The organism is Sulfurimonas sp., from assembly GCF_029027405.1.
In the GTDB taxonomy this organism is placed as follows: domain Bacteria; phylum Campylobacterota; class Campylobacteria; order Campylobacterales; family Sulfurimonadaceae; genus Sulfurimonas.
Window position 1 is genome coordinate 576,714 of record NZ_CP093396.1, and the last position, 115,343, is coordinate 692,056.

The 115,343-nt window shown below is 31.8% G+C and carries 103 protein-coding genes, 2 tRNA genes and 1 other RNA gene (2 of these 106 cut by a window edge); 72 read left to right on the forward strand and 34 right to left on the reverse strand.

All coding sequences use genetic code 11. The features are described from left to right. The 6 genes in view from pheA to dxs are tightly spaced (at most 19 nt apart) and all read left to right on the forward strand, a layout consistent with a single transcriptional unit that may run on beyond the window. Window positions 1-703 carry the 3' portion of a prephenate dehydratase gene (gene pheA / locus MOV42_RS02995; RefSeq protein WP_324172331.1) on the forward strand. The gene continues 389 nt to the left of window position 1, outside the view, so only the last 703 of its 1,092 coding nucleotides appear in the window; its start codon lies off the left edge, out of view; it ends in the stop codon at window positions 701-703. Beyond that, a complete protein-coding gene (gene hisC, locus MOV42_RS03000; RefSeq protein WP_324172332.1) occupies window positions 693-1,787 on the forward strand; it encodes a histidinol-phosphate transaminase in 1,095 nt (364 codons plus the stop codon). Before pheA ends, hisC begins: the two co-directional genes overlap by 11 nt. 19 nt (window positions 1,788-1,806) lie before the next feature. Beyond that, on the forward strand, window positions 1,807-3,504 hold the full coding sequence (fliF, locus tag MOV42_RS03005; RefSeq protein ID WP_324172333.1) for a flagellar basal-body MS-ring/collar protein FliF: 1,698 nt from the start codon (window positions 1,807-1,809) through the stop codon (window positions 3,502-3,504). Next, window positions 3,504-4,529: a flagellar motor switch protein FliG gene (gene fliG / locus MOV42_RS03010; RefSeq protein ID WP_324172334.1), complete on the forward strand. Its 1,026-nt coding sequence runs from the start codon at window positions 3,504-3,506 to the stop codon at window positions 4,527-4,529. Before fliF ends, fliG begins: the two co-directional genes overlap by 1 nt. Window positions 4,530-4,536: 7 nt before the next feature. Continuing rightward, the gene (gene fliH / locus MOV42_RS03015; protein WP_324172335.1) at window positions 4,537-5,313 is read left to right on the forward strand and encodes a flagellar assembly protein FliH; all 777 of its coding nucleotides are present in this window, start codon (window positions 4,537-4,539) and stop codon (window positions 5,311-5,313) included. Window positions 5,314-5,320: 7 nt separating this feature from the next. Beyond that, window positions 5,321-7,141, forward strand: a complete 1,821-nt coding sequence (dxs, locus tag MOV42_RS03020) for a 1-deoxy-D-xylulose-5-phosphate synthase (RefSeq protein WP_324172336.1) — start codon at window positions 5,321-5,323, stop codon at window positions 7,139-7,141. On the opposite strand, the gene pgeF is transcribed toward dxs, so the two are convergent. Next, the gene (gene pgeF, locus MOV42_RS03025) at window positions 7,133-7,897 is read right to left on the reverse strand and encodes a peptidoglycan editing factor PgeF (protein WP_324172337.1); all 765 of its coding nucleotides are present in this window, start codon (window positions 7,895-7,897) and stop codon (window positions 7,133-7,135) included. The genes dxs and pgeF overlap by 9 nt on opposite strands. A 31-nt stretch (window positions 7,898-7,928) precedes the next feature. Here pgeF and ovoA point away from each other — a divergent pair, with 31 nt between their 5' ends. The 4 genes from ovoA to MOV42_RS03045 are packed head-to-tail and all read left to right on the forward strand — an operon-like array spanning window position 7,929 to window position 11,902. Then, on the forward strand, window positions 7,929-10,052 hold the full coding sequence (gene ovoA, locus MOV42_RS03030) for a 5-histidylcysteine sulfoxide synthase (protein ID WP_324172338.1): 2,124 nt from the start codon (window positions 7,929-7,931) through the stop codon (window positions 10,050-10,052). Continuing rightward, entirely contained in the window at window positions 10,049-11,224 is a 1,176-nt protein-coding gene (locus MOV42_RS03035) for a PatB family C-S lyase (RefSeq protein ID WP_324172339.1), read from the forward strand. The genes ovoA and MOV42_RS03035 overlap by 4 nt, the downstream gene beginning before the upstream one ends. Before the next feature lie 29 nt (window positions 11,225-11,253). Beyond that, complete coding sequence (locus MOV42_RS03040) at window positions 11,254-11,475, forward strand: hypothetical protein (protein WP_324172340.1); 222 nt, start codon at window positions 11,254-11,256, stop codon at window positions 11,473-11,475. 1 nt (window position 11,476) lies between these two features. Beyond that, window positions 11,477-11,902 carry a hypothetical protein gene (locus MOV42_RS03045; protein ID WP_324172341.1) on the forward strand — a complete coding sequence of 142 codons (426 nt, stop codon included), beginning with the start codon at window positions 11,477-11,479 and terminating at the stop codon, window positions 11,900-11,902. Here the strand turns inward: MOV42_RS03045 and MOV42_RS03050 are convergent. Beyond that, window positions 11,877-12,050, reverse strand: a complete 174-nt coding sequence (locus MOV42_RS03050; RefSeq protein WP_324172342.1) for a uracil-DNA glycosylase — start codon at window positions 12,048-12,050, stop codon at window positions 11,877-11,879. The two genes, MOV42_RS03045 and MOV42_RS03050, sit on opposite strands and share 26 nt — an antisense overlap. A 78-nt stretch (window positions 12,051-12,128) precedes the next feature. Between MOV42_RS03050 and MOV42_RS03055 the strand changes: the two genes are divergently transcribed. Next, window positions 12,129-12,821, forward strand: coding sequence for a dUTP diphosphatase (locus tag MOV42_RS03055; RefSeq protein ID WP_324172343.1), 693 nt, complete (start codon window positions 12,129-12,131; stop codon window positions 12,819-12,821). Between the two features lie 6 nt (window positions 12,822-12,827). Then, window positions 12,828-13,397, forward strand: coding sequence for an ATP-binding cassette domain-containing protein (locus MOV42_RS03060; protein ID WP_324172344.1), 570 nt, complete (start codon window positions 12,828-12,830; stop codon window positions 13,395-13,397). Window positions 13,398-13,450: 53 nt separating this feature from the next. On the opposite strand, the gene crcB is transcribed toward MOV42_RS03060, so the two are convergent. Genes crcB through MOV42_RS03095 form a run of 7 tightly spaced genes read right to left on the reverse strand, consistent with a single transcriptional unit; the run spans window position 13,451 to window position 18,586 of the window. Then, window positions 13,451-13,837: a fluoride efflux transporter CrcB gene (crcB, locus tag MOV42_RS03065; protein WP_324172345.1), complete on the reverse strand. Its 387-nt coding sequence runs from the start codon at window positions 13,835-13,837 to the stop codon at window positions 13,451-13,453. Then, window positions 13,806-14,504, reverse strand: coding sequence for a lysophospholipid acyltransferase family protein (locus tag MOV42_RS03070; protein ID WP_324172346.1), 699 nt, complete (start codon window positions 14,502-14,504; stop codon window positions 13,806-13,808). The genes crcB and MOV42_RS03070 overlap by 32 nt, the downstream gene beginning before the upstream one ends. After that, entirely contained in the window at window positions 14,482-15,618 is a 1,137-nt protein-coding gene (locus MOV42_RS03075) for a hypothetical protein (RefSeq protein ID WP_324172347.1), read from the reverse strand. Before MOV42_RS03075 ends, MOV42_RS03070 begins: the two co-directional genes overlap by 23 nt. Continuing rightward, the gene (purQ, locus tag MOV42_RS03080; RefSeq protein WP_324172996.1) at window positions 15,615-16,289 is read right to left on the reverse strand and encodes a phosphoribosylformylglycinamidine synthase subunit PurQ; all 675 of its coding nucleotides are present in this window, start codon (window positions 16,287-16,289) and stop codon (window positions 15,615-15,617) included. The genes MOV42_RS03075 and purQ overlap by 4 nt, the downstream gene beginning before the upstream one ends. Before the next feature lie 14 nt (window positions 16,290-16,303). Next, window positions 16,304-16,543 carry a phosphoribosylformylglycinamidine synthase subunit PurS gene (gene purS, locus MOV42_RS03085; RefSeq protein ID WP_324172997.1) on the reverse strand — a complete coding sequence of 80 codons (240 nt, stop codon included), beginning with the start codon at window positions 16,541-16,543 and terminating at the stop codon, window positions 16,304-16,306. A 6-nt stretch (window positions 16,544-16,549) separates the two neighbouring features. Continuing rightward, window positions 16,550-17,263 carry a phosphoribosylaminoimidazolesuccinocarboxamide synthase gene (purC, locus tag MOV42_RS03090; RefSeq protein ID WP_324172348.1) on the reverse strand — a complete coding sequence of 238 codons (714 nt, stop codon included), beginning with the start codon at window positions 17,261-17,263 and terminating at the stop codon, window positions 16,550-16,552. Between the two features lie 6 nt (window positions 17,264-17,269). Beyond that, window positions 17,270-18,586 (reverse strand): S41 family peptidase, encoded by a 1,317-nt coding sequence (locus tag MOV42_RS03095; RefSeq protein ID WP_324172349.1) that lies wholly within the window; start codon window positions 18,584-18,586, stop codon window positions 17,270-17,272. Window positions 18,587-18,765: 179 nt separating this feature from the next. Here MOV42_RS03095 and MOV42_RS03100 point away from each other — a divergent pair, with 179 nt between their 5' ends. The 10 genes from MOV42_RS03100 to MOV42_RS03145 all read left to right on the forward strand — a co-directional run bounded on the left by MOV42_RS03100 (window position 18,766) and on the right by MOV42_RS03145 (window position 29,099). Next, a complete protein-coding gene (locus tag MOV42_RS03100) occupies window positions 18,766-19,170 on the forward strand; it encodes a hypothetical protein (RefSeq protein ID WP_324172350.1) in 405 nt (134 codons plus the stop codon). Between the two features lie 80 nt (window positions 19,171-19,250). Further along, a complete protein-coding gene (locus MOV42_RS03105; RefSeq protein WP_324172351.1) occupies window positions 19,251-19,691 on the forward strand; it encodes a hemerythrin domain-containing protein in 441 nt (146 codons plus the stop codon). Between the two features lie 17 nt (window positions 19,692-19,708). Continuing rightward, window positions 19,709-20,992, forward strand: a complete 1,284-nt coding sequence (locus MOV42_RS03110; protein WP_324172352.1) for a hypothetical protein — start codon at window positions 19,709-19,711, stop codon at window positions 20,990-20,992. Between the two features lie 79 nt (window positions 20,993-21,071). Beyond that, window positions 21,072-21,596: a shikimate kinase gene (locus MOV42_RS03115; protein WP_324172353.1), complete on the forward strand. Its 525-nt coding sequence runs from the start codon at window positions 21,072-21,074 to the stop codon at window positions 21,594-21,596. Further along, the gene (locus MOV42_RS03120) at window positions 21,589-22,014 is read left to right on the forward strand and encodes a DUF255 domain-containing protein (protein WP_324172354.1); all 426 of its coding nucleotides are present in this window, start codon (window positions 21,589-21,591) and stop codon (window positions 22,012-22,014) included. The genes MOV42_RS03115 and MOV42_RS03120 overlap by 8 nt, the downstream gene beginning before the upstream one ends. A gap of 2 nt (window positions 22,015-22,016) precedes the next feature. Continuing rightward, on the forward strand, window positions 22,017-23,309 hold the full coding sequence (gene hisD / locus MOV42_RS03125) for a histidinol dehydrogenase (protein WP_324172355.1): 1,293 nt from the start codon (window positions 22,017-22,019) through the stop codon (window positions 23,307-23,309). A 37-nt stretch (window positions 23,310-23,346) separates the two neighbouring features. Then, on the forward strand, window positions 23,347-23,829 hold the full coding sequence (locus MOV42_RS03130) for a DUF2231 domain-containing protein (protein ID WP_324172356.1): 483 nt from the start codon (window positions 23,347-23,349) through the stop codon (window positions 23,827-23,829). A gap of 190 nt (window positions 23,830-24,019) precedes the next feature. Further along, window positions 24,020-24,658 (forward strand): 4Fe-4S dicluster domain-containing protein, encoded by a 639-nt coding sequence (locus MOV42_RS03135; protein ID WP_321779075.1) that lies wholly within the window; start codon window positions 24,020-24,022, stop codon window positions 24,656-24,658. Beyond that, a complete protein-coding gene (gene nrfD, locus MOV42_RS03140; protein WP_324172357.1) occupies window positions 24,658-25,563 on the forward strand; it encodes an NrfD/PsrC family molybdoenzyme membrane anchor subunit in 906 nt (301 codons plus the stop codon). Before MOV42_RS03135 ends, nrfD begins: the two co-directional genes overlap by 1 nt. A 98-nt stretch (window positions 25,564-25,661) precedes the next feature. Beyond that, window positions 25,662-29,099: a molybdopterin-dependent oxidoreductase gene (locus MOV42_RS03145; protein ID WP_324172358.1), complete on the forward strand. Its 3,438-nt coding sequence runs from the start codon at window positions 25,662-25,664 to the stop codon at window positions 29,097-29,099. A gap of 56 nt (window positions 29,100-29,155) precedes the next feature. Here the strand turns inward: MOV42_RS03145 and MOV42_RS03150 are convergent, their stop codons facing one another. Further along, a complete protein-coding gene (locus tag MOV42_RS03150; RefSeq protein WP_324172359.1) occupies window positions 29,156-29,665 on the reverse strand; it encodes a redoxin domain-containing protein in 510 nt (169 codons plus the stop codon). A 66-nt stretch (window positions 29,666-29,731) separates the two neighbouring features. Between MOV42_RS03150 and MOV42_RS03155 the strand changes: the two genes are divergently transcribed. Then, complete coding sequence (locus MOV42_RS03155) at window positions 29,732-30,223, forward strand: nitrous oxide reductase accessory protein NosL (RefSeq protein ID WP_324172360.1); 492 nt, start codon at window positions 29,732-29,734, stop codon at window positions 30,221-30,223. Window positions 30,224-30,235: 12 nt separating this feature from the next. Here MOV42_RS03155 and dnaK read toward each other — a convergent pair whose 3' ends face one another. Together dnaK and grpE are read right to left on the reverse strand one after the other, a co-directional pair. Beyond that, window positions 30,236-32,125: a molecular chaperone DnaK gene (gene dnaK / locus MOV42_RS03160; protein ID WP_324172361.1), complete on the reverse strand. Its 1,890-nt coding sequence runs from the start codon at window positions 32,123-32,125 to the stop codon at window positions 30,236-30,238. Between the two features lie 39 nt (window positions 32,126-32,164). Next, entirely contained in the window at window positions 32,165-32,728 is a 564-nt protein-coding gene (gene grpE / locus MOV42_RS03165) for a nucleotide exchange factor GrpE (RefSeq protein ID WP_324172362.1), read from the reverse strand. 181 nt (window positions 32,729-32,909) lie between these two features. On the opposite strand from grpE, the gene MOV42_RS03170 reads away from it, so the two are divergent. Next, window positions 32,910-34,907, forward strand: coding sequence for a hypothetical protein (locus tag MOV42_RS03170; protein ID WP_324172363.1), 1,998 nt, complete (start codon window positions 32,910-32,912; stop codon window positions 34,905-34,907). On the opposite strand, the gene MOV42_RS03175 is transcribed toward MOV42_RS03170, so the two are convergent. The 4 genes from MOV42_RS03175 to MOV42_RS03190 form a co-directional block, all read right to left on the reverse strand. After that, a complete protein-coding gene (locus MOV42_RS03175) occupies window positions 34,899-35,474 on the reverse strand; it encodes a ComF family protein (RefSeq protein WP_324172364.1) in 576 nt (191 codons plus the stop codon). The two genes, MOV42_RS03170 and MOV42_RS03175, sit on opposite strands and share 9 nt — an antisense overlap. Before the next feature lies 1 nt (window position 35,475). Continuing rightward, on the reverse strand, window positions 35,476-37,266 hold the full coding sequence (lepA, locus tag MOV42_RS03180; RefSeq protein ID WP_324172365.1) for a translation elongation factor 4: 1,791 nt from the start codon (window positions 37,264-37,266) through the stop codon (window positions 35,476-35,478). Between the two features lie 33 nt (window positions 37,267-37,299). Next, window positions 37,300-38,226 carry a ribose-phosphate pyrophosphokinase gene (locus tag MOV42_RS03185; protein ID WP_324172366.1) on the reverse strand — a complete coding sequence of 309 codons (927 nt, stop codon included), beginning with the start codon at window positions 38,224-38,226 and terminating at the stop codon, window positions 37,300-37,302. A 74-nt stretch (window positions 38,227-38,300) separates the two neighbouring features. Further along, on the reverse strand, window positions 38,301-38,702 hold the full coding sequence (locus MOV42_RS03190; protein ID WP_324172367.1) for a Fur family transcriptional regulator: 402 nt from the start codon (window positions 38,700-38,702) through the stop codon (window positions 38,301-38,303). 115 nt (window positions 38,703-38,817) lie between these two features. On the opposite strand from MOV42_RS03190, the gene MOV42_RS03195 reads away from it, so the two are divergent. Both MOV42_RS03195 and MOV42_RS03200 read left to right on the forward strand, forming a co-directional pair. Next, entirely contained in the window at window positions 38,818-39,477 is a 660-nt protein-coding gene (locus MOV42_RS03195) for a ferritin family protein (protein WP_324172368.1), read from the forward strand. A 73-nt stretch (window positions 39,478-39,550) separates the two neighbouring features. Next, window positions 39,551-39,928, forward strand: a complete 378-nt coding sequence (locus MOV42_RS03200; RefSeq protein WP_324172369.1) for a hypothetical protein — start codon at window positions 39,551-39,553, stop codon at window positions 39,926-39,928. Here the strand turns inward: MOV42_RS03200 and MOV42_RS03205 are convergent, their stop codons facing one another. Further along, window positions 39,929-41,149: a DEAD/DEAH box helicase gene (locus MOV42_RS03205; RefSeq protein ID WP_324172370.1), complete on the reverse strand. Its 1,221-nt coding sequence runs from the start codon at window positions 41,147-41,149 to the stop codon at window positions 39,929-39,931. It abuts the gene before it with no gap. Window positions 41,150-41,500: 351 nt separating this feature from the next. On the opposite strand from MOV42_RS03205, the gene MOV42_RS03210 reads away from it, so the two are divergent. Beyond that, complete coding sequence (locus MOV42_RS03210; RefSeq protein ID WP_324172371.1) at window positions 41,501-43,198, forward strand: methyl-accepting chemotaxis protein; 1,698 nt, start codon at window positions 41,501-41,503, stop codon at window positions 43,196-43,198. Window positions 43,199-43,270: 72 nt separating this feature from the next. On the opposite strand, the gene ssrA is transcribed toward MOV42_RS03210, so the two are convergent. Together ssrA and MOV42_RS03220 are read right to left on the reverse strand one after the other, a co-directional pair. Beyond that, window positions 43,271-43,645: a transfer-messenger RNA gene (gene ssrA / locus MOV42_RS03215) on the reverse strand. Window positions 43,646-43,742: 97 nt separating this feature from the next. Then, window positions 43,743-45,680 (reverse strand): methyl-accepting chemotaxis protein, encoded by a 1,938-nt coding sequence (locus tag MOV42_RS03220; RefSeq protein WP_324172372.1) that lies wholly within the window; start codon window positions 45,678-45,680, stop codon window positions 43,743-43,745. Window positions 45,681-45,894: 214 nt separating this feature from the next. Between MOV42_RS03220 and MOV42_RS03225 the strand changes: the two genes are divergently transcribed. The 3 genes from MOV42_RS03225 to MOV42_RS03235 are packed head-to-tail and all read left to right on the forward strand — an operon-like array spanning window position 45,895 to window position 50,459. Further along, complete coding sequence (locus MOV42_RS03225; RefSeq protein WP_324172373.1) at window positions 45,895-48,312, forward strand: hydrogenase small subunit; 2,418 nt, start codon at window positions 45,895-45,897, stop codon at window positions 48,310-48,312. Continuing rightward, on the forward strand, window positions 48,312-49,970 hold the full coding sequence (locus tag MOV42_RS03230) for a nickel-dependent hydrogenase large subunit (RefSeq protein ID WP_324172374.1): 1,659 nt from the start codon (window positions 48,312-48,314) through the stop codon (window positions 49,968-49,970). Before MOV42_RS03225 ends, MOV42_RS03230 begins: the two co-directional genes overlap by 1 nt. A 15-nt stretch (window positions 49,971-49,985) precedes the next feature. Continuing rightward, a complete protein-coding gene (locus tag MOV42_RS03235; protein ID WP_324172375.1) occupies window positions 49,986-50,459 on the forward strand; it encodes a YaiI/YqxD family protein in 474 nt (157 codons plus the stop codon). Here the strand turns inward: MOV42_RS03235 and MOV42_RS03240 are convergent. Next, window positions 50,456-51,187, reverse strand: coding sequence for a hypothetical protein (locus tag MOV42_RS03240; RefSeq protein ID WP_324172376.1), 732 nt, complete (start codon window positions 51,185-51,187; stop codon window positions 50,456-50,458). The two genes, MOV42_RS03235 and MOV42_RS03240, sit on opposite strands and share 4 nt — an antisense overlap. Window positions 51,188-51,321: 134 nt before the next feature. Here MOV42_RS03240 and MOV42_RS03245 point away from each other — a divergent pair, with 134 nt between their 5' ends. From MOV42_RS03245 to MOV42_RS03270, 6 genes are all read left to right on the forward strand, one after another. Then, the gene (locus tag MOV42_RS03245; RefSeq protein WP_324172377.1) at window positions 51,322-55,005 is read left to right on the forward strand and encodes a hypothetical protein; all 3,684 of its coding nucleotides are present in this window, start codon (window positions 51,322-51,324) and stop codon (window positions 55,003-55,005) included. A 1-nt stretch (window position 55,006) separates the two neighbouring features. After that, the gene (locus MOV42_RS03250; RefSeq protein ID WP_324172378.1) at window positions 55,007-55,735 is read left to right on the forward strand and encodes a hypothetical protein; all 729 of its coding nucleotides are present in this window, start codon (window positions 55,007-55,009) and stop codon (window positions 55,733-55,735) included. Between the two features lie 33 nt (window positions 55,736-55,768). Further along, on the forward strand, window positions 55,769-59,035 hold the full coding sequence (locus tag MOV42_RS03255; RefSeq protein WP_324172379.1) for a hypothetical protein: 3,267 nt from the start codon (window positions 55,769-55,771) through the stop codon (window positions 59,033-59,035). 12 nt (window positions 59,036-59,047) lie between these two features. Then, a complete protein-coding gene (locus tag MOV42_RS03260; protein ID WP_324172380.1) occupies window positions 59,048-59,842 on the forward strand; it encodes a tetratricopeptide repeat protein in 795 nt (264 codons plus the stop codon). A 48-nt stretch (window positions 59,843-59,890) separates the two neighbouring features. Continuing rightward, window positions 59,891-60,829, forward strand: coding sequence for a DUF805 domain-containing protein (locus tag MOV42_RS03265; RefSeq protein ID WP_324172381.1), 939 nt, complete (start codon window positions 59,891-59,893; stop codon window positions 60,827-60,829). Window positions 60,830-60,892: 63 nt separating this feature from the next. Beyond that, a complete protein-coding gene (locus tag MOV42_RS03270; RefSeq protein ID WP_324172382.1) occupies window positions 60,893-61,549 on the forward strand; it encodes a hypothetical protein in 657 nt (218 codons plus the stop codon). On the opposite strand, the gene MOV42_RS03275 is transcribed toward MOV42_RS03270, so the two are convergent. Continuing rightward, window positions 61,530-61,796, reverse strand: coding sequence for an integrase core domain-containing protein (locus MOV42_RS03275; RefSeq protein WP_416385446.1), 267 nt, complete (start codon window positions 61,794-61,796; stop codon window positions 61,530-61,532). The two genes, MOV42_RS03270 and MOV42_RS03275, sit on opposite strands and share 20 nt — an antisense overlap. A 111-nt stretch (window positions 61,797-61,907) precedes the next feature. Between MOV42_RS03275 and MOV42_RS03280 the strand changes: the two genes are divergently transcribed. The 13 genes from MOV42_RS03280 to MOV42_RS03340 all read left to right on the forward strand — a co-directional run bounded on the left by MOV42_RS03280 (window position 61,908) and on the right by MOV42_RS03340 (window position 79,066). Beyond that, complete coding sequence (locus MOV42_RS03280; protein ID WP_324170993.1) at window positions 61,908-63,092, forward strand: IS3 family transposase; 1,185 nt, start codon at window positions 61,908-61,910, stop codon at window positions 63,090-63,092. Window positions 63,093-63,134: 42 nt separating this feature from the next. Next, complete coding sequence (locus MOV42_RS03285) at window positions 63,135-66,038, forward strand: hypothetical protein (RefSeq protein ID WP_324172383.1); 2,904 nt, start codon at window positions 63,135-63,137, stop codon at window positions 66,036-66,038. Window position 66,039: 1 nt separating this feature from the next. Next, window positions 66,040-66,768: a tetratricopeptide repeat protein gene (locus MOV42_RS03290; protein WP_324172384.1), complete on the forward strand. Its 729-nt coding sequence runs from the start codon at window positions 66,040-66,042 to the stop codon at window positions 66,766-66,768. A gap of 33 nt (window positions 66,769-66,801) precedes the next feature. Continuing rightward, window positions 66,802-70,083 carry a hypothetical protein gene (locus tag MOV42_RS03295; protein WP_324172385.1) on the forward strand — a complete coding sequence of 1,094 codons (3,282 nt, stop codon included), beginning with the start codon at window positions 66,802-66,804 and terminating at the stop codon, window positions 70,081-70,083. A gap of 1 nt (window position 70,084) precedes the next feature. Then, entirely contained in the window at window positions 70,085-70,714 is a 630-nt protein-coding gene (locus MOV42_RS03300) for a tetratricopeptide repeat protein (protein ID WP_324172386.1), read from the forward strand. 48 nt (window positions 70,715-70,762) lie between these two features. After that, complete coding sequence (locus tag MOV42_RS03305; protein WP_324172387.1) at window positions 70,763-71,704, forward strand: DUF805 domain-containing protein; 942 nt, start codon at window positions 70,763-70,765, stop codon at window positions 71,702-71,704. Between the two features lie 63 nt (window positions 71,705-71,767). Then, a complete protein-coding gene (locus MOV42_RS03310; protein ID WP_324172388.1) occupies window positions 71,768-73,408 on the forward strand; it encodes a hypothetical protein in 1,641 nt (546 codons plus the stop codon). A 52-nt stretch (window positions 73,409-73,460) separates the two neighbouring features. Beyond that, window positions 73,461-74,645 (forward strand): IS3 family transposase, encoded by a 1,185-nt coding sequence (locus MOV42_RS03315; protein WP_324171963.1) that lies wholly within the window; start codon window positions 73,461-73,463, stop codon window positions 74,643-74,645. 42 nt (window positions 74,646-74,687) lie between these two features. Next, window positions 74,688-76,574 carry a hypothetical protein gene (locus tag MOV42_RS03320; RefSeq protein WP_324172389.1) on the forward strand — a complete coding sequence of 629 codons (1,887 nt, stop codon included), beginning with the start codon at window positions 74,688-74,690 and terminating at the stop codon, window positions 76,572-76,574. Window positions 76,575-76,586: 12 nt separating this feature from the next. Further along, window positions 76,587-77,276 (forward strand): tetratricopeptide repeat protein, encoded by a 690-nt coding sequence (locus MOV42_RS03325; RefSeq protein WP_324172390.1) that lies wholly within the window; start codon window positions 76,587-76,589, stop codon window positions 77,274-77,276. 3 nt (window positions 77,277-77,279) lie between these two features. Next, the gene (locus MOV42_RS03330) at window positions 77,280-78,371 is read left to right on the forward strand and encodes a hypothetical protein (protein ID WP_324172391.1); all 1,092 of its coding nucleotides are present in this window, start codon (window positions 77,280-77,282) and stop codon (window positions 78,369-78,371) included. Between the two features lie 12 nt (window positions 78,372-78,383). Beyond that, window positions 78,384-78,674 carry a tetratricopeptide repeat protein gene (locus MOV42_RS03335; RefSeq protein WP_324172392.1) on the forward strand — a complete coding sequence of 97 codons (291 nt, stop codon included), beginning with the start codon at window positions 78,384-78,386 and terminating at the stop codon, window positions 78,672-78,674. A 5-nt stretch (window positions 78,675-78,679) separates the two neighbouring features. Continuing rightward, window positions 78,680-79,066 carry a tetratricopeptide repeat protein gene (locus tag MOV42_RS03340; protein WP_324172393.1) on the forward strand — a complete coding sequence of 129 codons (387 nt, stop codon included), beginning with the start codon at window positions 78,680-78,682 and terminating at the stop codon, window positions 79,064-79,066. Window positions 79,067-79,232: 166 nt separating this feature from the next. Here the strand turns inward: MOV42_RS03340 and MOV42_RS03345 are convergent. The 4 genes from MOV42_RS03345 to mraY all read right to left on the reverse strand — a co-directional run bounded on the left by MOV42_RS03345 (window position 79,233) and on the right by mraY (window position 81,720). Then, window positions 79,233-79,308, reverse strand: a tRNA-Phe gene (locus MOV42_RS03345). A 30-nt stretch (window positions 79,309-79,338) separates the two neighbouring features. Then, window positions 79,339-79,414: transfer RNA gene (locus tag MOV42_RS03350), tRNA-Phe, on the reverse strand. Window positions 79,415-79,455: 41 nt separating this feature from the next. Beyond that, window positions 79,456-80,658 (reverse strand): UDP-N-acetylmuramoyl-L-alanine--D-glutamate ligase, encoded by a 1,203-nt coding sequence (gene murD / locus MOV42_RS03355; protein WP_324172394.1) that lies wholly within the window; start codon window positions 80,656-80,658, stop codon window positions 79,456-79,458. Beyond that, window positions 80,659-81,720: a phospho-N-acetylmuramoyl-pentapeptide-transferase gene (mraY, locus tag MOV42_RS03360; RefSeq protein WP_324172395.1), complete on the reverse strand. Its 1,062-nt coding sequence runs from the start codon at window positions 81,718-81,720 to the stop codon at window positions 80,659-80,661. 215 nt (window positions 81,721-81,935) lie between these two features. On the opposite strand from mraY, the gene MOV42_RS03365 reads away from it, so the two are divergent. From MOV42_RS03365 to accA, 8 genes are all read left to right on the forward strand, one after another. After that, window positions 81,936-83,342, forward strand: a complete 1,407-nt coding sequence (locus tag MOV42_RS03365; RefSeq protein ID WP_324172396.1) for an FAD-dependent oxidoreductase — start codon at window positions 81,936-81,938, stop codon at window positions 83,340-83,342. Window positions 83,343-83,471: 129 nt separating this feature from the next. After that, window positions 83,472-84,119 carry a Rieske 2Fe-2S domain-containing protein gene (locus tag MOV42_RS03370; protein WP_324172397.1) on the forward strand — a complete coding sequence of 216 codons (648 nt, stop codon included), beginning with the start codon at window positions 83,472-83,474 and terminating at the stop codon, window positions 84,117-84,119. An 8-nt stretch (window positions 84,120-84,127) separates the two neighbouring features. Next, window positions 84,128-84,541, forward strand: a complete 414-nt coding sequence (locus MOV42_RS03375; protein ID WP_324172398.1) for a hypothetical protein — start codon at window positions 84,128-84,130, stop codon at window positions 84,539-84,541. Between the two features lie 51 nt (window positions 84,542-84,592). Beyond that, on the forward strand, window positions 84,593-86,068 hold the full coding sequence (gene gpmI, locus MOV42_RS03380; protein ID WP_324172399.1) for a 2,3-bisphosphoglycerate-independent phosphoglycerate mutase: 1,476 nt from the start codon (window positions 84,593-84,595) through the stop codon (window positions 86,066-86,068). A 21-nt stretch (window positions 86,069-86,089) separates the two neighbouring features. After that, window positions 86,090-86,836: a 3-oxoacyl-ACP reductase FabG gene (fabG, locus tag MOV42_RS03385; protein WP_324172400.1), complete on the forward strand. Its 747-nt coding sequence runs from the start codon at window positions 86,090-86,092 to the stop codon at window positions 86,834-86,836. Window positions 86,837-86,907: 71 nt separating this feature from the next. Beyond that, entirely contained in the window at window positions 86,908-87,135 is a 228-nt protein-coding gene (gene acpP / locus MOV42_RS03390; RefSeq protein ID WP_321779037.1) for an acyl carrier protein, read from the forward strand. Window positions 87,136-87,226: 91 nt separating this feature from the next. Beyond that, a complete protein-coding gene (locus tag MOV42_RS03395) occupies window positions 87,227-88,444 on the forward strand; it encodes a beta-ketoacyl-ACP synthase II (protein ID WP_324172401.1) in 1,218 nt (405 codons plus the stop codon). 1 nt (window position 88,445) lies between these two features. After that, window positions 88,446-89,381 (forward strand): acetyl-CoA carboxylase carboxyl transferase subunit alpha, encoded by a 936-nt coding sequence (gene accA / locus MOV42_RS03400; protein ID WP_324172402.1) that lies wholly within the window; start codon window positions 88,446-88,448, stop codon window positions 89,379-89,381. On the opposite strand, the gene MOV42_RS03405 is transcribed toward accA, so the two are convergent. The 5 genes from MOV42_RS03405 to MOV42_RS03425 all read right to left on the reverse strand — a co-directional run bounded on the left by MOV42_RS03405 (window position 89,373) and on the right by MOV42_RS03425 (window position 93,720). Then, entirely contained in the window at window positions 89,373-90,176 is an 804-nt protein-coding gene (locus tag MOV42_RS03405; RefSeq protein WP_324172403.1) for a 3'-5' exonuclease, read from the reverse strand. The genes accA and MOV42_RS03405 overlap by 9 nt on opposite strands. Beyond that, on the reverse strand, window positions 90,166-90,750 hold the full coding sequence (locus MOV42_RS03410) for a phosphoribosylanthranilate isomerase (RefSeq protein WP_324172404.1): 585 nt from the start codon (window positions 90,748-90,750) through the stop codon (window positions 90,166-90,168). The genes MOV42_RS03405 and MOV42_RS03410 overlap by 11 nt, the downstream gene beginning before the upstream one ends. 89 nt (window positions 90,751-90,839) lie before the next feature. After that, window positions 90,840-91,481 carry a ribulose-phosphate 3-epimerase gene (rpe, locus tag MOV42_RS03415; protein ID WP_324172998.1) on the reverse strand — a complete coding sequence of 214 codons (642 nt, stop codon included), beginning with the start codon at window positions 91,479-91,481 and terminating at the stop codon, window positions 90,840-90,842. Between the two features lie 50 nt (window positions 91,482-91,531). Continuing rightward, on the reverse strand, window positions 91,532-92,926 hold the full coding sequence (locus MOV42_RS03420; RefSeq protein ID WP_324172405.1) for a chemotaxis protein CheX: 1,395 nt from the start codon (window positions 92,924-92,926) through the stop codon (window positions 91,532-91,534). Continuing rightward, window positions 92,923-93,720: an HDOD domain-containing protein gene (locus MOV42_RS03425; protein ID WP_324172406.1), complete on the reverse strand. Its 798-nt coding sequence runs from the start codon at window positions 93,718-93,720 to the stop codon at window positions 92,923-92,925. The genes MOV42_RS03420 and MOV42_RS03425 overlap by 4 nt, the downstream gene beginning before the upstream one ends. A 136-nt stretch (window positions 93,721-93,856) precedes the next feature. Between MOV42_RS03425 and rpmB the strand changes: the two genes are divergently transcribed. From rpmB to MOV42_RS03445, 4 genes are all read left to right on the forward strand, one after another. After that, window positions 93,857-94,045 carry a 50S ribosomal protein L28 gene (gene rpmB, locus MOV42_RS03430; RefSeq protein WP_013326380.1) on the forward strand — a complete coding sequence of 63 codons (189 nt, stop codon included), beginning with the start codon at window positions 93,857-93,859 and terminating at the stop codon, window positions 94,043-94,045. A gap of 18 nt (window positions 94,046-94,063) precedes the next feature. Continuing rightward, on the forward strand, window positions 94,064-95,194 hold the full coding sequence (locus tag MOV42_RS03435; RefSeq protein WP_324172407.1) for a potassium channel family protein: 1,131 nt from the start codon (window positions 94,064-94,066) through the stop codon (window positions 95,192-95,194). Continuing rightward, a complete protein-coding gene (argJ, locus tag MOV42_RS03440) occupies window positions 95,187-96,362 on the forward strand; it encodes a bifunctional glutamate N-acetyltransferase/amino-acid acetyltransferase ArgJ (protein ID WP_324172408.1) in 1,176 nt (391 codons plus the stop codon). The genes MOV42_RS03435 and argJ overlap by 8 nt, the downstream gene beginning before the upstream one ends. A 654-nt stretch (window positions 96,363-97,016) precedes the next feature. Further along, window positions 97,017-98,678: a methyl-accepting chemotaxis protein gene (locus MOV42_RS03445; protein ID WP_324172409.1), complete on the forward strand. Its 1,662-nt coding sequence runs from the start codon at window positions 97,017-97,019 to the stop codon at window positions 98,676-98,678. Between the two features lie 20 nt (window positions 98,679-98,698). Here the strand turns inward: MOV42_RS03445 and MOV42_RS03450 are convergent, their stop codons facing one another. From MOV42_RS03450 to MOV42_RS03465, 4 genes are read right to left on the reverse strand one after another with little or no spacing between them, the layout of a single operon-like run. After that, window positions 98,699-99,310 (reverse strand): trimeric intracellular cation channel family protein, encoded by a 612-nt coding sequence (locus MOV42_RS03450; protein ID WP_324172410.1) that lies wholly within the window; start codon window positions 99,308-99,310, stop codon window positions 98,699-98,701. Window positions 99,311-99,320: 10 nt separating this feature from the next. Then, on the reverse strand, window positions 99,321-99,848 hold the full coding sequence (locus tag MOV42_RS03455) for a gamma carbonic anhydrase family protein (protein WP_324172411.1): 528 nt from the start codon (window positions 99,846-99,848) through the stop codon (window positions 99,321-99,323). Window positions 99,849-99,850: 2 nt separating this feature from the next. After that, window positions 99,851-101,950: an RNA degradosome polyphosphate kinase gene (locus MOV42_RS03460; protein WP_324172412.1), complete on the reverse strand. Its 2,100-nt coding sequence runs from the start codon at window positions 101,948-101,950 to the stop codon at window positions 99,851-99,853. A gap of 48 nt (window positions 101,951-101,998) precedes the next feature. Then, the gene (locus MOV42_RS03465) at window positions 101,999-103,234 is read right to left on the reverse strand and encodes an apolipoprotein N-acyltransferase (RefSeq protein WP_324172413.1); all 1,236 of its coding nucleotides are present in this window, start codon (window positions 103,232-103,234) and stop codon (window positions 101,999-102,001) included. A gap of 83 nt (window positions 103,235-103,317) precedes the next feature. Between MOV42_RS03465 and yajC the strand changes: the two genes are divergently transcribed. The 11 genes from yajC to MOV42_RS03520 all read left to right on the forward strand — a co-directional run. Next, the gene (yajC, locus tag MOV42_RS03470; protein WP_324172414.1) at window positions 103,318-103,584 is read left to right on the forward strand and encodes a preprotein translocase subunit YajC; all 267 of its coding nucleotides are present in this window, start codon (window positions 103,318-103,320) and stop codon (window positions 103,582-103,584) included. Continuing rightward, on the forward strand, window positions 103,574-105,139 hold the full coding sequence (gene secD / locus MOV42_RS03475) for a protein translocase subunit SecD (RefSeq protein ID WP_324172415.1): 1,566 nt from the start codon (window positions 103,574-103,576) through the stop codon (window positions 105,137-105,139). Before yajC ends, secD begins: the two co-directional genes overlap by 11 nt. Window positions 105,140-105,141: 2 nt before the next feature. Next, on the forward strand, window positions 105,142-106,113 hold the full coding sequence (gene secF / locus MOV42_RS03480; protein WP_324172416.1) for a protein translocase subunit SecF: 972 nt from the start codon (window positions 105,142-105,144) through the stop codon (window positions 106,111-106,113). 118 nt (window positions 106,114-106,231) lie between these two features. Then, window positions 106,232-106,570 (forward strand): DUF6394 family protein, encoded by a 339-nt coding sequence (locus tag MOV42_RS03485; protein ID WP_321779021.1) that lies wholly within the window; start codon window positions 106,232-106,234, stop codon window positions 106,568-106,570. 8 nt (window positions 106,571-106,578) lie between these two features. Then, entirely contained in the window at window positions 106,579-109,032 is a 2,454-nt protein-coding gene (gene leuS / locus MOV42_RS03490) for a leucine--tRNA ligase (protein ID WP_324172417.1), read from the forward strand. Window positions 109,033-109,034: 2 nt separating this feature from the next. Beyond that, window positions 109,035-109,538: an LPS assembly lipoprotein LptE gene (lptE, locus tag MOV42_RS03495; RefSeq protein ID WP_324172418.1), complete on the forward strand. Its 504-nt coding sequence runs from the start codon at window positions 109,035-109,037 to the stop codon at window positions 109,536-109,538. A 15-nt stretch (window positions 109,539-109,553) separates the two neighbouring features. Continuing rightward, complete coding sequence (locus tag MOV42_RS03500) at window positions 109,554-111,095, forward strand: diguanylate cyclase (protein ID WP_324172419.1); 1,542 nt, start codon at window positions 109,554-109,556, stop codon at window positions 111,093-111,095. Window positions 111,096-111,097: 2 nt separating this feature from the next. Beyond that, window positions 111,098-112,252: a bifunctional folylpolyglutamate synthase/dihydrofolate synthase gene (locus tag MOV42_RS03505; protein ID WP_324172420.1), complete on the forward strand. Its 1,155-nt coding sequence runs from the start codon at window positions 111,098-111,100 to the stop codon at window positions 112,250-112,252. A 3-nt stretch (window positions 112,253-112,255) separates the two neighbouring features. Then, window positions 112,256-113,212, forward strand: a complete 957-nt coding sequence (locus tag MOV42_RS03510; RefSeq protein WP_324172421.1) for a peptidoglycan DD-metalloendopeptidase family protein — start codon at window positions 112,256-112,258, stop codon at window positions 113,210-113,212. After that, window positions 113,209-113,547 carry a polymer-forming cytoskeletal protein gene (locus MOV42_RS03515; protein ID WP_324172422.1) on the forward strand — a complete coding sequence of 113 codons (339 nt, stop codon included), beginning with the start codon at window positions 113,209-113,211 and terminating at the stop codon, window positions 113,545-113,547. The genes MOV42_RS03510 and MOV42_RS03515 overlap by 4 nt, the downstream gene beginning before the upstream one ends. 52 nt (window positions 113,548-113,599) lie before the next feature. Then, window positions 113,600-115,343, forward strand: partial view of a DEAD/DEAH box helicase gene (locus MOV42_RS03520; protein ID WP_324172423.1) — the 5' portion only. The gene runs 1,247 nt beyond the window's last position; only the first 1,744 of its 2,991 coding nucleotides appear in the window; the start codon lies at window positions 113,600-113,602; the stop codon falls past the right edge of the window.

The window sequence follows — 115,343 nt, forward strand, 5'->3', positions numbered from 1 at the left end:
AGCAAAAAGAGCTAAGTTTGGTGTTGTTCCAATGGAGAACTCCAAAGATGGTGTAGTTGGTGAAACTCTTGATTTGCTTGCAAAAAGTACAGTTAAAATAGTTGCAGAACTTTACATGCCCATTCACATGTCATTTGTAACAAAAGCTACTTCAATAGATAAAATAACAAAAATCTACTCAAAAGATAAAGGTTTTGGACAGTGTAGAGAATTTTTATCAGAACATGAACTTGTAAATGTTGAGCATATCCCTGTTGAATCAACTGCAAAAGCTGCTATTTTAGCCTCTAATGATCCAACAGCTGCAGCAATTTGTAGTCATATTGCTGCTAAACTATATTGTGTTCCTACGATGTTTGAAAATATTGAAGATGAACATGATAGCAGCACAAGATTTGTGATTTTGAGTGACTTTAAAAATGCCAAAAGTGAAGATGATAAAACTTCAATTTTAGTTAGATTAAAAGATGGAGTTGAAGCTGGCGCTCTTGTCCATTTTTTACAAGATTTTGATGAAGAAAATATAAATCTATCAAAAATAGAATCTCGTCCATCTAAAGATAAAAGTGGATTTGGATACTGGTTTTATATAGATTTTTATGGACATATAGATGAAGATAGAATACAGCGAGTTCTTGAAAAACACGGAAGTGAAGTAACGTGGCTAGGTAGTTATGTAAATGGAGACAATAATGAAATTTAATGAACAAATAAAAGATATAAAAACATATGAAGCTGGGAAACCTATAGAGTTGGTTGTAAGAGAATTTGGTATAGAACCAAAAGATATTGTTAAATTAGCAAGTAATGAAAATCCTAATGGATGTTCTTTGAAAGTTCAAAAAGCAGTTGTTGACATAGTTGCAAAAATGGCACTATATCCTGATGACTCTATGATGAATTTAAAAAGTGGACTTAGTAAAAGGTTTCAAGTAGAAGATGAAAATATCATTATTGGTTCTGGTAGTGATCAAATTATAGAGTTTTTAATTCATGCAAAAGCAAATTCAAATTCTAAAATCTTGATGAACTCTATAACATTTGCAATGTATGAAATTTATGCAAAACATGTTGGAGCAGAAATTTTACGAACAACTGGTGTTGAACATGATTTAGACAAATTCTACAAGATTTACAAAGAAGAAAAACCATCTATTATATTTTTATGTACACCAAATAATCCAACTGGAGATGCCATAGATGCTAAAGCCTTGTTTGACTTTATTAAAAAAATAGATGACGATACTTTGGTTGTTGTTGATGGGGCTTACATGGAATATGCATTGGTTAAAGATGCATCTAAATATGTAAAGCCAAAAGATTTACTTAAAGAGTTTAGTAATACTATCTACTTAGGTACTTTCTCAAAAGCTTATGGTTTAGGTGGTATGAGAGTTGGTTATGGAGTTGGAGATGCTAAAATTATTAAAGAACTTTATAAGTTAAGACCACCATTTAATATAACAACTCTATCTCTTGAGGCTGCTACTATTGCTTTAGAAGATGAAGAGTTTGTTGAAAATAGTATAGTTGATAACTTTAAAGAGATGAAACGCTATGAAGAGTTTGCAAAAGAGCAAAAAATAGATATAATTGAGAGTTATACAAATTTTGTTACATTATGTCTAAATTCAAACCAAAAATCTTCACAGATTGCAACTGCACTTTTGCAACGAGGGATGATAGTAAGAGATTTAAGTGGTTATGGAATGAACGCAATTAGGGTAACAGTTGGAACAACTGAGCAAAATAGTAAGTTTTTTGCTTTAACTTCTGAAATTTTGTAATTTATAAAATGGGAATTTAATGGATTTTAAAGTACTTTTTACACAGTTAGTAACACTTTTTACTAAGTTAAGTAAAGAACAAAAAATAATTATTGTGTCAGCTATTGTTGGGATAGTATCATTTTTGATTTTTATGGTTGTTTTTACTGCTCAAAAAAATACAGATGATAAATACGAAATTCTTTTTAGTTCATTAAGTTCTGAAGATGCGGCTAAGGTTGTAGAGCATCTAGAAAAAGATGGGGTTGCATATAAACTAGAAGACAACAATGTTATAAAAGTACCAAAAAATGTTGTATACAAAGAACGCATAACAATTGCATCTATGGGTATTCCTAAAAACAAAGGTGTTGGTTTTGAGCTTTTTGATGTTCAAGAATTTGGTGCAACTAAGTTTGACCAAGATGTAAAATATCTCCGTGCGTTAGAAGGTGAACTCTCTCGTACAATCAACTCTTTAGGACCAATAGAATCTTCAAGTGTAAGTTTAGCACTTCCAAAAGATACACTTTTTGTTGCTAAACAAGTAAAACCTACTGCTTCTGTTATGATTCAAATGATTGAAGGTAGCAGACTTTCAGCAAAACAGATAAGAGGTATAAAAAATCTAGTTTCAGCATCTGTACCTAAGCTTGAAACACAAAATGTGATGCTTATAAATTCAGAAGGTGAAACTTTAGGTGATGAAGATGAAATGGCACAGATGGGTGAGCTTTCAGCAGTTCAACAAAAGTTTAAAAATAAAGAAGAGAGAAAAAGACAGAGAAAAATTCTAGAAGTTATTTCTCCTTTTGTTGGTGGAAAGAAAAAAGTTGTTGCTCAAGTTACAATAGAATTTGATTTTTCAATAAAAAATTCAAAATCAGAAGTTTTTGATCCAGAAAATGTTGTAAGAAGTGAACAAGTTAGTGAAGAGAAAAAAGAGGGTGGCTTATCCCAGCAAATTGGTGGAGTCCCTGGAACTGTTAGTAATATTGGTCCTGTTCAAGGACTAAAATCAAATCAACCTAATGAAAAGTATGAAAAAAATACAGGTACTACGAACTATGAAGTAGGCAAAACAGTTTCGACAACTAAGTCACAATTTGCTCGAATAAAAAGAATAAGTGCAGCTGTAATAATAGATGGAAAATATAATTATAAAATGGATGATGAAGGCAACCCAACAGAAATTTTAGAATATGAAAAAATACAAGAGAGTGACCTTGAAGCACTTTCTTCTCTTGTTAGTCGCTCAATCGGTATAGATGAATCAAGGGGCGATATAGTTAGTGTTAAGAATTTACAATTTACAAGAGATTCTTCTCCTTCAGAAATAGATGGAATTTCTCAAGCAGTCAACTTTAGCCAAACTTATTTAACTCCTTTTTCTGGTTTGTTTAAGTATTTATTTGTAATGATATTATTTTTGATTTTTTATAAAAAAGTAATATCTCCATTTGCTGCTAAAATGCTTGAAGTTTCAAAAGAAGAAGATGAACAAAATCGTCCAACTTTGGATATAGAAGATGATGAAGAAGAAGACTTGGTCGAAAAAGTACAAAAAATGCGTAAAAAAGTTGAGAGTCAACTTGGTGTAGGAGAAGGATTTAATGAAGATGAACTTAAACATGAAGTGTTATTAGAAAAAGTTAGAACTATGGTAGAAGATGCACCAGAAGAGGTTGCAGCATTACTGCAATCTCTTCTAACTGAAGAAGAAGAAGGAGCTAAATAATGAACTTAACTCCATTACAACAAGCATCTTTTGATGAAATGAGTATGGCAGAAAAAGTAGCAATTTTATTAATGATACTTGGTGAAGAGGCTACAGCATCGATTTTTTCAAACTTGAGTGTAGCGGCCATTACCGATGTATCTAAATATATTGCAGGCAATAAAAGTATCGATAAAGCAATAGGAACAGCAATACTAGAAGAGTTTCATGTTATTTTTCAATCTGGCCAGTTTCTTACAGCAGGTGGTATGGAGTATGCGAGAGAATTACTTTATAGAACTCTTGGTCCAGAAGAGGCAAAAAAGGTTTTAGAAAAACTTTCAAAAAGTATGCAAAATATACAAAATTTTTCATATCTTTCAAAAATCAAGCCACAGCAACTCTCAGATTTCATAGTTACAGAACACCCACAAACTATTGCTCTAATATTAGCACATATGGATGCAACAGAAGCAGCAGATACTATACAATACTTTCCTGATGATTTACGCTCTGAAGTTGCTATGAGAATGGCTAAACTTGGAGATATTTCTCCTTCTGTCATAAAAAGAGTTTCTGCAGTTCTTGAGTCTAAGCTTGAGTCACTAGCTTCATATAAAGTTGAAGTTGGTGGTCCTCGTGCAGTTGCAGATATTTTCAATCGTCTTGGTGCAAAATCTGCAAAAGCTACTCTCGCTCAGGTAGAGCAAGTAGATGAAGAAATGGCAACTTTAATTAAAGAAATGATGTTTACTTTTGAAGATATTGTTACTCTTGATAAAATTGCAATAACAGAGATTTTAAAAACTGTGGATAAAAAAGACTTGATGTTAGGACTCAAGTCTTCAGCAGAAGAGTTAAGAGAAAAATTCTTTACTGCAATGAGTGAAAGAGCTAGAGATGCATTTGAAGAGGAGATGCAATTTCTTGGTGCTGTTAAGATGAAAGATGTTGAAGGTGCACAAAGAGCAATAGTTGAAATAGTAAATGGACTTGCGGAATCTGGAGTTATACAGATGGGTTCAACTGATGAAATGGTAGAGTAGATAAAAGATGCCAAATGTAATATCAAGTGAAAATTTCTCTAAGCATAATGTTGATAAATATAACTTTAAAGTATTAAGTTTAGGATTAAATGAAGAAAGTACAGAAGAAGATACCTTTACTAAAGAAAGTAATCCAGGACTCAGAGATAGTGATATAGATTCAAGCGCTCTAAGTAATTCATCGAAAGAATCTCTAATAGAGTCATTAATGAAAAAAACTGATGAGATGTCATCAAATTTTATAAAATTACAGATGAAACTAGAAAGTATGACAGAAGAACATAAGCAAGAATTAGAAAAAATAAAAGAAGAATCATTTAATGAAGGAATACAAACAGGTAAAGAAGAAGCATTAAAGGATGAAGAGAAAAATCTTGCTAATGGATTAGAACAGTTTAGTGCTTCTGTCGCAACATTAGAAAATAGTGCATCTGAATATAAAAAAGCACTTGAAGGTATCAAGAGTGAATTGATTACCGCAGCACTAGATATTGCTAAAGAAGTTGTAAATGTAGAGCTAGATGACAATTCAACTAAAATAGCACAAATTTTATCAAATGAATTGATAAGAGAGTTACAGAGTGCTTCAAAAGTCACTTTAAAAGTAAATCCAAAAAATCATGGTGAAATATCACAAAGTGTTGGTTCTTTGGAACATATAGAAATCATTTCAGATAGTGCTGTAAGCGAAGGTGGTGTAATTGCCATCAGTGACGCAGGAAATATAGACTCTCAAATATCAAAAAGATTTGAGAGAGTTAAAAGAGCAGCCTTAAGTGAATAGAGTGTAGATGGATATTAAGTCAAAAAGCATAAAAGAGCTAGAAAATATTTGTAATGATATAAGAGAAGAAATATTAAGAGTAGTTAGTAAAAATGGTGGTCATCTTAGTTCAACCCTTGGTGCAACAGAAATAATAGTAGCGATGCATAAGGTATTTGACTCAAAAAAAGACCCTTTTATTTTTGATGTATCTCATCAGGCATATGCACACAAGTTATTAACCAATAGATGGAAAGAGTTTGATACTTTGCGAGAATTTGGTGGTTTATGTGGTTACACAAAACCATGTGAGTCTGAGCATGATTATTTTGTAGCAGGGCATAGTTCTACATCTATATCTCTAGGAGTTGGTGCTGCAAAAGGCATCGCTATTAAAGGGGAAGAGGACTCAAGAATCCCTGTTGTTATGATAGGTGATGGTTCTATGACTGCTGGAATGGTATATGAAGCATTAAACGAATTAGGCGATAGAAAATACCCTATGATTATCATACTTAATGATAATGAGATGAGTATCGCAAAACCTATTGGGGCATTAAGTAGAATGCTTAGTTCCGCAATGGCTGGTTCTTTTTACCAAAAGTTTAAAAAACATACTGAAAATTTTGTTGATAACTTTGGAGATGGAGCACATTATCTTGCAAAAAAAATGGAAGAGAGTTTAAAGTTAATAACTCCTGGGATAATGTTTGAAGAGATGGGAATAAACTATATTGGACCCGTTGATGGACATAACCTTAAGCAACTAATATCAATTTTCCAAAAAGCAAAAAAACTAGGTCAGCCTGTAATTATACATGCTCAAACTATTAAAGGTAAGGGTTATGATATTGCTGAGGGTAAAGAAGAAAAATGGCATGGAGTTGGTCCATTTGATTTGAATGATGGAAGCAGTTCTAAAAAAAGTTCTGAGAAAAGTGCTACTCAAATTTATACAGAGTCTTTACTCCATTTAGCAAAAGAAAATGAAAAAATTGTTGGTGCTACTGCCGCTATGCCAAGTGGAACTGGACTTAGTGAACTCTTAGAAGCTTATCCAAATAGATTTTGGGATGTAGCGATTGCAGAACAACATGCAGTAACTTCAATGAGTGCTTTAGCAAAAGAAGGCTTTAAACCTTTTTGTACAATTTACTCAACTTTTTTACAGCGTGGGTATGATCAAGTGATTCATGATACCTGTTTGATGGATTTACCTGTTGTTTTTGCACTTGACCGTGCAGGAATAGTTGGAGAAGATGGAGAAACACATCAGGGTGTTTTTGACATATCTTTTTTAAGAGCAATTCCAAACATGACACTTTTTGCTCCAAGAGATGAAAAATCATTTCATCAGGCAATGTCTTTTGCATCTAAGTATGAGCACCCATGTTCTTTAAGATATCCAAGAGGTTCATTTATCAAAACTCATTTGATAGAATCAAATGAGTTTAAGCTAGGAATTTCGCAGCTTCTTCTTTCAAATGATAGTGATATTCTTTTTATAGGTTATGGTAATGGGGTAGGTCGTGCTTATGAAACATCAATCTTATTAAAACAAGATGTTAGTATTTTAGATTTAAGATTTGTAAAACCATTAGATAAAGAGATGCTAAAAAATATGTCAAAAAAACATAAAAAATGGTTTATTTTTTCTGATAGTTCTAAAATGGGTGGAGTTGCTAGTGCTATATTAGAATTTTTAGCCCAAGAAAAAATTACTGGTATAGAGGTTGAGAGTTTTGAGTATGAGGATAAGTTTATCACTCATGGAAACACAAAACTTGTTGAAGAATCATTGAGAATCTTACCAAGTCAATTAGCATTAAGAGTGCAAGAGTTACTTTAAAAAAATAACTCCACAAAATCTTCCACTCTTTTTATTTGCTCTATATGAAAAATATTTATAGCCCAGGCTACCTTCTCTTGCTTCGCTATTCACCTTGTCTTCTTCACAGCAACTGCACTCCGTAGATATCTCTATGTTTTTTTCCTCTACTCCTGCATCTAGAAGTTGAGTTTTTAAAATTTTACTAATATCTAAGTAGTAACTTTCATCTTTTTTCTCTATGGCATAGTTCAAGTTGAGTGAACAAGATTCTTTATATATTTCATCTCCAACTTCATAACAGCATTTTTTTATACTTGCCCCAATGGAAACAATTATATCTTTGGGATTTGAATTATAATTTTCTTTAAAAGAATTGATTACATTTTTAACGATATTACTAAATGTGCCTTCTCTTCCAGCGTGAGCGACAGCGATAACATTTTTTTTAGTATCAAAAAAAAGTAAAGGTGAACAATCAGCAACCATTACCATTAACGGGGTATTTATTTTATCTGTTATGAGAGCATCACAAGTTGGTGCATTATTAAAATTGTCGTTTGCATCTACTGTATGAACTGTTTTTGAATGAATTTGTTTCATGTGAATGAGTGATTGTTTATTGTAGTTTAATTTTTTAGATAAATTTATATGGTTTATATTAACATTGTTTATCTCATCATTTACATGAAAGGCAAGGTTCCCAGATTGTATAGTTGTAAAAGCATGTGTGATATTTGATATATTACTTAATAGTTTACTATGATAGAATTGCATATAATTATTATACCAAATATAAAGGAATTTTTTGAACAATCTTAGTAGATACCCTTTAACACTTAGTGGGAATAATATAGAAAAAAAACGACAAGAGATAAAAGAGTATTTTCACAATACATTTAACCTTTATGAAAAAGTATTTGAACTTTTAAAAAATGATGATGTATTTTATACAAAGTCAGAAGTGACTCGTCATCCAATGATATTTTATTTCGGTCACACGGCAACTTTTTTTGTAAATAAACTAATCAATATGAAGATAATAAACAAAAGAATAAATGCAGATTTTGAATCTACTTTTGCTGTTGGTGTAGATGAGATGGCATGGGATGATACAAATACGAAAAACTATGCTTGGCCTAGTGTTGATGAAGTTAGAGAGTATAGAGTTAAAGTAAAAGAGTTAATAGATGAGTTGGTAATGACTTTACCTTTAGCGCTACCTATAAAGCAAGACTCTGATATGTGGATAATTTTGATGGGTATAGAACATGAAAGAATTCATATAGAAACTTCACTCGTTTTACATAGGCAGATGCCAATTGATTGTATAAAAGAAGTCTCTTCTTTTAGAGAATGTACACATAATGGTATAGCTCCAAAAAATGAAATGCTAGATATAGAAGCTCAAAATATAAGATTAGGTAAAGATAAATCTCATAATTTATATGGTTGGGATAATGAGTACGGAGAGTACGAAGAAGAGGTTGGAGAGTTTAAAGCTTCAAAATTTTTAGTCTCAAATGAAGAGTTTATGAAGTTTGTAGATGCTAATGGTTATGAAAAACATGAATATTGGGATAAAGAAGGTTTAGAATATTTAAAAAATTCAAATGCTAAATTTCCAGTTTTTTGGGTAAGAAAAAATGATAAATTTTATTACAGGACTTTAAGTAAAATTATAGAGTTACCAATGAATTTTCCAGTAGAGGTAAATGCTCTTGAGGCAGAGGCGTATTGCAGATATAAAAGTTCAGAGGATAATGTCACATATTTGCTACCAAGTGAAGCAGAATATAGAGCTATTTATAATCGTTCAAACTTACAAGATTTACCAGAATTTCATGAGAGTAGAGCAAATTTAAATTTTTACCATTATGCAAGTTGTTGTCCTGTAGATGAGTTTAGTTTTAATGGCATCTATGATGTAGTTGGAAATGTTTGGCAATGGAGTAGAACATCAATTTTTGGTTTTGATGGCTTTGAAGTACATGAGGCTTATGATGACTTTTCTGTTCCTACTTTTGATGGTAAGCATGCACTTATAGTAGGCTCATCATGGGCAAGTAGTGGAAATTTAATTATGAAACATTCTCGTTACGCTTTTAGAAAACATTTTCCTCAATTTTCTGGATTTAGATATGTTGTTTTAAACAGTATAGATGCTAAAGTTAGTGCCCCAAGGACACTTGCTTCGGGGCATATTTATGAAAGCGATGAACTTGTATCTCAGTACTGTGAATTTCAATATGGAGATGAGCATTTTGGAGTAAAAAACTTTGCTATTGAGATGGCAAAAATAGCTTCAAAATACTCAAGTAAAAAAGCAAAAGCACTTGATTTGGGTTGTGCAACGGGTAGGGCAACTTTTGAACTTGCAAAAAGTTTTGATAAGGTTGAAGGCATAGACTTTTCTGTTCGTTTTGTTCAAGTTGGCTCAAAGTTAAAAGAAGATGGTTTTGTAGCTTTTCATACAAAACAAGAAGGTGAGATAGTAGAAAATAAAAAGCTTACAATAAAAGAATTAGGATATGATGAATTAAGAAAAAAAGTTTCATTTTGGCAAGGTGATGCCTGTAATTTAAAGCAAAATTTTAACTCTTATGACATGATAATGGCAACAAATCTTATAGATAGACTTTATAACCCAAGACTCTTTTTAGACACAATAGATGAAAGATTAAATAAAGATGGAATTTTGATAATAGCATCTCCATATACTTGGCAAGAGAGTTCTACAAAAAAAGAGCTTTGGCTTGGTGGCTATATAGATGCAAATGGTGAAAATATTAAAACCATAGATAGCTTAAAAGAGATACTTTTAGAAAAGTTTAAACTTATTCATTTACAAGATTTAGAATTTGTTATAAAAGAAACTCAACGAAAGTATCAACACACAATCTCAGAAGTTAGTGTTTGGAAAAAAAGATGAAATATAACTTTTCTTCCTCAGCATCTAGACAAAATACAAATGCAGAAAAATATACTTTAAGAGAAGAATTGTTTGGCACAGAAGATATTATGCCTGTTTGGGTTGCAGATATGGATATAGACACACCAGAGTTTGTACTAGACGCGGTTAAAGAGAGGCTAAAGCATCCAATTGTTGGCTATGAAGAGGTTCCATCAAGTGCATTTGAAGCTCAGATAAAATGGATAAAAGATAAACATGGCATAGAGTTTGAGCTTAAAGATATGTTATATTCTCACTCTGTTGTGGCATCTATGAGTTTGGCAATTGATGCTTTTAGTGATATTGGCGATAAAGTTATAGTCCAAACTCCAATATATCCTCCATTCTTTTATAGTGTAAAAGAGTATAAAAGAGAGTTGTTAAAAAACCCTCTAAAGCAAGATTCTAATGGTAGATATACCTTTGATATAGATGATTTAAAATCAAAGATAGATACCAATACAAAACTTTTACTTTTATGCTCCCCGCATAATCCAGTTGGAAGAGTTTGGTCAAAAGATGAATTAGAAGAGATATTACAAATTTGTCTTAAGCATAATATAGTAGTTTTTAGTGATGAAATTCATTCAGATTTAGTCTATCATCCACATAAACATATACCTTTTGCATCTTTAAATAAACAAGCAAGAGATATAACTATAACAGCTATTGGTGTTGGAAAAACATTTAACATGGCTGGTTTTGCTATGAGTAGTGTTGCCATTACAAATAAAAAACTTAGAGATAAGTATAAACAGAGCTATAATCGTGTTCATTTTGCACAAGGAAGTGTACTTAGCCATGTAGCATTTGAAGCAGCATATAAGAACGGAGATGAGTGGAACAAAGAGTTGTTGGAGCATCTAAACAAAAACTATCAAAGTTTAAAAAAATTATGTGAAAAATATGAAAGAAAAATAAAAATACTACCTATAGAAGCAACTTATTTAGCATGGTTAGATTGTAGAGGAATGAACCTTAGTGACAAAAAATTAAGAATATTTTTTGTTGAGCAAGCAAAGCTTGGACTTAATGCGGGTCTTAGTTTTGGAAGAGAAGGAAGTGGGTTTATGAGGCTTAATTTCGCTATTTCAACTTTGCAAATGCTAGAAGTAATTAAGCGATTAGACAAAGCACTTAGGATAAACTAAGATAGATAATAACTTAATTAGGAATAAATATGATAGATATAAATTGGGTAGAATTTAAAGAATATAAAGAACATTCAGTAAAAGATGATAACTTTGAAATACTTTTGGATTTTATAAAAAGTTACTATAATATGTCAAATCCAATCGAGGTATATGATACATTAAGAGAAGATAGTACTGGTAGATTAATGCTTAAAAAAAGAGATATTACAGATGCCGAAGGTTTAGAAAACTTTATGTTTCAACAGTAGTATGAAAAACAATTTACAAAAGATTATAAGTTTTATAGATAAGCATCATGTTATGAGCCTTGCATCTACAGATGGAACAACTCTTAGTGTTTGTAATCTTTTTTATGCCTTTGATGAGAATGAAGTTTCTTTTGTAGTTGCAAGTAGTGAAGATACCACACATATACAAAATATTCTAAAAAATCATTTAGTTGCAGGAAGTGTAGTTTTAGAGACTAAAACAGTTGGTAAAATTCAAGGTTTACAATTTAGGGGAGTTTTTTTACCTTTAGAAAATGAGAAGTTAAAAAAAACATATTTTAAAACTTTCCCTTATGCTATTGCCTTAAAGCCAAAACTTTGGCAGATAAAAATAAATTACTTTAAAATGACAGATAATACATTAGGTTTTGGTAAGAAAATTATTTGGCAAGAGGCTTTGCTTTAAAGAGATTACAGTCACTTCCACTGCTTTGAAAAACGACAATAGATGGAATTTGTTGTGCTTTAAAACCATAAGCTTTACAACCATGAGGTTTATCTTTTTCCCAAGTTACAAAATAGTGTATGCATCTTCTACAATTAATTCTTTTCATAAATCTCTTCTTTTTAAGTGTAGAATTCTAGCATATTAGGTAAAATAAAAGATTAAATTTACTAAAAGAGATACTTATATGGATAAAATATTATTGATGCTACAACTCCAAGCACAGCTAAATGATGCAACAAATGGAGAGGAATGGACTAAAGGTATTACTAAAAATTCTAAAGTTATTAACTGGAAAAGATGTATATATATGGAATGTGCAGAAATGATAGACAGCTTTTCTTGGAAACACTGGAAAAGTATTGATAAAGAAGCTGATTGGGATAACTTACAGATAGAAGTAGTTGATGTTTGGCACTTTATGATGAGTTTAGCGATTGAAAATTATTCAATCAACCTAAAAGGTGGTATTGAAGATTTAGCAATAAATATCTCAAATCTTGAATCTTTTAGTAAAATAGAAAATGAAAATGAATTTTTTGGTTATCAAGATGATGTAATAAAAAAAGTAGAGAGTATCATGCTAGCATCTCTTAGTTTGCAAGAGTTGGATTTGGAAGTTTATATAGAGGATTTTTTTGCACTAGTTACCCTTAGTGGGCTTGACCTAGATACTTTATATCGTTTATATGTAGGTAAAAACATTTTAAACCAATTTCGTCAAGATAATGGTTATAAAGAAGGTTCTTATATAAAAGTCTGGAATGGAGTAGAAGATAATATTATAATGAAAAAAATATGGGAAGAACATAGTGATATTAAGCCAGAAGTTCTTTACAAAGAGTTAACAAAACTATATATATCTCTAAATAAAAGATAACTATAATTGAGTGATATTTTAGAAGTTAAAGAGCTTTCTTTTGGCTATAAAAAAGATTCTTTACTTTTTGATAAATTAAATATAAATCTTAAAAAAGGTGAGATAAAAGCTATTGTCGGGGAAAGTGGTGCTGGAAAAAGTACAATTTTTGAGCTTATTCTTGGAAACTTAGAACCATTACATGGAAATATACTGTGCGAGCGAGTATCCCAGGTTTTTCAAGATCCATATAGTTCTTTTCATCCAAGTTATTCGTTAATAAATCAAATAAAGGATATTGCCTCAATAAAAAAAATTGACATCTATTTAAAAAATATGAATCTTGAGTATGAACTTCTAACAAAACTTCCACATGAACTTTCAGGTGGACAACTTCAGCGTGCTTCTATTCTAAGAGCTATGCTAATGCAACCATCATTACTGTTACTAGATGAACCAACATCAGCTTTGGACAATGTTATACAGTTAGAAGTGATGAATATGCTAATGAACTCTCTTGGTGAAATGGGGATGTTGCTTATCACACATGACTTAGAACTTGCTTCTTGGTGTGCTGATGAGATTATTATGATATAACTATGTTACACACTAAAGCTACGAAAAATTTATTTTCGAGATTTACAATGTAATTATTTTAAAAAATATTTCACAAGATAGAATCCACCACCTGCCATAAATATACTGCCAAAAGCATTTAGTGAAACATTTGCTAATGCTAAAAGAATATGTCCGCCTTCAAGTAGTAAAAAACTCTCTATTGCAAATGTTGAGTAAGTTGTTAAAGCTCCAAGTACTCCTGTTGAAAGAAATGACTTAGCTGGCATAGAAAATATAGAAGTGTACATAAAGTAAGCAATCAGTAAACCCATGAAAAAACTACCTATAAGATTTACTCCAAGTGTTCCAAATGGAATATCATGTGGTAGCTTATGTGAAATTAAACCATTAAAGTAAGCTCTTAAGATTGCACCTATAAAGCCTCCACTACCTATGGCTAGGATTGTTTGCCAACTCATCGTCATACACCTTTTGCATTTGAATTCTTAAATCATTTAACCAATTTTTATTACTCTTATCGGCATAAAAAGAGTCAAGAAAAATTACCTTTATTTTTCCTGGCTTATAATACAATCTTTTTATATCATAATATTTAGCAGTTTGCATTAATACAATTGGTTGAACTTTTAGTTTATATTTATCAGCGATTAGCTTTGCTCCTGATTTAAATGGAAGCATTTTACCTTTCGTTGAGCGTGTTCCTTCTGGAGCCATTGTTATAACTCTACCTTTATCTATTCTATCTTTAGCTGCTCTAAGTAGTTTGACAAGTGAAGTTTTACTCTCTCTCTCGACAGGTATGTCTTCATTAAACTTAAGAACTAATCCAAATAAAGGAACATTAAAAAGTGATTTTTTGGCTACCCAAGATATATCACTTCTGGTACTTGTTTCTATTACACCTATATCTAAATCACTTTGATGATTAAACAAAAACATTTGAGCTTCTAAGTCTTCTTTTCCAACAATTTCAGTTGAGAAAAAAATACTTAGTCTCATAAACCATGAAGAAAGTTTTCTTGTGTATGGGCGTGGTAAAAAATAGTAAAATACTATCTGTATAAATAAGGATATAAAAACTATAATTGTGGCATATAGCCAACTAATTTGAGCAAATATCTTCATTTTTAACCCATCCTATTTTTTCATTATGTAGTTTTACTTTTATAAAGTTCTTTACATTTCCTTCTTTTTGTAAGCGGTACTCTCTATTGGTTATCTCAAAAATAGTTCCATTTTGTACAGGGAGCAGATATATTTTTGCACCTACTTTTATACATATTTCTTTAGAGGGAATAGCTAGATATCCTATATATGTTAAAGGAATAATAATGAAGACTAAATAGATGTATCTTCTTCTAATAAGTATAAAGATTGTTGCAAGAAGAGCAATCGCTCCTGCTATTTTCATCTTTAAAATTTCTTTTGATTGGTCTCTTGGTTTTAAGTCAGTTTGCGTTGTTACGCTATCATCACTTACTATAATGGGAATAGTTATTAATGAAAAACCATTACGCTTAAGATTAAAAAAAGAAAAAGAAAGATATTCTAATTTTTTATCAATGATTGCATAGTAAAGTATCTTAGAGTCAAAATATGATTTTGTTATAGATTCAACACCCTGTTTATAAACATTTTGAAGTTTAAAAGCAGATATATCGCAGTTCGTTGCAGTAGCATTGAAAATTACAATATTATGTTTATTGTCATAAGTAGAGGTTTTGTAGTTTAAAAGTTCAAAAGAGGTTGCAACTATATTTGCAAAATTCTTTTTTGGATTTAATGTAACTACATCTAGTGTATGAGTTTTAAGGGTGGTTTTTTTATATATTGTTTTGTCATCATCATGTAGAGTTGCTGTAAACTCAGGAAGTGAAGCAGTGCTAGATGTAACTAAAAAATAAAATGTATCATGAATATATTTCGAGTCTTTGTCTCTGTATGGAATAGAATTTAGGACTTGTAACCCTTCGTGATTTGTAAGTTCATAGGTAATATTTGTAAAATCTTTTACAGTAGAGAGTGTTTTTAAAGTTATAGAGAATATCTGCCCTTTAATAACTCTTTGAGGTGCTTCTTCTATACTTAAGTATATGACTTTTTGTAAATTAATTTGATTTGTTGTTTCATTTGATTCACTAATATTATGAGAAGATACTATATCTTGTATAACATTTGTATTTTCATTAGAGCTTAGAGTTGTTAAAAAAAACAACCCCAAAAATAGTAAACGTATCACGCTTGAGTAAACCCTTGAAGCATCTTGATTCCATCATCGCTTCCAAGAAGTAGTTCCATCGCTCGTTCAGGATGTGGCATTAGACCAAATACATTTTTTTGCTTGTTACAAATTCCAGCAATTGATTCAACACTTCCGTTAGGATTTTTGATCTCTCCATTTGAATCTGTATATTTTAATAAAATCTGATTATTCTCTTCTAAATCTTTTAAACCATCAGAGTTTATAAAATAATTACCATCATGATGAGCTATAGGAATATTTACAACATCATTATTATTGAGCTTATTTAGAAAAGTATTATCATTATTTATAACTTTTAAATTATGATATTTTGATATAAAATGAAGATGTTTATTTCTCTTAAGTGCTCCAGGAAGAAGTCCTGCTTCAGTTAAAACTTGAAAACCATTACAAATACCAAGAACTTTACCACCTTTATTTGCATAATCTTCAACTGCCCGCATAACTGGGCTAAATCTTGCAATTGCCCCACTTCTAAGATAGTCACCATAAGAAAAACCTCCTGCAATAACAAGAAGATCTGTATCACTAGGGATTGTTTGGGATTTGTGCCATATTAACTCAGTTTTGGCACCTAAATCATTAAAAGCATGCTTAGTGTCATATTCGCAGTTTGTTCCTGGAAATTGAAGAATAGAAACTTTTATCATTTCTCTCTCCTTTACACTAGTTCGATTTCGTAATCTTCAATCACTGTGTTTGCCAAAAGGTCTTCGCACATTTGAGTTACATCTTCTTTAGCTGTTTCTTTGTTGTCAGTATCTAATTTCAAGATAATTTGTTTTCCAACACGGACATCATTAATGCCTTTAAAATGAAGTGAGTCAAGAGCGTGGTGAACTGCTTTACCTTGAGAGTCTAAAACTCCTGCTTTTAAGCTGACATTTATTATTGCTTTAATCATGATTTATTTTCCTAATATTCTATTTAATACTTCTTCATATGCTACAGCTAAGCCACCTAAACCTTGACGAAATCTATCTTTATCCATCTTCTCACCACTCTTTATATCCCAAAAGCGACAATTATCTGGAGATATTTCATCAACTAATATGATATTACCTTGAGAGTCTTTTCCAAACTCTAATTTAAAGTCAACTAGGTTAAGACCAATTTCTGCAAAATAAGGTTTAAGTATGTCATTTACTTGACGAGCCATTCTTCTAAGCTTATCTAATTCATCTTGATGTTCAACTAATTCTAATATAAGAGCATGCTGATCATTTAGTTTAGGGTCACCTAAATCATCATCTTTATAATCAAATTCTACAAGAGTAAATGGAAGTACTTTGCCATCTTCTATACCAAGATTACGAGTAAGGCTTCCTGTAGCAATATTTCTAACAATGACCTCTATTAGGATTACATCAACTTTGGTATGAAGCATGTGATTGTCGTCAAGCATTTTTACAAAGTGAGTTTTTATTCCATTTTTTTCAAGAAGTTTAAAAAGTTCAGTTGAGATCTTATTGTTAAGAGCACCTTTACCAGCCTCACTAGATTTTTTCTCACCATTAAAAGCTGTTAAATCATCTTTAAACTCTGAAATTACTAAGTTTTCATCATCTGTTAGAAAAAGTCTTTTTGCTTTTCCTTCGTAGAGTAGTTTTCTTTTTTGCATTCGTTTTTATCCTTTTACAATCATTAGTGCTTTTATAATGTCAACTGATTCTTTTAACTGAATATCTTTATATAACATTTCTTTTGTAATTATATCTTTTTTAGCTTTAGCTTTAGTTTTCTCTTTCTCGCCATCTACTTTAGTAAGTTCTTTTTCTAAATGTTTTTTTAAATCAGCTTCTTTTATCGAAAAAGTGCTCTCTTGAGTTTTGACTTCACCTGCAAATACTTCTATATCTGGAGTAACACCAACTGCTTGAATTGTTCTACCACTTGGAAGATAATACCTTGCAATAGTAAGTTTAATAGCTTCTTTATCTGTGATTGGCAGAACAACTTGAACACTACCTTTTCCAAAAGTTTTCTCACCAATAATTACTGCTCGCTTATGGTCTTGAAGCGCTCCACTAACGATTTCAGAAGCACTAGCACTACCTCCATTAACTAAAACCACTAAAGGCACTTTTGTTAAAGTTTTACTTGTAGATGCTTTATACTCTTGTTTATTGGATTCTTTACGACCTTTTTGTGAAACTATTTTACCATTATCAACAAAAATATCTACAAGTCCAACAGCTTGGTCAAGAAGTCCTCCTGGATTGTTTCTTAAATCAAGAATTATTCCTTTTGTAGTGTTTTTCTTTTTATTTATGGCTTTTTGTACATCTTCAACAACTTTTTTATCAAAGCTCGTTACACGAATATACTGAATTTTTTTATCTATTATTTTAGTATATACGGACTGAATAGTTATAATACCTCTGACAATATGAATAGGGAGTGGTCTAAGTTCACCTTTTCTAACGATTGTGATGTCAATAGGGTCACCAACTTTTCCTCTCATAATGGAGACAGCTTCATCTATTGTCATATTTAGAGTTGACTCTTTATTTATTTTTAAAATAATATCACCAGCTTTAAGTCCTGCTTTATCTGCAGGAGTCCCTTCAATTGGCGCAATAACAGTTAATGCTCCATCTTTTATACCAACGGTTATACCAAGTCCTCCAAATTCACCACTTGTTTGTACTTTTAGCTTTTTATAATCTTTTTGAGTTAAAAAGTTTGAATGTGCGTCAAGATTATTAAGCATTCCTTGAAGTGCTTTATCCATTAGTTCTTCAATAGTTATATCATCTACATTATATTGTTCAACAATGCTTATTACTTTTGTAAATTTAGCCAAAGCTTGAAGTCTTGAAGTTTCTTTTTTAGCAACTTTTGTCTGTTTTGCAAATAAATTTGCGGAAAAAAGTAGTGAGAAGACAACAACAACTGTTGCAAATCCAAAAGTTATATATTTTTTATTTTTAAGATGCGGCATTTAGTGCCTCCTTGTGACTTATAGTTCTTAATCATTTTTATTCCTACTATGTATTTGAAAGATAGATATTATAGTAAAAAGCTGTTTAAATAACAAATCTAATTATTTCATTTAATATGCTAAAGTGTTGATATTGTTACAATAATAGTAACTTAATATAATTAACAAGGGGTCAAATCATGGAATCATTATCATTTCTTATATTAGTTGGAGTTGTACTTTCTCTTGGTGCTTTTTTATTTTTTGAAAATAGAGCAATACAAGCTCATAAATCAAAAGATGCACAAAGTGATAGTTTAAGTGATAGTTTTAAGCAATACAATACATCTAAAAATGTAGTATATTTTTTCATATCTAGTTTTTTTATAACACTTATATTAGCAACTGTTGGACATAGCTCAGATTATGGTCTTATGCATGCACTTTTATATATTTTTACTACAACATTTGCAGGTTCAACGCTTATCTTTGTATTAAAATTACAAAAAAAATTATTAATAAAAGTTTTTGCTACTTTTCTTTATGGAGTTCCGCATATTGGAGCATCCGCATTAGCATTTTTAGTAAAATATTTAACAGTCTAAAAATTTAGATTGATATACAATAATTAAATATTAAATTTTTTTTAATATAATACAAAATAATTTAATATTAGGCATATATAATGAGTACAATAAAAGAGTATTTAACAACAGACCATACCAAATGTGATGAGCTTTTTGCTGCTATGGAAGATAGTGCAAATAAGTCTATTAAAGATGCTAAAGCAGCTTATGAAGCATTTACAGCTTCAAGTGAAAGACACTTTCAAATGGAAGAAAGAGTTATGTTTTTGGAGTTTGAAACAAAAACAGGAATGACTCAAGGTCCAACAGCAATGATGCGCCACGAACATGAGCAGATGCGAACTCTTATTGCGCAGATGGGTGAAGCAATAGTAGATGAAAATAAAGATAGATTTTTTGGACTCTCTGAAACACTCATGATTTTAATGCAACAACATAATATGAAAGAAGAGCAGATGCTTTATACTATGGCTCAACAACATTTAAGTGCTGATTCTGACAGAATAGTAGATATGATGGAGTCAATGATTGCAGAGTAAAGTTGTAGGAAGTATTTATGGAGCTTAATGGCTTATCGATTGACCAAGCACCTCCTATATCAGCACCAGTAAGGTTTTATTTAACTGCACCACTTTTTGCAATTTTGGCTGGTTTTTTTATTTTTTTTAGTGATGCTTCTATTTTAAGTAGCAGATATTCAATTGATTCTATTATAATAACTCACACATTAACTATAGGCTTTTTATCTTTTATAATGCTAGGTTCGCTAACACAGATGCTTCCTGTTTTAGCTGGTGTTGTTATTCCTAAAGTAGATAAAGTTTCTAAAATTGCACATATATTTTTAGTCATAGGTCTGATATCTATGATATTTGGCTTACTAAGAGAAAATGCAAGTGCAAATATTTTAGCAATGATACTTTTAGGAAGTGGCTTTACAATGATGATAACAGTTATAGCTATGGCAGTTACTAAAGTTAAAAATTTTAACGCAACTGTAAAAGCTATGAGTGTTAGTCTTGTTTTTGCAACTTTAACTATTCTCATGGGTGTCTTTTTACTTTTCACTTATGTAAATAATGATGTAGCTCAATATAGAAATATGATAGCAAATGTACACAGTGTTTGGGGTGTTTTTGGTTTTGGGGGTATCTTAATCATTGGTGTGACTTTTCAAGTTCTTCCAATGTTTTATGTTGCTCCAAAATTTAAACAGTTTTGTAAAAAAAAAGTTGTTTGGCTTATTAGTTTTGGTCTCACTCTTTGGCTACTTACTAGTATATTTTATGAACCATTAACAATACTTGGCAAAACATGGATTTCTATATTTTTTTGGGCATTTGCTACAACAGTTTGGCTAAAACTTACTCGTCGTAAACGACCTATTGTTGATGTGACGGTTTGGTATTGGAGAAGTGCTAGCATTTTACTAACGATTGGTGCATTTATTTGGATTTTTGATGAATACTTTAGGCATGAGTATATTGTTATGGTGGCTATCATACTTGGGGGTTTTATACTTTCCATAATGATGGGAATGCTTTATAAGATACTTCCATTTTTAGTTTGGTTTCATTTAAATGCTATGGGCTATATGACTATACCGACAATGAATGAGATGATAAATAAAAAGTTAGCAAAAATACAGTTTATTCTTTATATAGGTTCTTTAGTTGGTTTTATTTTTGCTTTTTATATGCCAGAATTACTAAAAATAGCCGCACTAAGTTTTATAGTAAGTATGATGATTTTACAATATAATGTCATTGCACCGATGTTAATATATAGAAAAATTAAAAAAACAAAACCAGATTTTGATATGAGTGCGTTTAACACATAAAGGATATAGGTGATAAGAACTCAAAGTGGAAAGTGCAAATGCTTAGCACTTCAAAAAGTTCAATGCAGGGAGGCACTAAATGCTGAGTCTTAAAAACATTATTTTGATTGGCTTCATGGGAGTAGGAAAGGGCAGTGTGGCTAGAGAAGTCATAAAACATTCTAACTACATGACTATGGATACGGATGATTTAATTGAGAGTATAGAAAATAAGAAAATAAAAAAAATCTTTATTGAAGATGGTGAAACGCACTTTAGAAATCTTGAAAAAGATGTGGCTACTTGGCTTGAGTATAGTGTCAAAAATACTCTTATCTCAACAGGTGGTGGCTTTTACAAACAAAAAAATCTTAAAAAAATAGGAACAGTTGTTCTACTTGACTCGCCTTTTGATAAAATCATTAAACGAATAAAAAATCATCCAAATGCATTTAAAAAGCTTAAAAAAAGACCATTACTGCAAAACTTAGAAGAGGCAAAAAAACTTTATGATGAGCGTCGTCCAGAATATTTGGCTTTGGCAGACATTATTATTGATGTTACAAAAAAAAGTGTGCTAGAATGTTCAAAAGAACTTCTTAAAAAGGTAAAAAATAATGCGTAAAATATTATTATATATAATAATTACATTTGCTTCAACACTTATAGCGAGTGAAGTGAACTGGGCAAAAGATTTTAAAGCTGGGATAAAAGAAGCGTCAAGATTTAATAAGCCTGTTTTATTTATATCTTCAAGACATACTTGTAGATACTGTGTGATATTAGATAATACAACTTTAAAGAATAAAAAAGTTATAGATGCTTTAAACAAAGACTTTGTTTCGATTATCTCATATAGCGATGAAAATGATTATATACCAAGAGAACTTTACCAACCTGGTACTCCGGCGATTTGGTTTTTACTACCATCAAGTGAACCAATGTATCAGCCAATTATGGGGGCTATTAGAGCAAAAGATTTTTTAGAAGCTTTGAGTGTTGTAAAAAAAGAGTTTGATAGTTCTAAAAAAAGAGGAAAATAAAAATGATGTTTATAAATACAAAAGATGAAAATTTTACAAGTAGCTTTGATGAACTTCTGTTAAGAGGACAAATGGATATAGCTGAAGTTAGTTCTATTGTTGGTACACTTCTTAATGAGATAAAAATAGATAAAAATAAAGCTTTAAAAGAACATATAGCTAAGTTTGATAAGTGGACTCCTTTAAGTGATGATGATTTAAAAATATCACAAAAGTCAATGAGTGAAGCCTATAATAATATAGATGCTAAACTAAAAAGTGCTTTGCATTTGGCATATGATAGAATTAAAATATATCATGAAAAACAAAAACCAAAATCTTGGTTTGACACAGAAGAAAATGGAACTATCTTAGGACAAAAAGTAACTCCTGTTGATAGTGCAGGTTTATATATACCTGGGGGGAAAGCAGCCTATCCATCTTCTCTTTTAATGAATGTCATACCAGCTCAAGTAGCTGGAGTTGAAAATATTATAGTTTGTACTCCTACTCCAAATAACGAAGTAAATGAGCTTTTACTTGCAGCTTGTCATTTATGTGGTGTAAGTGAGGTTTATAAGGTTGGAGGTGCAAGTGCTGTTGGTGCAATGGCTTATGGGACAGAGACTATTCCAAAAGTTGATGTTATAACAGGACCTGGAAATATTTTTGTAGCAACTGCAAAAAAAATGGTTTTTGGTGATGTAAATATCGATATGATTGCAGGACCTAGTGAAATAGGTATTTTAGCAAATGACAGTGCAAATCCTTCACATTTAGCGGTTGATTTATTATCTCAGGCAGAACATGATGAGATGGCAAGCTCTATTCTCATAACTCCATCACAAAAATTAGCTGATGAGGTAAGTATAGAGATAGAAAACTGGCTTAAAAAACTTCCTCGTGAAGAGATTGCTAGAAAATCTATTGAAGAAAGAGGTGCTATTATAGTGACTCAAGATATGGATGAAGCGATAAAACTTATGAATGAAATTGCTCCAGAGCATCTAGAAATAGCTACTGATAATTCTTTTGAATTTTTACCATTTATAAAACATGCAGGGGCAATCTTTTTGGGACATAATACTCCTGAAGCAATTGGTGATTATGTTGCTGGGCCAAATCATACTCTTCCAACTGGAGGAACAGCAAAATTTTTCTCTCCACTCGGAGTTGAAAATTTTATGAAAAAAACTTCAATAATCTCTTTTTCAAAAAAAGGCATAAATGAGATAGGTGAAGCATGTGCACTTATCGCAAAGACTGAGGGTTTAACAGCTCATGAACAATCAGTTAGAGTTCGTTTAAGTAATTAATACTATAGTAGATAAAAATTAAAAAAAAAGGAATATTATGTTACATCCTGCAACAACTCATTTCGCAATAGTTCTTCCTCTTATCTCTTTATTGATAGGTTTAATCTATCTGATTAAACCTAGTGAACCTATGTCTAAGTTGTCTACACGCTTTATTTTATTTTCTGCTCTTTTTATGATTGTTGCCTTTTTTACGGGTAAAAGTGATGGTAGTGAAGTTTATATGTTTATCTCAGGAGAAGGTCAAAAAGTATTACTAGAACACAAGCAGTTTGGACTATATTTAACAATTGTAATGGTATTTAGTGCAATTATAAAATTTTATGGTTATGCTACACAAACTCTAAAAGTAGAACTCTTTGCAATTATTTTAGTTGCTATTGTAAGCGGTGGAGTTCTATATCAAGGCAAGATTGGAGGAGAGTTGACTTATACTTATGGCGCTCATGTGTTAAAGCACTCCGAGGGAATGGATTGTCTTGATGACCCTGAAGAATTTTTAGAAGAAGATGATGAGTAGTTACCAAAATTACCCAAAAAAAAGATTTTATCAAAATTTTATCACTTTATAAGAATAGATTTAAGGTTTGTTTAGCTATTATTTTTACGAGTGAGAAGCCTATTTATTGATGATAAAGGCTTCTTTTAATATATATAATATAAAGTTATAAATCTTAAAGTTGTCACATTTATTGACAAAAGGAGAATATATGCAATTAGGTTTCCTCGTTGACCTACATCTTTGTATGGGATGTAAAGGCTGTGAAATCGCATGTAAAGTGGAAAATGAAGTTCCGCTTAGTACATGGAGGCTTCGTGTTAAATATGTAGATGTGGGAACTTTCCCTGATACAAGAAGAACATTTACCCCATTGAGATGTAATCACTGTGAAAATGCTCCATGTGAGAGAATTTGTCCAGTGTCAGCACTTCACTATTTAGATAATGGAATTGTAAACATTGACAAAGAACGCTGTATCGGCTGTGCAGGTTGTGTTATGGCTTGTCCTTATGGAGCAATCTATATAGACCCACAAACGCAAACTGCCGATAAGTGTACTTATTGCGCTCATCGTGTTGCTTCATCAATGATGCCAGCATGTGTTGTCGCATGTCCTGTTCAAGCAAATATTTTTGGTGACTTAGATGATCCAGCTTCAAATATATCTAAATATATTCAAGTTAATCAGAGTAATGTTCAAGTTCGTAAGCCAGAAAAAGGGACAAACCCTCATCACTTCTATACAAATGCAGGTAATGTAAATCTTAATCCTCTCGCATCTAGGAGAGAAGAAGGTTATTCACTCTTTGGCAAAATAACAACACTTCCAGTAGGAGGACACCACTAATGGCAACACATGAAATATTAGCAGCAACAAATGCTGTGGTAACTTTAGATGTAGCAATCCCAGGTATAGTATGGCCTTGGCTTGTAACAGTTAATATGTGGGCAAAAAGTATCGGTACGGGTGTGATTTTTATGCTATTTATGCTTATTAAAAAGTATCCAAATCAAGCTGTTGGACTAAAATTTCCAACTACTGTGGTTTCAATAATTTTTATTCATATCTTTTTACTTTTCACATTGGCAGATTTACATCAGCCATTTAGAATGTGGCATATCTTTTTCTATCCTAGTTGGAGTTCAGCTATTACAGTTGGTGCATGGATGGCGACTGCTTTTGTAGGCTTGTTATTCTTATTAGCATATGTAAGTTATGTACAAAAAAATGATGCAAGATTTGATAAAGTTTTAACTTGGGTTGTATTACTTGCAATTCCTGTAACACTTTATACAGCGGGACTGATGTCTCAATGTACAGCAAGAGAATTATGGCAGATGCCAACAGAATCAGCTCAAATGATTTTTGCAGCGTTACTTTCTGGGTCAGCATTTATGATTTTACTAGGTGGGAGCAAACTAAACTATGAAGCAAAAAGTTCTTTAGCGGTTGTTCTTGCATTAAGTGCAATGATGTCTTTCATAATGTACATGTCAGAATATATTTTTGGACCAATGAAAGCAGAAGAAGTAGCAGCAGTTTTAGAGTATATAAAAGGCGATGGCCCTTATACGGTAATGTTTTGGTTAGGTCAATGGATGGCTTATCTACTACCAATGATATTGGTTATGTTAAGTAGAACTTCAAAAAGCGAAAATATTTTAAAACTTGCGGCAATATTTGCGCTGATAGGTCTATGGTTAGTTAAACATGTTTGGCTAACAATTCCACAATTATTACCAATGAGTTAGGGGGTTAAAAATGAAATTTTTATTCTTGCCAATAGGCGAAGCTTTAGTGAGAGGAATTTTTCAAGAGATTCACTCTTTTGAAAAAGGAGAAATATAATATGTATTTACAAAGTAGAAGAACATTTTTAAAAGGTGCTGCATTTAGTGTTGCTGGTGCTGCTATTGCTAAAGGTGTGTTTACGACAGATGCTCTTGCAGAGTCTATAACTGATAGCAAATTTACAAATACTCCAGACTCATTATCTTTTTATCCTCCGATGGAAGAGTGGGCTGACTTTAAAGAGTTAGATGGAGATGATTGGAAAAGAGGTGGAATAGATCGTAAGGGTGTAAGAAGCGAATCTAACCCAGACGGTATAGAAGTAAATGATTATATGATTATTCCAACAGCATGTTCAAACTGTGAGGCTTCTTGTGGTCTTACTGCTTGGATTGATAAGAAAACATTTACTGTTAAAAAGTATATGGGTAATCCTCTTCATCCAGCATCTCGTGGACGAAACTGTGCAAAAGGTTATGCAACTCAGAGTCAAATGTATGATCCTGATAGAATAGCATTTCCTCTTAAGCGTGCAGCTGGTTCTGCTCGTGGTGAAGGTAAGTGGGTTCGTACTACTTGGGATGAAGCAATGACTACTATCGGTAAAAAGATGGGTGACACATTAGCTAAAGGTGATGAGTTATCTAAAAAAACTGTAATGTTTCATGTTGGTCGTCCAAATGAAAATGGATTTACTGGGAAAGTTTGGCATACACTTGGCTGTGATGCTTTTAACTCGCATACAAATATCTGTTCTTCTGGTGGTCGTGCACCAACTATTCAATGGGCAAATGATGATAGAAGTTCTCCAGATTGGGCAAATGCTAAGTTAGTCTTTCTTAACTCATCACACGCCGCAGATGCTGGACACTACTTTCAACAATCAGCTTCATTTATTGCAGATGCTAGAAAAAAGGGTGCTAAACTTGTAGTTATGGATCCTAGAATGTCTAACTCTGCTGGTATGGCTGATTTATGGATTGCTGCATGGCCTGGTACTGAGCCTTTAATTTATCTTTACTTAACTCAAAGAATATTGAATGAAGGTAAAGTAGATAGAGATTTTGTAAGAAAATGGATGAACTGGGAAGTATTTTTAAGTAATAAAAAATATTTAGACTTTATGGTTGAAAAAGGCTACATAGCTAAAGCTCCAGAAAAAGAAGATTTTGACACATTTTTAGATACTTTACAAGAACTTTATACTCCATATACTCTTGATTTAGTATCAAAAGAAACTAGGGTTCCTGCGCACAAACTTGAAGAACTGTACGATATGTTTATTTGGGCTGGAACTGCTGTTTCTTCATACTTCTGGAGAGCAACTGCTGCTGGTAATCGTGGTGGTTGGATGAGTGGAAGAACAGGATTCTTACCTATCGCTCTTCGTGGTGCTATTGGTCCTGAGGGTGGAACATTCTTCCATCATTTCCATGTAATTTCTGTTGCAGGAAAAGGTGGTAGTTCTACAGTTGGTCAAGGAAAACGAGGTTCAAATATCCCTAAAGTTGATGTTTATAATGAGCTTAGTTTCCCACCTGAATGGCCTCTTTCAGCTTATGAAATGTCATTTTTACTACCTCATTTATTATCAGATATTGAATGGCAAGAAAAATGGAAAGCAAAAGGATTAAATGTTCCTACGAAACTTTCAGTTTGGATTCCTCGTATGTATAATCCTGTGTGGATTAATCCAGATGGATTTAGATGGATTGAAACTATAAAAGATGAGAAAAAAATGGAGTTAACATTTAACTTGTCTCCTACTTGGTCAGAAACAAATTGGTATGTTGATTATATATTACCTGTTGGTTTAGCTGGAGAGCGACATGACCAACACTCCGAGGCAACGATGCCTGCAAGGTGGACATCATTCCGTCAGCCAGTTATGAGAGTTGCTCTTGAGAAGTCTGGGTGGAAACCTAAGAATCCAGCCAGAGCTACACTTGAAGCACACATAAAAGCTGGTCTTGGTGAAGTTTGGGAAGAAAATGAGTTCTGGTTTGATATGTGTGTTAATTATATTGACCCAGATGGAAAAATCTTTATCGATGATGCTAAAACAAAATCAATCAGATCAATGTGGGAATCTAAAAAAACACCAGGAACTCCAGTAACTATTGCTGAGTGGTATGATGCCGCATTTGGTGATAACTTACCAAATCTTAAAGCGACAGCTACCTCAGACTCAAGATATAAAAATGCAGAATTTCCAGTATATGAATATATGAGAGATCATGGTGCTTGGATGGAAGAGAACAATATCTACTCTGCACAAGAAAAGCCTGTTAAGTATGATGGAAGAACATTGACTGCTCATGGTCATGAATATGATAAGAGAGAATTGAGTATTGATAGAAAAACTGGTGTCGTGTATGCAGATGACCATAAAAGTAATACAAGATATAAAAATGCCAAAAAGCCTGTTGCTATTGAAATTGATGGAAAGATGGTTGAAGGTTTTGCAACTTTAGATAAAAAACTTGATTTCTTCTGTGAATGGTTAGCAGATGATTGGAAATGGCCAGAATATGCTATTCCATTTTATCCAAGAACTCCAAAAGAGAAAAAACAGATGGTTCATATCGTATCTCATGTTGATCACTCTTACATGACAGAGAAAAATTCGTATGCTTTAAATACAGTTTTCCGTTTGCCGTATAATATTCATACGCGTTCTGCAAACTCTAAGCATCTAATGGAAATTTCACAAAATCATGACCCGATTTGGATTTCAACTCCAGATGCTGCTCGTCAAGGTTTTAAACGAGGAGATGCTATCCGTGTAAACATTACAGATAGTGTAACAGGTTTAGATTCTGGATACTTTGTAGCTATGGCTGTTCCTACTGAAGGTGTTTTACCTGGCACATTAGCTTGTTCACATCATGGTGGTAGATGGAAACTTATAAACTCTGTTAGTATTCCTAATGGTGTTACAGATGGAAGAGTTGATTCGCAACCAGTTAAAAGAAATATGAATGACCCTAAATTTATAGCTCACACACCAAACAATGTTGGTAAAGAGGGTTCCCAAATAAAAATTGAAGACTATACAGGTAGTTCAGGCATAAATAGTTTTGGTGTTCCAACTGCTGAACTTCAAATGGATGGTAAAGAGGGCAAACTTAAATATGTTGAAGGAATCAAACCTTTTGCATCTGAGAGATTTGCTGAATATAATAAAGATAGTGGAAATATTTGGTGGGATGGACTAAGTGGTTCATGGCAAAATGCTGTTGCTGCTGCTCATCCAGACCCAATTTCTGGTATGCATTGTTGGCATCAAAAAGTTATTTTAGAACCTGCACAAGATGGTGATAAGATAGGTGATATCTATGTAAATTATGAAAATAACTTTAAAATTTACCAAGGCTGGAGAGATGAGTTAACTCGTGGTTTGGATGAAAACTCAGTTAAACGCCGTCCTCAACATATTAAGCGTCCGTGGGTGCCTTTATCAGATAAGGCTTACGCTGTAAATATTTCAAAATAATATTTGTAAGCAACCTTGTTCCATCTCTCCCGAGATGGAAATTGTTCATTTATAAATTAGTAACCAGCCCACAACATTCTAAGCCATAATCCCCAAGTAGATGTGTAACCAACTTCACTAAAAACTAGGTTTTTATTTTTATCATATATAAAAGTAGTTGGATAAGCTGCTATTTTAAACTCTTTTGCAAAAAAACCATCCTTATCATTTAAAACTTTATAGTCTAAGCCATTATCATACATATATTTTCTCAAATCATTGTTATCGCCAGAATTAACAGCAATACTAAGAACTTCAAAATTTTGAGATATCGTTTGTATATTTCCTGCTTCAACTTTACAAGTTGGACACCAAGTAGCCCAAAAATGAATTAAAATTGGTTTGTCTTTAGGAAAGTAATAGGTTTTAGAATCTATAAGAGTAACATTTATATTTTGCAAGGCTTCTTTATTCAAATCGCTACTTTTATATAAACTAATAGCGTTCATCAAAACTATCATAAATATAGAAAAGGTAAGTATCTCTTTCGCATAGTGTTTTAGTTTATCTCTCATAATATTTTCCATATTTTTTTTGTATTTTAACACTTTAGTAACTCTTTATAGATAATATAAATAAAAATAGGAGAATAAATGTTTAAAATTTATATGTTAGCTGTAATAGCTTTAATTTTCGTAGCTTGTGGTGTTGAAAGAGAACCCATGGTTAAGTCAGGTATGTTTCAATCAGTAAACTCTCAAGATGCAACTTTGGTTCAAAGTGGCAAAGAAAAAACTTCATGCAGTAGATGTGGCATGAACCTAGTTATGTTTTATAAAACATCGCATAAGGCGCTACATAATAACAAGCCTATTCAATACTGCTCTATTCATTGTTTAGAAGAGCATTTGGGTGAAGAAACTACTCTCAAAAATCCACAAGTAGTTGATGTAGCTTCTTTAAAATTTATTAATGTTGGAGATGCTTATTATGTTGTTGGTAGTAAAAAAAGAGGAACAATGAGTCAAGTAAGTAAGTATGCTTTTTTAGATAAAAAAATGGCTAAAAAGTTTCAAGATAAATATGGCGGTAATATTATGCATTTTAATGAGGCTTTAAATGTAGCTAAGAAAGATTTTAGATAGAGAGGGAAATCCCTACTCTATCTCGGCGTCTATAACATCTTCATCTTTTTTCTTTTTAGCATCAGCTTCTGGATTTTGCTCTGTACCTTGCTCTTTATCTTTATACATTTGCTCAGCCATTTTATGAGAAGCTTCTGTAAGTGTTTTTACTTTTTCTTCAATTTGCTCTTTAGTAGCAGACTCATCTTTTAAAACTTCTTTTAAATCAGTTACTGCAGTTTCGATTTTAATTTTTTCTTCTGCGTCTAATTTATCACCCATTTCTGTAACAGATTTTTCAGTTTGAACAATAAGTGCATCTGCTTGATTTTTCAAATCAACCATTGCTTTTCTTTCTTCATCAGCAGCTTTATTCTCTTCAGCATCTTGAACCATTTTATTAATCTCTTCTTCGCTAAGTCCTGAACTACCAGAAATCGTGATTGACTGAGACTTTCCAGTTCCTTTATCAGTTGAACTAACTGTTAAAATACCATTAGCATCTATATCAAAAGTTACTTCGATTTGAGGAACACCTCTTGGAGCCGCTGGAATATCACCAAGCTCAAAAAGACCAAGTGATTTATTATCTTTAGCAAATTCTCTTTCACCTTGACCAACAGATATAGAAACAGCTGGTTGATTATCTTCTGCAGTTGAGAAAACTTGAGATTTTTTAACAGGAATTGTAGTTCCTTTTTCAATAATCTTAGTCATAACTCCACCAAGAGTCTCAATTCCAAGAGATAAAGGAGTAACATCTAAAAGAAGAACATCTTTAACATCTCCTCTTAAAACACCACCTTGAATAGCAGCACCAGCGGCAACAACTTCATCAGGGTTAACACCTTTATTTACATCTTTACCGCCAAAATATTTACTAACAGCTTCACTAGCAATTGGTACACGAGTTGAACCACCAACCATGATGATTTCTTTTATGTCACTATTTTCTAAATCTGACTCTTCCATCGCGACTTTAATGTGATCAATAGTTTCTTCAACTAAATCAGAAATCATACCCTCAAATTTAGCACGAGTAAGTTTTACAACTAAATGTTGTGGTCCAGCTTCTGTCATTGTGATAAATGGCAAGTTTATTTCAGTTTCTGTAGCTGAACTTAACTCTTTTTTAGCATTTTCTGCTGCATCTTTAAGTCTTTGAAGAGCCATTTTATCATTTTTAAGTTCAATTCCATGAGAAGCTTTAAACTCATCATTTAACATATCAACAATTTTATTATCAAAATCATCTCCACCTAAAAATGCATTACCATCAGTTGCTAAAACTTCAAAAGTACCATCAGATATCTCTAAAACAGTAACATCAAATGTTCCACCACCAAGGTCATAAACAAGTACATTTTCTTCTTTTTTACTATCTAAACCATAAGCTAAAGCAGAAGCAGTTGGCTCATTGATGATTCTAAGAACATTTAAACCAGCGATAGTACCAGCATCTTTAGTTGCTTTTCTTTGTGCATCATTAAAGTATGCTGGAACTGTAATAACAGCGTCAGTAACAGTAGAACCTAGATAAGTTTCTGCATCATCTTTTAATTTGCTAAGGATTTTAGCTGAGATTTCTTGAGGAGTGTAAATCTTTCCTGCTACATCAACAGCTGCTGAACCATCTTTATCTACGATATTGTAAGTTACTTTATCGTGTGCTTCTTTAGCGTGCTCCTCATTCATCATAAGTCCCATAATCCTTTTAATAGAAGAGATTGTTTTCTCAGGGTTTGTGATTGCTTGACGCTTTGCTGGATCCCCAACTAAAACATCACCTTTATCTGTGAAAGCAACTACTGAAGGAGTTGTATTTTTACCTTCTGCATTTGGGATAATTTTCGCTTCACCACCCTCATAAACTGCTACACACGAATTTGTTGTTCCTAAATCTATACCAATAACTTTACTCATTATAATTTCCTTAATTTATTTATATTTATATTTATATTTTTAATTTGCTACGATTACCATTGCTTCACGCAGTGGTCTGTTTTTATATTTATAACCTGTTTGAAAAGTTTGAACGATTTGTCCAGACTCTACCTCTTCACTATCTACTGTTTGAACAGCGTTGTGAATATTTGGGTCAAATGGCTCATCATGTGAAACCATAGTTACTCCATGTTTTTCTAAAGAAGTAGTAAATTGCTTAAGTGTAAGCTCCATACCTTCTTTTAGCTTTTCAAAATGCTCAACAGGGTCAGTTACACTTTCACTAGAGGTAATCGCCATATTTAGTGCATCTAACACAGGAATCATATCTTTAGCAAACTTCTCATTTGAGTATTCTACCGCTGTATATTTCTCGCGTTCAAGTCTTTTTTTGATGTTATCAAAGTCAGCATGAACTCGTGCATATTTGTCTTTTAGGGCTATCAACTCTTCTTGTAGAAAGTCAAACTCATTTTCAACAGCTTCTGCTTCAGCTTCAGCCTCTGCTTCATCTCTTGTTATTTCTTCTTCTTGAGTTACTTCCAGTTCGTCTTGTAATTCTTCTTCGGATTCTTTTGACATAGTTGTTAAATCACTCCTTATTTTAAAAAGATATTACCATTATACACATTGAGTGTAACAATGTCAAGTGTATCTTAAATATATTCACTAAAGAAAGTTTAGTCTATCTCTATCAAGTATAAGAAATGACTCTTTAAAGTGAATTATTGTAAAATAATATATTAAAAATTTGGAGCATTATATGAAGTACTTAGCATGGATTGGTGGGCTTTTAGCAAGTGTTATTATAGGAGTTTATATTTTAGCTTTTACCTCTATTGGAAACTCAACATTTCAACCGATTATAGAGTCAAAGATAAAACAAAAAACAAAATTAGATACAAAATTAACTAAATTTTTTCTTTCAATGAGTGAATTTTCCATTATTTTAGAACTTGATAGAGATAATATAATATATGTAAATGGAACTTATTCACTCTTCTCAAAAGCGTTTAATATACTATATAAAATAGAGATGGATAAACTATCTAGTTTAAAGCCACTAACAAATGCACCATTAAAAGGAAAGTTTCATACAGATGGAAATGTTAAGGGCGATGTGACATACTTTGTGGTAGATGGAAAAAGTGATGTAGCATTTAGTGCTACAACTTATCATGTAGAACTTACAGACTTTAACCCAACTTCAATAATTGCAAATATAAAAGAGTTAAAACTAGCGGCCTTGCTTGAGATGATAGGAAAAAAACAGTATGTAAGTGCTGATGTAAATTTAGATGTAAATTTTAAAAACATTACACCTCATGCTTTAGATGGAGATATAAAACTAGCAACAAAAGATGGGAAAATCAATACTAAAGTTATGAAAAAAGATTTTCATCTTGTAGTCCCTCCAACTAACTTTATTATGAGATTGGATGCAAAACTAAAGGGTGATGATGTTAAGTATACATATAAACTACTATCAAACCTTTTAAAAGTCAGTAGTTCTGGAAAACTTAGACCTACTCCGTTAAATGTAGATATAAAGTATGACCTTGATATAAAAGAGTTAGCCTTACTAAAACCTATGAGTGGTGTAGATGCTCGAGGTACTTTTAAACTTGATGGTAAAGTTCGTGGTTCAAAAAATAATCTTATAGTAGATGGTAAAAGTAATTTTGCATCTTCGGATACAAATTTTGAAGCAGTATTAAAAGAGTTTGTATTATCAAAAGTAAAATTCAGTGTAAAAAATCTTAAACTCTCTCGTGTTTTATATATGCTTAAACAGCCTACTTATGCTGAAGGCATTTTTTCTTTAGATGTGGATATTAAAGATGCAAAAAGTGGAAAATTAGATGGAAGAATTTTAACAAGAATAAAAAGTGGACGAGTCAATTCTGCATATATGACAAAAGCTTATGAGTTTAAAACTCCGATGCCTAGGACTACCTTCACTATGAAAACAGACACTAAACTACAAGCTAATCTAATAAATACTAAGGTAGATTTGAAGTCTAACCTTGCAAACCTTAAGATTAAAAAAGCTAGTTTTAATCTAGATGCTAAATCATTAGTGAGTGATTATGCAATGCAGATTCCAAACCTTGATAAGTTGTTTTTTACTACAAATCAGCATATGAAAGGAAGCATGCTTATAAATGGTGAACTTAAAAAAGCTAAAGACTTGGACTTAAGTATATATACAAAAGTAGCAGGTGGAAAAATAGATGCATTATTACATAACGACGATTTTCATGCAGATGTAAAAGGTGTGCAAACTCTAGATGCTTTACACATGCTTATATATCCAGAGATATTTAAAGCGTCTTTAGATGCTAAAATTGATTATAATTTATTGACTAAGAGGGGCAATTTTAAAGGATATTTAAAAGATGGCACATTTACTGAAAATCAAGTTTTAACACTTGTAAAACAGTACGCTCATGTTGATATGTATGCTCAAAAGTTTAAAGGAGATGTTGGTGCAAAAATTAATAAAGAGAAAATCTTAGCATCTATGCATCTAAAGTCAAATACTTCCTCTATAAAGGCAAAAGATACAAAGTTAAATACTAAAAGAAAAACTATAAATTCTAAGATAGAAATAGTTGCTAATTCTAGTCCTATAACAGTAGAACTAAATGGTAATATATCAAAACCAAAGGTTAAGATAGATGCCAATAAGTTAATAAAAAAAGAAGTTGAAAAAGCTGTTACCAAGGAAATAGGTAACTTAATTAAGGGATTATTTTAAATTTGCATCAGCCAAAGTAAGACAAAAGAGAACATCTTTTTGACTCTTTTGTATTACTTGTATGGCTTGAGTTAGTGTTGAGCCTGTAGTTATTATGTCATCTACCAAGATTATGCCGTTAGTTGTTTCATTTTTGAAGCTAAAGTTTCTTGGATGTAATAGTCTAAACTCTTTACTTTTGCCAGAGTAAGATATATCATTTTTTGCTCTAAGTTTGTTATATTGTGGATTGATGTATTTGCTATTAAGCGCTTTATTTAAGATTGCAGTATGAGAGTAGCCATTTCTTACACTATCATCAACTGCTATGGAAGTTATGGCATCTGCATATTGAAACTCTTTAGCAAACTTGACAAATGAGTTTAAAGCTAAAATATTATAAATATAATATCCTAGGTCTGTATGCTTTGTATGTAGTAAGTCTTTAATATCTTTGTATTTATAAAAAGAGATAACTTCTATGGTGTTTAAAATTTTTCGTTTATAGATGCTAGGGGTTAAAAATATTTTTTGGCAGGAGGTACAAATATGTGCAAAAGACAATCTTTCGCACAATAAGCATTTCATCTTAGTCCATTTTAAGAACTGACATAAACGCTTCTTGAGGAAGTTGAACCCTTCCTATAGACTTCATACGCTTTTTACCAGCTTTTTGTTTTTCAAGTAGTTTTCTTTTACGAGTAATATCACCACCATAACACTTAGCGGTAACATTTTTACCCATAGACTTTACAGTTTCTCTAGCAATGATTTGAGAACCTAAAGATGCTTGAACTGCAACCTCAAAAAGTTGTCTAGGAATTTGCTCTTTCATATTTTTAACTAAAATACGACCACGAGAAAGAGCTTGATTGCGAGGTACCACGATACTTAGTGCATCTACAGCTTCTCCAGCTACTTTTATATCTAATTTAACTAGATCCCCAACTTTAAATTCAATAGGCTCATAATCAAACGATGCATAACCTTTTGAGATAGACTTTAAGGTATCATAAAAATCCATAACTATCTCATTCATAGGTACTTCATACTCAAGCATAACTCTATCTTCATTTAAGTATGTCATCTTAGTTTGAGTCCCTCGTTTGTTTATCAAAAGTGTTATGATATTTCCTAGATACTCAGCAGGAGTTATTACAGTAGCTCTAACATAAGGCTCTTCAATTCTATCTATACGATTAACTTCTGGTAATTGTGAAGGATTTTGAACATTTATAAAGTCCCCATTACTTAGATAAACATTATAGATTACAGATGGGGCAGAAGCGATTAGGTCCAGATTAAACTCTCTTTCAAGACGCTCTTTGATAACTTCCATATGTAACATTCCAAGGAAACCAACACGGAAACCAAAACCAAGCGCTACTGAAGTTTCAGGTTCGAACGAGAGAGAACTGTCATTTAGTTTGAGTTTATCTAGTGCATCCCGAAGATCTTCAAATTTATCAGTATCTATAGGAAAAATCCCTGCAAATACAAATGGTTTTGCAGGTTCATATTTTCCAACAGGCTCGGTAGTTGGGTTTCTAACATCAGTAATAGTATCACCAACATTGATAACACTTACTTCTTTAAGTCCAAGAATAACTATACCAATCTCACCACACTCAATAGTTTTAGTTTTGATTTTTTTCATAGGATGTGGGTACATTAAGTCAAGAATATGGTGCTCTTCACCATTACTCATAAGCTTAATATTTTGCCCTTTTTTTACTTGACCATCAAAAACACGAACAAGTGCAAGTGCTCCTAAATACTGGTCAAACCAAGAGTCATAAATGATGGCTTTTGTAGTTGCATCAGGGTCACCAACAGGAGCAGGGATTCTATCTACAATAGCATCAATTAACTCACGAATCCCAACACCAGTTTTTGCAGATACTAAACAAGCATCAGTTGCATCAATTCCGATAGAAGTCTCTATCTCTTCAGCAACTTTATCAGGATCAGCGGCAGGAAGGTCTATTTTGTTAATGACAGGAATAAGTTCTAAATCATTATCTAAGGCTAAGTAAACATTTGCAATTGTTTGAGCTTCAACACCTTGCGCTGCATCAACAATAAGTAAAGCGCCATCAGAAGAAGCAAGTGATTTTGCTACTTCATAAGAGAAGTCAACATGCCCTGGAGTGTCTATGAGATTTAAAATATAATGTTTACCATCTTTAACATAGTTAAGTCTAACACTTTGTGCTTTAATGGTTATACCGCGTTCTTGTTCGATGTCCATTGTGTCCATCATTTGTGTACCCATTTCTCGTTCACTAACGCTTCCACACTCTTGAATGATTCTATCAGCAAGGGTACTTTTTCCATGGTCTATATGAGCGATAATAGAGAAGTTTCTAATGTTTTTCAAATAAATACCTTATTGTCTTTCTAATTTTATTGTTTATTCAAAAAGTCCGTTTACACTTTCGTTATGATAGACTCTACGAATTACCTCTGCAAAGAGTGGCGCAACTGTTAATACTTTTATATTTTTATGGGGTTTTGTTTCTAGCGTATTTGTAATAATAAGTTCGTCAAGTTCTCCATGCTCTAGATTCTCATAAGCTTTTCCACTAAGTACACCATGAGTAGCACATGCCATTACAGAAGTAGCACCTTTGTTCTTAAGTGCTGTTGCTGCTTTTACCATAGTTCCAGCAGTATCAACCATATCATCTATTATAATAATGTCTTTGCCTTGGACATCACCAATAATATTCATAACTTCACTTTCATTTGCTTTCTCACGACGCTTATCTACGATAACCATCTCTAAACCCATTCGTTTTGCGAAGTATCTAGCTCTTGTAACTCCGCCAATATCTGGAGATGCAATAATAGGATTTTTAAGATTTTTACTTTTTATATAGTGTTCAAAAGTGATAGAGCCATAAAGATTATCCACAGGGATATCAAAGAAACCTTGAATCTGTCCAGCGTGAAGATCTATCGTTATAACTCTGTCAATCCCAGCAGTTTCATAAAGGTTAGCAACAAGTTTAGCTGTAATTGGTACACGAGGAGCAGCTTTGCGGTCTTGTCTTGCGTATCCATAGTAAGGAACAACAGCAGTTATACTTGAAGCAGAAGAACGCTTTAGTGCATCTGTCATAATTAAAAGCTCCATTAAATTGTCATTTGATGGGCAGCCAGTAGATTGCACTATGAAAACATCTCGTCCACGAACACTTTCTGCAATTTGGACAGAAATTTCACCATCACTAAATTTCTTAATATTAGCACCGGCTAAGGGTACATCTAGAACTTGACAAATTTCTTTTGCAAAATCAACACTAGCACTTCCAGCAAAAATTTTATAACCACGCATGGGATTCCTTATCTATAAAAATTAATAGCGGATTATATAACAATAGTGCTGAGTAGTTTTTAAAATTTAAAAAATTATTGACACTTTTTACAAATTCCAGATAATACTAAATTTGATTTTGATATCTTAAAATCACTTTGTGCTTGTGCTTCATTTAAAATAGTTTGTAATTCTAAATTTATATCTAAAATTTTATTACATTTTTGACAAACTAAATGAGAATGTACTTCTTTTGTTAGTTCATAAACTGATTTATTTTGAGGAAGTTTAACTTCTTGAATAAATGAATTTTCTAACATTAGATTTATATTTTTGTATATGGTAGCAAGTGAGATAGAGTTAAATTTTTTTAACATGATGGTATATAGGGCATCTATATTTATATGTCCATGAGTTTGCATAGCATCTGAGATAGCTAGTCTTTGTGGTGTTGCTTTTAAGTTATGTATTCTTAATTCATTTGTAAAGTCAATCATGTTGAAATTATACACTATCCTTGTTTAAAGGATAAAAATTATGTTTTAAGTTTAATAATTGTATAATATTACAAAGGATAATAATTATCCTTTAGAATAAATATTGGAGATAAAAATGAAACAGTATCAATCATATAGCTGTAATAAATGTGGTAACGAAGTAGAAGTACAAAATGTTGGTGGAGGTGAACTTTACTGTTGCGGTGAAGCTATGGAGATGATTACTCCTAATTTGACTCTTGTGAACTTAATGAAATCTTTTGCAGGTGAATCACAGGCAAGAAATAAGTATGAGTATTTTGCAAAAATTGCCCAAAAAGAAGGTTATCGGGATATTGCAGAGCACTTTCAAAGAGCTGCAAATAATGAAAAACAACATGCTAAGATGGAACTTGCGTTAGCAAATAGAATGACAAATGGGACTGATGATAATTTTGGAAATACAAAAGAAAACCTACAAGTAGCAATAGACGGTGAGTCTTATGAAAATGTAACTATGTATCCTGATTTCGCAGCTATTGCAAAAGAAGAGGGTCATAAAGAAGCAGCAAAATTATTTACTGGTATCGGTAAAATCGAAGTAGAACATGAAAATATGTTCCAGATGCTTTTAGACAGACTTGAAACAGATGCAGAATTTACAAGTGAAAATGAAGAAGAATCTTGGATATGTGAAATTTGTGGTCATGTTCATTATGGGAAAAAAGCTTTAAAAGTTTGTCCTGTTTGTAAACATCCCCAAGAGTATCAGTCAAGATTAAATTCTAAAAAGTAAATTTTTAAAACTATTAATCAATACTAAAGTTCTTGTTTTATATGATACACCATATAAAACAAGGAATCCCTTTATGAAAATCGTAACACTATCTCTTCTTTTCGCTGTTAGTATGTTATCTGCAAATGAGTCAAAAATAAATCTTGAATGTTATCCATATCAATTTATGGTTGGTGGAAAAGTTACAAGAGAATTAACGAAAGAAAATGCACAAGCATCAGGTCTTACAAATACAATTTCTTACAATAGCAAGGATATGAAACTACAAAATGCTAGCACTATTATTAACTTAGCACATGTTGATACACAGAAGGAAGGAGATATACCTGTAGAGATTTATAAAGATGTAAACAGTAATATTATGTGTAAAATAAATCCAAAAGATATAAGCTCTTTAGCAATGGACTGGGGGAATAGAGTTATTATAAACTATAAATGTGAAGTGAAATAATCACTTCTCTCTAAGTTTGTCTTTTTTACTCTTTTTTTTTCCTTTTACTGGGGCTGAACCTTTCTCTTTTTTTGGTGCTTCTCCCGTAAGTTCAAATCCTTCTATTTGCTCTCTTTGTATTTTCACCTTACATTTTTTTTCTATGATTTTAAAATGTGCTTGGTCTTCGTGTGATACAAATGAAATGCCAAGACCTTCTTTACCTGCTCTAGCAGTTCGTCCAATACGATGAATATAGTCTGTCGGAGAACGAGGTAAATCAAAGTTTATAACACAATCAATATTTTGGATATCTAAACCTCTTGCCGCTATGTCTGTCGCAAAAAGAATATTTATCTTTTTATCTTTGAATTCACGCAGTGTGTAAGTTCTATCTTCTTGACATAAATCACCATGAAATGACTCAGCTAAATAACCATACTTTCTAAACTTATATGCTATGTTGTCAGTTGCTCTTTTGTTAGCCATAAAGACAAGTACATTTTTTAATTTTTCAGTTTTAATGAGATGTCTTAGTAGAGGACCACGATTTACTTGATCTACCTCTATTACTCTTTGGGTTATAGTATCTACCGTTGGAACAACTTCATCTATGCTAACTTCAACAGCATTTTTTGTTATCTTAGATGCTATGTTTAAAATTTTATCTGGATAGGTTGCTGAGAAAAGAAGGTTTTGTCTTTTGGTAGGAATGGCATCTAGAACTAGGTTTAATTCTTCAGAAAATCCAAGAGTTAGCATCTTATCCGCTTCATCAAGAACAAAATACTCTAGATGCGAAAGGTTCATCTGTTTTTTACTAAGAACATCTAAAAATCTACCTGAAGTAGCGACTAGTATTTCACATCCTTGCTGAATATCGTAAAGTTGATTGCCAATACCTTCTCCACCTATAAGACTAATAATCTTAGGAGCTTTTGTCATAAACTCACAAAAATTTTCAAATGTTTGTGAAATCTGAAGAGTTAGTTCTCTAGTTGGAGTTAATACAAGAACTTTGATTTTCATTTTGCCTTGAGGGCGATTTTTTTGTAGTTTTTCTAAAATAGGAAGAACATAACTAGCACTTTTACCGCTACCTGTTTTTGCTCTTGCCATAATATCTTTGTTATCAAGAATAAGAGGAATAACCTTTTCTTGGATAGGAGTAGGTATTTTAAAGTTATATTTGTTAAGTGCTTGCAGTATATTTGAAGAGAGTGTAAGTGAAGAAAAAGTCATTTATTGTGTCCTATTTTATTTATGAAGTAAATTAAAAAGTTGTGTATTTATAAAATAAATATCACGACCAACTTTCTATCTCTTTTTTTAAAGGTAAATTATTTAGTATATATTTTTGACTCATTTTTACACCTACCTATGTAACATGGATAATTTTATAATATTTTACTCATACATTTATTGTTTTTGACTTAAATATTTATGATTTAATTTTTATTTTAATTTATAATCCTTGTAAAATTTTCAAAAAGTTCACTGAAAATACTATTAATAACTATTTTATGATAAAATAAGTAGTTAATAGTTAATAATTAACATTTTAAGTTATTATTAAAAAAAAAGGATAATATGATGAGTTTAAGAACAGGAATATTCATGATAGCAATGGTTTCTGCTGTCATTGTTGCGTTTTGCGTAGGTGCTTTGTATTTTTATGGTATAGCTAATGATAAACAACATTATTTATCTGAACAGCAATATAAATCATATGTGATAGCTAAAGAAGTAGCTGCAGTTTCAGCTAATTTGACAAATATGGCAAGAACTTATGCTCAGACAGGGAATTCAAAATATTTAGATAAATATAATGCCTTTTTAGCATGGCGTAGTGCAAAAATTTCTCGCCCTAACGATGGAGTTGATATATATAAAGGTAAAACTATTTCACAAAATGACATTATGAAAAAATTACAATTTACACAAGAAGAATTTTCACTATTGGCTGAAGCAGGTAAGCTCTCTACTGCTTTGGTTAATATAGAAGTACAAGCAATGGCTACAATTACAAAGGGAGACTTTGTTAAAGGACCAGCTACTCCTCTTACAAATGAAACTTATGATGCTTTTGCTGTGCGTTTATTGTTCGATGATAATTACCACAATGAGTTAGTTAAAATAGGTACACCGATTAAAAAGTTCTTTACAAAATTAGAAAAAAGAACAACAGCTCAACTTAAAAAGGCGAAAGATAACGCAAATTTTTGGTTAGTAAATATTTATATAGCAATGGTTCTTATTATTTGTTTCATATTTGTAATCGGTGTATTCATAATGGTAGGAGTTATTAAACCAATTAATAAACTTGAAGCTACTATGGTGCAAGTTACTAAAAATAATGACTTAACAATAAGAGCAGATACAAATGCTCCACAAGAGCTTTCTCATATGGCAACAGTATTCAATGAATTATTAGATCAAGTATTAAGCTTAATAGACAATTCTAAAAATTTATCTAATGAAAATGCTTCTATATCTCATGAGCTATCAACAACAGCAGTTCAAGTAGGAAAAAATGTTGAAAATTCTGTAGTATTAGTAGAAGATTCAAATAAGCAAGTAATTAAAGTACAAGAAGAGATATCAAGTGTTATGGAAGATGCAAAAGAAAGTAAAAAAGAAATAGACCAAGCAAACAAGAAACTACAATCTGCAAGAGAAGATATAATAATTCTAGCTACAAATATACAAAGTAGTGCAGAGTTGGAAGATGAGTTAGCAAATAAAATGGAAGAGTTATCTAGTAGTGCAGAAGAAGTTAAAAATGTCTTAGGAGTTATCGAAGATATAGCAGAACAAACAAATTTACTAGCTTTAAATGCTGCTATAGAAGCTGCAAGAGCTGGAGAACACGGGAGAGGATTTGCAGTTGTTGCAGATGAAGTTAGAAAACTAGCAGAGAGAACGCAAAAAAGTTTAACAGAGATTAATACTACAATAAGCTTAATAGTTCAATCAATAGTAGATGCTAGTACACAAATGAGTAGTAATTCTACAGGGATACAAAAGTTATCAACTATAGCTATAAAAGTTGAGATAGAGATAAATAGTTCTGTAGATATAGTGGATAAAGCATCTGAAACAAATGATAGAGCAGTTATTAAGTTTGAAGAGACAAATAAAAGTATAAATTTAATAGTAGCTCAAATGAAAGAGATAAATGAGTTCTCATCAAATAATGCTAGAAATGTTGAAGAGATATCAAGTGCGTCTAGTCATCTAAATTCATTAACAGATAAGCTTAAATATCAGCTTGATATATTTAATACTTAATCGGGAGAGCATTTGAAATTATTTTAAAGTTTTGCAATTTAGGGATTTGTGAGGGGTTGAGTGAGAAATAAATGGTGGAGCTGTGGAGAATCGAACTCCAGTCCGAAACCACGCTACTCCTGACATCTACATGCTTAGAAAAGCCGTTAAAGTTTAATCCTGCTTCACACAACTTGCAAAGCTACACAGAACGAGCCTCAAGGTTCATTTTAAGCTGAGACAGACTTAAAATATATCTACATAGGGGTTATACTTCGAATCCGACTTATCTAGAGTCCATCGGTGAAGCAGCCCGTCCTCTAAGAGGGGGTAAAACTTAAGCTACTGCTAAAGCTGGGCGATAATTTGTATTGTTTGCGTTTAAGCAATTTTAAGCCGTATAACGGAAATGCTCAGTCCGACATGCAGTCAAAAGCTACTTGATCCCGTCGAAACCAGGTCAGCCCCATATATTCGAAGTATAACATATAGTTTGTAAAAATATGACTATTATTTTTTGAATTTGTCCTAGTCCTCTAGTAGAGGCACTAGTTAGGACAATCTTTTAAGTACGAAATGTTTCAAGTTTTGAATTAAGCTCATTTGTCAGTGTATTTAAATGTTCAGCTGCCGAAGCAATTTCTTCAACACTTCTAGCATTTGTAGATGAGAGTACGTTTATTTTTTCTACTTTACCTACAATTACTTTTACATTCTTACCAGTATTTTCAAAGTCTTTTACAGTTCTATCACTTGCATCAACTGCTTCATTCACTATAACAACTGTTGAGTTGATTCTATCTTCAACTGTTTGTGCGATATTTGCAAGTTTTTGTATCTCATTTGAATTTGCACTCATTTGAGTAGAAGCGTCACTGATAGATTGAACAACAACATTTATAGTTGCATTTATCTCTGCTAATGTTTTTTGAGTTCTCTCAGCCAGTTTTCTAACTTCATCTGCAACAACTGCAAAACCTCTTCCGTGTTCTCCCGCCCTTGCAGCTTCTATAGCAGCATTTAAAGCAAGTAAATTAGTTTGATCTGCTATATCTCCTATGATAACTAACACATTTTTGACTTCTTCTGCATCTTTTGAAAGAGTTTCCATATTTTGGGAGAGTTCCGCCTCTGTTTGTGCAGTGATTTGAACTTTTGATGTTAAAGATATGATGTCATTTCTTGCAGTTCCTAGATTTTCATTCGCTTCAACAATATCATTTTTAGATTTTTGAGCATCAGAAATGGCATTTGTTATTTCATCTTGAACTGATTTTGCTTGGACTGTTGCTTCTTCTACTATGGTAACAGAATTTTCAACATTATTTCCAACACTTACGGCAGTAGTTGAAAGCTCATGAGATATGGAAGAATTTTCAGTAGAAGAATTTTTAGCAGTAGCTATTAGTTCTTGTAATGAGTTAAGTAAAGTATTGAGGCTTTTACCCATATCCATAATCTCTTGTGGAGCGTTTATGTCTACTCTTTGCTTTAAATCATGATTAGAAGAGATTTCAAGTATCTTTATTTTAAATGCATCTAATGGTTTAATAATACTTATTGAGATAACAAAAAATGCAATAGCAATAACAATGAGTAAAATAATGGAAGCACCTATAATAAGAGTATTCCTAATATTATTTGGAGTTATTAAAACTTCTGCTTCATCTATTTCACTTAATATTGCCCAATTTAAATCTTGGCCTACTTTAATTGGAGCATAAGAAGATAACACAGGATTACCATTATAGTCCATAATTACTTTTGTGTCTTTTTGACCACTTAAGGCATTTCTACTTGCTTGTGTATCACAACTACCTGTAGTTGGATTGGCGAATGAAGCTTGTAAAGAGTGAGCTTTAGGGTCTAAGAAGCTATCGCTTCTCATAAGCTTATCTTGACCGACTAAATAATCTTCTTGAGAGTATCCGTAACCACTTCTAAATTGCATGATTTTATTTATCGCAGCATCTGAGATTTGAAATACTAAAATTCCTTCTAATTGTCCATCTTTATCAAGTACAGGAGCACCTAAAAACATAGCTGGAGCACCATTGCTTGGGGCATAAGGTTTCATGTCTACAAATACAGCTCTTTTTAGCTCTTTTACTTTTTTAAATATTTCTGCAAGTCCACTATTTTTTAAACTTCCTGTTATAAGATTTTTACCATAATCAGATTCTTTTGCTACTGTATAGATAACATGACCATCTTCTGGATCAATCAAAAATAAATCATAATAACCATATTCTTTTATATATTTATTAAAGAACTTTTCATGTGGAGCTGTTGCTTTTTTAACTTCTGGGTTAGTTATAGGAAAGGCACCTTGTGGATCTATAAATAGCTTATTATCTAAGCTAGTTAAACTATTCACTAAAGCTTTTACATTATCGCTCTGTACAATTATATTTATATCACCAATTCTTTCTCTAAAGAAGTTTTGAATCTGTTCAGCTTTAGAATCCCTTGCTGAGGTTAAGCTACTGTAACTTTTTTCCATTAAAGCGTCTTTGCTTTTAGCAATTGAAACAAAGGTCAGGATTGTAGATAAAGTAATTAAAGAAATAATTACGAGGGTCAAAACTTGTGTTCTTATAGATAGGTTCTTCATATTGTAGTCTCCAAATTAAAATATATTTTATTATAGCGAAGAATTTCTTTAAACTTAAATCATTTATAGTGTAAACTTGTTCTAAACAATACTAGGAATATATATGAGAGTCATAATCGTTGGTGGTGGCATCGTTGCTGTGTATTTAGCAAATAACTTAAAACGACTTAGTTCGCATTTAGAAATTACTATCTTAAGTGATGAAAAGTATTTGCCTTATGACAGGATTCATCTTTGTCGTTTAATAGATGGCTCACAAATAACTTCGGATATTTCTTTAACTCTTGACCCTATGGTAAAAGTAGAGTTAAATCAAAAGATAATTAAGATAGATAAAAAAGCTAAACGAGTATTTTCTCATAATTCAATGTTTACTTATGACAAACTTATCATGGCAACAGGCTCACTTCCTATCTCATTATTTAATAATGAGGGTATTTCAAATGTAGCCATTTTTAGAAGTGCAGATGATTGTACTCTCATAAAAGATGGCATAAAGAGTAGGGAAGTTGTTATAGTTGGTAGTGGTCCGATTTCTCTTGAGCTTTTAGAAACTCTAAGCAAGATGCCAAATGTCTTAAAAATCACATTACTCATACGAGCTAAGCATCTATACTCTAAACATCTAAGCATAGATGCTATAAAAATCATACAAGACTGTTATATAAGTAGTGGAAAAATCAACATATCTTATGAAGATGAGATAGTTGATAAAGTTATAACAAATGGTGAAGTCACACTTCTTAAAACTAAAAAACTAAATATACGAAACCCTTTTATTATATTTGGTATTGGGATTAAACCAAATATACAAGAGTTTAGAGATGAGCTTAGGTGTAACAGAGGTATCTTAACAAACAGGTATATGCAAAGTGAAGATGAAAATATATATGCTGTTGGTGAATGTGCTGAGGTAGAAAAGTTTGGCTTTGTTGCTGGACATGTTAAAGAGTGTACTTCTCAAGCTGATTGTGCGATTTCACATATTTTACAAAGAGAAGTCAAAGAGTTTGAACTTGAAGTTAGCATAGATATGTTAAAAGTTGGAGAGTTTGATTTGGTAGAAGTTAACTCTGCTAAGTTTACAAATGAGTATGAAAAGATACTGATAAGTTCTAAAAAAGACAATAGAATTGATGAATATTTTGTAAATGATGATAAATTAACAAGGTTTATAGGAATAAACTCAAATGTAGATATTGCATATATACAAACTCTCATAGATAGTGGTGAAAAAGTTGATATTAACTATCTTTATGAGAACAGACTAATTGGTGAGAGGGGAAGACTTGTTTGTAGTTGTGAGCATGTATATGTCCTAGATTTAGTAGATATAGTAAAACAAACAGGAATCACTTCCTTTGGAGAGCTTTCAGACTTTAGTGAGGCTGGACGAGTTTGTGGTAGATGTAAAATAATGGTTCAAGATATTATAAAAGAATCTCAACATTTAATAGACCCAAATATGCTACGAAAAACTCCAGAGGATTTAAAAAGAGAAAAAGAGATAGCTAAAGTTCAAAAACGACTAGATAAGTTTAATGCACTAAATCCCATAAATAAATTGACTACAAAAAATTTAGAAGCAGCCATTAGTTCTATTGATATTGCAAAGTCAGAAGTAAATAGTTGGGTGTCAATGGTAACAGCAAATATGCAACTGCATCCAAATTTTGAACAGGTTGTAGATGCTGGAGTGACAATGCTTAATAAGATTCCTATTATTTGGTTAGAGTTAAGTGATTGTAGTGGAAATTCAGAAGCATTTATAAAATCAGCAAACCCAAGCATAGAAGAGCTGATATTTGATTATATCTCACTTGATTATCATGAACTTTTGATGAGTGCAAGTGGTGAGCAGAGTGAAACAATTTTACAAGATATAGTTAAAAATCAAAAGGGTGAGTATATTTTAATAGTAGAAGGTGCTGTTCCTTTAGCAATGGATGGAAAGTTTTTAAGAATAGGTCCAGATGCTAAAACAGGCATAGAACTTTTACGAGAGTGTGCTAAAGATGCTGCGTTAGTGTTAGCTGTTGGAAGTTGTGCTTTAGATGGAGGCATCGTAGCTGCCGCGCCAAACCCAACAGGAGCAGTCGGAGTAAGTGAAGCTCTAAAAAGAGATGACATCATAAACCTTCCTGGATGTCCTGTAAACCCAACAAATATAGTGGGAACATTATTATCCTACATAATGTTTGAAGAGTTGCCAGTTTTAGATAAGTTTAACCGACCTTTATGGGTTTATGAAGGTAGAGTTCATGACAACTGTGAGAGAAGAGGTCACTATGAACTAGGAGAGTTTGTAGAGGAGTGGGGAGATGAAGGTGCAAAAAAAGGTTACTGTCTTTTTGAGATGGGATGTAAAGGCCCTTATGCAAATGTAAACTGCCCAACTATGAAGTTTAACCAAGGTACGAGTTGGTCTGTTCAAGCAGGTCACGGCTGTATGGCATGTACAGAGATGGGCTTTGTCGATAAGTTTGCAAATGAGCGAGTTTACAAAGAGGATGAAGAGTAATGAAAAAAATTGTAATAGACCCCATAACAAGAATAGAAGGGCATCTAAGAGTTGAAGTAGAAGTTGATGAAGATGGCGTAGTTCAAGACGCATTTGTAAGTGGACAACTTTTTCGTGGAATAGAGATGATTTTAAAAAATCGTGACCCTAGAGATGCGGGACTATTAGCTGGAAGAATTTGTGGTGTTTGTACAAACTCTCATTTTCGTGCAGCTGTTAGTAGTGTTGAAGATGCTTACTCTCTAAAACTTCCTAAAAATGCCGAAATTATTCGTGACTTGATGGCGATGGCTCTTTTCATTCAAGACCATGTTGTTCATTTTTATCATCTTCATTCATTGGACTTTGTGGATATTACATCCGCTTTAAGTGCAGATGCAAAACTAACCTCAAAAGAAGCACTCAAGTATCACGATAAGCCATTTAGAAATTCTCACTCACATTATGATGCTGTTTTAGATAAGTTGACTAAGTTTGTAGATGCTGGAAAACTTGGACCATTTGCAAATGCTTACTGGGGACATAGTTCATATAAATTAACACCAGAGCAAAATCTTATTATGATTTCACATTATTTTGAAGCTTTAAAATTTCAAACAAAAATCAGTAAGGCAGTAGCTATTTTTGGTGGTAAAACTCCACATCCACAAAGTATAGTTGTTGGAGGAATTACAAGTGTAGCTGACATGTTAAATCCACAAAGACTTAATGATTATCTATTTATAATTAAAGAAGCTAAGGAGTTTATAGATAGAGCGTATTTACCAGATGCTAAACTTTTAACTATCGCTTATAGAGATGAGATAAAAGCAGCAGACGGTAGAGCAAATGGTAACTTTTTATCTGTAGGTGGTTATGAGTTTGACGATAAAAGTTTGTTTAGTTCTGGTGTGATTTATAATCATGATTTTGAAAATATTTCAGAGTTTAATGAAAGTAAAATTACCGAAGAAATAGACCGAGCTTGGTATAAAAATAAACCGCTTGATAATGAAGTAGAATATACAGACTTAAATCCAGATGCTACTTTAAAAACGGCAAAAAATGATGATAAATACTCATGGATAAAAGCTCCTAGATATGACGGTAAAGTTATGGAAACAGGACCATTGGCTAGAGTAATTATAAGTTATAAAAAAGACAACACTCTTATAAAATCTTTTGTAGATGAGTTTTTAGCATCTACAGACTTGGAACTTATGGACTTATCTTCTAGTGTTGGACGAAATGCAGCAAGAGCGATTGAAACCACTTATATTTGTGAATATATTTTTAAATTGGTTTCAAACTTGATACAAAATATAAAATATTATGACACAGAAACTTGGGTAAAATTTGATTTTGATTCTATGAAAAAAGAGACAAAAGGTAGAGCATTTTTTGAAGTACCAAGAGGTACTCTGTCTCATTTTGTAAATATCAAAGATGCTAAGATTGAAAACTTCTCAGTAATTGCTCCAACAACATGGAATGCAACTCCTAAAAACTTTGATGGAGTTAGAGGAGCTTATGAGGAAGCTTTGGTTGGCTTAAAGATACAAGACACTTCCAAACCACTAGAGGTTTTAAGAGTTCTTCATTCATTTGACCCATGTTTAGCATGTGCAGTGCATGTTATGGACTTTGGTAGTGCAAATTTAAATAAGTTTAAGGTTTAGAATTGGTAAGAAAAAATGATTAATATATATGTAGATGGTGATGCTTTCCCAAATCTTCTAAAGCCGATTTTATATCGAGCCATTAAAAGACTAAAAATATATACTTTTGTTATAGCCAATAAAAAAATAAATATTGGTAAAAGTGATTTTATAAGTTACCTGATAGTAGATGCAGGAGCTGATGAGGCAGATGATAAAATAGTAGAAATGCTTAAAAAAGGTGATTTAGTAATTACTGCGGATATTCCACTTGCAGATAGAGTTATCACAAAAAATGCTCATGCAATAGACCATAGAGGTGAACTATATAGTGTAGACAATATAAAGCAATACCTTGCCATGAGAGATTTGATGGCACAGATAAGGGATAGTGGAGAGCTTACAAAAGGACCAAAACCATTTAACACAAAAGATGCACAACAGTTTGCAAATCAATTAAACTCTTTTTTAAGCAAATTAAATAAGGTTAAGCATTCTCCCAGTTTTTAGTTACAATCTCTTACTTTTATTTCCCCTCCCCAATCAAATGTATCTTTAGCCCATTTGATGGTACTTTCATTATCATCCCAAGTGAAAACAGTATCAGAGTTAAAAAAAATAATGTCCCCCTTATTTTCAAAACTGCATCTTTTTAATGTAGCTTTAAAAAAGCTCTTTTCATCTACAAGATATATTTGATGAGTACAACTGTTAGCTAAACAGCTCTCTTGAGTAAAAAATAACAATTTTCCTGAAGGTGATTTTGAAAATTCTTGCGCATTTGAACCAAATACCATAAAAATAAATAAAATAAAATGAGTGGCTAATACCAATATAAAAATAAGTATAATTCCACTCTTCTTCCAAATATTTTTTTTAATTTTTATAGTGAGTTGTTTCATTCTTTTTATTTGATAAAAGCGAAGCAATAAAGGAAAAAATAGATTAAAAGGAAGCAATAGTATGACAAGTTCAGTAAAAATATAAGATTGCATCACAAAAGGCATTAAACCGACAAAAAAACTTATTATTATACTAAGAATAAGTCCTAAAAAAAGACTTCTCAATAGTCGTCGTGTTAAATTAAAACTTATATACCAAAACAAGAAACTTACTATAAAAGAAAAAATACCTATTGAGGTCAAATCCACTTTGGGTTCTATTTCCCAAAAGACCCAACAAATATATATAAAGTAAATACTTGAAAATTGTAAAGCATTCTTAAAGCGAAGAGTCAAAGCATGTCCTTCTAGTTTTTTTTTAATATAGCCAATTCAAGTTTAAAATGCAACATTCTTAATAAACAGATTGTATTAAGAGTAAACAGTTACAATCATTAAAACTATTTATTTTAAAAACTAGAGGGACTAAAATGGCAGGAGCTAGTATTGTAATTGAAGATGGTGTAATATTGTGTGCACATGGTGGAAAGGTTGTTTTAAAATCTAGTGTAGCTAACCATGTTATAGCTGGAAAAAAACCTCTTCATAATATAGACATTATCGGTGCAGCAATCTCAGGATGTCCTCATAGAGTCTCAAAAGGTGGACAGTGTACTAAAGTTGCTTCTATCAGTTCTGCTACTACAGAGTCAAATGTAACCTCACAGGGAAAAAACTACCTACTACGAGTAGATGGATGTAAAACTGACAAAGGAGCCGCTCTTGTCTTAGCTAGTCCAGGACAAACACAGAGTAAAATAGGTGTAAAGTCTGGAGGAAGTGCTGCAAATATCATTACTAAAGAACTTGAAACTGCAAAAGTAGATACTAAAGAAAATATAAAAAAAGAGAAATATCAAATTTATCCACTAAGACTAAGTGGGGAGTACATAAGAGCACTAAGAGGAGCAAGAGACTTTAGAGTTCTTAAAGACTATTATCAAACAAATACTAGTGACTATACTCAAGATAAAGTTGTCACAAAAACCGATGCTTATTTATATGTTACAGATGCTATTAAAACTACAGAGTATAAGGTTATAAATAGAGGTGACTATTCTAACCCTAAGGTTGAGAAGGTACAGTTTAAAGATACAGATACACAAGTAATTCGTAAATATATACCCTGCTATGAAGAAGATGGAAAACTTGAAATCATCTACTCAAATGTAAAACTCACTAAAGAGCAACTGAGTAAGTTCACTCCAGTTTCTGTAACACTTACTGATAAAAAGAATCTTCATTGTATAAACCATAAAGATTATTCAAAGTCCATAAAACATACAAATAAAGAGATGAAAGATATTTTAATCTCAAACAAAGAAGCTAAAAAACTAAACAAGTCACACTTAAACATAGTAGTTGAAATAGATGACCCTATCGGTGAAATAGAAGATTTGTATGAAGAGCTAGAATGTTCTTTTCATACTGCTTATGCACATAACAAACCTTTAATAGACAGGATTAAACAACGCAATGCTTATGCCTATAGCGTAGCAAACTTTATGGATGAACTTGAAGTAAACTCAAACGAGAAACAAGAAAGAAAAAAGACAAAGAAAAAACTCCAAAAGGCTTACTATACTTTAGTTGAAGGGATGAAAGAAGATTTTATACCTTATATTATAGATACTTGTAAAGATAGAGGTTTTTCATGGAGCATCAAAGATAGTAATGCTTCTTTTATAAGACTTAATATTTTTGTTGAACATGATGTAGCTATGAGTTACTTAAATGAAGTAAAACTAAATGCTTCGTTTTTACTCAACACACAACATAACTATAATACCTTTGATGGGAGAAAAATAGAGCATCTTAATGAAAAATGTATCATTGAAAGTAAAAGTCATGACTATTTGTGTTTAGGTGTAAGAGCACATATCAATGGTAGTAAAACATCACACAAGTATGAGATGAGTACTAGAGAGAGTTATACAGAGATAACAGCATTAACACTTTTTAGTCTCTACTTTAGTGGTAAACATAATGATGCTATCGGTACTAAATATAAAGATGCTATAGAAGAGTTTCATTATAATTTAAAGAAGCTATCTGCTCATCCAGAGTTTGATGAAGATATTCAAGAAGAGATTAATGATAAGCTTAAAGACAGTCCTTACACTAAACTCTTTAAAGATAAAAATGGTGACCGTACTGATAACTTCATTGATGATTATGAAAACTTAGAGACTATAGCTAAAGACTGCGCTTTTGAGTGGGAAGGAAATGATAAGACACAGCTTTTAAAGTTTGCTACTTTAATCCCCGCAAAAGAGACCTTTGAGTTTTTTTACGAAATCCCAAAACATAGAGAATCCCCTCAAAATCTAAGTGAAACACTCTCCAAAGAACTTAAAAGTTCACAGCTCAAAGAACTACTAGAAAAGTACAGTAGTCTAAAAGATACAAGTTTAGAGAGAATAGGCCTACTTTTAAATATAGCTTACTCACTTACTGCAAGTAGAACTATGTTTGATGAAGAAGTAAATCAAACTTCTCCTTTTAATACAAAGAGTGCAGTTATGGACTTTTTAATCTCCATCTCAAAAAAACTTCAAGTACTCAAAGCAGATGAACATGAAAAGCTTTATAAAGAGGATATATTTCAACTTTATCATAAAAGCTTACACAGTTTAATCCTTCACTCACTTGTTAAAGGAAGCTATAACGAAAAAGAGTTTTTAAGCCGTCAAGATAATGTAACGAAAAAATTTCTTGATGTCATAGCTCCAGAGACAGCAAAAGAGTACCAACTAGATTTAACAAAACTAGATGATGGAAGTATAGACAAAAACCTAGAAGTCAAAAAAACTCATGAAAAACTATTTGCACAGTTAAAAGCACTAGATGGGATAACTAGTCAGATTCATGCGGCTGAGGATAAGCAGAGCAAAAATAAAAAAGCTGATGATGGACTTACGACCAAAGTGCAAAAGACTACTATTATTAAACAACTTAGAAACTCCCAACCCTATAAAATAACCATCCCAGCCCTAAAAGGACTAAGTTTCTTTGTAGCTCTCTATCAAACAGGTAAGATACTCAAAGATTACCAAAAAATGACCTTAAGCTCACTCCTAGAACTTTCAGTCTCCATCAATGTCTTATCTAAGATTACAGGAGAAGCCGCACAAGCAACTAAGTTATTATCCTCCAAGGCAATAGCATATAATATGTTTAAAGCTATGAAAGAGGAAAAGCTTGTTTTTCAAAAAGTACTTACTAAACTTGCTATCCCTATTGTTATCTTTGGGGCTTACCATGAGATAGCTTCTTTGAATGATAAAGATTATGATGCAGTTGTTGCTCTCAGTGTTAAAACGGGGCTTACCATAGCTTTAATGCTCTTTGCCTCAGGTATAGGAGAAATCTTGATTATAGGTATAGCTATTGAGCTTATTTGGATGTCGATATCAAGCTATATTATTGATACTAATGTCGAAGTTATGATAGAGAAATCTCTCTTTTACCAAAATGGGCGTAAACCTTATATCTTAGAGAGTTTAAGTAGTGATACTAAAGAGTATCTTTATAAAGATAATTCTAAAAGTATTAAAGAAATTCCTTTTATGCAAAAACCTAAAGATATGAGAGACTTTATCTATGCAAACTATAGTTCTCATAAAAAAGAGTTTAATGCTGCGTTTAGTTATGAGCTAAGTTCTTTTTATGCCACTTTAAAAGGGGTGAATATTGAAAAATCTGGGCGTTCAAAACAATACAAATCAAGTAAAGCAACTTATGCTATATGTAGTTATGTCTCTATCTCTAAAGATTTTTATAAAGATATAAAACGCATTGTACTTCTTGAAGATGATAAAGAGATAGAGATAGATATCTCACAACATGAACTGAAAAATGGTAAGGAGTATATAGACCTTTTAAGCCATTTAGATATAAGTGACAGTTCGATTATACAAGAGTACTCTAAAAAAGATACCAAGTTATTACTTCATAGTGATGCAATTAGTCTGAAATATGATGTCGTTTATTACTATGATGATGCAAGTAAGTATCTAAAGAGGCTAACAGGTGGTGCGTTAAAGATTATAGATATAAAATCTTTGCCTTTAACTAAAGATGATTGTAAAATACTAAATATTCAAATGAGTTAAGATGAAATACAAACTATTAAAATTACTATTTTTAGCATTTCTGTTTATAGGACAAAGTGCTTATGCGATAGAACCTCTTTCGATCAAGTATGTTGACCCTAAGGCTAGTGAGAAAGCGGATAGTCTTTATAATAAGGCGCATAGAGCGTACTCTCAAGGAAACTATGAAAAAGCAATTGAACTTTACAGGTCATCATATGAATATAAAATCTCTGCGGATGTTCTAAATAACTTAGCTGCTACTTTTGAAAAAGTTAAAGACTACGATAATGCTATTAAATGGTATAAAATAACTATTAATAAGTATCAAGATAAGGATGCAATATTTAATTTAGCGTTCTTATATGATGATAAACTTGCTAAGTATAATAAAGCTATTGAATTATATCAACAAGCTTTTGCAAAAGGTATTGTAACTGGGGGGGTGAATTTGGGGATACTGTATGAAGAGAAATTACACAAAATAAAAAAATCTATTTACTGGTACAAAAAAGCCATAAAAAAAGGTGATATAGATGCAAGAAAAAATCTAGGATTACTTTACCATCAACAAAAAGACAAGCTAAACAGTGCAACTTACATGATAGGTATGATAGGACATCCTTACACAAAAGAAAGAGTTTTAGGCTTGTTACGAGATGACTGGAAAATCGACGAACCAACCCTAAAAAAAGCCTACGAACTCCAAAAAACTCTAGTTCCAAATCCATATACAGGTGGAATAGAATAGATGCTAGAGTATCCAAAAGTATAAATTGAGTTCATGTCAGCACTCCCACCATATATAAACTTAACCTTTTTAAGAGCACTAAGAGGAGCAAGAGACTTTAGAGTTCTTAAAGACTATTATCAAACAAATACTAGTGACTATACTCAAGATAAAGTTGTCACAAAAACCGATGCTTATTTATATGTTACAGATGCTATTAAAACTACAGAGTATAAGGTTATAAATAGAGGTGACTATTCTAACCCTAAGGTTGAGAAGGTACAGTTTAAAGATACAGATACACAAGTAATTCGTAAATATATACCCTGCTATGAAGAAGATGGAAAACTTGAAATCATCTACTCAAATGTAAAACTCACTAAAGAGCAACTGAGTAAGTTCACTCCAGTTTCTGTAACACTAAGTGATAAAAAGAATCTTCATTGTATAAACCATAAAGATTATTCAAAGTCCATAAAACATACAAATAAAGAGATGAAAGATATTTTAATCTCAAACAAAGAAGCTAAAAAACTAAACAAGTCACACTTAAACATAGTAATTGAAATAGATGACCCTATCGGTGAAATAGAAGATTTGTATGAAGAGTTAGAATGTTCTTTTCATACTGCTTATGCACATAACAAACCTTTAATAGACAGGATTAAACAACGCAATGCTTATGCCTATAGCGTAGCAAACTTTATGGATGAACTTGAAGTAAACTCAAAAGAGAAACAAGAAAGAAAAAAGACAAAGAAAAAACTCAAAGATGCTTACTATACTTTAGTTGAAGGGATGAAAGAAGATTTTATACCTTATATTATAGATACTTGTAAAGATAGAGGTTTTTCATGGAGCATCAAAGATAGTAGTTCTTCTTTTATAAGACTTAATATTTTTGTTGAACATGATGTAGCTATGAGTTACTTAAATGAAGTAAAACTAAATGCTTCGTTTTTACTCAACACACAACATAACTATAATACCTTTGATGGAAGAAGGATAGAGCATCTTAATGAAAAGTGTATCATTGAAAGTAAAAGTCATGACTATTTGTGTTTAGGCGTAAGAGCACATATCAATGGTAGTAAAACATCTCACAAGTATGAGATGAGTACTAGAGAGAGTTATACAGAGATAACAGCATTAACACTTTTTAGCCTCTATTTTAGTGGTAAACATAATGATGTTATCGGTACTAAATATAAAGATGCTATTGAAGAGTTTCATTATAATTTAAAGAAGCTATCTGCTCATCCAGAGTTTGAAGAGAGTGTGCAAGAAGAGATTAATGATAAGCTTAAAGACAGTCCTTACACTAAACTCTTTCAAGATAAAAATGGCAAACGCAGTGATACTTTTATAGATGAGTATTCAGATTTAGATACTACTGCTAAATATTGTGCTTATGATTGGAAAGAAAAAGGACATATTAAAGAGTTTAAGTCTCTTATTCCTAAAGAGGAAACATTTAAGTTCTTTTATGACAAATACAGAAAGACTCCCAAAACATTGAGTGAAGAACTCTCTAAACAACTAATAAATCCAGAGCTAAAAACATTATTAAAAAATTATAGTGATTTAAAAGATACAGGGTTTGAGAGAATGGACTTACTTTTAAATATAGCTTACTCACTAACTGCAAGTAGAACTATGTTTGATGATGAAGTTACACAGACTTCAGCGTTTAACACTAATAGTGCTGTCTTAGAGTTTATGAAAGAGATTTCTATTAAACTTCAAAGTATAGATGAGAGTGAACATGAAAAACTTTACAAAGAAGATATCTTTACTCTTTATCATCAAAATCTTCATGGCATAATATTGCACGCTTTAGTTAAGGGAGAATATAATGAAAATGAGTTTAGTTCAAGAAAAAGCAATGCTAACAAATTCTTAGATGAACTCGCACCTGAGATAGAAAAAGAGTACAAGCTTGTCCTCTCCAACTTAAACGATGGCAATATCAGTAAAGACCTAAAAGTAAAAAAAGCTCATGAAAAACTCTTTGAACAACTCAAAGCACTAGATGGGATAACTAGTAAGATTCATGAGGCTGAGGATAAGCAGAAAGAAGCAGATAAAGATGCAAGAGGAAGAGGAATAGAGACTACAAAAACTAAAGAAAAGCTAACTATATTAAGAAAATCCAAACCCTATAAACTCTCAATCTCAACAATGAAAGGTCTAAGCTTTTTCATAACCTTATTTACAACAGGAGATGCTCTTAAAACCTACAAGAAAAACGACCTAAAAGCTCTACTAGAGATAACAACAGGCATAAACTCAATCACAAAAACAGTAGTAGAAACAGGAACAAAAGTTTTACCTAGAACTAAACAAGCTATGATAATGGTAGATTTTTTACTAGCAGAACACTCTGTCCCTCAAAAGATTATTGCTAAACTTGCAATACCTGCTGTTGTAGTAGGTGCTTACTATGAGATGGTATCCTTAGAGGATGAAGATTATGATGCTATGCTTATGATTGGTACTAAAGCAGCTATAATAGTAGCCTTGGCGTTTGTATCAGGTATGTGGATAGCCGCAATAGGATATATAGCTCTTGAAATACTTTGGTATATCTTCTCTGGTTACTTTATAGACTCAAGAGTTGAAGTTATGATTGAGAAGTCTCTCTTCTATCAAGATGGACGCAAACCATATATCTTAGAGAGTCTAAGTACAACTACTGGAAACTACTATATTCGTCGTGGTTCAAGAGATGCTCTAATGCAGGCAAAAGATATAACAAAAATTGGCGGAACTAAAGAGGTAAGAGAGTTTATTTATAAAAACTACTCAGATAATAAACAAGCATTGCAAGCAGCAGCAAGGTATGAGTTTAGTGAGATATATAGAGCCTTAAAAAACATCAGTATAGAAGTAGAAAAAGTTCCTACTTACTTCCTTAACTTTACAAAAACAATGAATCTTAACCTTAATGGTTACCTTCGTGTTAATAAAGATTACTATGAAGAAATGGAAGGTCTAATCTATCTTATAAAAGATGATAACTATACAGACTATATACTTATAGATGCAACTGAAGCTATAGACAAAGAGAATGATAAACTTATAGATATATTTACAAGTTTTAAAGAAGAACTTTCAGAAGCTAAACTAGATGAGGATAGAAAAAAGAATTATACTATTTTAATAGCTAGTGGTATTACTTCTGTAAAATACAAACTTGATATAAAATATAACAGTAAAAATGACTGGTTAGGAACTAAACTAGTTAAAGAAATCAATTATTATCTAAATGAACTTATACCTATGCCTTTAAGTCCACGAGATTTAGAACTGTTGAAGTAAAGGAAAATGAAAATGAAAAGAATGTTTAAAATATTTATATTACTGTTTGTCTTTGCTTCGCAGTCTCTCCTTGCAGAACAAGATATAAGTGATGAAGCTTTCAAGGCTTATAAAAAAGGTGAAAAACTTTATCAAACCAAGAAATATGATGAAGCCTTAAAATGGTTTAAAATTTCCTTTGATGAAGATTCATCTAAAGATTTAGCCTTTAACATCGGTTTAACTTATGATGAACTGAAAGATTACCCTAATGCTATAAAATGGTATAGAAAAGCTTTTGAGATGGGAGACAAAAAAGGGGGAGCAAACTTAGGACTCCTATACGACGAAAAATTGAAGGATTATCCTAAAGCTATAAAATGGTATAAAAAAGCCATAAAAAAAGGTAATGTTAGTGCTATAAATAATCTAGCTATATTATATAAACAACAAAAAGATTATCCAAATGCGATAAAATGGTATAAAAAAGCTTTTGAGATGGGGAATCTGGATGGTGCATATAACTTAGGTTGTTTATATGATGTAAATAAAAAAGATTTTAAAAATGCCATTATTTGGTACAAAAAAGCAGCCAAGAAAGGACATAAAAAAGCTATAAATAATCTTGGTGAAGTTTACCATGATTTAAAAGACAACATCACTGCATCTGCATATGTTTTAGCTGGAATTGTATATGGATATGATAAACAAGAAACTTTTAAGTATTTAAATAAAACTTGGAAAATAGATGAGCCAACCATGATAAAAGCCTACAAACTACAACAAACCCTAGACATCCCAAAACACTACATAGGTGACATTGACTAATAAATGTTAGCCATTCACAAAACATTATTTATAAAATAAGGGGGAAAATTGGAAAAAGAATCAAATAACATAATTTCTAAATGTGAATCAAGTGTTCTATCATTAAAAGGTTGTTACAATCGAATTCAATGGTGGCAAACCACGATAATGATTTGGTTTATTATCGCTATGCTTTTTAACTCATATAATATATTACATTATGAAGTTAACCATCCAAAAAAAGTGATAGTTGAAAAAATTTCAACACAACAAACATCAAATTTTATGTACTTGCAAGAAAATATGCCATCTGAATTAGATTTAACATCTCTTATAAAACAAGGAAATCCTATCCAGCATATTCAAGGAGTGTTACTCTTTATAACTCTTATGTTAATGTCTTGGATAAGTATTACTTCATCAGTTAAGCGTTTGCATGACATTGATAAATCTGGTTTTTGGTGGTATGTAAATTTTATTCCTATAGTTGGTTCGATAATAGTATTTGTTATGAATGTTTTTATTCCATCTAAGAATACACGATATTGTCAATATAAAATTAAAGAAGACAAAACACAATGGCTTTTTACTCTAGCGGGGATATTATTACTTATCCCCATCTTAATAAATATTATTGATATAACGGATCGCTATGGGACATGGTATGTTCAAGCAAGTTTATGGACTCAATACTATATGAAAGATTATATATTTTTTATACTATTATTACTACTTATGGCATTGAGTTTGAACTTTGATAAATTTATTAATATATCTTATTCGAAAAAGATGAAAGTGATTCAATATATTTCATTTGCTTATGTTGCTTGGTTGTTTTATAATATCAGTCACTTATTTTTTAATTTTGAAAGTAATAGTATAATGAGTTATTTTATTTATTATTTTTCATTATTTTTAGAATATGGTATTCAGTTTTCAGCATTATGTATACTTATTTTGAATACAAATAAAGAACTAAAGAAAGTACAGAATCAAAAAGTATCTTAAAAAAAGCCTATGAACTTCAAAAGATATAGTTTAACACCTCTACATACGAGGCTTAACTAAAAAATGTCAGTTCTTCCCTTAAACATAAAAAACTACCTACTACGAGTAGATGGATGTAAAACTGACAAAGGAGCCGCTCTTGTCTTAGCTAGTCCAGGACAAACACAGAGTAAAATAGGTGTAAAGTCTGGAGGAAGTGCTGCAAATATCATTACTAAAGAACTTGAAATTGCAAAAGTAGATACTAAAGAAAATATAAAAAAAGAGAAATATCAAATTTATCCACTAAGACTAAGTGGGGAGTACATAAGAGCACTAAGAGGAGCAAGAGACTTTAGAGTTCTTAAAGACTATTATCAAACAAATACTAGTGACTATACTCAAGATAAAATTGTCACAAAAACCGATGCTTATTTATATGTTACAGATGCTATTAAAACTACAGAGTATAAGGTTATAAATAGAGGTGACTATTCTAACCCTAAGGTTGAGAAGGTACAGTTTAAAGATACAGATACACAAGTCATTCGTAAATATATACCCTGCTATGAAGAAGATGGAAAACTTGAAATCATCTACTCAAATGTAAAACTCACTAAAGAGCAACAGAGTAAGTTCACTCCAGTTTCTGTAACACTATACTACCCCAATATGTCAAGACAACTTTTTCAAAAATCTAATTCCCTAAATACCTGTTACCCTATGCTACATTTTCACTAGATTTAGTGTAATTCTCATCATTGATTTTTAAACTATCATAATAAACATTCATAGGTTTTTTATATTTCAATGTCTCATGAAATCTTCTGTGATTATAAAATTCTATATAATCCTTAACATCACTTTTGAGAATTGATACTCTCTCATATTCATTGAGGTATATTTTTTCAACTTTAGCACTTCTCCAGAACCTCTCAATACAAATATTATCTGTTGCTCTACCTTTGCCATCCATAGAGATAATTATGTCATTATCTTTTAATGTTTGAGTATACTACCCCAAGAAAATCAAACAACTATTTCTAAAGTTTAATTCTTAAAAGAGTAAAATTAAACAATAAAAATAGAAGGTAATCTTATGAGTCGAAAAAGAACAACATATACAGCAGAATTCAAGACAAAGTTAGTTTTAGAAGTTTTAAAAGAAGATAAGACACTAAATGAAATAGCAAGTGTAAATAATATCACACCAAAAAACTTACAAAATTGGAAGAAGATATTTTTGGAAAATGCAGAAGTTGCGATGGAACCTGCAAAAGTAATTAAAGAGTACAAAGAAGAGAATGTAAGATTACAAGCTAAACTTGATGAATATGCAAAGGTTGTAGGTCAACTAACAGTAGAGAAGGACTGGGCGGTGGGAAAGTTAAGCAGCTTGGACTCTAGCTATAAAAAGGAGTTGATTGATAGAGATGAAAATAAGGCATTATCAGTTGTAAAACAATGTAATCTTATTAACTATAACAGAAGTAATTTGTTCTATGCACCAATGGTAAATCTTGCTAAAAATGTAATTAAAAAACATATAGAAAAAGTATTTGAAGAGATACCAAGCTATGGCTATATGAAAGTGTATCATCAACTACTAGAGGATGGTTTTCGTGTCAGTCCCAACACAGTGCTGGCATACCGTAGAGAGTTAGGTTTACAGGCTGTTTTAGCTGTAAGACCACCAAATACAAGCTGGGCGGACAAGCAACATCATAAATACTCTTACAAAATAAGAGGATTAGATATCGTAAGAGCAAACCAAGTATGGTCAACAGATATAACCTATATTAAAATTAAAGGTGGTATGGTCTATATGGCTGCCATAATTGATTGGTATTCTAAAGCAATATTATCTTGGCGAATATCCAACACAATGGATACAGATTTAGTCATAGGTGTACTAGATGAAGCACTCGCACTCTATGGTAAGCCTGAAATATTTAATACTGATCAAGGATCACAATATACAAGCTGTATCCACACTCAAACATTAAAAGATAATGACATAATTATCTCTATGGATGGCAAAGGTAGAGCAACAGATAATATTTGTATTGAGAGGTTCTGGAGAAGTGCTAAAGTTGAAAAAATATACCTCAATGAATATGAGAGAGTATCAGTTCTCAAAAGTGATGTTAAGGATTATATAGAATTTTATAATCACAGAAGATTTCATGAGACATTGAAATATAAAAAACCTATGAATGTTTATTATGATAGTTTAAAAATCAATGATGAGAATTACACTAAATCTAGTGAAAATGTAGCATAGGGTAACAGGTATTTAGGGAATTAGATTTTTGAAAAAGTTGTCTTGACATATTGGGGTAGTATACTAAGTGGTAAAAAAAATCTTCATTGTATAAACCATAAAGATTATTCAAAGTCCATAAAACATATAAATAAAGAGATGAAAGATATTTTAATCTCAAATAAAGAAGCTAAAAAACTAAACAAGTCACACTTAAACATAGTAGTTGAAATAGATGACCCTATCGGTGAAATAGAAGATTTGTATGAAGAGCTAGAATGTTCTTTTCATACTGCTTATGCACATAACAAACCTTTAATAGACAGGATTAAAGAACGCAATGCTTATGCCTATAGCGTAGCAAACTTTATGGATGAACTTGAAGTAAACTCAAACGAGAAACAAGAAAGAAAAAACACAAAGAAAAAACTCCAAAAGGCTTACTATACTTTAGTTGAAGGGATGAAAGAAGATTTTATACCTTATATTATAGATACTTGTAAAGATAGAGGTTTTTCATGGAGCATCAAAGATAGTAATTCTTCTTTTATAAGACTAAATGCTTTTGTTGAACATAATGTAGCTATGAGTTACTTAAATGAAGTAAAACTAAATGCTTCGTTTTTACTCAACACACAACATAACTATAATACCTTTGATGGGAGAAAGATAGAGCATCTTAATGAAAAATGTATCATTGAAAGTAAAAGTCATGACTATTTGTGTTTGGGTGTAAGAGCACATATCGATGGTAGTAAAACATCACACAAGTATGCAACAAGTACTAGAGAGAGTTATACAGAGATAACAGCATTAACACTTTTTAGCCTCTACTTTAGTGGTAAACATAATGATGTTATCGGTACTAAATATAAAGATGCTATTGAAGACTTTCATTATAATTTAAAGAAGCTATCTGCTCATCCAGAGTTTGAGGAAGATATTCAAGAAGAGATTAATGATAAGCTTAAAGACAGTCCTTACACTAAACTCTTTAAAGATAAGAATGGTGACCGTACTGATAACTTTATTGATGATTATGAAAACTTAGAGACTATCGCTAAAGACTGCGCTTTTGAGTGGGAAGGAAATGATAAAACACAGCTTTTAAAGTTTGCTACTTTAATCCCTAAAAAAGAGACTTTTAAGTTTTTTTACGAAATCCCAAAACATAGAGAATCCCCTCAAAAGATAAGTGAAACACTCTCCAAAGAACTTAAAAGTTCACAGCTAAAAGAACTACTAGAAAAGTACAGTAGTCTAAAAGATACAAGTTTAGAGAGAATAGGCTTACTTTTAAATATAGCTTACTCACTTACTGCAAGTAGAACTATGTTTGATGAAGAAGTAAATCAAACTTCTCCTTTTAATACAGATAGTGCAGTTATGGACTTTTTAATCTCCATCTCAAAAAAACTTCAAGTACTCAAAGCAGATGAACATGAAAAGCTTTATAAAGAGGATATATTTCAACTTTATCATAAAAGCTTACACAGTTTAATCCTTCACTCACTTGTTAAAGGAAGCTATAACGAAAAAGAGTTTTTAATCCGTCAAGATAATGTAACGAAAAAATTTCTTGATGTCATAGCTCCAGAGACAGCAAAAGAGTACCAACTAGATTTAACGAAGCTAGATGATGGAAGTATAGACAAAAACCTACAAGTCAAAAAAACTCATGAAAAACTATTTGCACAGTTAAAAGCACTAGATGGGATTACTAGTCAGATTCATGCGGCTGCGGATAAGCAGAGAAAAGTTGATGAGTTTTCAAGTGATAAAGATATTGTAAAAGTACAAAATGCAATCAGAAACTCCAACCCCTATAAAATAACAATCCCAGCCCTAAAAGGACTAAGTTTCTTTGTAGCTCTCTACCAAACAGGAAAGATACTCAAAGATTACCAAAAAATGACTTTAAGCTCACTCCTAGAACTTTCAGTCTCCATCAATGTCTTATCTAAAATTACAGGAGAAGCCGCACAAGCAACTAAGTTATTGTCCTCCAAGGCAATAGCATATAATATGTTTAAAGCTATGAAAGAGGAGAAGCTTGTTTTTCAAAAAGTGCTTACTAAACTTGCTATCCCTATTGTTATCTTTGGGGCTTACCATGAGATAGCTTCTTTGAATGATAAAGATTATGATGCAGTTGTTGCTCTTAGTGTTAAAACGGGGCTTACCTTAGCTTTAATGCTCTTTGCCTCAGGTATAGGAGAAATCTTGATTATAGGTATAGCTATTGAGCTTATTTGGATGTCGATATCAAGCTATATTATTGATACTAATGTCGAAGTTATGATAGAAAAATCTCTCTTTTACCAAAATGGGCGTAAACCTTATATCTTAGAGAGTTTAAGTAGTGATACTAAAGAGTATCTTTATAAAGGCAATTCTAAAGAGATTCAAAACATCACACTTCCTCAAAAAGCTAAAGATGTTAGAGACTTTATCTATGCAAACTACAGTACTCATAAAAAAGAGTTTAATGCTGCGTTTAGTTATGAGCTAAGTTCTTTTTATGCCACTCTAAAAGGGGTGAATATTGAAAAATCTGGGCGTTCAAAACAATACAAATCAAGTAAAGCAACTTATGCTGTATGTAGTTATGTCTCTATCTCTAAAGATTTTTATAAAGATATAAAACGCATTGTACTTCTTGAAGATGATAAAGAGATAGAGATAGATATCTCACAACATGAACTGAAAAATGCTAAAGAGTATATAGACCTTTTAAGCCATCTTGATATAAGTGACAGTTCGGTTATACAAGAGTATCCTAAAAAAGATACCAAGTTATTACTTCATAGTGATGCGATTAGTCTAAAATATGATGTTGTCTATTACTATGATGATGCAGGTAAGTATCTAGCTAGAGCGACAGGCGGTGCGTTAAAGATTATAGATATAAAATCTTTACCTTTAACTAAAGATGATTGTAAAATACTAAATATTCAAATGAGTTAAGATGAAATACAAACTATTAAAATTACTGTTTTTAGCATCTCTGTTTATAGGACAAAGTGCTTATGCGATAGAACCTCTTTCGATTAAATATGTTGACCCTAAGGCTAGTGAGAAAGCGGATAGTCTTTATAATGAGGCACACAGGTTAAGCGAACAAGGAAAATATGAAAAAGCAATTGAACTTTATAAATCATCGTATGAATATAAAATCTCTGCGGATGTTCTAAATAACTTAGCTGCTACCTTTGAAAAAATAAAAGATTATGATAACGCTATTAAATGGTATAGAAAAGCGATTAATGAGGGTTCAAGTTTAGGTGCACTAAATTTAGGACTCTTATTCGATGAAAAATTATCTGATATAAAAAATGCTAAAGTTAACTATCAAATAGCTTATAATCTTGGGAATAGTGATGCAGCTTATAACTTAGCCCTTTTATATGAAGAGAAACTACATGATATCCCAAACGCAATAAAATGGTACAAAAAAGCAATTCAAAAAGGACATATTTCAGCCATCAAAAATCTAGGTTATCTTTATAGAACAGAAAAAAAAGATAATCTTTTAGGCTCTGCTTATATGATAGGGTTGATTGATAAAAAATATTCAAAAGAAAAAGTTTTTGATTACCTTCGCAATACACTTAAAATCGACGAACCAACCCTAAAAAAAGCCTATGAACTCCAAAAAACTCTAGTTCCAAATCCATACACAGGTGGAATAGAATAGATGCTAGAGTATCTAAAAGTATAAATTAAGTTTATGTCAGCACTCCCTCCATATATAAACTTAACCTTTTTAAGAGCACTAAGAGGAGCAAGAGACTTTAGAGTTCTTAAAGACTATTATCAAACAAATACTAGTGACTATACTCAAGATAAAGTTGTCACAAAAACCGATGCTTATTTATATGTTACAGATGCTATTAAAACTACAGAATATAAGGTTGTAAATAGAGGTGACTATTCTAACCCTAAGGTTGAGAAAGTACAGTTTAAAGATACAGATACACAAGTAATTCGTAAATATATACCCTGCTATGAAGAAGATGGAAAACTTGAAATCATCTACTCAAATGTAAAACTCACTAAAGAACAACAGAGTAAGTTCACTCCAGTTTCTGTAACACTAAGTGATAAAAAGAATCTTCATTGTATAAACCATAAAGATTATTCAAAGTCCATAAAACATATAAATAAAGAGATGAAAGATATTTTAATCTCAAACAAAGAAGCTAAAAAACTAAACAAGTCACACTTAAACATAGTAATTGAAATAGATGACCCTATCGGTGAAATAGAAGATTTGTATGAAGAGCTAGAATGTTCTTTTCATACTGCTTATGCACATAACAAACCTTTAATAGACAGGATTAAAGAACGCAATGCTTATGCCTATAGCGTTGCAAACTTTATGGATGAACTTGAAGTAAACTCAAAAGAGAAACAAGAAAGAAAAAACACAAAGAAAAAACTCAAAGATGCTTACTATACTTTAGTTGAAGGGATGAAAGAAGATTTTATACCTTATATTATAGATGTTTGTAAAGATAGAGGTTTTTCATGGAGCATCAAAGATAGTAATGCTTCTTTTATAAGACTTAATATTTTTGTTGAACATGATGTAGCTATGAGTTACTTAAATGAAGTAAAACTAAATGCTTCGTTTTTACTCAACACACAACATAAAAATGTTCGTAGAGGAACTATAAACTCTCAGTACTATAATGTCTTTGATGGGAGAAAAATAGAGCATCTTAATGAAAAATGTATCATTGAAAGTAAAAGTCATGACTATTTGTGTTTGGGTGTAAGAGCACATATCGATGGTAGTAAAACATCACACAAGTATGCAACAAGTACTAGAGAGAGTTATACAGAGATAACAGCATTAACACTTTTTAGCCTCTACTTTAGTGGTAAACATAATGATGTTATCGGTACTAAATATAAAGATGCTATTGAAGACTTTCATTATAATTTAAAGAAGCTATCTGCTCATCCAGAGTTTGAGGAAGATATTCAAGAAGAGATTAATGATAAGCTTAAAGACAGTCCTTACACTAAACTCTTTAAAGATAAGAATGGTGACCGTACTGATAACTTTATTGATGATTATGAAAACTTAGAGACTATAGCTAAAGACTGCGCTTTTGAGTGGGAAGGAAATGATAAGACACAGCTTTTAAAGTTTGCTACTTTAATCCCTAAAAAAGAGACCTTTGAGTTTTTTTACGAAATCCCAAAACATAGAGAATCCCCTCAAAAGATAAGTGAAACACTCTCCAAAGAACTTAAAAGTTCACAGCTAAAAGAACTACTAGAAAAGTACAGTAGTCTAAAAGATACAAGTTTAGAGAGAATAGGCTTACTTTTAAATATAGCTTACTCACTTACTGCAAGTAGAACTATGTTTGATGAAGAAGTAAATCAAACTTCTCCTTTTAATACAGATAGTGCAGTTATGGACTTTTTAATCTCCATCTCAAAAAAACTTCAAGTACTCAAAGCAGATGAACATGAAAAGCTTTATAAAGAGGATATATTTCAACTTTATCATAAAAGCTTACACAGTTTAATCCTTCACTCACTTGTTAAAGGAAGCTATAACGAAAAAGAGTTTTTAATCCGTCAAGATAATGTAACGAAAAAATTTCTTGATGTCATAGCTCCAGAGACAGCAAAAGAGTACCAACTAGATTTAACGAAGCTAGATGATGGAAGTATAGACAAAAACCTACAAGTCAAAAAAACTCATGAAAAACTATTTGCACAGTTAAAAGCACTAGATGGGATTACTAGTCAGATTCATGCGGCTGCGGATAAGCAGAGAAAAGTTGATGAGTTTTCAAGTGATAAAGATATTGTAAAAGTACAAAATGCAATCAGAAACTCCAACCCCTATAAAATAACAATCCCAGCCCTAAAAGGACTAAGTTTCTTTGTAGCTCTCTACCAAACAGGAAAGATACTCAAAGATTACCAAAAAATGACTTTAAGCTCACTCCTAGAACTTTCAGTCTCCATCAATGTCTTATCTAAAATTACAGGAGAAGCCGCACAAGCAACTAAGTTATTGTCCTCCAAGGCAATAGCATATAATATGTTTAAAGCTATGAAAGAGGAGAAGCTTGTTTTTCAAAAAGTGCTTACTAAACTTGCTATCCCTATTGTTATCTTTGGGGCTTACCATGAGATAGCTTCTTTGAATGATAAAGATTATGATGCAGTTGTTGCTCTTAGTGTTAAAACGGGGCTTACCTTAGCTTTAATGCTCTTTGCCTCAGGTATAGGAGAAATCTTGATTATAGGTATAGCTATTGAGCTTATTTGGATGTCGATATCAAGCTATATTATTGATACTAATGTCGAAGTTATGATAGAAAAATCTCTCTTTTACCAAAATGGGCGTAAACCTTATATCTTAGAGAGTTTAAGTAGTGATACTAAAGAGTATCTTTATAAAGATAATTCTAAAAGTATTAAAGAAATTCCTTTTATGCAAAAACCTAAAGATATGAGAGACTTTATCTATGCAAACTATAGTTCTCATAAAAAAGAGTTTAATGCTGCGTTTAGTTATGAGCTAAGTTCTTTTTATGCCACTTTAAAAGGGGTAAATATTGAAAAGTCTGGGCGTTCAAAGCAATACAAATCAAGTAAAGCAACTTATGCTGTATGTAGTTATGTCTCTATCTCTAAAGATTTTTATAAAGATATAAAACGCATTGTACTGCTTGAAGATGACAAAGAGATAGAGATAGATATCTCACAACATGAACTGAAAAATGGTAAGGAGTATATAGACCTTTTAAGCCATTTAGATATTAGTGACAGTTCGGTTATACAAGAGTACTCTAAAAAAGATACCAAGTTATTACTTCATAGTGATGCAATTAGTCTGAAATATGATGTCATATATTACTATGATGATGCAAGTAAGTATCTAAAGAGGCTTACAGGCGGTGCGTTAAAGATTATAGATATAAAATCTTTACCTTTAACTAAAGATGATTGTAAAATACTAAATATTCAAATGAGTTAAGATGAAATACAAACTATTAAAATTACTGTTTTTAGCATTTCTGTTTATAGGACAAAGTGCTTATGCGATAGAACCTCTTTCGATTAAGTATGTTGACCCTAAGGCTAGTGAGAAAGCGGATAGTCTTTATAATAAGGCACAAAGACTTTATGCACAAAAAAAATATCAAGAAGCTATCCTCTTATATGAAGAATCATATGAATATAAACCAAGTAAGGATATTCCTGCTAATACAGGAATATCCTATAAGCATATTGGCGAATATGACAAAGCTTGTAGCTGGTATGAGATAGGTGTTAAAAAATTCAATGACAATAAGTCAGCACTAAACTTAGCTTTATTGTATGAAGAAAAGCTAAATGATATTGATAAATCAATCATGTGGTATTTGACCTCAATAAAACTGGGTAATATTGATGCGAGAAAAGGATTAGGACTACTTTACCATCAACAAAAAGACAAGCTAAATAGTGCAACCTACATGATAGGAATGATAGGACACCCTTACACAAAAGAAAGAGTTTTAGGCTTGTTACGAAATGACTGGAAAATAGACGAACCAACCCTAAAAAAAGCCTACGAACTCCAAAAAACTCTAGTTCCAAACCCATACACAGGTGGCATTGACTAAACCATGTCTGCCATTCACAAAACATTATTTATAAAATAAGGGAAAAAATTGGAAAAAGAATCAAATAACATAATTTCTAAATGTGAATCAAGTGTTCTATCATTAAAAGGTTGTTACAATCGAATTCAATGGTGGCAAACTACAATAATGGTTTCATTTATTATTTCTATACTTTTTGGGTTATATAACACACTGCTTGATAAAGTTATCCATTCAAAGGAAGAAATGGTTGGCAAAACTTTAACATATCCAATACCAGATAATATGTTTGTTCAAATAAATTATCCATTTGATATCAGAGACTCAACATATGATATTGCACCAATAATAAAGTACGGAAATACTTTTGAACATATTGTAGCAATATTACTGTTTATGGTTCTTATATTAGTGTCTTGGATAAGCATTAGTGCCTCTGTTAAGCGTTTTCATGACATTGATAAATCTGGTTTTTGGTGGTGGATTAATTTTATCCCTATAGTTGGTCAGATAACAGTGTTTTTTATGAACTCTTTTCTCTTATCTAAAGATACACAATATTGCGAATGTCAAACTAAAGAAAAAAAAGCACAATGGCTTTTTGCTGTAGCAGGGATTTTATTACTTATACCTTTGATAATAGATATTGTAAATTTATACGATTGGAATGTGGGAGCAATGTTTTTTTCTTACGCTTTTACAGTAGAGAATGTATTTTATATATTATTATTACTACTTATGACATTGATTTTGAATTTTGATAAACTTATTTCTATATCATATTTAAAAAAGATGAAAATAACTCGGTATATTTCATATACATATGTTATCTGGTTAGTGTATAATATCATTGAATATATTCTTATACTATACAATGATATACAAATGTTTAATTTTACTTTTTGCTTTTGGTTTTCCATAAAATGTGGTATTCAGTTTTCAGCATTATGTATACTTATTTTGAATACAAATAAAGAACTAAAGAAAGTACAGAATCAAAAAGTATCCTAAAAAAAGCCTATGAACTTCAAAAGATATAGTTTAACACCTCTACATACGAGGCTTAACTAAAAAATGTCAGTTCTTCCCTTAAACATAAATAACTACCTACTACGAGTAGATGGATGTAAAACTGACAAAGGAGCCGCTCTTGTCTTAGCTAGTCCAGGACAAACACAGAGTAAAATAGGTGTAAAGTCTGGAGGAAGTGCTGCAAATATCATTACTGAAGAACTTGAAACTGCAAAAGTAGATACTAAAGAAAATATAAAAAAAGAGAAATATAAAATTTATCCACTAAGACTAAGTGGAGAATACATAAGAGCATTAAGAGGAGCAAGAGACTTTAGAGTTCTTAAAGACTATTATCAAACAAATACTAGTGACTATACTCAAGATAAAGTTGTCACAAAAACTGATGCTTATTTATATGTTACAGATGCTATTAAAACTACAGAATATAAGGTTGTAAATAGAGGTGACTATTCTAACCCTAAGGTTGAGAAGGTACAGTTTAAAGATACAGATACACAAGTAATTCGTAAATATATACCCTGCTATGAAGAAGAGGGAAAACTTGAAATCATCTACTCAAATGTAAAACTCACTAAAGAACAACTGAGTAAGTTCACTCCAGTTTCTGTAACACTTACTGATAAAAAGAATCTTCATTGTATAAACCATAAAGATTATTCAAAGTCCATAAAACATATAAATAAAGAGATGAAAGATATTTTAATCTCAAACAAAGAAGCTAAAAAACTAAACAAGTCACACTTAAACATAGTAGTTGAAATAGATGACCCTATCGGTGAAATAGAAGATTTGTATGAAGAGCTAGAATGTTCTTTTCATACTGCTTATGCACATAACAAACCTTTAATAGACAGGATTAAAGAACGCAATGCTTATGCCTATAGCGTTGCAAACTTTATGGATGAACTTGAAGTAAACTCAAAAGAGAAACAAGAAAGAAAAAACACAAAGAAAAAACTCAAAGATGCTTACTATACTTTAGTTGAAGGGATGAAAGAAGATTTTATACCTTATATTATAGATACTTGTAAAGATAGAGGTTTTTCATGGAGCATCAAAGATAGTAATTCTTCTTTTATAAGACTTAATATTTTTGTTGAACATGATGTAGCTATGAGTTACTTAAATGAAGTAAAACTAAATGCTTCGTTTTTACTCAACACACAACATAACTATAATACCTTTGATGGAAGAAAGATAGAGCATCTTAATGAAAAATGTATCATTGAAAGTAAAAGTCATGACTATTTGTGTTTAGGTGTAAGAGCACATATCAATGGTAGTAAAACATCACACAAGTATGCGACAAGTACTAGAGAGAGTTATACAGAGATAACAGCATTAACACTTTTTAGCCTCTACTTTAGTGGTAAACATAATGATGTTATCGGTACTAAATATAAAGATGCTATTGAAGACTTTCATTATAATTTAAAGAAACTATCTGCTCATCCAGAGTTTGATGAAGATATTCAAGAAGAGATTAACGATAAGTTCGAAGGCAGTGCTTATGCTAGACTCTTTCAAGATAAAAATGGCAAACGCAGTGATACTTTTATAGATGAGTATTCAGATTTAGATACTACTGCTAAATATTGTGCTTATGATTGGAAAGAAAAAGGACATATTAAAGAGTTTAAGTCTTATACTACCCCAAGAAAATCAAACAACTATTTCTAAAGTTTAATTCTTAAAAGAGTAAAATTAAACAATAAAAATAGAAGGTAATCTTATGAGTCGAAAAAGAACAACATATACAGCAGAATTCAAGACAAAGTTAGTTTTAGAAGTTTTAAAAGAAGATAAGACACTAAATGAAATAGCAAGTGTAAATAATATCACACCAAAAAACTTACAAAATTGGAAGAAGATATTTTTGGAAAATGCAGAAGTTGCGATGGAACCTGCAAAAGTAATTAAAGAGTACAAAGAAGAGAATGTAAGATTACAAGCTAAACTTGATGAATATGCAAAGGTTGTAGGTCAACTAACAGTAGAGAAGGACTGGGCGGTGGGAAAGTTAAGCAGCTTGGACTCTAGCTATAAAAAGGAGTTGATTGATAGAGATGAAAATAAGGCATTATCAGTTGTAAAACAATGTAATCTTATTAACTATAACAGAAGTAATTTGTTCTATGCACCAATGGTAAATCTTGCTAAAAATGTAATTAAAAAACATATAGAAAAAGTATTTGAAGAGATACCAAGCTATGGCTATATGAAAGTGTATCATCAACTACTAGAGGATGGTTTTCGTGTCAGTCCCAACACAGTGCTGGCATACCGTAGAGAGTTAGGTTTACAGGCTGTTTTAGCTGTAAGACCACCAAATACAAGCTGGGCGGACAAGCAACATCATAAATACTCTTACAAAATAAGAGGATTAGATATCGTAAGAGCAAACCAAGTATGGTCAACAGATATAACCTATATTAAAATTAAAGGTGGTATGGTCTATATGGCTGCCATAATTGATTGGTATTCTAAAGCAATATTATCTTGGCGAATATCCAACACAATGGATACAGATTTAGTCATAGGTGTACTAGATGAAGCACTCGCACTCTATGGTAAGCCTGAGATATTTAATACTGATCAAGGGTCACAATATACAAGCTGTATCCACACTCAAACATTAAAAGATAATGACATAATTATCTCTATGGATGGCAAAGGTAGAGCAACAGATAATATTTGTATTGAGAGGTTCTGGAGAAGTGCTAAAGTTGAAAAAATATACCTCAATGAATATGAGAGAGTATCAATTCTCAAAAGTGATGTTAAGGATTATATAGAATTTTATAATCACAGAAGATTTCATGAGACATTGAAATATAAAAAACCTATGAATGTTTATTATGATAGTTTAAAAATCAATGATGAGAATTACACTAAATCTAGTGAAAATGTAGCATAGGGTAACAGGTATTTAGGGAATTAGATTTTTGAAAAAGTTGTCTTGACATATTGGGGTAGTATATCTCTTATTCCTAAAGAGGAAACATTTAAGTTCTTTTATGACAAATACAGAAAAACTCCCAAAACATTGAGTGAAGAACTCTCTAAACAACTGACAAATCCAGAGCTAAAAACATTATTAAAAAATTATAGTGATTTAAAAGATACAGAGTTTGAGAGAATGGATTTACTTTTAAATATAGCTTACTCACTAACTGCTAGTAGAACTATGTTTGATGATGAAGTTACACAGACTTCAGCGTTTAACACTAAGAGTGCTGTCTTAGAGTTTATGAAAGAGATTTCTATTAAACTTCAAAGTATAGATGAGAGTGAACATGAAAAACTTTACAAAGAAGATATCTTTACTCTTTATCATCAAAATCTTCATGGCATAATATTGCACGCTTTAGTTAAGGGAGAATATAATGAAGATGAGTTTAGTTCAAGAAAAAGCAATGCTAACAAATTCTTAGATGACCTCGCACCTGAGATAGAAAAAGAGTACAAGCTTGTCCTCTCCAACTTAAACGATGGCAATATCAGTAAAGACCTAAAAGTAAAAAAAGCTCATGAAAAACTCTTTGAACAACTCAAAGCACTAGATGGGATAACTAGTAAGATTCATGAGGCTGAGGATAAGCAGAAGAAAGTTGATGATGGACTAACAACAGATAATAATACAGAGACTAAAGAAAAGTGGGATATAATCCGAAAATCCAAACCCTATAAACTCTCAATCTCAACAATGAAAGGTCTAAGCTTTTTCATAACCTTATTTACAACAGGAGATGCTCTTAAAACCTACAAGAAAAACGACCTAAAAGCTCTACTAGAAATAACAACAGGCATAAACTCAATCACAAAAACAGTAGTAGAAACAGGAACAAAAGTTTTACCTAGAACTAAACAAGCTATGTTAATGGTAGATTTTTTACTAGCAGAGCACTCTATCCCTCAAAAGATTATTGCTAAACTTGCAATACCTGCTGTTGTAGTAGGTGCTTACTATGAGATGGTATCCTTAGAGGATGAAGATTATGATGCTATGCTTATGATTGGTACTAAAGCAGCTATAATAGTAGCCTTGGCATTTGTATCAGGTATGTGGATAGCCGCAATAGGATATATAGCTCTTGAAATACTTTGGTATATATTCTCTGGTTACTTTATAGACTCAAGAGTTGAAGTTATGATTGAGAAGTCTCTCTTTTATCAAGATGGACGCAAACCATATATCTTAGAGAGTCTAAGTACAACTACTGGAAACTACTATATTCGTCGTGGTTCAAGAGATGCTCTAATGCAGGCAAAAGATATAACAAAAATTGGCGGAACTAAAGAGGTAAGAGAGTTTATTTATAAAAACTACTCAGATAATAAACAAGCATTGCAAGCAGCAGCAAGATATGAGTTTAGTGAGATATATAGAGCCTTGAAAAACATTAGTATAGAAGTAGAAAAAGTTCCTACTTACTTCCTTAACTTTACAAAAACAATGAATCTTAACCTTAATGGTTACCTTCGTGTTAATAAAGATTACTATGAAGAAATGGAAGGTCTAATCTATCTTATAAAAGATGATAACTATACAGACTATATACTCATAGATGCAACTGAAGCTATAGACAAAGAGAATGATAAACTTATAGATATATTTACAAGTTTTAAAGAAGAACTTTCAGAAGCTAAACTAGATGAGGATAGAAAAAAGAATTATACTATTTTAATAGCTAGTGGTATTACTTCTGTAAAATACAAACTTGATATAAAATATAACAGTAAAAGTGACTGGTTAGGAACTAAACTAGTTAAAGAAATCAATTATTATCTAAATGAACTTATACCTATGCCTTTAAGTCCACGAGATTTAGAACTGTTGAAGTAAAGGATTACACTTATGAAAAAATTATTTAAAATATTTGTACTACTGTTTATATTTGCTTCGCAGTCTCTCCTTGCAGAACAAGATATAAGTGATGAAGCTTTCAAGGCTTATAAAAAAGGTGAAAAACTTTATCAAACCAAGAAATATGATGAAGCCTTAAAATGGTTGAAAATTTCCTTTGATGAAGACCAATCTAAAGAAGTGGCTTTTAACCTTGGTTTAACTTATGATGAACTGAAAGATTACCCTAATGCTATAAAATGGTATAGAAAAGCTTTTGAGATGGGAAATAAAAAGGGGGGAGCAAATTTAGGACTGTTATATAAAGAACAAAAAGATTATCCAAATGCTATAAAATGGTATAAAAAAGCCATAAAAAAAGGTAATGTTAGTGCTATAAATAATCTAGCTATATTATATAAACAACAAAAAGATTATCCAAATGCTATAAAATGGTATAAAAAAGCCATAAAAAAAGGGCATATTGATGCAAGAAAAAACCTAGGATTACTTTTTCATCAACAAAAAGACAAGCTAAATAGTGCAACCTACATGATAGGAATGATAGGACACCCTTACACAAAAGAAAGAGTTTTAGGCTTGTTACGAGATGACTGGAAAATCGACGAACCAACCCTAAAAAAAGCCTACAAACTCCAAAAAACTCTAGTTCCAAACCCATACACAGGTGGCATTGACTAAACAATGTCTGCCATCCCTAAAAACGACCTAAAAGCTCTACTAGAGATAACAACAGGCATAAACTCAATCACAAAAACAGTAGTAGAAACAGGAACAAAAGTTTTACCTAGAACTAAACAAGCTATGATAATGGTAGATTTTTTACTAGCAGAACACTCTGTCCCTCAAAAGATTATTGCTAAACTTGCAATACCTGCTGTTGTAGTAGGTGCTTACTATGAGATGGTATCCTTAGAGGATGAAGATTATGATGCTATGCTTATGATTGGTACTAAAGCAGCTATAATAGTAGCCTTGGCGTTTGTATCAGGTATGTGGATAGCCGCAATAGGATATATAGCTCTTGAAATACTTTGGTATATCTTCTCTGGTTACTTTATAGACTCAAGAGTTGAAGTTATGATTGAGAAGTCTCTCTTCTATCAAGATGGACGCAAACCATATATCTTAGAGAGTCTAAGTACAACTACTGGAAACTACTATATTCGTCGTGGTTCAAGAGATGCTCTAATGCAGGCAAAAGATATAACAAAAATTGGCGGAACTAAAGAGGTAAGAGAGTTTATTTATAAAAACTACTCAGATAATAAACAAGCATTGCAAGCAGCAGCAAGGTATGAGTTTAGTGAGATATATAGAGCCTTAAAAAACATCAGTATAGAAGTAGAAAAAGTTCCTACTTACTTCCTTAACTTTACAAAAACAATGAATCTTAACCTTAATGGTTACCTTCGTGTTAATAAAGAGTACTATGAAGAAATGGAAGGTCTAATCTATCTTATAAAAGATGATAACTATACAGACTATATACTTATAGATGCAACTGAAGTTATAGACAAAGAGAATGATAAACTTATAGATATATTTACAAGTTTTAAAGAAGAACTTTCAGAAGCTAAACTAGATAAAGATAGAAAAAAGAATTATACTATTTTAATAGCTAGTGGTATTACTTCTGTAAAATACAAACTTGATATAAAATATAACAGTAAAAGTGACTGGGTAGGAACTAAACTAGTTAAAGAAATCAATTATTATCTAAATGAACTTATACCTATGCCTTTAAGTCCACAAGATTTAGAACTGTTGAAGTAAAGGATTACACTTATGAAAAAATTATTTAAAATATTGTTATTAGTTAATTTACTCTCAATTCAAATACTGTTTGCGAACAGTGCATCTGAAGATGCCTCAGACAAAGCAACAATATATTATGAAAAACAAGACTATAAAGAAGCATTAAAATGGTCAAAAAAATCATTTGACGAAGAAGCATCTAAAGAAGTGGCTTTCAATATTGGGTTGGCTTATAAAAGATTAAAAGATTACCAGAACGCTATCAAGTGGTATGAAAAAGCTTTTGAAATGGGAAATACTGATGGGGGGGGGCTAATCTAGGATTATTGTATGACGAAGTTTTAAAAGATTATCCAAATGCTATAAAATGGTATAAAAAAGCTATCCAAAAAGGTGATGTTGATGCTATAAATAATCTAGCTATATTATATAAAGAACAAAAAGATTATCCAAATGCTATAAAATGGTATAAAAAAGCCATAAAAAAAGGGCATATTGATGCAAGAAAAAGCCTAGGCTTACTTTACCATCAACAAAAAGACAAGCTAAACAGTGCAACCTACATGATGGGAATGATAGGACATCCTTACACAAAAGAAAGAGTTTTAGGCTTGTTACGAGATGACTGGAAAATCGACGAACCAACCCTAAAAAAAGCCTACAAACTCCAAAAAACTCTAGTTCCAAACCCATACACAGGTGGCATTGACTAAACCATGTCTGCCATCCCTAAAAATGACTCAATTACAAAACTCCGTATGAAGTATTTTTTAGTGAAATGAGTAGAAAGTTAGCTAGTTAATTTAGGTGGAAATTGCACTTATTTTTAGAATTTGGGTTTGATTTATAAAAAAAGTAATATTTGGAAGGATTTAAAAATGGTGGCCAATCTCGGAATTGAACCAAGGACACACTGATTTTCAGTCAGTTGCTCTACCGACTGAGCTAATTGGCCACGCTAATAATTGTAAGTTGCTTTAAAAGGTGGTGGCCAATCTCGGAATCGAACCAAGGACACACTGATTTTCAGTCAGTTGCTCTACCGACTGAGCTAATTGGCCATCTTTTAAAGAGCGAAATTATATCTTTGTCGTACTGAAAGTTAGCTTATATTTTTAACAGCTTTTTTGAATTCGTTTCCGCGCTTGGCATAAGAGCTAAATTCATCAAGGCTAGACGCGGCTGGAGAGAGTAGAGCAACTTCATTTATATTTAAAACAGCATCTATTTTAGATATAGCATCTGTTAAGTTTAAACATTTTTTTGAGTTAATTTTATGTTTTTTCCCTAGAGCAAAAAGTTTATCTTTGTTTGAACCAATTGTATAGATGCTAGCATCTATATTAATCAGGTATTGGAAAAGTTCATCAAGTTCTACTCCCTTATCATCACCACCTAAAATAAGGTGAATATGTAAGTCTTTGTATCTATTTAGAGCAGCCTTCGTCGCATCTATATTTGTTGCTTTTGTATCATTTACCCAAAGACGATTTTTGGAGTCTTTTAGCTCCTCTTGTCTATGTGGGTCAAGTTTAAAAGAGTTTATTTTTGTATAATCAATTCTATCAAATAGTATTTTATCTACTGCCATCCCAAGAATAGCATCTGCTAAAAAAGCACCTTTAAAGTTGACTTTTTTTATATTTATATCAAAATGCTCGGCTAAAGAATTCTCATCCTCATAGCTTATGATGTGAGCGTTTGTTTTGATATCTTTATATTTATGTGGAACTATCGCAATTTCACCTTCTTGCATGCTTAACAGAGGTTTAAGTTTGGCATCTTCATACTCTTTCATACTTCCATGCCAACTTAAGTGGTCTGGATGTATAGGAAGTAAAACATATATATTAGGTCTTGCTATATTTGTATAGTGCATTGTAAAAGAACTAGTTTCTAATATCCATACTTTAGCATCTATGCTTAACTCAGCTAAAGGAGTTCCAATATTTCCACCTGCTTGTGAGCCTTTGTCTTTTAAAAGATGTTGCATCATCTGTGTTGTAGTTGTTTTACCATTTGTTCCACTTATCCATATTTTAAGAGGTGGAGTGTCATTAAAATAGTCATATTCACTGATAAGATTTTTAGCTTTTTTGATAAGTGAATTTGAAGGAGAAATACCTGGAGAAGGGATTTCAAGTGAGGAGTATTTTGCATTAAACTCACTAGATGGATTTACTTTAAAACCATTTGAATCACGAAAAGGTTTAGTGCATTTATCATCATAAAAAACAGCATTTATTGCTACTTTTGCAATAGCTTTTGTTGTTCTTCCATAACCAAAAAGAGATATCTTTTGCATCTAGCGAATCTTTAAAGTGATAAGTGCTATAAGATTTGAAAGTATGGCTATAATCCAAAATCTTACAATGATTTTATTTTCCGCCCATTTTTTCATCTCAAAATGATGATGTATTGGAGCCATTAAAAAAACTCTTTTTTTACGAAGCTTATAGCTACCAACTTGTAAAATTACAGAAACAGTTTCTATAACAAAGATTGACCCAATAAGAAGAAGTAAAATCTCACTTTTTGATATGATGGCAAGATAACCAAGAAAAGCACCAATTGTAAGTGAGCCACTATCGCCCATAAAAACTTCTGCTGGATGACAGTTATGCCATAAGAAGCCAGTTAAAGCACCCATTAAAGCACTGGCGACTATTGCAACTTCTCCAACATTAAAGTTGGGCATCAATAAGTAAGATGAGATAGTTGCATTCCCTGTAATGTAGATAATAACACTAAAAGAACTAAGTGCTGCAAGAGAAGGAACCGTTGCTAAACCATCTAACCCATCTGTAAGGTTTACAGCATTAGAGGTTGATATAATTACTAGAGACCAAAAAGCAATAGAGTAAACTCCCATGTCAAATATAGGTGTTTTAATAAATGGAAGATACAGGTCTGTGTTGAAATTTGAAAATATACACAAAAAAGATGTAACTATTAGGGATGCTAATAGTTGAAGTGCTAATTTTGTTTTTGCTTTTAATCCTGCAAGATTTTCACTCTTTTTTATCTTTGCAAAATCATCTTGAAATCCAATAAGGGCAAAAAGTATAAGTGTTAAAATTGCTCCGAGTGCAAACATATTTGAAAATTTTATTGTAAGTAGTGAAGCTAATATGGTAGAGCCAATAAAAACAATACCACCCATGGTCGGAGTCTTCGCTTTTTGTTGGTGTGACTCTGGTGCCAACTCGTTAATAGGCTGTACACTTGATGTTCTTTGTGCCCACTTAATAAAACGAGGGAGTAAAAATAGTGTGAAAAGTAGAGCTATAAAAAATGAAATACCAGCTCTAATAGTGATATATCCAAGTATGTGAATGTTTAAGAGTTCATGAAGAGTGTAGAGCAAATGTTTTCCTAGTAATATAAATAACCATGTAAAATTTTAAAAACACATTATAGTATAACTTATTTAAATCTTAGTAAAGTTATCAAAATATAATCACAGCTTATTAATTAAAAAAGATACAATGTTTAAAAATATAATTAATAATTATATTTAAGCTCTATGTAATATAATAAAATATAATATCTTCTTTAGATAAAAAATCTAAAGGGGAAGAAATGAATATAAATCGTAGAGATGCACTTAAAATGGGTGCTGTTAGTGTTGTTGCTGCTGCAACTGCTTTAAGTGTAACAGGATGTGGTAAGGCTGAGGCTGTTCCAGCAGCGGCTTGTTCTAATAAAAATATTCTTGGCAAACATCAAGTTGTAATTATTGGTGGAGGTTTTGGTGGTTTAACAGTTGCTAAAAACTTAAAGAAAAAAGATAAAAATATTGATGTTCTTGTGATAGAAAAAAATGATACATTTATGTCTTGTCCATTTTCAAATGCATACTTAGGCAAGCTTGATGGTGTTAATTTAGGAACTTTTGTACACGATTATGCTCAACCTACTCAAAAATATGGTTATGGCATGTTACGCTCTGAAGTTGTAAGCATAAATGCTAAAGCAAAAGAGGTTACAACTGCACACGGTGTAGTTGGGTATGATACTTTAGTTCTTTCTCCAGGTATTGCATATAATTATGAACAACAATTTCCTACATTCTCAAAAGAAAAAATCGCTGAAATCCAAAGAACTGCACCAGGGGCATTGATTCCAGGTAGTGAACATGTTATTTTAGAGAGAAGTTTATCTAATATGGAAGATGGTGATGTTGTTATTACTGTTCCATCAGGAAAATTTCGTTGTCCACCTGCTCCATTTGAAAGAGCTTGTATGATAGCTTCATATATGAAAAAAGAAGATATCCAAGGTAAAGTAATCATTCTTAACCCTAGTGCTAAGATAGCCAAAGGTGCTGCGTTTAAAGAAGCATGGAAAGAGCTATATGGCAATAGAATTATTCATATGGATAATTGTAAAATTGATGATGTTGATGTTAATGGAAAATCTATTTCTTTCACTCAGCAAGTTTCAACAGGTAAAAAAGATTCAGATGGCTTAGCAATAACTAAAGCTGTTAAAAAATCTCATAAATATGAAGTTCTTAACCTTATCCCTAACAACAAAGCAAATGCTGTTGTAGCTATGTCAGGTGTTGCAACTACACAAGATTCTTTTGGTAAAGTTCTTATGAATGGTTGTTCTTTTAGAACAAAATCAGATGAAAATATTTATGCTGTTGGTGATGTTGTAGGTCATGGTATCCCACCAAGTGGTCAAACTGCAGTATGGGCTGGTAAACAGTGTGCAGATGAAATCGTTAATAGAATTCAGAAAAAATCATTTACTTTAGCTGTTAAATCTAAATCAGTTACTGCCGGTAATGTTTGTTACTCAATGGTTGGTGATAACCCAGAAGAAGCGATTATGGTAACACATGATTTTTCTTGGACAGGAAAAATAATCAAAGGTAAAGGAAATGTACCTAAAGCTCCTAGTGGTAAATTCCGTTCAAAAGGAACTGCTAAAGCTACTCGTGATTGGTATAGTGGAATAATGAGAGATTTATTTAGTTAATCAAATAGAAGAGTTCTAAACTCTTCTATTTTCAAGTAAAGGATTTTTGTGGATAGAAGAAATTTTTTAAAAATAGTAGGTACCACGGGGGTGCTTATGGCAGTGTCTCCCTCCTGTATAAACTCCAAATTGTATGCGGATAATGGAACTCTTTTTATATCTTATGAAAGAGTACAGCTCTTAGATGCAAATGGAAAACCAATCAAAGCAAGCTCTTTAAAGAAAGAAACAAACTATGTTTTTAATTATCCTTTTGTCTCAACACCAGTAATTTTATTAGATCTTGATGAACCAACACTTAAAGATGTAAAATTAAAATCAGAAGACGGTGAAGAGTATATTTGGAAAGGTGGAGTAGGTTCAAAAGGCACGATAGTTGCCTATGTAGCTATTTGTTCTCATCAGTTAGCACATCCAACTCCAGAGGATAGTTTCTTGCAGTATTGTCAAAAAGATAAAAAAACAATGTCATATAAAGAGGGTGGAGTTATGGTTTGCTCTTCACATTTGTCTGCTTTTGATGTAAAAAGTGGCTGTAAAAATCTTTCAGGACCAGCTGAAGAACCTTTAGCTAGTGTTATTTTGGAGATTGATAAAGATGATACAATTTGGGCAAGTGCAGTTTTAGGACCAGATAAGTTTCATGAATATTTTAAAGCTTTCAAGCCGGAACTAAAAAAATTCTATGGTGGAAAAAGAAAAGGCAAGAAAAAAATTAAAAATTCTGCAACTCTTTTGCCATTAACAGAGTACACAAAAGAAATAGTTCAATATTAAGGGGTAATATGAAAATAGTTAAATTTTTATTGATTTGGGCTTTAGTCGCTACATCGCTACTTGGTTCTAAAGTAGAACAAGATGAACTTAAATCAGATATGAGAACAATGCTTAGTGCTATGGAAGACTTACAAAGAGCAGGTTTTTATAACAATAAAAAAGGTGTTCGAGAATCTGCAAAAAAGTTGATTGATAATTTGGATTCTTTAATAACCTCTGATGCAAGAGCATATCTTCCAGATGCCGTAGCTGATGCAGGAAAATTTGCTAAAAAAAGAGAAAAAATGATTAAAATGTATGCAAATGATTTAGTTGAATCAATACAAAATGGCAATTATGATGACGCAATAGAAGATTATGCTCAAATACTTACTCAATGTACATCTTGTCATAGTCGTATTAGAAAAAGAGTTTGGAAATAAATCTAAAATAATTGTATAATCTCAAAACTTTATTTTATATAAGGAATCACATTGAGTAAAAAAGTTGTTTTAGTTATAACAGATGGAATAGGATATAGTAGTAAAACAGAGCATAATGCATTTTATAATGCTTTAAAACCTACTTACGATAGACTGTTTGAGAAAACACCTCACTCTTTAGTTGATACTTCTGGTTTAAGCGTTGGCTTGCCAGAAGGTCAAATGGGTAACTCTGAAGTTGGTCATATGAGTATTGGAAGTGGGCGTATTTTATACCAAAATTTAGTAAAAATTTCATTGGCTCTAAGTGAGAATAGATTAGAAAAAAATGAAGTACTTCAAGATATATTAAATTCTTCTCAAAGACTACATCTTATAGGACTTATGAGTGATGGTGGTGTACATTCTCATATTGATCATTTTATGGGAATTGCAAAAATTGCTGCAAAAAATGGAAAAAAAGTTTTTTTGCATCTTATAACTGATGGACGAGATGTTTCTCCAACTTCTGCTCAAAAATATTTAAAAATTGTTGAATCACACTTAAGCGAAAATATTCAAATAGCAACTATTTCAGGTCGTTTTTATGCGATGGATAGAGATAACCGTTGGACAAGACTTCAAAGAGCTTACGAAGCTATTGTAGAAGCAACTCCTAAAACAGACTTTGAGCCAGCAGGCTATATTGGCTCATCATATGCTCTTGGTGAAACAGATGAGTTTGTAGAACCAACTGCTTTTGAAGGGTATGACGGACTTAAAGAAGGGGATAGCGTTTTAACTATTAACTTTAGAAGTGATAGAATGAGAGAGTTAGTTACTGCTCTCGGGAGTGCTAACTTTTCACATTTTACGAGAAAAACTTTAAATATAAATCTAGCAACAATGACAGAGTATGATAAAAGTTTTTCATATCCTGTTTTATTCTCTAATGATGCCCCCCCCAATACACTGGCAGAAGTTATTTCAGCAAATGGATTAAAACAACTTCATACTGCTGAAACCGAAAAGTATGCTCATGTGACATTCTTTTTAAATGGTGGTATAGATGAACCTTATGCAAATGAAACTAGAGTTCTCATCCCATCGCCTGATGTGAAAACTTATGATATGAAACCAGAGATGAGTGCAGATGCAGTAGCAGATACAGTGTTAGGGGCAATGGATGAAGATTATGACTTTATAGTAGTAAACTTTGCCAATGGCGATATGGTAGGTCATACTGGTGATGTAGAAGCCGCAAAAATAGCTGTAAATACGGTAGACCAGCAACTTGGAAAAATATTAGAAAAAGCAAAAGAGAATAATTATGCTGTTGTTATCACTTCTGACCATGGAAATTGTGAAGAGATGAAAGATGATGATGGTAATATTTTAACAAATCATACCGTTGGAAAAGTTTGGTGTTTTGTAGTTGCAAATGGAGTAACAAAAGTTAAAGAAGGTGGTTTAAATAATATTGCACCAACAGTTTTAAAATTAATGGGTCTACAAATTCCATCTGAGATGGATGCTAGTTTAATCTGAATAAAATAAGGAATAATATAAATGAAGTTTTCAGGAAAAAATGTTTTAGTTACAGGTTCAAGTCGTGGTATTGGTGCAGAAATTGCAAAAACTTTAGCTTCTTTTGGTTTAAAGGTTTGGGTAAATTATAGAAACGGTGCTGATAAAGCAGATGCAGTTAAAGAAGCCATTGAAAAAGAAGGTGGTAAAGCAGCAGTAATTGGTTTTGATGTTAGTGATGAAGCCGCATTCGCGGATGCGATAAAAACAATTGTATCCAGTGATGGAGAACTTTCTTATCTTGTAAATAATGCAGGAATTACAAATGACAAGTTGGCTCTTAGAATGAAAGAAGCAGATTTTATGAGTGTTATAAATGCAAATTTAACTTCATGTTTTGTTGGTTGTAGAGAATCTATGAAAGTGATGAGAAAGAAAAAATTTGGAGCAGTTGTAAATATAGCTTCAATTGTTGGTGAAACAGGTAATGCTGGCCAAACAAACTATGCCGCATCTAAGGGTGGAATTATCGCAATGAGTAAAAGTTTTGCAAAAGAAGCAGGAACAAGTGGAATTCGTTACAACACTGTCACTCCTGGTTTTATAGCGACCCAAATGACAGATGCTTTAAGTGATGAAATAAAAGATAATTTCACTTCAAATATTCCAATGAAACGCTTTGGAAATGCAAGTGAAGTTGCAGAAGCAACTGCATTTTTACTTTCAGACCATGCAAGTTATATAACAGGGGAAACCTTAAAAGTTAATGGCGGATTAAATATGGCGTAAATTTTAATAGGGCAATATTAAGGTATATATGTTATAATTTCGCGATTTTATACTAAAAAATAGGAGCTATAATGGCACTTTTAGAAGATATTAAAGAAGTAGTAGTTGAGCAATTAAGCGTTAACCCAGATGAAGTAAAAGAAGATGCTAAGTTTGTTGAAGATTTAGGTGCAGATAGCCTTGATGTAGTTGAATTAGTAATGGCTCTTGAAGAGAAGTTTGATATTGAAATTCCTGATGATGAAGCAGAAAAAATTCAAACAGTTAAAGATGTAGTTGAGTATATAGAAAATAAATAATCAACGATAAAATGTTTTTTGAATGCAGTGAAGCTTATAGCTTTGTTGCATTTTATAAAGTATTTTATAAGTTTATCATGGAGGTTTTTAGATGAAAAGAGTAGTAGTAACTGGTATGGGCATGATAAATGCAGTAGGAAATGATAAAGAGAGCTCTTTTAAAGCTATCTGTGAAGGTGAATGTGGAATAGATATCATAACAGCATTTGATACTGAAAAGTATAGTGTTAAAATTGCTGGAGAAGTAAAAGATTTTGACCCATCAACTGTTATGGCACCAAAAGAAGTTAAAAAAGCTGACAGATTTATTCATTTAGGTTTAAAAGCAGCACAAGAAGCTATGTTAGATGCTGATTTACCTGAAGATACAGATATGGAAAGGTTTGGAATTAGTGCAGGTTCAGGCATTGGTGGTCTTCCATCAATAGAGAGAAACTCAATAATTTTAGAAAATCGTGGTCCCCGTAGAATAAGCCCATTTTTTATTCCTGGTGCTTTAGTTAATATGCTTGGTGGATTTGTTTCTATTGAACATGGAACAAAAGGTCCAAATCTCTCAAGTGTTACAGCTTGTGCAGCTGGAACTCATGCTATAAGTGAAGCTTGCAAAACTATTATGTGTGGTGGTGCTGATAAGATGTTAGTTGTTTCTGCAGAATGTGCTGTGACTGGCGTTGGTGTTGGTGGTTTTGCAGCTATGAAAGCATTATCAACAAACAATGAAAACCCTAAAGGAGCTTCTCGTCCATTTGATGCGAATCGTGATGGTTTTGTTATGGGTGAAGGTGCAGCTTCTTTAGTAGTAGAAGATTATGAATCAGCAAAAGCACGCGGTGCTAAAATTTATGGAGAGATTATAGGTTTTGGTGAAAGTGGAGATGCAAATCATATTACCACTCCAAGTTTAGATGGTCCTGCTCGTGCGATGAAAGCTGCGTATAAGATGGCAGGTGAGCCAAAGTTAGATTATGTAAATGCTCATGGAACTAGTACTCCTATTAATGATAAAAATGAAACTGCTGCAGTTAAAGACCTGCTAGGTGGAAAAGAAAATTGTCCTCCTATGAGTTCTATAAAAGGTCAAATAGGGCACTGTTTAGGAGCTGCTGGTGGAATCGAAGCTGTAACATGCTTAATGGCAATGAGAGATGGAATTATTCCTCCAACAATAAACTATAATACACCTGATGAAAACTGTGATTTGGATATTGTTCCTAATGTTTCTAGAAAAGCAGACTTAAATGTAGTTATGAGTAACTCTTTTGGTTTCGGCGGAACTAATGGCGTTTTAATTTTTAAAAGGATTTAATTTGGCAACATTTTTAAACTTTGAGGAAAAAATCAAAGGTATTCAAGAGGATATAATTTCTGCTCGTGTTAGACATGATGAAAAAGCTGTAAAAACTCTTGAAGCAGACTTAGATAAAGCAGTATCAAAAATATTTAATAATTTAACACCTTTTCAAAAACTTCAATTAGCTCGTCATACTGATAGACCATACGCCTTAGACTATATAAATTTAATAATGCGAGATAAGTATGAGATACATGGAGATAGACATTTTCGTGATGATGCTGCAATACTTTGCTACTTAGGTTATATAGGTGATGAAAAAGTTATGGTTATTGGTGAACAAAAAGGTCGTGGTACTAAAAATAAAATAAGAAGAAATTTTGGTATGCCGCATCCTGAAGGGTATAGAAAAGCCCTTCGTGCTGCAAAAATGGCAGAAAAATTTAACATACCTGTTTTGATGTTAGTTGACACACCTGGTGCATATCCAGGACTTGGAGCAGAAGAAAGAAATCAAAGTGAAGCAATTGCTAGAAACCTTTTAGAATTTTCACAACTAAATACACAAACAGTAGCTATCGTTATTGGGGAAGGTGGTAGTGGTGGTGCTTTAGCTATAAGTGTTGCTGACAAGTTTGCAATGATGCGTTATTCTGTGTTTAGTGTTATTTCTCCAGAAGGTTGTTCCGCGATTTTATGGAGTGATCCTACAAAAATTGAAGCAGCTACAAATGCGATGAAAATAACAAGTGAAGACTTAAAAGGGTTGAATCTTATAGATGATATTGTTAATGAACCACTGATTGGAGCACATAGAGATAAAGAAAAAGCAGCTAATGCTATTTCAGATTACTTTTTACAAAGTTTAGAATCTCTTAGAAGTTTGACAGATGAAGAAAGACTTGAAGCTAGATACAACAAACTAACAAGCGTCGGAGCTTACTCAGAGTAAGTCTTCTTCCTTGATTTTTAAAGGATCAAATTTTGGTCTCTTAAGTCTTTTTGATTCTTTAGAATATTTTATTAAATCCTCAACATATCTTATACTTTTTCCAACATTTTTTAGTGACAGCATAAATAATTCATAAGTAGTTAAAACATCACTCATCGCTCTATGGTGCGTAGCATCAGGATGCAAGTTTAGTGCTTCATTTAGATAAGATAATGCGTATCTATATGATTCAATAGTCCTTTCAGCTAAAGCTAGTGAACAAAGAGAACGATTTAAAAGAGGTTCTTGCCCGATTTTTTGCATACTCAAAGAAATAAACTTATAATCAAATTTTACATCATGTGCAATAAAAATACTATCACCTAAAAAAAGCTTAAATTCTGCTAGAACATTCTTTAAAGTTGGAGCATTTTTTGTATCTTTTGCTGAGATTCCTGTTATTAAAGTTATATGCTCATTTATATCTTTACACTTTACAAGTGATTCAAATCTTTGTATTATTACACCATTTACAACTTTAACAGCAGCTATTTCTATGATTTGGTGTTTATCAATTTTAGAACCATTTGTTTCTATATCAACTATGCAAAATTCAGCTTTTTTAAGAGATATAAACTTTGTTTCAAAGTAAAAATAACCATTTTGTTTAATGATTTTCAAACCTTGTGCATGCCAAAGTTCAAGTGACAGGTCTATATCTTCATTTATTTGCCGTTTAAGAGTTTCTAGGCATAAACCTTTAGACTCTAGTTTATGTATGCTTTTTGCGTCTAGGTGCAAATCATTACTTAGCATTTGTTATGAAGTCTTTTACTTTATTTTTGTCTTTAACACCTTTTGAAAGCTCAACACCACTACTAACATCCACGCCATAAAATCCATAACTTTTAAGAGATTCTACATTCAAAGAATCTAAGCCACCAGCAAGAATAATTTTAGAACAATCAATATTTTTAAACCACTCTAAATTTAATCTTTTACCTTCTCCACCATAAGATTCACAGTAAGCATCTATGAGCCTGTATTCATCACTAAAGTTTAAAATATCTTGAGCATTTTTTGCTCTAATTACTTTGATATAGGGAACAAAAAGTTGTTCGTAAACTGAAGAAGGCACTTCAAAATGAAGTTGAGCTAAGGTACATCCTGATTCTTGCATAAAGGAGTTTATAATTTGAGCATCTACATTAACAAAGAGAGCAACTTTTTCCACAAATGGTGGAAGTTTTGAAATGATTTGTTTAGCATCTAGTGGGGAGATATACCTAGGCGATTTTTCATAAAAAACAAAACCAAGAGCATCCACTCCAGCACTTATTGCATCCATAGCATCTTTATATGAGGTAATACCACAGATTTTAACTTTCATGATTGCGCCTCATTTTTTAGCAACAAAGTCACTAAAAAATTCCTATCACTAAAGCTACGGCTATTGCCGTGAGGTTATTATATGTCATATTAAATTTGTAAACTTTTTATAGCTTCTTTTTTAGAGTTATGTTTAAATATATAATTTCCAGCAACAACAATATCAACACCAACATCTTTAAGTCCTTGAATATTTTTATCGTTTACTCCGCCATCAACTTCTATGAGACAATTTGGATTAAGTTTATTTCTCATATCGTTTAATTTAGATGCTTTTGGTATTACACTTTCTATGAAACTTTGTCCACCAAAACCAGGATTAACACTCATAAGTAAAACCATATCTAAGTCTTGTAGTAAGTATTCTATAGATTCTGGTGGCGTGTGAGGATTTAAAACAATTGCAGGTTTAATGCCAAGTGAACGGATTTTTTGTATCAGTCTGTGAGGATGTTTTTCTTCTTCTATATGAAAAGATATATACTTTGGTTTTAAGGGTGCAAAAAGTTCAACAAAAAAAGTATTGTTTTGAACCATAAGGTGAATATCGAGAGGTTTAGTTGCACATTTAGCTATGGAGGAAACTACAATTGGACCAATTGTTAAGTTAGGCACAAAATGGCCATCCATAACATCTACATGAACTAAATCACAACCTGAATTACAGATTTCTTCAACATCTCTTTGAAGATTACCAAAGTCTGCCGATAAAACACTAGGAGCTACTTTTATCATTACATTACCTCTATATTTAATAAGCGAATTATATCAAAAAATAGCCTTTATCTAGTTAAGAAAAATAAAAACTTATCGTTATTAAATTCTAAATCTACTTGCACACCTTTCCTATCTTCTATTACTTCCAATAAACTATCAACATCATTATAAGTTCTTGGCAGTGTAATATCAACACTAATATTTTCATTAGAGAGCATAGTTTTGATTTTACCACCAATAATATTTACAAGTTCTGCAAGTGTATCAAGAATAAGTTCAATATCATCAGTCTTTTCACTAATAAGAAGTTCACAAGCTTTTTTGGCAATATCTTTTGGAAAAATCAAAATGACCATGCCGTCTAAATCTCCATAATAACCAATAGAACTTGCTATCTTGTTGTCTTTTTCGATTATTTTTATCTCATTTATTTGAGCAGATTGTTTAACTGCTTTTGAGTTTGTCATCATCTCTATTGTTTGGACTGTAGCATCTATAAATCTTGGTAGTTCGGTAACTAATTGTTTAGTAAGTACTCTTATCTTTGGGTTATTTGCGGCACTACTAGCCCCGAGTTCTTTTAAGAGCTCTTTATTTTGTAAAATATCATCCATTTGATTATAAAAAAGAATACCGGAGTCTTCAAGATTTTCTTTAAAAGTATTAGGTGTTTTTTCAAAAGACAGACCTACAAAACAAACAGAAGCATTAAATTCTGCAGCTGAACTAGCGAGTCTTGAAAAAAAGTTCATTGCATGAACATTCATACTAATCACTTTATAGGCATCAAATATAAATAGTCTAAAGCCAACATTTAAAGAGTTGTTATGATATTCTATGTTGAATTTGTTCCCAATTTCTGCATCTAAAAAGGATGATATTGTATAGATTATAGCATTCCCTGTTACTCTTGTTGCAATTTTTTGCCCCATTTGCCCAAGAAAAGTATTTTCTATTATAAGGTCATAAGCTTCTTTATTTTGTGCTTTTTCTATGAATTCTTTTTCACTTTGCGCTATAACTGGGTTGTGTCCATTATCATGAAGTTCAATAGCCATTGCCGAGCGTTGTGATTTATCGTCGCTGTAAAGTAAAATATTTTTACTTTTATTTTTAAAACTAGAAGAAAAGAGTAAAGCAATTTCTTTTGATTTAAATAGAGAAAAATTTAACTCATCTTTGTAAAATACTTTAATAGCATTATATTTTTTTTCATCATAGTCACAAAAACCAACCGCTACATTATTAGCATGACGAACTTTGGCAAAAATTTTCATGAAAATATCAAGACCATTTTTATTGAAAAAAACAACTTTCTTAAGAGATACTAAAATCATATCTACTTTTAAATCAGTAGTTGCATTTATATCTTCTAAACTTAAAAATGATTCACCACTGCCACCATCTAAAAAGCCTTGTGGCGTGAATATACCTATTCCATCTTTGAGAAGTGCTCTCATGATACTTCCATTAGCGCTGCAAAGTCTTCATATATATCATCTATATAATCTACTTGAAAATTAATAAAATCATTTAGTCCGGCTTCTATAAATATAGGTTTAGATAACTCATAAAATAGTAATAGATGCATCCATTTGCCAAGTTTGTTAAGCTCTTCGTTTTGAGATGGGTTTATTCCAGATGATGCTTGTATGATTTCTGCAATTTCTTGTGGCATCTCCCATTTTTTTGATATTTGTTCACAAATATCAAAAATTCCGATTCCACTTAATCGTGTTAAGATTGTGTTGTAGTCGAGATTTTTTGCACTTCTTAAAATAGTGACATCTTGTATCTTTTCACAAAATAGAGCTTCGGTAATAATGATGCTTGCAGGTAGTAAACTAATAGAAGCACTTATGTTTTTGTCTTCAATCTTCAGGTGCTTTAAAATAATTTCCCAGTTTATAGAAAGTCTAGCTTGAAGTTCATGAAAAACTCTAGTGTTTAATTTAAAAAGGATCCATTTAGCTGGACTTAATAGCGTAGTCATATAATTATAAACACTTTGTTGAGCGCCAGATAGACCGAGTATACCAAAAATTTGAGAAACATTATTTACTTTATTCGCAAAACCGTAAATAGGTTTATTTACTAAGTCCCTCAGATAGCAAGCAAGGGCATGGTCACTTTGTGCCATTTTTGAAGCTTTTGCAAGTTCGCCATTGTTTAAAAAAGTCAAGGTATCTCTTAGCACCTTGGGGCTTGGTGGAATTTTGTCTATATATGAATCAATTTGTTCTTGTGTAATCATAAATGCATTTTAGCTTTTATATAATAAAATAATTATTAAAAAAGCATAATTGGTTAAAAAAGTACCTTTAAGCTGAAGTTTTGCTTCAAGTAGATATAATTCGCAACTTTAAAAACCTAAACTAAGGAAGCTGATTATGGCAAGAAGATGTGCTATTAGTGGCAAAGGCCCTATGAGTGGAAACAATGTTTCTCATGCAAAAAACAGAACAAAGCGTCGTTTTTTATTAAACCTAAGAACAGTGCGTATCACATTAGAAGATGGTACTACGAAAAAAATTAAAATCTCTGCAAGAGAGTTACGCACACTTAAGAAGAACTCGTAACGAGAATAGGAAACTAAATTGGATCTTTTACAAAGGATTCGCACCTTCCTACATTGGGAGTCATCTCCCGAACCAGAGGTAAAGCTTCTTCCTGAACTTTACTCTCACCTCAAAGCATTTCGTTTACCCCTAATTTTAACAGTACTTATAATGCTCGCCGGAACAATGGGCTATGTAATTATCGATGATTTTACATTGATGGACGCTATTTATCAAACAGGTATTACGTTTACTACCGTAGGATTTGGGGAGATGGCTCCGATTTCAAATGCAGGTAGAATTTTTACTATTACATTAGTTATTGCAGGGTTTGCCATTTTTTCTAGTGCTATAGGTATTTTAGTAGCAGAGTTAAATAGAGGGACAATAGTTGCCATTTTAAAGGAGCGAAGAATGTTATATAAAATAGCAAGGTTAAAAAAGCATTTTGTTGTTTGTTATCATAACGATTATACTCTTGAAGTTACAAAACAGTTAAAAGCCAATCATATTCCTTTTGTTGTAGTTGACCCAAGAGAAGAGATTCATGAGTGGGCGATTGAGCATAATTATCCTCAATACTTAAAAGCAGAGCCACATGCTGAACTCTCTATGTTAAAAGCTCACTTAGCATCTGCAAAGGGTCTAATAACTCTTTCTGATTCAATAGCAGATAACATTGCTTTGATAGCATCAGTAAGACTTTTTGAAAAAGAGCATTTTTTACCAAGACCATATTATGTTATCTCAGCTGCTGAGTCTATGAGTGATGTAGAAAAACTAAAAAAACTTGGTGCTGATACAGTTGTTTCTCCAACTAAACTTACCGCTCAAAGAGTTAGTGCTGTTGCCGCAAGACCAGATATGCAAAATCTTTTAGAAGAGTTTCTATATAAGAGTGATAATCCACTTGACATGGAAGAGGTAGAAGTTCCAAAGTACAGTTGGGCAGTTCTTAAAAAGCTAAAAGAGACACATATTCGTCAAATAACAAATACTTCTGTGATTGGTATAACTAAAAAAGATGGTAAATTTGTATCGATGCCAAAGGGTGATGTCCTGATTACAAGTGAGTGTAAGTTACTTATCATTGGAACACAGCGTGACATAACTACAACTAAAGAATTACTCAGAAGAAGAGATAAACCTAGAGAGATGAGATTTGTATAAGATTGTTCAAACAACTGCTGGTGTATGCTCTTCAAAAGGTTTTTTTGCGGATGGTGTAAGCGCAGGGCTAAAGTCAGAGAATGCACTTGATATAGCTTTTATATATAGTGATACTGAGTGTGAAGTGGCATCTGTATTTACAACAAATAAAATGTATGCAGCTCCTATAAAACACTTTAGAGCAAAGGGTAACTTTAAAACAAATTTTGTTTTAATAAATTCTAAAAATGCAAATGCAATGACAGGAAAAGCTGGGTTTGATGATATTGATGAAATATTAAGTAATTGTTCTAGTATGATTAATCCGATTATGAGTTCAACTGGTGTTATCGGTGTTAGACTTCCAAAACAAAAAATTATAGATGGAATTAAGCTTTTTGATTTTACAAAGAAAGAGTCAAGTCGAGCGTCTAGAGCCATAATGACAACAGATTCTTTTTCAAAAGAAATTGCTTTAGAAGTTGAACTTGATGATGGTAGTTCTTTTTCTATTGGTGCTATGGCGAAAGGTGCGGGTATGATAAACCCAGCAATGGCGACTATGTTATGTTTTATAAGCACAGATGCAGATGTTCACAAAGGAGAGATGCAAGAGATACTAGATGAAGTTACAAAAACAACTTTTAATGCTATAAGCGTTGATGGAGACACTTCTACTAATGATACCGTTTTGCTACTAAGCAATGCAAAAAGTGGAGCGTATGATAAAGAAGCTTTTAAAGAAGCACTTTTTAAAGTTATGCATTTTTTAGCTCTGGAGATGCTAAGAGATGGAGAAGGTGCAACTAAACTTGTTACATATAAGGTAAGCGGTGCAAAAAATGATAAAGAAGCTGAAATAGTAGCAAAGACTCTTTCAGATTCATTACTTGTAAAAACGGCTCTTTATGGTGAAGACCCAAACTGGGGTAGAATAGCATCTACTGTTGGAGCAAGTGGAGTTGAGACTTATGAAGAAAAACTAAAAATTTCTTTTGATAATCATTGTGTTTATGACAAAGGAGAACTTTATTTTGATGAAGAAATGGAGAAAAAATGTGCCATTGTTATGGGACATAAAAAATTTACAATATCATGCGATTTAGGTGTAGGTGAAGGAAGCTTTAAATCTTACGGTTGTGACTTAGGGCATGAGTATGTAAATATTAATGCCGATTATAGAACTTAGATAAGAAAATTTGAATCTCCTCAAGCAAAAGAAAAATATAATATTGAATCCTCAAAAAACTAAGAAATAAAAAATTATTACTAAAGATAAAAGAAGCCTGCAAAGAATCCAATGGAATTTATGTATATAGAAATATTCATAAAGATTTATAAGAACATAATATTATTCTTAGCGTGAGTAGACGAGGTAATTGTTATGATAATGCAGTTGTAGAAAGCTTCTTGCGCGAAACCTGACCTTGGGTACAAGACAATTAAAAAAGTATTGTTAACTGACTGAATAAATGTCTCTAAAATAGGGGACATTTTAGATCGACTAAATATTTTTGCTTACATACTTATTGTTTTACTATTATATGCATAAACTAATAAAGTTGAATCTGATTTAAAGTAAAATATTTTAGGCTGAGAAGTACTTGAAAGTACTGTATAGTAATGGTTAGAAAGGGTTAGAAAGGGTTTATTCATAAACTATGAATAGCAACTTTTAATTCTTATTTAGGTTATTCACGATATCTGTTAAATTAATCTTGTAAATATTTTTTTAAAATGTTAGAATGTATATGAGAAGAATCAGTTAGCTTGTTCAGCGAGTTCAATGTTAAAAAAGGTTTTTTTGAAGTTTAATAAAATAATTGTTATGAAGGATATTAAGTTGAAATTAGTTAGAAAAATACAAGTTAGTTTTATTGCAATAGTAATGATCGTCTCTGTGCAATCATGGGTTACTTACAATGGTATATCTTCTATTGGTTTAGAGATTGAAGAGATTGCTGATTATCAAGTTCCATTAAATACTTTAGTGATGGAACTTGAAAAAGATATACTTAAAGAAGAAGTATTAACTTACAAACTTCTCTTTTATTCCAATAATATTCATTCTGAAGAATTTATTAAAATAGAGAATGAAATAGATGCTATTGAAAAAGAGACAGATAAAAATTTAAAAGATGTTTTAGTCGTTTTATCTAAAGCTATTTCTCATTCGCACGAAGAAGAAGTAAGAGTTAAATACCAAGAACTAAAGCATAAATTTAAGCAGATAAAGATGCAGCAAAAAAAGTTTGAAAGTATACTAAAAGAACTTGAACATGATCTTTCAAATACAAAACATGATAAAAAAGATGAGCACATAAAAAGCATTGAGAATCTTCTTCATGAGATGGATAAAGAGATAACTAAAGTGACTTTTATAATGGAACATCTTTTAGAAAAATCAACTCATCAAGCGCTTGAAGATGAAAAGAGTGTCCTTAACATATTAAGTGTGATTTTTATTGCCATATTTATATTCTTATGTGTTGTTGGGTATCTTATTACATCTCAATTTACAAGAGCTATATCAAGCATAGAAGTTTATATAAGGGATATATCTAAAAATAATGACTTAAGCAAAAAACTAGAGGTAGCAACAAATGATGAAGTTGGTATTATGGCACAACACCTTAATGCTTTAATCTTTTCTTTAAGAGATGTAATTAGTGATACTAAGAACACATCTGATGAGAATGCTTCTATAGCTCACGAACTCTCAACAACATCATTAAGTGTTGGAAATAAGGTCGAAGAATCGGTTATCATAGTTGAAAGTGTTACTTCTCATGCAAGAGAAGTTCAAAATGAGATAGTAAGTGTTGTAGGAAAAGCACACGCTAGCAAAGAAGATATTATGAAGGCAAATGAAAACTTGGAATCTGCGAGAAATGATGTGATATCTTTAACTTCAAAAGTTAAAGAAACAGCTGAGACTGAAGCTGAACTTGCTCAAAGCATGGAAACTCTCTCCAGTGAAGCGGCTGAAGTAAAAAATATTTTAGTTGTTATTGTAGATATTGCCGAGCAAACAAATCTATTAGCATTAAATGCAGCTATTGAAGCAGCCCGTGCTGGTGAACATGGGCGTGGATTTGCTGTCGTTGCCGATGAAGTTAGAAAACTTGCAGAGAGAACGCAAAAAACTTTAAGTGAGATAAATGTGACTATCAGCGCAGTAGTTCAGTCAATTAATGATGCTTCTATTCAAATGAATACAAACTCTGAGGAGATTCAAGAACTTGCAACTCTTGCGCAAGGAGTAGAGAATAAAATTAATTCAACAGCAACAATAGTAAATAAAGCCGTTCATGCTATTGGAAGAACAGTGCACGATTTTGAATCTACAGGCAATAGTATTAAAATTATCACAACAAAAGTAGAAGAGATAAATAATCTCTCATCTAGCAACGCAAGAAGTGTAGAAGAAATAGCAACAGCGGCTGAACATTTAAATAGGATGACTGAAGAATTAAATGGGAAATTGGAAACATTTCGTATATAAGTTATTTCACTTTTTAGAACTTAACTGAGTTTTGGAAGTTGCCACTCTTTTTTAAACGCTATTAGTCTTAATAGTATAGAAAAGATGGCTACTATTAAAATACTCATTTCATTTAAATAACCAAGCATCTCAAAACTAGCTAGGGCAAGTGCAACTATTACCGCTATAGAACCGTAAAAATCACTTATCAAAACTGTTGGAACTTGGTTTATCATTATATCTCTTGTTACTCCACCACCAACTGCGGTAATAAAACTAAGAACAACTATTCCAAAAAAATTATACTCTGCATTTATTGCTAAAAGTGCGCCCGTAATACTAAAAGCTACTAGACCTATGGTATCACTTACGACAAAAATTAACTTTTGTTCAATGGACGGTTTTTTATATATTTTAAATATATAAGCAATAAAGATAGTGGATGTAAGTGTGAGAGCAGGGTATATAGAGCTAAAAGCAAAAGGAGTTGAGCTAAGTATGGCATCTCTTATAATCCCTCCACCAAGAGCAGTTAATGCAGAAGCTATGAACACACCTAAAATATCTAGTTTATTTTTAACACCAATCAAGAAGCCACTTATAGCAAAAGCAATTATCCCAATAATATCAGCAAATATGAAAAATTCTGGCATCTATATTAAGTTACTCAATATAACCATTCTTAAACTTTACATATCTTGAAGCAGATGCGTAAAGTTCTTTTACTTCTTCATCTGTTAATTCTCTGATGAGTTTAGCAGGACTTCCCATAATTAGTGAGCGTGGAGGGAAAACTTTGTTTTTAGTTACAAGCGCACTAGCACCAACTATACTCTCTTTTCCTATAACAGCACCATCAAGAATAGTAGCACTCATCCCAATTAAACAAGCATCCCCAATTGTGCATCCATGGAGCATAACTCTATGCCCAACTGTTACATCATCTCCAATAATAGTTGGATTTCCATCACTTCTATCTTCTTTTTTATAGTGAGTAACATGTATCATGCTAAGATCCTGTATGCTTACTCTATCTCCTATCTTTATATAGTGAACATCACCCCTGACTACACATCCAAACCAGATAGAACAGTCACTTCCACAAACTACATCTCCTATAACATCTGCTGAAGGTGCTACCCAAGTTTTATCTCCAAGAGTAGGATTTATATTTTTATATTTTAGTATCATTTTTAACTCTCCATAAATAGTTTTGAAGTTATTTGAGAAACACTTCGTTGAGTCTCTTTTTTACTTGCTTTATATATTTTATTTACATATTCTTCCAAAAGCTTATGATTGTTTATACTTTTTTCATCTTCTTTAGCTTTAACTTTTATGTATGAACCATCACTTTGAAGTTCATGTGCTAAAACATTGTCTGAGCATTGAAGTTTTAGTATTTGAATGATTTGATTTTGTGATTCTTTATCTTTAATTGCTGTTAAAAGTTCAATCCTTCTAACTAAGTTTCTTGGCATCCAGTCAGCAGAAGAAATATATATTTTCGCAGCATCATTTTTAAAGTAAAAAACTCTAGGATGTTCTAAGTATCTTCCTAAAATAGATATAACTCTAATATTTTCACTTATACCTTCGATGCCTGTTTTTAAACAACAGATGCCACGAACAATTAAGTCAACCATTACACCTGCTTGACTTGCTTTATATAATGCTCGTATAACATCTTCATCTACTAAAGAGTTTACTTTTGCGATAATTTGTCCATCTACACCTTTTCTTGTTTCATTGTGAATCAGTGAGAGTATTTTTGGTTTAATTTGCGTTGGTGACATATAAAGTTCGTCAAGCTTACCTTTTTTACTAAATCCAGTTAGAAAATGAAAAAACCTTGTTAAATCATTTGTGATTTCATCTTTAGAGGTCATATAGCTTATATCTGTATAAATTTTTGCGGTTGAAGGATTGTAGTTTCCTGTTCCTAAATGAGCATATTGTTTTAGTTTTCCATTTTTTCTTCTTGTAACAAGGGCTGCTTTTGCATGAACTTTAAATCCACGGATTCCGTAAATAACATGCGCTCCAGCTTTCTCAAGTGCCTTTGCCCAAACAAGATTTGTTTCTTCATCAAACCTTGCTTTAAGCTCAACCATAACTGTTACTTGCTTGCCACTTTCTGCCGCATAAATTAGTGCTTGGACAATTGGTGAGTTTGTACCTGAACGATAGAGTGTCATCTTTATAGAAACAACATCTGGGTCTTTTGAAGCAGTCTGAATAAGCCTTATTATAGGTTCAAAGCTATGATATGGATGATACATTGTAATATCTTGCTTTTCTAAAGTTAAGAAAATATTTTCTGCACTATCCATTGGTGGTATATTTTTTGGTTTAAATGGAGGTAATAAAAGATGAGCAAAAGATATATTTCCAACTATCTGCCAAAGACTAGAGAGGTTTAAAAAGGTATGAAATTTATAAATATCATTTTTATAAACATTTGCATGACGATTAAAAAAGTTAATAATCTCTTCATCAGTATCACTACCAACTTCAAGTCTTACCATCTCCCCTTTACGACGAAGTTTTAGACCTTCTTCTAAAATTTCCATGAAGTCATCAGCTTCCTCTTCTTCTATTTCCATATCAGCATTTCTAGTTACTCTAAAAGATGCATATTTTAATAGAGCATAACCTGGGAAAAGATCTTCTATATGTTGCGCAACTAAAGATTCAATAGGAATATAAGTATCATGATTTAGTTCAACAAATCTGCTTAAAACTCTTGGAACTCTTACAATTCCAAATCTCTCAATGGAGTTGTCATCAATATCTTTTAGTTTTACAATAAGTCCAAAGCTAAGGTTATTTAGGTTTGGAAAAGGGTGCGTAGCATCTATGGCAATTGGAATAATAACAGGGTATATATTTTCTCTAAAATATCTGTCTAAAGTATGCTTTTCACGCTGATTTACATCATCATAGGACTTAACACTTATTCCCTCGCCTTCAAGTTTTTTTAAAATACCAACAAGACAATGCTCTAAGACTTGTTGCTCTTGATGAAGATATTTTCTAATTTCTCGAAGTTGTTGTAAGGGTGTTAACCTATCTGCACCAGAAACAATAACTCCAGCAGCAAAAAGTTTTTTCAATCCTGCTATGCGTATCATATAAAACTCATCTAAGTTTGTTCCATAAATAGCTAAAAATTTTAAACGCTCTAAAAGTGGAAGTGACTTATCTTGAGCTTGTTTTAAAACTCTTGTATTAAATTGTAACCATGAAAGTTCACGATTATTATAAAGGTCTGGATTTTTTAGATTTAACATTGAAGAACCTATGCTTAACTTATTTTTCTCATTATATCTAATATATTATTATCTAATTACCCCTGTACCTTCGTAGTTGGCTGAATGGTAGATAGTAACACCATTTTTTCTTGCATAATATCTCATAAGAAGTTTTTGAAGTGTAGGCTCTATTGATGGAGAGAACCAAGCATTGTTACTAGTTGCTATGACAAAATCAACTTCTCCTTCATATATTTCTTGACAAGTTGCCTCATAGCAGATTGCATTTCTAAATTTTACACCTTTGATAGTAAAGTCTGTTGGTGATGTTGCTGTAAGAAAGTCAGAAGCACCAGAGAAAAAAGTATCGTTTATAAACTTTTGTGCAAATTTTGGAAGTGGAATGTACTCACCAAATGGAACTAAAACTAGTTTTTTTGCCTTTGTATATGTGCCGTCTTCAAAAAGGTAAGTGACATTGTAGTTCTTGGAATTTTCTCTAAAGAGTGAACCAGCAACAATACTTATTTCTTTTGATAAAATTAATAGTTGATTTATTAGTTTTGGGTTTTTGTTCATATATAGCGGGAAAACAGATTCTGGAAATACTATAAGGTCATAATCTTCATCTATTGCAGTTTGTATCTCTTTATAAATAAACAAAATAGTTGGTTTTAAACTCTCTCTTAGCCATTTTTTGTCTTGTTTTATGTCTGTATGAATAAGTTTTATTTTCAGAGGTGCGAGTTTTTGTATTGGAGGGTTAAAGTTAATAGCTATAAGAAGTAAAATAAGTGAAGCATATTTGTATGGTTTTTTTATGTAAGATACAAAAGATAAAGCTAATAGTACAGATGCCAATTGATACTTGTAGATGCCAATATAGCTATCTGTAAAAATCAACTCTATTTGTAACCAGTTCCAATCAAAAGGCTCAAAAAAACTAAGAGAAAAAAGTAATAATGCCCTTATATAAACTTTTTTTGTAAGAGCTAAAATACCAAAAAATAGCATATAAATAATGCCAAAAGCAAAGGTAATTATTGGTGTCATATAACCAACACCTTGGTACTCAAAACTATAGCCAACCCAGTAAAACCAAAGAAGTCCAATAGTAAATCCAGCGACTAAAACACCCCTTGAAGGTATGTACAATAGAAGTGCTAAAGCACTAATACTAAAGATTGTATTTAAAATCTTGATAGTAAAACCAAACTCTTCTAAGTATATAAAAGCACTAAATAAAAAGGCTGTTAATAGTCCTAAAATAAGTTCATATAATAAGCTGTTGTTTTTTTTAAAATTTTTAATTGTTTTTAGCATGTGTAATTATAGTCAATTTTCAGTCAACCCTTATAATATTTTATGTATAATCGCCCAAATTTAACTAAAGGATTTCCATGCCAATGGATATTATAACTCAATTAGCACCGTTTATATTTTTAATAGCGATCATGTATTTCGTGATTATTCGCCCACAACAAAAAGAGGCAAAAACAAGAAAAGCAATGTTAGCAGCTTTATCAAAAGGTGATAAAGTTTACACTAATGGTGGCTTTGTCGTAGTTATTCAAAAAGTTGAAGAAAATATTTTAAGCGTTAAATTAAATGATGATGTAATCGTTAGAATCTCAAGAGATGCAATAGCTAAGAAGTATGAGGATGAAGCTTAATTACCGTATAGTCATTTTTGCTTTAGCAATAATTTTTGGTCTGTTTTTCTCAGCACCATCTCTACTTCAACTCCAAGATGGCAAAAAAGTCACTTTAGGTCTTGATTTACAAGGTGGACTGCATATGCTTCTTGGTGTAAAAACTGAGGAGGCTACTAAATCTCGTATAAAATCAATCGCAGCAAGTATAAAACACTTTAGTGAAAGAAACGATATTTTAGTAGATGAGTTAAAATTTGACGAATCATCTATAACTTTTTCACTTTTAGACAGTGATGATGTAAAGCAGATGCAAGAATTTTTAAGCGAAATAGATGGCTCAGATATCTCCGTTAATGCTGAAACATTTTCTTTAAGCTTAACACCCCAAGAGATTGTAAGAACTGAAAAGTTAGCAATAGATCAAGCGATAGAAACTATCAGAAATAGACTTGACCAATTTGGTCTAGCTGAACCAGTAGTCGCACGGCAAGGTGAAGAAAAAATCTTAGTTCAATTAGCTGGAATCAAAACTCAAGAAGAAGAACAACGAGCAAGAGAACTTATTTCTCGCGCAGCAAAGCTTGAACTAATGGCAATAGATGAAGCTAGAAATGCTAGGGTTGGTGTTATGAGTGTTTCAGATGCCGCTGCATATGGCGATATAATTTTAGAAGATGTAAAAGATTCAAATAGAAAATACTTAGTTCGTGAAATTCCTATCTTAGATGGAGGTATGCTAACAGATGCATCTATGGGATTTGATCAAAGTAATAGACCTCTTATTAACTTTAAATTAAATGCTGAGGGTGCTGAAATTTTTGGAGATTTTACAGGCAAAAATGTTGGAAATAGACTAGCAGTAGTTTTAGATGGTAAAGTTTATTCTGCTCCAAATATTAATGAGCGTATTGGTGGAGGAAGTGGTCAAATTTCTGGAAACTACACAGTTATGGAAGCAAAAGATTTAGCAATTGCTCTTCGTTCTGGTGCTCTATTAGCTCCTATTTATCTTATGGAAAAACGCTCTGTTGGTCCAAGTTTGGGTTATGATAGTATTAAAGCTAGTATGATTGCTTTGATTGGTGGTTTTGTTTTAGTAATTATCTTTATGGTAGTTTATTATCGTATGGCAGGTGTTATTGCAAATATTGCACTTATAGCAAACTTGTTTATTATCTTGTCAGTAATGAGTCTATTTGGTGCAACTCTTACTCTCCCTGGTATGGCTGGGATTGTCTTAACTGTCGGTATGGCGGTAGATGCTAATGTTATTATTTCTGAGAGGATAAGGGAGTTGATTTATCAAGGTAAATCAATTCATAAGGCTATAGAAGAGGGTTATGCAAATGCAATGAGGGCTATCTTAGATGCTAACATTACAACTCTTATAGCAGCAGTTGTTCTTTATGCTTATGGAACTGGTGCTATTAAAGGTTTTGCAATAACTATTAGTATTGGTATCTTAGCATCTATGCTTACTGCAATTTTAGGTACTCATGGCATCTACGAAATGTTAGAATCAAAAATACAAAAATCAAAAAACAACCGTTTTTGGTTTGGGATTAAGGGTTAAAGATGGAATTTTTCAGATATACAAGAACCTTTAATTTTATGGGTAAGTCTAAGTTCGCAATGATTTTGTCAGTAGCAATTGTTTTAGCTTCTTTTGCTCTTTTAGCTACAAAAGGTCTTAATTACGGTGTTGATTTTGCTGGTGGTACTATAGTACAAGTTAAGTATGATACACCTGCTCCAATCAAAGAGATGCGAGAGAAATTAAAGGGTAATAAAATCTTTAGTGGAGCGTCTATTACAGAATTTGGCTCTCCTGATGAAGTCATTATTCGCATGAAGAGTACAAGTGGAAGCGTTACGGTAGATATCGGTGATATGACAAGAGAGGCCCTAAAGGGGACAGGAAACTTTGAGATTCGCCGTGTGGATATTGTTGGTCCAACAGTTGGAGCAGAGTTAAAAGAAAAAGGTATGATGTCTTTAGTATTAGCTATGTTTGGCATCTTGATTTATGTAGCCTTTAGATTTGAGTGGCGTTTTGCTGTTGCATCTATAATAGCACTAATACATGATATATCTTTAGCTTTAGGTGCTATTACATTGGTAGGCTTAGATGTAAACTTAGATGTATTAGCAGCACTTCTGACTATTTTAGGTTATTCACTTAACGATACTATCATTGTATTTGACCGTATTCGTGAAGGTGTTACAAGCTCAAAAAATACAGACCTAACGGAAATTATTAATGAGTCAGTCACAAGAACACTAGCAAGAACAACTCTAACTTCACTTACAACATTCTTTGTTGTATTTACGCTATTTATGTTTGGTGGTGAGATTATTCACGCTTTTGCATTTACACTTCTTGTAGGTGTTGTTGTAGGTACATACTCATCAGTTTTTGTTGCATCTCCTATACTTCTTTGGTTTGGATTTGATGTAAAAGCTTACCATGTTAAACTGGCAGCCAAAACAAAAAGAGAAGCAGAAAAACAGCGCATGCGTGATCAGTACGAGTCTGGAGTGATGTAACCTCTTTAGTTCTCTCTCTCTTGAGATGGAACTAGATTCACTATCCACATAATTTTCCTTTCAGTCACCCCTTAAGATTCTTTTTGTATAATCACTTCAATAAAATTAAGGAATTGTGATGGATTGGGGTAAAGTTATTTATGTGTTTTTCTCTTTAATGAGTTTAACATCAATCGCGGGATTTTTATATGAGCATAGTGCTGTTGCACTTTTTGTTGCAGGAAGTTTAAATTTAGTTTCAACAGTATTAAAAATAGGAGTAAGAAATTTACTCTCAGCTGAACTTTTAGCTTCATCTTTAGTTGCAGATTTACACTTGATTCCAGCATTTATATATTTGGAAGTTATTGGAAACTTAGAATGGGCTATTGCTTTAACAATAGGAGCTTTAATTGCTAACTTATTTTCAGTAGGACTTATTTATATAGAGAGTTCAAAAATTCACGATGAGTATTAGGAGTAAAGTTGGAATATAACTCACAACTTATAGAAAAAAAATGGCAAGATTATTGGGCAGAACATAAAAGTTTTGAGCCAAGCGAAGATTTTACAAAAGAAAAAAAATATATACTAAGTATGTTCCCTTTTCCAAGTGGAAGACTCCATATGGGGCATGTTAGAAATTATTCTATAAGTGATGCTTTTGCGCGTTTTCATCGTCAACTTGGAAAAAATGTACTTCATCCGATTGGTTTTGATAGTTTTGGAATGCCTGCTGAAAATGCTGCTATTAAAAATAATGCTAATCCAAAAACATGGACTTATGACAACATAGATTATATGAAAGGTGAGTTTAAATCATTAGGTTTTTCCTTTTCAAAAACAAGAGAACTTGCGACTAGTGATGAACTTTACACTAAGTTTGAACAAGGTTTTATTATCGATATGTTTGAGAGTGGACTTCTTTATCGTGAAAAAGGTTTACTAAACTGGTGCCCACATGATCAAACAGTTTTAGCAAATGAGCAAGTAGTAGATGGTTGTTGTTGGAGATGTGACACGCCAATAGTCAAAAAAGATATGAATCAGTATTATTTTAAAATAACAAAGTATGCTGATGAACTTCTTGACTCGTTAAAAAAACTTGATGGCGGATGGCCAAAACAAGTTTTAACTATGCAAGAAAATTGGATAGGAAAATCAAATGGTCTCGCCTTTGATCTTTTCTTTGATGAGAGTTCGTTATCAGTTTTAAATAATGAATTTAAAAACTTTGATGTTTTTACAACTCGTCCTGATACTATTTATGGAGTAAGTTATACAGCTTTAGCGCCTGAACATAAAATAGTTACTTATATGATTGAAAATAAACTTTTAAGTCATGATGTTATATCTCAAATAAAAGATATGAAAAATACATCATCAATAGATAGACAAAAAGAAAAAAAAGGAATCTCTCTAGGACTAAATGTGATTCATCCATTAACGGGCAAAAAAGTACCAGTTTGGATTGCTAATTTTGTTCTTATGGATTATGGCTCTGGAGCTGTTATGGCTGTTCCTGCCCATGATGATAGAGATTTTGATTTTGCGAAAAAGTACTCATTAGAAATTAATGCAGTTATTAACCCAAAAGAGGGTGAACATGATTTTAGTGCATCTGCATTTACAGATGCTGGAATACTTTTTAATTCAGCAGAATTTGATGGACTTAATTCTAAAAAATCTCAATACAATATTATTAAATATTTTGAAGAAAATAAAATAGGTCAAAAAACTACAAACTATAAATTAAAAGATTGGGGTGTTTCTCGTCAGAGATATTGGGGTGCTCCTATCCCTTTTGTTCATTGTGACTCTTGTGGTTTGGTAATGGAGAAAAAAGAAAATCTTCCTATTGCACTTCCAGCGGATGTTGAGATAACAGGAGAAGGAAATCCTCTTGATAAGCATCCAACTTGGAAACATTGTAAATGTCCAGAGTGTGGTAAAGATGCTGTTCGTGAAACAGATACAATGGATACTTTTGTTGAGTCTTCTTGGTATTTTTTACGCTTTTGTGCATCTGAGGCTAACTGGGAACAGGAAGCTTTTTCAAAAGAGCAGATAAAGTATTGGATGGGTGTTGACCAGTATATTGGTGGTATTGAACATGCCATTTTGCATTTGCTCTATGCACGATTCTTTACTAAAGTTTTTCGTGATTTAGGTTATATTGATTTTGATGAACCGTTTGACAACTTATTAACTCAAGGTATGGTTTTAAAAGATGGTGCTAAGATGAGCAAGTCAAAAGGAAATACAGTTGACCCAGATGCCATCATACAAAAATATGGGGCTGATACGGCAAGACTTTTTATACTTTTTGCTGCTCCTCCAACACAAGAGTTAGAATGGAATGATAATGCAGTAGAAGGAGCATACAAATTTATAAAAAGATTTAGTGATAGAAGTTCACATATTGTTAAAACTGATAATATTCCTTCAATCGAACATGCTACTCTTTCTAAAGATGAAAAATATGCAAGAAAGAAAGTTTATGAAGCCCTTGTAAGAGCAAATGAAGTATATAATGAAAAATATACTTTTAATACTTTAATAGCAGGATCAATGGAAGCAATGAACGCGCTTAATGCTCAAAGTAATTCAGATGTATGGAGTGAAGGTTTTTGGATTTTAAGTTCGATTTTAGAGCCAATTATTCCGCATATTTGTTGGGAAATAAGTGAAACATATTTTACTTTAAATAATTTAAACTCTCAAAAAGTTTTAGATGAAGTTTTTGTAGAAGATTCTATTACTTTAGGTGTTTCAATAAACGGAAAAAGAAGATGCGAGATAGAGATAGCTACTGATGAATCAAAAGAAAACATCATATCTATTGCCAAAGAAAAAGCTGAAAAATGGTTAGAAGGCAAGACAATAGTAAAAGAAATAGTTATTCCTAAAAAACTTGTTAACTTGGTTATAAAAGGTTAATAATGAAGTATTTGTTAACTTTTTTGATTCTTATAACTCTTACATCTTGTGGTTATAGACCAAGTTCAAAACTATCAAAAGGGGTTATGGGAGAGAAGATAAGTACGAGTATTATTATATCTGCTCAAGATCCTGAAAATACTGTGATTATTAAAGATGCAGTTGATCAAGCAGTCATAGAAGTTTTTCAAGCATCTTTGTGTAAAAAGTCAGAATCTGATACACATTTAGCTTTAAGTATTGCCACTCCATCATATACTCCTATTGTTTATGATTCAGATGGTTTTGTTATTGGTTATAGGATGAGTGTAACTTTGAGTATAATTAGGTATCATAGCGGATTAAGTAAAAAGTATACAGCTTCAGGAACATATGATTTTACTGTGGCTGCAAACGCTGTAGTGACTGACCAAGAGAGGTTTGAGGCTATTGGTTTTAGTGCATCAAAAGCGATTCGTTCATTTGTTGCTCAAGTTTCAGCAGAAGGTGCAAGAGCTAAAAAGTAAAGTGAGGAGATTGTTATGACTATACAAAGTATTATAAAAAAAGCTATAAAAAGACTTGAGTTAGAAAATAAATTATTAACACCAGATTTTTATGCTGAAGCATTTTGTAAAGAAGCAAAAAAAGCTGGTATGAATACTGAAGACTGTATTCATATTGAAAAGTTTTCTAAAACTTTAAACGAAGATACGCAAAAAGAGTTAAAAAATTATAGAATACAAACAATGGGTGAACTTGCTCGTTTTTTAATCTCAAAGTTAAATAGAACAAACTCAACTATATGTTCAGAACTACTTGAGTCACAAATGCTGTTAACAAAAAGGATTTTGCAAGTCGTTGAGGTTTTACATAATCGACAAGCAGGCGAACTTGCGAAGCAAAGTATCAAACTTCTTGGCTCAAATCCAACATCAGTAGAACTTAATCAATTTAGGCAGCATTGGATTAATTTTATTACAACATATGATGATAGTTTTTTAAATAAATTGGAATATTTTGGTAAAGTTGATAATAGAAATTTAAAAAAGACAATCGAAAATATAAATATTGCACTTTCAGATACAAATGAAAATAATTCTGAATTAGTTCGTGTTGCTTCCCTTTTAGTATCTTCATTTGTTCCCTCGATTGCTTCAAGTGTCAATGATAAAATAGCGTCACTTAGCCAAAAAATCCAATCCAATCCAACACTGCTAGATAGCATTAGTATTGAGGAAGAAGTTAAAACTATCATTTCTCTTAGAATTGCTCTAGATAAAGAGAGTGTGAAGGAGATGGTAGAGTCAATTGATGGAGTTTTAGATAAATTATCTTTAAGACTAATCGAGATGATAGAACGCTCAGATGATTCAACTATAGAGATACAAAAAATCAAAACTGATTTAGAAAATTATAATGATGGAAGTGTTACAAACTTTAAAATTTCACATAAAAAATTATTGGTTATTGCAACTGCTTTAGAAGAAACAACACAAACTTTAAGTAAAGACTTAAGGGGGCACAGTAACGAAGTTAATGCTTTAAGTATAAAAGTTAACAAACTTGAAAAAGAGCTAAAAGATGCTAAACAAATTTCTAAAGAGGATTTTTTAACTAAACTCTACAATAAAAGAGCCTTAGATGAGTTTATGAAGGTTAAAGAAGCTGAGTATAGCAGATATGGGCATAATTTTAGTGTAGTTATGTTTGATTTAGATCACTTTAAAGATGTAAATGATAATTATGGTCATGATGCTGGAGACGCTGTCCTTGCTGCCTTTGCAAAGATACTTAAAAAAGAAGCTAGAAGTGTAGATATTGTAGGTCGATTTGGTGGAGAAGAATTTATGGCGCTTCTTAGTGAAACAGGAATAGAAGGTGGTGTTGTTTTTGCCCAAAAAGTAAGAAAGCATGTTCAAAAAGCTCGTTTTATGTATAAGAATCAAAGAATTCATGTAACAATAAGTTGTGGAGTAAGTGAAAGAAAAAAATGTACTTCACTTAAAAATGTTGTAACTTCTTCAGATGAAAATCTATATAAAGCAAAAAAAGATGGACGAAATCAGGTAGTATATAAATAAATATGTTTTTAGATGATTTTTTATCGGCTAAGCCCCTTTACTATGAAAAGATTGACTACACTCGAATGCCTAGAATTTATGATAGAGTTAAATCTTCACTAAATACTCCAAAAATCATACATCTTATTGGCACTAATGGTAAAGGTACAACAGGGCGATTTTTAGCAACTGCTCTTCACTCTATGAACTTTAAAACTATCCATTACGCTTCTCCTCATATTTTAAAGTTTAATGAAAGAATTTGGATTGATGGAAATGATGTTGATGATAAAGTTCTTCAAGAAGCTCATGTTAAACTACAAAGTATTTTAACCATATCTGAGTCAAAAGAACTTTCATATTTTGAATATACAACATTGCTTTGTTTAATGATTTGTAAAGAGTGTGATTATCTTGTTATGGAAGCTGGACTTGGTGGAGAGCATGATGCAACAGTAGTTTTTGATAAAATTTTAACACTTGTTACACCTATTTCTTATGATCATGAAGCTTTTTTAGGCACAACTTTACAAGAGATAGCAACAACTAAATTAAATGCAATACAAAATAATGCTATTTTAGCCTTACAAAAAGAGAAAGAAGTATATAAAATTGCTAATATATTAGCAAAAGAGAAAAATTTAAATATACAAATATATGATGAACTGCTTAGCAATAATGATAAAATTAAAATAAAAAATATAGCAAAATCATTGAAATTAGAGAGTTGTTTAGTAGAAAATTTATCTCATTGCATCTCTGCTTTAAACTTTTTAAATTTAGAATATTGTGAAAGTGATTTTAATAATTCAAAGTTATTTGGACGTTTAACTTATATTAAAAGCAACATAGTTGTAGATGTAGGTCATAATTCTTTAGCCGCAAAAGCTATAAAAGATGCCTTAAAACCAAATAAATTTATTTTGGTGTATAATAGCTACAAAGATAAAGATTATAAAAAAATACTCCAAATCTTAAAGCCAATAATTAAAAGTGTGCAAATTATTGCTATAAATGATAAAAGAATAGAGTCATACGCACAACTTAAAAAAACTTTAAAAGATTTAGAGATACAATATTCTTTATTTAAAGCTATAACAGATAATGAAAAATACTTAGTATTTGGTTCATTTAGTGTTGTTGAAGCATTTATGAAAAGAAATAAGAGAGTGAATTAATATATGAATGATCATTTTACTATTACAATTAATGATGACAATGGTGTAAAACAGTATAACTTGCATCATATAGTGAAGAGAGCAATTCTTTATGCAGTCTCTTTTTTAGGTTTTATAGGTCTGATAGCAGTTGGTACAATTCTTTATTTAAATTATTCAGTTGATGAGATAGAGATAAAACGCAAAACCACGCAAAATGCTTATGACAGACTAAAAAGAAAAAATGATGAGCTTGACAAAAATATTAAAGATACTCAGTTAGCTTTAATAGCAAAAAAGAGAGAGTTAAATGAAGTATCTGATTCATTGTCAGAAATTGAAGTTTTAATTGGACTAGCACCTGTTAGTGATATGTCACTTCAAGAAAGGGTTAATCTAACAAAAGTTAATTCTCAGCAAATGGCAACTCTTATGCAGTTTATTCCTAATGGTTCACCAATTAAGTATAAAGGTGTAACTAGTAAATATGGTTATAGAGTGCATCCAACCTTAAAGAGAAAAGAATTTCATCGTGGTTTAGATATGAGAGCGAAGATGAATACGCCTGTGTATGCAACCGCAGATGGTATAGTAGAGTGGGCAGGTACTCACAAAAGAAGTGGCTTTGGAAAATTAGTTATTTTACAACACAACTACGGTTTTCGAGCATATTTTGGTCATTTAAACAAAATTGTGATAAAATCAGGAAAATTTGTAAAAAAAGGTGATCTAATCGCTTATACAGGTAATTCAGGTATGAGTAGCGGCCCGCATTTACATTATGAATTGAGATTTATTCAACGCACAGTAAATCCCTTTTACTTTGTTAAATGGAATGTAAAAAACTATAAAAAAATATTTGATAAGGAAAAAAAAATACCATGGCAATCTTTAATAACGGCGACACAACACATCAAAGTACCAAACCCGACACAAACACTACCATCATCACAGCTGGCTCTACAATTAAAGGGGAGATGAACCTTTCTTGCAATTTATACGTAGATGGAGAATTTGAAGGTGTTATTAATTCAAAAAAAGAAGTGAATATAGGGAAAAATGGTCATATTAAAGGTGATGTAACTACAAAAAGACTTGTTGTTCAAGGCTATATAGAAGGTAGTATTAATGCTGGTAGAGTAGAAATTAAAGCAGCGGGACGCGTTAATGGAACTATCGAATCTTCAGAGCTTGTAATTGAGGCAAAAGGTATTTTTGAAGGGACTAGTGCTGTAAAAGGTGTGTCTCCTGTCCCAACTCCAGAAAAGCTACAAATAAGCAAAGTTGAAGAAACTAAAGTAAGCCTAACAAAATAAATCTCTTCCTATGCTTTGCATAGGAAGAGATTTAACCTCCCCTAGGAAAAAAATGTCACAAAATATACTATTTGAATATTTTAAAGAAAATATAAATGATGATATAGAAGTTTTAATATGTGAAGATTCATCAGAAGCTCGAAATTTACAAAGCGTAGCTAGTTTTTTTGCTAAAGAAGTTGTTGTTTTTCCAGATTTTCGTCCTAGTTATGGGGATGACTTGCGTGTTTATACTCAAGAAATATATCAACTTTTATCTGCATTAAAAGAATACAACGCTTCTAAAAAGAAACCATTAGTTATTTCTCCATTAAAAACACTACTTTTTAACCTTCCTCATGAACCTTTATTGCAGAAAATAACAATAGAGTTTGGCTCAAATATTAATCTTAATTCATTTAAAGAGCAGATGCTTTTTTGGGGTTATAATTTTGTAGACATGGTTCAAGTTGAGGGAGAAATATCATTTCGTGGAGATATTATAGATATATTTACTCCATCTTCAAAAATGCCTCTTAGAATTTCTTTATTTGACAATGAAATAGAACAAATAAAATATTTTGAATTAGAAACACAAAGAACACTTAAAGACGAACTTGATATTTTAGAAATATCTCCTGCTTTTTACTCTTTAAGCGAAGAAGAATTTAATCAAATGAATGAAAAGATTAAAAATAGTGAATTTGATTCTTTAGTAAAAGATATTGCATCTTTGGGTTTCTGGTATTTAGGAGATAAAGCTTCAAATTTCTTACAAGCAAAAAAAGTAAAATTAATTAGAAACTTAGACACTTTACTTGTAGATGCTTATGCTTTAAATGCTCCCGTTGTACCAAGAGATAGTTTTAATGTTGATATCTTACAAAGTAGTGATAATTATAAAGAATTAGTTGTTACAGATGTACTTACTCTTTTAAAAGTTCATAAAGATAAAAAGATTACAGTAATAGCTGCTAATGAAGCTCTTATGAAACAAGTTGGGCTATTTAGTTTGAGTGGTATAAAAGAAGTATATGCACCATATATTTTAAATATTGTAACAAAAGATGAACTAATAATATCTTTAAATAAAGCAGATAAAGTTAGACGAAGAAGAAAAAGCTCCATAATGCTTGATGATTTAAAAGCAGGTGATTATGTTGTACATGAAGATTATGGAGTTGGAATATTTGAAAAAATAGAGCAAACAGAAATTTTGGGCGGTATTAAAGATTTTATAGTTATTAAGTATGTAGGTGATGATAAAATCCTTTTGCCAGTTGAAAATTTAGATTTTATAGACCGTTATATAGCATCTGGTGGTTCTACTCCGATGCTTGATAGACTTGGAAAAGGAAGTTTTGGCAGATTAAAAGAAAAAGTTAAAAAACGACTTATGGAGATTGCTGGACAAATTGTTAATACAGCAGCAGCAAGAGAACTAATAAAAGCACCAAAAATCAGCATTGCAAAATCACAGCTAAAAGATTTTCAAAAACTTGCAGGTTTTGAATATACTGAGGATCAGAGAAATTCAGTAGATGAAATAATATCTCAGATGTCAAGTGGACATATTATGGATAGACTTTTAAGTGGTGATGTTGGTTTTGGAAAAACAGAAGTAGCATTAAATACTATTTTTGCAGCTTTTAAATCAGGTTTTCAATCAGCTCTAATAGTTCCAACCACTCTCCTCTCGGCACAACATTTCCGTTCTTTAGATGAAAGATTTGCAGACTTAGGACTTTGTTATGCAAAACTTGATAGATTTGTAAGTACAAAAGATAAAAATAACATTATTAAAGGTTTAGCATCTG

Coding starts and splice junctions, on each gene's coding strand:
- secF (WP_324172416.1), top strand. CDS start 105,142: ATGGAATTTTTCAGATATACAAGAACCTTTAATTTTATGGGTAAGTCT.
- MOV42_RS03190 (WP_324172367.1), bottom strand. CDS start 38,702: ATGATTGACTTTACAAATGAATTAAGAATACATAACTTAAAAGCAACA.
- MOV42_RS03450 (WP_324172410.1), bottom strand. CDS start 99,310: ATGCCAGAATTTTTCATATTTGCTGATATTATTGGGATAATTGCTTTT.
- MOV42_RS03410 (WP_324172404.1), bottom strand. CDS start 90,750: ATGAAAGTTAAAATCTGTGGTATTACCTCATATAAAGATGCTATGGAT.
- hisD (WP_324172355.1), top strand. CDS start 22,017: ATGATGTTTATAAATACAAAAGATGAAAATTTTACAAGTAGCTTTGAT.
- MOV42_RS03230 (WP_324172374.1), top strand. CDS start 48,312: ATGAAAAAAATTGTAATAGACCCCATAACAAGAATAGAAGGGCATCTA.
- MOV42_RS03150 (WP_324172359.1), bottom strand. CDS start 29,665: ATGGAAAATATTATGAGAGATAAACTAAAACACTATGCGAAAGAGATA.
- acpP (WP_321779037.1), top strand. CDS start 86,908: ATGGCACTTTTAGAAGATATTAAAGAAGTAGTAGTTGAGCAATTAAGC.
- MOV42_RS03510 (WP_324172421.1), top strand. CDS start 112,256: ATGAATGATCATTTTACTATTACAATTAATGATGACAATGGTGTAAAA.
- secD (WP_324172415.1), top strand. CDS start 103,574: ATGAAGCTTAATTACCGTATAGTCATTTTTGCTTTAGCAATAATTTTT.
- purC (WP_324172348.1), bottom strand. CDS start 17,263: ATGCAAAAAAGAAAACTACTCTACGAAGGAAAAGCAAAAAGACTTTTT.
- MOV42_RS03280 (WP_324170993.1), top strand. CDS start 61,908: ATGAGTCGAAAAAGAACAACATATACAGCAGAATTCAAGACAAAGTTA.
- MOV42_RS03365 (WP_324172396.1), top strand. CDS start 81,936: ATGAATATAAATCGTAGAGATGCACTTAAAATGGGTGCTGTTAGTGTT.
- MOV42_RS03405 (WP_324172403.1), bottom strand. CDS start 90,176: ATGCTAAGTAATGATTTGCACCTAGACGCAAAAAGCATACATAAACTA.
- MOV42_RS03270 (WP_324172382.1), top strand. CDS start 60,893: ATGTCAGTTCTTCCCTTAAACATAAAAAACTACCTACTACGAGTAGAT.
- murD (WP_324172394.1), bottom strand. CDS start 80,658: ATGCAAAAGATATCTCTTTTTGGTTATGGAAGAACAACAAAAGCTATT.
- fliF (WP_324172333.1), top strand. CDS start 1,807: ATGGATTTTAAAGTACTTTTTACACAGTTAGTAACACTTTTTACTAAG.
- MOV42_RS03200 (WP_324172369.1), top strand. CDS start 39,551: ATGAAAATCGTAACACTATCTCTTCTTTTCGCTGTTAGTATGTTATCT.
- crcB (WP_324172345.1), bottom strand. CDS start 13,837: ATGAGTTGGCAAACAATCCTAGCCATAGGTAGTGGAGGCTTTATAGGT.
- lptE (WP_324172418.1), top strand. CDS start 109,035: ATGAAGTATTTGTTAACTTTTTTGATTCTTATAACTCTTACATCTTGT.
- MOV42_RS03070 (WP_324172346.1), bottom strand. CDS start 14,504: ATGAAGATATTTGCTCAAATTAGTTGGCTATATGCCACAATTATAGTT.
- MOV42_RS03095 (WP_324172349.1), bottom strand. CDS start 18,586: ATGCCGCATCTTAAAAATAAAAAATATATAACTTTTGGATTTGCAACA.
- MOV42_RS03505 (WP_324172420.1), top strand. CDS start 111,098: ATGTTTTTAGATGATTTTTTATCGGCTAAGCCCCTTTACTATGAAAAG.
- MOV42_RS03295 (WP_324172385.1), top strand. CDS start 66,802: ATGTCAGCACTCCCTCCATATATAAACTTAACCTTTTTAAGAGCACTA.
- pgeF (WP_324172337.1), bottom strand. CDS start 7,897: ATGCAATTCTATCATAGTAAACTATTAAGTAATATATCAAATATCACA.
- dnaK (WP_324172361.1), bottom strand. CDS start 32,125: ATGAGTAAAGTTATTGGTATAGATTTAGGAACAACAAATTCGTGTGTA.
- fliG (WP_324172334.1), top strand. CDS start 3,504: ATGAACTTAACTCCATTACAACAAGCATCTTTTGATGAAATGAGTATG.
- MOV42_RS03315 (WP_324171963.1), top strand. CDS start 73,461: ATGAGTCGAAAAAGAACAACATATACAGCAGAATTCAAGACAAAGTTA.
- MOV42_RS03250 (WP_324172378.1), top strand. CDS start 55,007: ATGAAATACAAACTATTAAAATTACTATTTTTAGCATTTCTGTTTATA.
- MOV42_RS03225 (WP_324172373.1), top strand. CDS start 45,895: ATGAGAGTCATAATCGTTGGTGGTGGCATCGTTGCTGTGTATTTAGCA.
- MOV42_RS03210 (WP_324172371.1), top strand. CDS start 41,501: ATGAGTTTAAGAACAGGAATATTCATGATAGCAATGGTTTCTGCTGTC.
- MOV42_RS03515 (WP_324172422.1), top strand. CDS start 113,209: ATGAACCTTTCTTGCAATTTATACGTAGATGGAGAATTTGAAGGTGTT.
- rpmB (WP_013326380.1), top strand. CDS start 93,857: ATGGCAAGAAGATGTGCTATTAGTGGCAAAGGCCCTATGAGTGGAAAC.
- MOV42_RS03425 (WP_324172406.1), bottom strand. CDS start 93,720: ATGATTACACAAGAACAAATTGATTCATATATAGACAAAATTCCACCA.
- MOV42_RS03185 (WP_324172366.1), bottom strand. CDS start 38,226: ATGCGTGGTTATAAAATTTTTGCTGGAAGTGCTAGTGTTGATTTTGCA.
- MOV42_RS03485 (WP_321779021.1), top strand. CDS start 106,232: ATGGATTGGGGTAAAGTTATTTATGTGTTTTTCTCTTTAATGAGTTTA.
- MOV42_RS03130 (WP_324172356.1), top strand. CDS start 23,347: ATGTTACATCCTGCAACAACTCATTTCGCAATAGTTCTTCCTCTTATC.
- MOV42_RS03045 (WP_324172341.1), top strand. CDS start 11,477: ATGAAAAACAATTTACAAAAGATTATAAGTTTTATAGATAAGCATCAT.
- MOV42_RS03420 (WP_324172405.1), bottom strand. CDS start 92,926: ATGAGAGCACTTCTCAAAGATGGAATAGGTATATTCACGCCACAAGGC.
- MOV42_RS03300 (WP_324172386.1), top strand. CDS start 70,085: ATGAAATACAAACTATTAAAATTACTGTTTTTAGCATTTCTGTTTATA.
- MOV42_RS03170 (WP_324172363.1), top strand. CDS start 32,910: ATGAAGTACTTAGCATGGATTGGTGGGCTTTTAGCAAGTGTTATTATA.
- MOV42_RS03105 (WP_324172351.1), top strand. CDS start 19,251: ATGAGTACAATAAAAGAGTATTTAACAACAGACCATACCAAATGTGAT.
- MOV42_RS03110 (WP_324172352.1), top strand. CDS start 19,709: ATGGAGCTTAATGGCTTATCGATTGACCAAGCACCTCCTATATCAGCA.
- MOV42_RS03115 (WP_324172353.1), top strand. CDS start 21,072: ATGCTGAGTCTTAAAAACATTATTTTGATTGGCTTCATGGGAGTAGGA.
- MOV42_RS03100 (WP_324172350.1), top strand. CDS start 18,766: ATGGAATCATTATCATTTCTTATATTAGTTGGAGTTGTACTTTCTCTT.
- MOV42_RS03055 (WP_324172343.1), top strand. CDS start 12,129: ATGGATAAAATATTATTGATGCTACAACTCCAAGCACAGCTAAATGAT.
- MOV42_RS03290 (WP_324172384.1), top strand. CDS start 66,040: ATGAAATACAAACTATTAAAATTACTGTTTTTAGCATCTCTGTTTATA.
- MOV42_RS03195 (WP_324172368.1), top strand. CDS start 38,818: ATGAAACAGTATCAATCATATAGCTGTAATAAATGTGGTAACGAAGTA.
- MOV42_RS03260 (WP_324172380.1), top strand. CDS start 59,048: ATGAAAAGAATGTTTAAAATATTTATATTACTGTTTGTCTTTGCTTCG.
- fliH (WP_324172335.1), top strand. CDS start 4,537: ATGCCAAATGTAATATCAAGTGAAAATTTCTCTAAGCATAATGTTGAT.
- MOV42_RS03460 (WP_324172412.1), bottom strand. CDS start 101,950: ATGTTAAATCTAAAAAATCCAGACCTTTATAATAATCGTGAACTTTCA.
- MOV42_RS03035 (WP_324172339.1), top strand. CDS start 10,049: ATGAAATATAACTTTTCTTCCTCAGCATCTAGACAAAATACAAATGCA.
- MOV42_RS03330 (WP_324172391.1), top strand. CDS start 77,280: ATGTCTGCCATCCCTAAAAACGACCTAAAAGCTCTACTAGAGATAACA.
- MOV42_RS03245 (WP_324172377.1), top strand. CDS start 51,322: ATGGCAGGAGCTAGTATTGTAATTGAAGATGGTGTAATATTGTGTGCA.
- nrfD (WP_324172357.1), top strand. CDS start 24,658: ATGGCAACACATGAAATATTAGCAGCAACAAATGCTGTGGTAACTTTA.
- MOV42_RS03255 (WP_324172379.1), top strand. CDS start 55,769: ATGTCAGCACTCCCACCATATATAAACTTAACCTTTTTAAGAGCACTA.
- MOV42_RS03135 (WP_321779075.1), top strand. CDS start 24,020: ATGCAATTAGGTTTCCTCGTTGACCTACATCTTTGTATGGGATGTAAA.
- MOV42_RS03335 (WP_324172392.1), top strand. CDS start 78,384: ATGAAAAAATTATTTAAAATATTGTTATTAGTTAATTTACTCTCAATT.
- MOV42_RS03465 (WP_324172413.1), bottom strand. CDS start 103,234: ATGCTAAAAACAATTAAAAATTTTAAAAAAAACAACAGCTTATTATAT.
- MOV42_RS03395 (WP_324172401.1), top strand. CDS start 87,227: ATGAAAAGAGTAGTAGTAACTGGTATGGGCATGATAAATGCAGTAGGA.
- MOV42_RS03040 (WP_324172340.1), top strand. CDS start 11,254: ATGATAGATATAAATTGGGTAGAATTTAAAGAATATAAAGAACATTCA.
- MOV42_RS03175 (WP_324172364.1), bottom strand. CDS start 35,474: ATGAAATGCTTATTGTGCGAAAGATTGTCTTTTGCACATATTTGTACC.
- MOV42_RS03050 (WP_324172342.1), bottom strand. CDS start 12,050: ATGAAAAGAATTAATTGTAGAAGATGCATACACTATTTTGTAACTTGG.
- yajC (WP_324172414.1), top strand. CDS start 103,318: ATGGATATTATAACTCAATTAGCACCGTTTATATTTTTAATAGCGATC.
- fabG (WP_324172400.1), top strand. CDS start 86,090: ATGAAGTTTTCAGGAAAAAATGTTTTAGTTACAGGTTCAAGTCGTGGT.
- MOV42_RS03205 (WP_324172370.1), bottom strand. CDS start 41,149: ATGACTTTTTCTTCACTTACACTCTCTTCAAATATACTGCAAGCACTT.
- MOV42_RS03155 (WP_324172360.1), top strand. CDS start 29,732: ATGTTTAAAATTTATATGTTAGCTGTAATAGCTTTAATTTTCGTAGCT.
- MOV42_RS03120 (WP_324172354.1), top strand. CDS start 21,589: ATGCGTAAAATATTATTATATATAATAATTACATTTGCTTCAACACTT.
- hisC (WP_324172332.1), top strand. CDS start 693: ATGAAATTTAATGAACAAATAAAAGATATAAAAACATATGAAGCTGGG.
- MOV42_RS03145 (WP_324172358.1), top strand. CDS start 25,662: ATGTATTTACAAAGTAGAAGAACATTTTTAAAAGGTGCTGCATTTAGT.
- MOV42_RS03500 (WP_324172419.1), top strand. CDS start 109,554: ATGACTATACAAAGTATTATAAAAAAAGCTATAAAAAGACTTGAGTTA.
- MOV42_RS03220 (WP_324172372.1), bottom strand. CDS start 45,680: ATGGAAAAAAGTTACAGTAGCTTAACCTCAGCAAGGGATTCTAAAGCT.
- MOV42_RS03455 (WP_324172411.1), bottom strand. CDS start 99,848: ATGATACTAAAATATAAAAATATAAATCCTACTCTTGGAGATAAAACT.
- dxs (WP_324172336.1), top strand. CDS start 5,321: ATGGATATTAAGTCAAAAAGCATAAAAGAGCTAGAAAATATTTGTAAT.
- MOV42_RS03375 (WP_324172398.1), top strand. CDS start 84,128: ATGAAAATAGTTAAATTTTTATTGATTTGGGCTTTAGTCGCTACATCG.
- MOV42_RS03310 (WP_324172388.1), top strand. CDS start 71,768: ATGTCAGTTCTTCCCTTAAACATAAATAACTACCTACTACGAGTAGAT.
- grpE (WP_324172362.1), bottom strand. CDS start 32,728: ATGTCAAAAGAATCCGAAGAAGAATTACAAGACGAACTGGAAGTAACT.
- MOV42_RS03325 (WP_324172390.1), top strand. CDS start 76,587: ATGAAAAAATTATTTAAAATATTTGTACTACTGTTTATATTTGCTTCG.
- MOV42_RS03235 (WP_324172375.1), top strand. CDS start 49,986: ATGATTAATATATATGTAGATGGTGATGCTTTCCCAAATCTTCTAAAG.